Origin of the sequence: Rhizobium ecuadorense (assembly GCF_001187535.1) — a bacterium.
Lineage (GTDB): Bacteria > Pseudomonadota > Alphaproteobacteria > Rhizobiales > Rhizobiaceae > Rhizobium > Rhizobium ecuadorense.
Window position 1 is genome coordinate 1 of record NZ_LFIO01000074.1, and the last position, 115,343, is coordinate 115,343.

Here is a 115,343-nt window from a genome sequence, read left to right on the forward strand (position 1 = left end):
ATCCGACTCCGTTTGAGCCAACAGAATGCTTCAATCTAACCAGGAAAGGCTCTAGTTACCGCAGCGTTTTCAGCAGCTGGTCTCGATGCAGATCGATATAGTTGATATCGCCGAGATACAGCCGGGCGTCTCCCGCAGCCACGTCCTCCGCGAAGGTCTGGTCTCCGGCCGAGGCGCTTGCCAGCATGAAGTTGACGAGCGCCCGAAGCCGCCTGCAGATCATCTCCGGGAGTTGGCGCCGCTCTTCTGCTGTCGTTCCATAGGCCGTGCAGAAGATTGCCGCCCGCCGCAGTTGTTCGTCGAGGCCTGATGTCACGCCGGGATGGGAGGGATCGGACAGGGGTGCCCAGCGGTAAACCGCATAGGCCAGATCCCAGAGGCGCGGGGCGGGATGGGCGGTGTCGAAATCGATGATCCCGACAGCCTCATGCTCTGCCGTGGCGACATTGTATGGCGCATAATCTCCGTGGCAGATGATCTCGCACGGTTCCTGTTGCGGCAGCATCCATGTCTGGACCTCGCGATCCGTTGCCAGAAACCCTTCAGATGCCGAATGAAAGTCGCGCAGAAGCCTGGCCGCAGACAGCAGCATCGTCTCCGATCCGACAAATGGATCACCCAGGTCTTCGCAGACGCGCCCGGCGACGTAGCTGACGATCTCCTGGTTTCCCCCTGTGATGCCGATAGGCTCCGGTGCCGCCAGGAAGCCTCTACTCCTGAGACGCCGCAAAAACCGATGTACTGTCGGCGTCCATGCGCCGGATGGCCGGATGACGGTATCGCCGTTGCGCCAGATCTGCCCGGTTCGTCCGCCGTCCAACGGTTTCACGTCATTGCCTCCCACCTGCGGTGCCTTTATGCGGATTTCCGTTTTTCCATATGGGCCTGAACCGTGGCGCCAAGGTTGGTCTCATGGCAGTTCCGGTAGAACGTCGCCGTATCCGCAGGCATCCCGTCGGGTATGGCGACGAAGTCTTCAAGCCGGAAACCACTTGAACGGCCGAGCTGCTCATTCGCCAACTGGCTTTCGCTCAACCCGTTAACACGATCGGCCAGGGCTTCGAAATAGGCGAGGTTCGCCTTCACCGTCGAAGGCGAAGATGTCTGGCCATGCGCGGGGATGACCAGCCTCGCATCGAGGTCACGAATCCGCTGGAGCGAGGAACGGATCAGGCCAAGATCGCCAGCAGTTCTGCTCCAGACTTCGGGAATGGGGTATTCCACTGCGTCGACGGCCAGGCAGGTGCGCAGTTCGGGAATCCAGACGGCGATATGGTCGGGCGTGTGCCCGGGTGTATGGATGAGTTCGAGCGTCAGATCACCGCCGTTGAGGACCATCGAGCCGGAGAAGGTGATATCGGGAGCCACGAGCTCGACGTTGCGAAACCGTGATTCCTCGCTCGTCTTGTCTTTCAGAACCTGTAGTGCGGAGGGATTACGCAAGCGGTCGAGTGCTGCGGCATGTGCGATAATCGGAGCGCGCCCCGCAATGGCGGCATTTCCCCAGAAGTGATCCCAATCCATGTGCGAATTGATGACGATCAGCGGGCGAGCTGCAGCCTTTTCTTCAAGCAGATCCAACCCCATCCGGCATAGCTCGGGTGTGCCGAGCGTATCGATCAGGACATTGAATCTCTCGGTCCGGACAAACACGGCATCGACTTCGTCCCCTGCCCGAACGATCATGATCCGCTCGTCAAGTTCGGGATAGGAGCACAATTCCACCGATATATCCACGTCTGTTGCCTCTATTGCAGTCGGAGTGCTTTCTTTCAGTAGATCAAATCCTGATCATGTGCCTGCCCTTTAAGGATGGTGCGGCCGCTCTACAGGCACATACACATCCCACCGTTTCATCACATCATTCGGCACGGCGGTTGCGCATATCACCATCACGCTGGGTTTCGACCGGCCGAGGCTCTTCGGCGTCCATTGTGACCGGAGCGGGACCTCGCATCGGGGAACCAGCACCTTCACGTTGGGCTCCAGCACCTCCCATTGCTGCTGCCCTTTGGCGTTTTCCCGTTCGACGAAGTGCCTGGCCTCCGCACGGATTTCGAACAGGCCATGCTTGTACTCTGTGGAACGATCGGTCTCGATGCTCCAGGAGGTGAGGCACAGGACGCAGGCCGAAAGGGTTGCGGCGAAGAGTATCGATCGAAGCATGGATGCGCTCTCAACAGCCAACGGACTCACCCTCCTTGGACAACGGAAGACTACCCGGATGCGGCTGGAATTCTCAAGGTCTCTTCGTCTCACGGGACGGCTTTGATGTTCGAACGAAGCACGTCCCGTCGATCCGGCGCCGACGCGGCCGATGCTTTCGTACACGCGCGAATTGGCCATGCCGGTGGAACAACAACCGCCAAACGTAGTTTGCCCTAAAAGCAACTCGAGGCGGCGGCCGATGTCATTTTCTGCAAACGGGGGTGTGTTGAGCACCCCACCCCGGATCTATTATGTCAATCCGCTCCTTCTCCAGGGCCTCGACGCGTGGCGCGAGATTTTCGACCATGCGGCGGATACCGGTTTCGATCATGTGCTGACGGCGCCCCTCTTCGACCGGGGCGGGGAGCGTAGCGTCTTTGCTTCCCGGGATTTCGACCGCCTCGATCCTGAACTGTCGCTCGCAAGCGCGGTCGAGGATGGGGTGGCGCGCCTGGCGGAGGCTGGCCGCAAGAGCGGCGTCGCCTTGATGATGGACCTGATGCTCGACGGCAAGGCGGGTGACCAAGCGGGCTTTCGTCCTGTCGATCCAAGGCGCTCGCCATTGGACCCGGCGGAGCCGATGACGGCGATGGGGACGGAACGGCAATCGCAGCTGTTGGCGGAATGGACCGGACGGCTGCAGCGGCTGAGCGGCCTCGGTCTCTCCGGTTACCGGGTGCTCGGGATCGATCGCACTGCACCGACGCTTTTCAAATCGCTGATTGCGGCGGTGCGCGAAAAGACCCAGGCACAATTCCTCGCCTGGACGCCCGGAACCGATTTCGCGGTGCGGGGCGGGATCAAGGGGACAGGTTTCGACGGCTGTTTTTCGTCGATGGCCTGGTGGGATTTCGACGAGAGATGGTTCATCGACGAGTATCGCGTACAGCAATCGCTAGGCTGGCAGGTAGCATTTCCGGAGCCGCCTTTCGCGCGGCGCATCGCGCATGGAACCGAGAGCCGCGAGATTCTCGAGCGGCGCGCCGTCAGAGCCTTGCACCTTGCCGCTTCGCTCGGCGGCGGCCTGATGGTTCCGATGGGTTTCGAATATGGTGCGGCCACGCCGCTCGATCCGACGCATGGAAACAGGTCGGGTCTTCGGGGACTGCGCCACGACCTCGCTTTCGATCTTTGTTCCGAAATCCGCCTTGCGAATACCGAAATCGGCAAGGTCGAGAATGCGCCGGCCTCATCGCTGCGCCTGATCCGCAACGCCAATGGACCGGTCTCGGCACTTCTGCAGTCCGAGGTGCAGGATCTGCGGAGCGCTGACAATGTGCGGTTCATCCTGCTGAACAGGGACCTTCGGAAAAGCGCACCGGCGCCGGTCACCGCACTTCGCGAAGCGGCCTCCGGTTTTCTTCCCTCTGCCGCCGACGGTGCCGCTCTGCGTTTGCGGGCAGGGGAGGCGCGGGTCATCGAAGGCAAGGCGCCGTCGCCGATCACCTCCAGGCCCGCTTTGGAGATCGTTCAGGCGACGGCATCGCCGCGGCTCGCCATCGAAAACATCGTGCCGCGCGTCGATGACGGGCGTTTCCCGGTCAAGCGGGTGGTCGGCGACATCGTCACCGTCGAGGCCGACATATTCGCCGACGGCCACGACCCGATCGCTAGCGTCCTGCTCTGGCGTCCGCTCGATGCCATGGCGGATTGGAACGAGACGGAGATGCATCTGGTCGAAAACGACCGCTGGCGTGCCGAGTTCCTGCTGGAGCGCACCGGACGTTACGAGTTCGCGGTCGAGGCGTGGAAAAACCCGTTTGCGATCTTTCGCTACGAGCTGACCAAGAAGAACGACGCCCGGCTGGACCTGAAGCTCGAGCTGCAGGAAGGGCTGAACCTCGTCCGTTCGGCAAAGGTCGCGGCGCCTGCAGCGCTGGGCGCCGATTTGGACGCTCTTGTCGACCGCCTCGAACAGGCGTCGGATGCCGAGCGCACGGCGATCCTGCTCGATCCCAAGACATCGGAATTGATGAACAAGGCCGACAGGCGGCCGTTCCGGCTTCGCTCCGCGGCAAGCGCCGTCGATGCCGAACGCAAGGCCGCGGCCTTTGCCAGCTGGTACCAGATTTTCCCGCGCTCGCAGAGCGGCGATCCGGACCGGCACGGCACGTTCGACGACGTGATCGCAAGATTGCCGGCCATCCGCGACATGGGCTTCGACGTGCTCTACTTCCCGCCGATTCATCCGATTGGTTCGACCAACCGGAAAGGCCGCAACAACAGCCTGAAAGCCGGGCCCGATGATCCCGGAAGCCCCTATGCGATCGGCTCCGAGGAGGGCGGTCACGATGCCATCCATCCCGAGCTCGGCGAATTCGAGGATTTCCGGCGTCTGATCGAGGCGGCAGGCCGGCATGGCTTGGAAATCGCCCTCGATCTCGCCATCCAGGCGTCGCCGGATCACCCCTGGCTGACGGACCATCCCGGCTGGTTCGACTGGCGTCCCGACGGCACGATCAAATATGCCGAAAACCCGCCGAAGAAATACGAGGACATCGTCAACGTCGATTTCTACACCAAAGACGCGCTGCCCTCGTTATGGGTGGAGCTGAGAGACATCGTCCAGCTCTGGGTCGATCAGGGCGTCAAGCTGTTTCGCGTCGACAATCCGCACACCAAGCCCTTTCCGTTCTGGGAATGGCTGATCGGCGATATCCGGGCGCGTCATCCCGATGTCGTCTTCCTGTCGGAAGCCTTCACCAAGCCGAAGGTGATGTACCGGCTGGCGAAGATCGGCTTCTCCCAGTCCTATACCTACTTCACCTGGCGCAATGCCAAATGGGAACTCGAGCAATATATGCGCGAGCTCACGGAGACGGCGGCGAAGGAATTCTTCCGCCCGCATTTCTTCGTCAACACCCATGATATCAATCCGGACTTCCTGCAGAACGCGCCGCGCCCGGCCTTCCTGATCCGCGCAGCCCTGGCCGCCACCCTCTCGGGCCTGTGGGGCGTCTATAATGGTTTCGAACTCTGCGAGGGGCGGCCTGATGCCAAGCGCAAGGAATATGCCGACAGCGAGAAATACGAGATCCGCGCCTGGGACTATGACCGGCCGGGCAATATCATTGCCGAAATCAGGATGCTCAACCGCATCCGGACCGAAAATACCGCGCTGCATTCACATCTCGGGCTGACGCTGCTGAATGCACGAAATGACAATATCCTGTTCTTCGAGAAGGCAAGCAAGGCGCGTGACAACGTCCTGCTGATCGCCATCAGTCTCGACCCCCACAATTTCCAGCAAAGCGATGTCGAGCTGCCGCTCTGGCAGTGGTCGCTCGGCGATGGCGGCACCCTGGATGCCGAAGACCTGATCGGCGGACATCGTTTCAATTGGACCGGCAAATGGCAGAGCATCGGGCTCAATCCGCACGTTCTGCCCTATGCGGTCTGGCGTATTCGCTCAAGGGAGGCATGAATGGACACGGTGAAGGCCGATGGCTCGCACCAGCCGCTGCTGTGGTACAAGGATGCGATCATCTATCAGCTGCACATCAAGTCGTTCTACGACGCCAATGGCGACGGCGTCGGCGACTTTGCCGGCCTGCACGCCAAGCTCGATCATATCGCGGCGCTTGGCGTCAACGCCATCTGGCTGCTGCCCTTCTTTCCCTCGCCGCGCCGCGACGACGGCTATGACATCGCCGACTATGGCAATGTCAGCCCCGACTACGGCACAGTGGAGGACTTCCGCGCCTTCGTCGACGCCGCCCATCAGCGCAATATCCGCGTCATCATCGAGCTCGTCATCAACCACACCTCCGATCAGCATCCCTGGTTCCAGCGCGCCCGCCAGGCGCCGGCGGGATCGCCGGAGCGCGACTTCTATGTGTGGTCGGATACCGATCAGAAATTCCCGGAAACGCGCATCATTTTCATCGATACGGAAAAATCCAACTGGACATGGGACGCCGCCGCCGGCGCTTACTACTGGCACCGCTTCTATTCGCATCAGCCTGACCTGAATTTCGACAGCCCGCTCGTCATGGAGGAACTGCTGAAGGTGATGCGCTTCTGGCTGGAAACTGGCATCGACGGTTTCCGCCTCGACGCGATCCCCTACCTGGTCGAGCGTGAGGGCACGATCAACGAAAACCTGCCGGAAACCCATGCGATCCTGAAGCGCATCCGCGCTGCTCTCGATGCCACCCATCCCGGGGTGATGCTGCTCGCCGAGGCCAATCAATGGCCAGAGGACACGCGCGAATATTTCGGCGAGGGCGATGAATGCCACATGGCCTTCCACTTCCCGCTGATGCCGCGCATGTATATGGCGATCGCCAAGGAGGACCGCTTCCCGATCACCGATATCCTGCGGCAGACGCCGGAGATTCCCGAGAATTGCCAATGGGCGATCTTCCTGCGCAATCACGACGAGCTGACGCTCGAAATGGTGACCGACGCCGAGCGCGACTATCTCTGGGAAACCTACGCATCCGACAAGCGCGCCCGCATCAATCTCGGCATCAGGCGGCGCCTGGCGCCGCTGATGGAGCGCGACCGCCGGCGGATCGAGCTGATGAATGCGCTGCTTCTGTCGATGCCGGGAACGCCGGTCATCTATTACGGCGACGAGATCGGCATGGGCGACAATATCTATCTCGGCGACCGGGATGGGGTGCGGACGCCGATGCAATGGTCGCCGGACCGCAATGGCGGTTTCTCCAGGGTCGACCCGGCGCGTCTTGTCCTGCCGCCGGTCGCCGACCCGCTTTACGGTTTCGAGGCGGTCAATGTCGAGGCGCAGAGCACGGACGCGCATTCGCTGCTCAACTGGACGCGCAAGATGCTGGCGCTGCGTGGGCGGCATCCGGCCTTAGGCCGCGGTTCGTTGCGGTTCCTCGCGCCGGAGAACCGCAAGATCCTCGCTTATCTCAGGGAGTATGAAGGCGAGACCCTGATGTGCGTCGCCAATCTCTCGCGGCTGCCGCAGGCGGTCGAACTCGACCTCTCAGCCTTCGAGGGCCGCGTGCCGATCGAATTGACCGGCATGTCGCCCTTTCCGCCGATCGGGCAACTGACCTATCTGCTGACGCTGCCGCCCTACGGCTTCTTCTGGTTCCAATTGGAGGCCGATGCCGACCCGCCGGCATGGCGCACCGCGCCACCCGAACAGCTTCCCGATCTGGTGACGATGGTTGTCCGCCGCGGCCTGCTCGATCTTGTCGATGAGCCCAAGCTTGCACGCGTCCTCAGCACCGAAATTCTGCCTGCCTATCTCGGCAAGCGGCGGTGGTTCGGGGCGAAGGACCAGCCGCTGCAGGCGGCGCGTCTGATCTCCGCAACGCCGATCCCGTTTGCCGACGGGATCGTCCTCGGCGAACTGGAGGCGGTGCTGCCGAACCATAGCGAATCCTACCAGCTGCCGCTGGCGGTCGCCTGGGACGATGCGCAACCATCGGTGCTGACCCAGCAACTCGCGCTCGGACGGGTCCGTCAGGGCAGGCGCGTCGGTTTCCTGACGGACGGATTTGCCGTGGAGGCGATGGCGCGCGGCATACTGCGCGGGCTTGGCGATCGCTCGCGCATCACCGGCCGCACCGGCACGCTTGAATTTCTCGGCACGGAACGGCTCGATCGTCTCGCGGTCACCGATGACCTACCGGTCCATTGGCTCTCGGCCGAGCAATCCAATAGTTCGCTGATTGTCGGCGACCTCGCGATGATCAAGCTGATCAGGCACATCTTCCCCGGTATTCATCCGGAGGTCGAGATGACGCGCTATCTCACCCGCGCCGGCTACGACCACACGGCGCCCCTGCTCGGCGAGGTCGCGCATACGGACTCCAGTGGACGCCGCTCGACATTGATCATCGTCCAGGGCGCCATCCGCAATCAGGGCGATGCCTGGAACTGGATGCTGAACAATTTGCGCCGCGGGGCAGACGAACTCGTGCTGAACGATCCGGCCGTCCAGCCAGGCGACGACGTCTTCCAGCCACTGATCAGCTTCGTCGCGATGGTCGGCCTAAGGCTCGGGGAACTGCATGTCGTGCTCGCCGGGGAGACCGCGGACGAAGCTTTCAGCCCGGTCGTCGCCGGCGACCGCGAGGTGGAGGCGATGAAGAAGGCGATTGCCGGTGAGGTCGACTACGCGATGTCGAAACTATCAGAACGTGAGGAGAGTGCCGATCCGGCAATCGACCTGCTCGCAGCCCCGTTGCTCAAGCGCCGCTCCGAACTCGTCGAGCTCGCCGCGACGCTGGCGCAGGCGACGCGCCATACGCTGATGACGCGTACCCATGGCGATTTCCATCTTGGCCAAATCCTCGTCAGCGAGGGCGATGCCGTCATCATCGACTTCGAGGGCGAGCCTGCGAAAAACCTGGGCGAGCGCCGCGCCAAGACGAACCCGCTGCGCGATGTCGCCGGGCTTTTGAGATCACTGAGTTATCTCGTCGCCACCGCCAAGCTCGACAACGACGCCGTCATCGAACACGAGAACGAAGTCCGTCGCGAGGCCATCGCCCGCTTCGGGCGTCAGGCGGAAGAGGCGTTCCTCGACGCCTATTCGCAGGCGGTTTCGGCATCGACGGCGCTTGACATGCCACCTGATCAACGACGGAGGGTCCTCGATGCCTTTCTTCTCGAAAAGGCCGCCTATGAAATCGCCTATGAAGCGCGGAACAGGCCGAAATGGCTTCCGATTCCGCTCTCCGGCCTCACCGAAATCGTGTCGCGCTTGGCGGGAGTTCCGGCATGAATGTTGAGCGCTCGGAACTTCTGGCCGGCATCGGGCACGATGCCCTCTGGGCCCTGATCGACGGGCGCCACGGCGATCCTTTTTCGATCCTCGGCCCGCACGAAAGCGGCGGCATGACAATCGTGCGCGTCTATCTGCCTGGCGCCGAAGCCGTCGATTTGATCGAGGCGGTGAGCGGTCGGGTGGTCGCGCCTTTCAGCATAGCGCATCCATCCGGCCTGTTTGCGGTAGCGACAGCTGCCCGGGCGGGCTACCGGCTGCGGGTCACATGGCCGGATGCGGTGCAGATCACCGAGGATCCCTATAGTTTCGGTCTGCTGCTCGGCGAACTCGACCTCCATCTGATATCGGAGGGTACCCATTACAGTCTGAGCCGGACGCTTGGCGCGGCGGCGATGTCGATCGACGGCATATCGGGCGTCCGTTTCGCCGTATGGGCGCCGAATGCCCGCCGGGTCTCGGTCGTCGGCGACTTCAATGCCTGGGACGGGCGGCGAAATCCGATGCGGCTGAGGCAGTCGGCGGGCGTCTGGGAGCTGTTCATTCCGACGCTTGCCCCCGGCGAAAGATACAAGTTCGAGATCGTCGATGCCGAGGGAACCTGCCTGCCGCAAAAGGCCGATCCGGTGGCAAGGGCAAGCGAAGCTGCCCCATCCACCGCCTCGATCGTCGCATCGTCGACGCCGTTTCGATGGACGGATGACGGCTGGATGAAGGGCCGCTCCCGCCAGGAAAGACTGGAAGGCGCGATGTCAGTCTACGAGGTGCACGCCGGCTCCTGGCTGCGCGACGGGCGGGACGGCAACAGATATCTCGACTGGGTCGAGCTCAGCCAGCGGCTCGTTCCCTATGCCAGCGACATGGGATTCACCCATATCGAGCTGCTGCCGATCATGGAGCATCCGTTCGGTGGCTCCTGGGGCTATCAGCCGCTCGGCTTGTTTGCCCCGACCGGCCGGTATGGGACACCGGAGGATTTCGCCTATTTCGTGGACCGCTGCCATGGCGCCGGGCTCGGCGTCATCCTCGACTGGGTGCCGGCCCATTTTCCGACGGACGTCTGGGGTCTTGCCCGCTTCGATGGCAGCGCGCTCTACGAACATGAAGACCCGCGTGAGGGCTTTCACCGGGACTGGAACACGCTGATCTACAATCTCGGCCGCAACGAGGTCAAAGGCTTCCTGATCGCAAGCGCGCTCGAATGGCTCGAGCGTTACCATGTCGACGGCTTGCGCGTCGATGCTGTGGCCTCGATGCTTTACCGCGACTACAGCCGCGATGAAGGCGAGTGGATTCCCAACCAATATGGCGGCCGCGAAAATCTGGAAGCGGTGGAATTCTTCAAGCACTTAAACAGCATCATCCACGAGCGCTGCCCACATGCGATTGTGATCGCCGAGGAATCAACGGCCTGGCCTGGCGTTACAAAGCCGCCCGAGCAGGGCGGCCTCGGTTTCGACATCAAATGGAACATGGGCTGGATGCATGACAGCCTAAGCTACATCGAGAAGGATCCGGTCTACCGCAGCTATCACCACGGCACGATGACCTTCGGCATGATCTATGCCTATTCCGAGCGCTTCATGCTGCCGATTTCCCATGATGAGGTGGTCTATGGCAAAGGATCGCTGCTGACGAAAATGCCGGGCGACGACTGGCAAAAATTCGCCAATCTGCGCAGTTATCTCGGCTTCATGTGGGGCCATCCCGGCAAGAAGCTCCTGTTCATGGGAAGCGAAGTTGCCCAGCCGGGCGAATGGAACCACGACGCGTCGGTGAGCTGGGATGTGCTGGACCGGCCTGAGCATGTCGGCATTCAGCGCCTGGTGAAGGATCTGAACGCGTTTTACAGCGACGAGCCGGCGTTGCAGTTCGGCGATTTTCACCCTGAAGGTTTCGAATGGGCGGCTGCCGACGACGCCGTCAATTCCGTTCTCGGTATGCTCCGTTATGCCAAGGACCGCTCTTCATCCGTTCTCGTCATATCGAATTTCACGCCGGTGCCGCGTTACGGCTACAGGATCGGCGTGCCTGATGATGGCGTGTGGATCGAGCGGATCACGACGGATGCACGCGAATATGGCGGCTCCGGCCTGGTCAATGGCGCGCTGTCGAGCGAGCCAGTGCCGGTCCATGGCCGGCCATTCTCTTTATCGCTGACGGTGCCGCCGCTGGCGACGGTCTTTTTCAAGGGACCGTCGCCTTGATAGGATTCATTCGGCGTGCGGCGCCGGATGAATGAAAGGCCAGGGGCTTGCCTCGGATCCTTTTTCGATCGGAACCTCGATGAGCACGGGTTCATCGAGAGATAGGGCTTTCTCGATCGTCTCTTTGAGTTCGCTGGGGCTCGTCACTCTGAATGACCGGACACCGAAGCTTTCCCCGAGGGCGACAAAATCCGGATTGGTCAGGTCCGAGCCGAGATAGCGGCCTTGATAAGCTTGCTTCTGGTCGCGCAGCACGTTGCCATAGGCCGAATTGTTGAAGACGATAGCGACGACATTGATCTTGTGCTGGACGGCGGTGGCAAGTTCCTGAACGCCGAACATAAAGCCGCCATCGCCAGAGACAGAGATCACAGCTTTGTCGGGATTGGCGACCTTCACACCCAAGGCCGTATTGAAGCCAAAACCCAGATTGTCCTGATAACCGCATGTCACGTATTGGCGCGGCCCGTAGACCGGGAAGGCAAAGCGGGCCGTGAAGCCCATCTGGCTGACTTCCTCGACGAAGAAGCCGTCTCTCGGCAGAGCCTCACGAATGGCATCGAGATAGGCAAGCTGCGGCTGGACCTCAGAGAAACGCGATCTGGCGTCTTTGTTGAGGTCAGCGAATTCGCGGGTGCGATCCTGGCGGCTGGCGCCTGCCAGTGCAGCGATCAGAGCCTGCGTTCCGGCCTTGGCATCGGCGACGATGCCGACACTAGGCTTGAGGCGGACCATTTCGGTCGGATCGATATCGATGCGGATGATCTTGAGATCCTTGGGGAGCCATTTCCATCGCATGAACTGCAATTCGAGCCGGCTGCCGATGCCGATCAGAACGTCGGTGTTCTTCCAGTATTCATAGGCGGCGACGAAATTCAGGTAGTTCGGGTGGTCGTCGGCGACGATGCCCTTGCCGGAACGATGGGAGGTGACGGGCGACTGCAACAATTCCGCGAGAGCGGCGATCTCGGCGCCGGCATCCGCGGCACCGCCACCGACCATGATCATCGGATTCCTGGCGCCGGATATCAGTGCCGCTGCGGCAGCGATCTGATCGGAGTTGACAGCCGGATGAGGGGCGCTCGAACCGATGGGAAGTTCGACTTCGGGGCCGGATTGGCCAAACACGTCCCATGGCGCTTCGACCGCTCCCGGACCCTGGCGGCCGGAAAGCATTTTGCCGATGACCTCGGCCATGACGGGACCAGCCTCGGACGGATGATTGATGCGCTCCGCCGTCTTGGTAAGCCCACGCATCGTCGCCAGTTGATCGGGCAGTTCGTGCAACTGTCCTCTGCCCTGGCCGATCAAATGGGACATGATGTTGCCGGTGATGCAAAGCACCGACGCGTTGGCGCCGTAAGCGGTGCAAAGAGCCGCGCCGGAATTGAGAACGCCGGGGCCGGGGACAACGGTATAGGCGCCGATCCGGCCGGTGGACTTGGCATAGCCATAGGCCATATATCCGGCGCCCTGTTCGTGCCTTGTGTGAATGAACCGAACCTCCTCACGGGCGCCGTAGAGGGCATCGTTGAAATCATACATGTGGGCGCCCGGGATGCCGAACACCGTGTCGATCCCATGGCCGACGAGGGAACGGGTCATCGCCCGGCCGGTCGTTTCTTTCCTGCTCATCTGAAGGCTCCAATGGCCTGAGTTGGGTTATTACGCGGCTATTGGTTCAAACAACCTTCAGCGCGAAGTGCGGCGACGATGGCGCCGGCATCGGCCGGCTGCATGCCCGCAAGGTTCATACGGCCGGAGTCAGCCATGTAGATGCCGTGCTTGGCTCTGAGGGCTGCTGCCGTTTCCTTGGACATGGAGAGATTGGAGAACAGGCCGCGTTGCCGGCTGATGAAGGCGAGATCCGGCGCTGCGGCGGCGAGCGCCGCACGATTGCCGTTGACACGCTCGCACATCTCTTCGAGCTCGGCGCGCCACATGGCCGACATATCCCCACTCTCAAGAATGCTCCTGACGATCGCGGCGCCATGATCGGGTGGCATCGACCAGTTCACGCGGGCAAGGGCGGCCATATTGCTCTCGGCCTTGCCGATGTCGTCGACATTGCGGGTCATTGCATAGAGCGCGCCGACACGCTCGCGATAGAGACCGAAATTCTTGTCGCAGGAATAGGCGATCAACGCCTCGTCGACCGCATCGAGGATCATGCTTGTCGGTGCCGCGTCCTGCTCTAGGCCGTCACCAAGCCCCTGATAGGCAAGATCGATAAACGGCACCAGTCTATGTGCAACGAGCAGCTCGGTTATTTCTAGCCACTGCTCCATGGTGAAATCGATGCCGGTCGGATTGTGGCAGCACCCGTGAAGGAGGACGACATCGCCTTCCGCAGCGGAAGACAAGGCGGCGATGACGCTTTCGAATTTGACCTGCTGTGACGTCAGGTCGACGAAGGCGTAGTCCTTTACGGCCAGGCGTGCCGAGGCAAAGATCGGCGCATGGTTCGGCCAGCTCGGCGTGCCCAATAGAATCTTTGCCGATGGATTCGCCGTCTGGATGAGCTCGGCGCCGAGACGCAGCGCGCCGCTGCCGCCCGGTGTCTGAATGCCGACAAGGCGGTGACCGAACGTCGGCGATTTGCCGAAAATGATGGGCTGCAGCAGCCGCACGAATTGCAGATCGCCTTCCGGGCCGAGATATTTCTTGCTGTCCTGGGTTTCGAGGAGAAACTGCTCCGCTGCTTTTACGGCTCGCATCACCGGGGTGCGGCCCATGGCGTCGCGATAGACGCCGACACCAAGGTCGATCTTTCCGGTGCGCTCGTCGGCCTGAAAGGCCTTGATGAGGGCAAGCAGGCTGTCGGCCGGCCGGCTGTTCAGTTTCTCAAACACAAGTCCACCTCCGTTTCCAGGTTCTATCCGGAGACTAACTGAACTCTTGTGGCGAATTTCTGCGATTATCTGCCTGTGGCCGCACATCGATGCAGACATTCTGCGTCATTCGGCTATTCTGCGCAGAAATTCTCCTTGTCTCATTGGATGGCCCATGCTTGACCAGTTCGATATCAAATTACTCGCCGCCCTCCAGCAAAACAGTGAAGTGACGCAGGGCGAGTTGTCGCAGAAGGTCAATCTCTCCGCGACCCAATGCGCACGCCGTTTGGAAAGGCTGCGCAACGAGGAGTACATCCAGAGCGTCGTCGCCATCCTCAATCCGGTAAAACTGGGTTTTGCCGTCGTCGCTCATACGCTTGTCAGCCTGCGCGCGCATACGGAAGGTGGAAACGAGCGGCTTCATCGGTTCATCGAGACCGCGCCGGAGATTCTTGAGTGTTATTCGCAGACGGGCGACGCCGATTTTCTGATGAAGGTCATGACGCGTGACCTCGACCATCTCAGCCAGTTTCTAGAAAGGATGATCCGGGTCACCGACAATCTCGCCTCGGTCAAGTCGAGCATCGTCCTGAAGACGCTGAAAAAGACGACTGCTTTGCCGCTGCAGATCATGACGTGAGAGCGGCAGAGCATGATGCCGAAAAGTGTGAGCGGTTTTCGGGCGACATCCTGTTCTAGCCGCTCTCATCTGAGATAGTGGATGTGCGGACGCGAATGATAGGGCGAGGCTTCGATGCGGGCCTCGACGGAAAAGACCTCGCGCAGAAGGTTCTCGCTCAGCACGTCTTCAGGTGCGCCCGAGGCGACGATCCTGCCCTGCTGCATGATAACAAGCTCATCGCAGAACATGGCGGCGTGGTTGAGATCGTGCAGGGCGACGATGCTGGTGATCGGCAGGCCGGAGACGAGCCGCATCAGGCCGATCTGGTGCTGGATGTCGAGATGGTTTGTGGGTTCGTCGAGGATCAGCTCCTGCGGCGACTGGGCGAGCGCCCTGGCAATATGGGTGCGCTGCTTTTCGCCGCCCGACAGGCTCTGCCAGCGATCGTCACGCTTCTCCGCCATGCCGGAGCGGGCGAGCGCTGCTTCGACCGCCTCTTCGTCGGCCTTGGTCCAGCCTGAGAACATGGAGCGGTGCGGGAAGCGGCCGAGCTTGACGACGTCGATGACCTTCAGATTGGCATTGGTCGTGGCGTGCTGCTCGACGAAAGCGATGCGCCGTGCGATCGAGCGGCGGCTGATCTTGCCGATATCGTTGCGATCGAGGATGACGCGCCCGGAATGCGGCCGCTTCAGGCCGGCGAGAAGCCGCAGCAGCGAGGTCTTGCCGGAGCCGTTCGGCCCGAGCAGGCCGAGCATCCGGCCGGGCTGCGCCTCCAGGGAAACGCCGTCCAGAATGGTCTTCCTGCCAATTTTCCAGGTGAGGTTGTCGGCCTTGATGCTCATGACGCACGCTGGAACCGGTAGAGGATGATCGAGAAGAAGGGAACGCCGACGAGCGCCGTGACGACGCCGATCGGCAGGATCTGGCCGGGAATGAGGGCGCGCGCGGCGATGTCGGCGAGCACCACGAAGATCGCGCCTGCGATGGCGCAGGCCGGCAGCAGCCGAATATGCAGCGGCCCGACGACGAAGCGGGCGACATGCGGCACGACGAGGCCGACGAAGCCGATCGACCCGACCATGCTGACGATCGTCGCCGTCATCATGGCGGTGAGCGCGAAGAGCACCATGCGGGCGCGGGCGACATTGACGCCGAGCGAGGATGCCGCCTCGTCGCCGAAAGCGAAGGCGTCGAGCACGCGGGCATAGAGAAGACAGGCGGCAAGGCCGAAGCCGACGACGACCGAGACCAGCGCGAATTCCGGCCAGCGCACGCCGCTGAAGCTGCCGAGCAGCCAGAACATGACGTCGCGGGCCTGCTGCGCATTGGCCGAGGTGGTGACGATATAGGAGGTCGAGGCGTTGAAGAGTTGCGATGCGGCCACACCGGCAAGAATGGTGCGGTCCGCGCCGCCGCGCGTGCCGTTCGAGAGCAGCGCCACGAAGAAGAAGGCGGCGAAGGCGCCGGCAAAGGCGCCTGCCGACAGCGACACCGCGCCCGCGCCGAGCCCCAGGATGACGATCGCCACGGCGCCGGTGGAGGCCCCGGCGGAGATGCCGAGCACATAGGGTTCGGCAAGCGGGTTGCGCAGCAGCGACTGCATGATGGCGCCCGACAGTGCCAGCCCCGCGCCGCAGAAGGCGGCGACCAGCGCGCGGCTCAGGCGATAATCCCAGATCACCGTCTCATGGATGCGGTTCAGCTCGACCGCGGTCCAGCCGAGCCGGTTGGTGACGGCCGAAAACGTGGTCGCAAGCGGAATCGGCAAGTCGCCGATCCCGACGCTGATGCCGACGGCGACAGCGATGAGGCAGAGGGAGGCGAGCAGCAGTCCGGTGACCGCTCCCAGCTGCCGGAAGAGACGGCCTGCGTCCGTCACTTCAACAGACCGAGAGCCTTTAGCTGCTCGGCCACCTGCTCGGCGCCGTAGATCGTGCGGATCGTCGGGTTCATGGCCTGACCGTCCATGACGACGAGCGCCTTGTTCTTGACAGCAGGGGTCTGGCTGACGGCCGGATCGGTATTCAGGAAGTTGATCTTGGCCTCGGGCTTATCGAGTTCCCAGCGGTTGCGGTCGAGGCTGGCGACGACGATAACGTCGGGATTGGCGGCGATGATGCCTTCCCAGCCAATGGTCGGCCATTCCGCTTCCGCTGATATCGCATTGTGGCCGCCGAGCAGGTCGGCGATGAAGCCCGAGGCGCTGTTCTTGCCGCTGACATAGGCGTCGGCCGACGGGCTGGGGCTCGAAAACCAGAAGACGTAGGAGAGGTTCTTGCCGTCCTTGGAAACGCTCCCGCGAAGCTTGGCTTCCCGCGCCTTGAAGTCGGCAATCAGCGCCTGGCCGCGATCGGCGACGTCGAAAATCTGCGAAAGTTCGTCGATCTCCTTGTAGAGGAGATCCATGTTCCACAGCTCGGCGCGGCTGCCGTACTGATCCTTGACGTCCTTGGTGCTGAGGCAGGTGCTGGGCGAGAGATAGGTTGAAACACCTACCTTGTCGAAATCCTCGCGCTTGGCAACCTTGCTGTTCGGCCCGACGAGGCTCGGGAGCGCCGCCGCGACGAAATCGGGGTTTTCGGCGAGCATCGATTCGAAAGTCGGCATCTCGACGGTGAGAAGCTTGACCTTGGCATTGGCTTCGGCGAGCTGCGGCAGCACCTTGCTCGGCCAGAAGGCGGTGCCGACCATCTTGTCCTGAAGGCCGAGCAGCAGCAGGATTTCCGCGCTGTTCTGGCCGAGGCCGATCGCTCGCTCGGGCGCCTTCTTGAATGTCACCGCAGCGCCGCAGTTTTCGAGCGTCAGCGGGTAGGCCGTCGAACCGGCCAGCGTCGGATTTGCGGCAAGGCCGGTCAGGGCGGAGAGGCCGCAGGCGGTCAGAATTGATTTGAGGCTGGTCACGAAGAAATCCCCGGTGCGTGAGTGTCTGCGGCCGGGGTATAGCCTCAGGAGCAGCCTGAAAACAAGACTGAATAAATCAACTTATCACAAAATCGACAGGTGATCGTTGAGCGACAGTCGCTCCTCAGCTTGCCTCTCCGGTTTCGATGCGGGCGGTTTTGCGCGTGGCATGCAGGAAGGCTGCAATGAAGGCGATCGCGAACAGGAGAACGATGGTCGGGGCCGGCGCGCTGTCGATAAAGAAGGAGAGATAAACGCCGGCAAAGGCAGTGATCACCGCGATTGCGACCGACAGAGCGAGCATCGTACTGAAGCGGCGCGTCAGCAGATAGGCAATGGAGCCCGGTGCGATCAGCAGCGAGATGGCGAGAATGATGCCGACCGACCGAAGTGCTGCGACGATCGTCAATGAAAGCAGGCAGAGCAGGCCGTAGTGAAGCAGCTTCACCCTCAGCCCGACCGCTCTTGCCTGAGCCGGATCGAAGGCATGCAGCAGCAGGTCACGCCACTTGACGGCGATGATGGTGGCCGTCAGCGCCGCAACGGCTCCGGTCTCCACGATGTCGGGAAAGCCGATGCCGAGCATGTCGCCGAAGAGGATGTGATCGAGATGCACCTCGGACTGGATCTTCACATAGAGAACCAGGCCGAAGCCGAACATGCCCGAAAATACGATGCCCATCACCGTGTCCTGCTTGATGCGGCTGTTATCCTTGAGGAAGCCGGTGGCAAGCGCGCAGACCATCCCGGCCGCAAAGGCGCCGACCGCCAACGGAAAGCCGGCGATATAGGCGATGACCACGCCCGGGAAGACGGCATGGCTCATGGCGTCTCCCATCAGCGCCCAGCCTTTGAGCACAAGGAAGCAGGAGAGCAGCGCTGTGGGGATGGCGATCAGCACCGAGATGATCAGGGCGTTGATCATGAAATCGAACTGGAACGGCGCCAGCAGGGTGGTAAGACCGTTCATGAGGATGTCTCCAGCGCTTGAGCGGCCCTGCGCCGGCTCGCCAGCATTCCGTGCTTGGGCGCCAGGATGAAGGCGGCAAGGAAGATCAGCGTCTGGAGGACGATGATGATGCCGCCGGTCGCGCCGTCGAGGAAATAGCTCACATAGGCGCCGATGAAGCTGGTCGCCGCCCCGATCGCGACGGCGATGACGAGCAGCCGCGGGAAACGATCCGTCAGCAGGTAAGCCGTCGCCCCCGGCGTCACCACCATGCAGATGACCAGAAAGGCGCCGACGGTCTGCAGCGCCGCGACCGTCGAGGCCGACAGCAGCGTGAAAAACATGATCTTGAGCCGCGTCGGATTGAGCCCGATCGAACGGGCGTGGGTCTCGTCGAAGAAGACGACCATCAGGTCCTTCCACTTCACCAGCAGGATGGCGAGCGAAACGAAGCCGATGATGGCGAGCTGAAGCGTGTCTTCGGGGGTGATTGCGAGGATGTTGCCGAGCACGATCGTCTGAATGTTCACCGCGGTTGGTCGGAGCGATACCATGAACAGGCCGAGCCCGAAGAAGGAGGAAAAGATCAGGCCGATGATGGCGTCTTCCTTCAGCTTGGTGCGCTGGTTGAGGAAGAGCATCGCCGCGGCGGCAAGGCCGCCGGAGAAGAATGCGCCGATCGAGAAGGGAAGTCCGATCATGTAGGCGCCGGCGACACCCGGCACGATGGAATGCGAGAGGGCGTCGCCGATCAGCGACCAGCCCTTGAGCATCAGATAACAGGAGAGGAAGGCGCAGACACCGCCGACAAGAGCCGATACCCACATGGCGTTCAGCATGTAGTCATAGGTGAAAGGTTCGAGAAAGACGGCCATCAGGCTTGCTCTCCGCTTCCGTTCGCCGAGACAGGCGCGAGCAGCTTGCCCTCCCGCAGGACCAGCGGCCTCTCGTCGTCGGTGAGGATCCCGACGGGATATGGCTTGCTGCCGGAGCCATTCAACACGAGATGACGAAGCACGCCGCCGAAGGTTCTCTCGAGGTTTTCCTGGGTAAAGGTCTCGTCCGTCTGTCCGTAGGCCAGCACCGTGCCTTTGATCAGCACCGTGCGGTCGCAGAATTCCGGCACGCTGCCGAGATTGTGCGTCGACACCAGCATCACCCGGCCTTCGTCGCGCAGAGAGCGGAGCAGCTTGACGATGGCCTCTTCGGTCTTGACGTCGACGCCGGTGAAGGGTTCGTCGAGCAGGATGACGCGGCCGTCCTGCGCCAGCGCGCGAGCAAGGAAGACGCGCTTTTTCTGGCCGCCGGAAAGTTCGCCGATCTGGCGCTTGCGGAATTCGCTCATGTTGACGCGGGCGAGCGCCTTGGACACGGCTTCGTGGTCGGCCGCTTTCGGAATGCGCATCATCCCCATATGGCCGTAGCGCCCCATCATGACGACGTCCTCGACCAGCACCGGAAAATTCCAGTCGACCTCTTCCGATTGCGGCACGTAGGCGACAAGATTTTTTCGCAGCGCTTGTTCGACCGGCATGCCGAGCACGGAAATCTCACCCCTGGCGAGGCGCACGAAGCCCATGATCGCCTTGAACAGGGTCGATTTTCCGGAGCCGTTGACGCCGACGAGCGCGGTAATGGTACCGGTGGGTGTCTGGAAGCTGGCGCCGCGCAGCGCCGTGTGGCCGTTGCGATAGGTAACCGTGGCATCCTTTACAGAGATGCCGGCCCCCGCATCCGAAGATGCGGGGGAAACCGGGGAAGCGATACCGTTCATTGCGACAGGCCTTCGGCAAGCCCCTTGACGACGGTGTCGGAGGTGACGCGCAGCAGGTCGATATAGGTCGGCGTGGGGCCGTCGGCTTCGCTCAGGGAGTCGACATAGAGCACGCCGCCATACCGGGCGCCGGTTTCACGGGCGACCTGGCGGGCCGGCTTGTCCGACACCGTGCTCTCGCTGAACACGGCAGGGATCTTGTTGGCCCTGACGGCATCGACGACTTTGCGGACCTGTTGCGGCGTGCCCTGCTGATCGGCATTGATCGGCCACAGATAGAGTTCCTTCAGGCCGAAGTCGCGGGCGAGATAAGAAAAGGCCCCTTCGCTCGATACCAGCCAGCGCTTGTCCTCGGGAATGGTATTCAGCTTCTCGCGGATCGGCGCGATGGTCGCCTCGATCTCCTTCTTGTAGGCCTCGGCGTTGGCCTTGTAGATCTCGGCATTCTCAGGATCGTATTTGACGAAGGCATCGCGGATGTTGTCGACATAAATGATCGCGTTCTTCGGCGACATCCAGGCATGCGGATTGGGTTTGCCGCTATAGGGGCCTTCGCTGATGCCCATCGGCTCGACGCCTGTGGAGACCACGACGTCGGGAACATCTTTCAGGTTTCGGTAGAATTTCTGGAACCACAGCTCGAGATTGAGGCCGTTCGACAGGAGGATCTGGGCGCCCTGCGCCCGCTGAATATCACCGGGCGTCGGCTGATATTCGTGGATCTCGGCCCCGGGCTTGGTGATCGATTCCACGATCGCCGCATCGCCGGCAACGTTCTTTGCCATGTCGGCAATGACGGTGAAGGTGGTCACCGCTTTGAACTTCTCCTGCGCGGCGGCACCGCCGGCCATCAGGCCGAGTGCGGCGACGGCCACCAGTCCGCTTACGACTCTGCGTCTCATGTAACTCGGCATGAATATTCCCTTCATTGCTTCATCAAACCATTCGGCGCGCACAGCGACGGCCGGCAACAAGTTCACCGATAAAAATGCGACGCATTTGCAATTAATGCCGATGAGCCTCGTTGCTATCTATTCTGCAATTGCGAATGAATTGCAATAAGGATTTTGAAAACGAGCAAACCGAAAATTGTCCGGACGCGCTGATGTCGAACGGCACGGCGCCTTGCCCGGGTCATATGCCTGGCGATGCAGCAAAGGAGAGGAAGGGCGTACCGATACACCGTGGCGGGCCCGAAACGGCCCGGCCCGACCTCGGCAGCCTCAAGGGAAAATCCCTGGAATAGGGTCAGCTCAGCTTTCCCACGAGCTTGGCATAGTCCGAAAAAGTTAGCTGCTCGCCTTTCCCGGTGGCCTGCTCGGCAAGCTGCAAGACACGGATGGGAAACAGGATCGCGGCACGGTTGGCGTCCGACAGCTCATGGTCGTCGTCGTCCTCGACGGACTTCATCGCTTTCGACAACGCGGCATTGAGCTCCTGGCGGGTGAGCAGATCCTTCTCGACGATTGCGTCGCAAATCGACGCCATCGCCATGATCAGGCCCTTGAGCTGCAGATTGGCCGTATTCATGAGAACTCCAATGAAAGAGGCAAGCTCTAATCCGGTTCGACCGACCGGATCGTGTCGACCGAGACCATACCTTCGACAATGCCACGCATGATATCGTGCCTGTTCCGGTCGATCTCGATGACAGTATAGAGCTTGTCGTCGCGGAAGGCACTGGCATTGGCCGTCGTCACATCCTCTGCGGGAGCCGCATCCACTTCCATGAAGTCGAGTTCGCGCGCCGCGGCGACGATCCTGGCGTCGCCAGGCGTTCTGGCGGCCACGACGACGATGCCGTGACCGGGGGCATTGTCCCATCTCGGATCGTCAGGAGCCGCGATCGGTTCCAGCCGGTAGATGTTGAGCATCTCGCCGCCCGTTTCGGGCGAGGCTTGCGCCGCCGCATCCTGCATTTGTGCTTGGCTCTCGACCGATTTTCCGAATGTGTTCGGGCTGGTCGCGTTGTTGATCTCTTCCTTGCCTGTCCTTGAGACGTTCGACATGTCGCTCTCCATTGTCAGGACGGAAACGACGGCCGGCGCGTAACTGTTCCCGCCTGCCCGAAAAACCGCAAATCTCGGCAAAACGGTTTTCGGCGGGCGCTTTGGATTCATGCAGCTGTCAAGTTCATTTTGAATGACAAATGATGATAGGCTGTATGCGGAATGGCCCATACCATTTTCTGCGTTGAGCACTAAATTACCAGTCGTCGAAGAGGGGGATTTTCGTGAGCAACAAAACCAGTGAACTCGCGCGCGACAGCGTCGCAGCAGACAGCCTCAATGGCCACGACCACAAAATGATGGCCTTCGACGATGCCAGCGCGCTCCTTGAGGTCCTCGTCGCGGTCCGGCGCGGCGACTTTTCGGTGCGGATGCGGTCCGACCTCACAGGCGTCACTGGCAAGATTGCCGATGCCCTCAACGACATCATCGCCGGCAATCAGCGCATGGCGCAGCAGCTCGAACATGTCGGCCAGGTCGTCGGCCGGGACGGGCGCACGAGCACGCGGGTGCGCTTCGGCCTGTCCGATGGCTCTTGGTCGGAGATGGAAGGATCGATCAACGGCCTGATCGACGATCTCCTGTGGCCGACGACGGCGGTCACCCGCACCATCACTGCCGTCGCCAAGGGGGACCTGCTGCAGACCGTGCCGCTCGACGTTGATGGGCGGCCGCTGAAGGGCGAATTCCTGCGCTCGGCCGATATCGTCAACACGATGATCGAGCAGTTGAGTGTCTTCACCTCTGAAGTGACGCGCGTCGCCCGCGAAGTCGGCACCGACGGAAAGCTCGGCGGCCAGGCACAGGTGCCCGAAGTGACCGGCGTCTGGAAGGACCTGACCGAAAGCGTCAACTCGATGGCGTCGAACCTGACGGCGCAGGTGCGCAACATCGCCGAAGTGACGATCGCCGTTGCCAACGGCGACCTTTCCAAAAAGATCACCGTCGACGTGCGCGGCGAGATCCTGCAGCTCAAGGAAGCCATCAACACGATGGTCGACCAGCTCAGATCCTTCGCTTCGGAAGTGACGCGCGTGGCCCGCGAGGTCGGCACCGAGGGCAAGCTCGGCGGCCAAGCCCTGGTGCCGGGTGTCGCCGGCACCTGGAAGGATCTGACTGACAGCGTCAATGCCATGTGCGGCAATCTGACGGCCCAGGTGCGCAACATCGCCCAGGTGACGACGGCCGTCGCCCGCGGCGACCTGTCGCGCAAGATCACCGTCGACGTCTCGGGCGAAATCCTGGAACTGAAGGAAACCATCAACACCATGGTCGACCAGCTCAACGGCTTTGCCGGCGAGGTGACGCGCGTGGCGCGTGAAGTCGGCACCGAAGGCCGGCTCGGCGGCCAGGCGCAGGTGCCGGGGGTTGCCGGTACCTGGAAGGACTTGACCGACAACGTCAATTCCATGGCCTCGAACCTCACCGCGCAGGTGCGCAACATCGCCGAGGTCTCGACCGCGATCGCCAATGGCGACTTGTCGAAGAAGATCACCGTGACGGTGTCGGGGGAAATCCTCGAGCTGAAGGAGACCATCAACACGATGGTTGATCAGTTGAACGCCTTTGCCTCGGAAGTGACGCGCGTCGCCCGCGAAGTCGGCACCGAGGGCCGGCTCGGCGGCCAGGCCAATGTGCGCGGTGTCGCCGGCACGTGGAAGGATCTGACCGAGAACGTCAATTCGATGGGCGGCAACCTGACGGCACAGGTGCGCAACATCGCCGAAGTCTCGACCGCGATCGCCAATGGCGACCTGTCGAAGAAGATCACCGTCGACGTGAAGGGCGAAATCCTCGAGCTGAAGGAAACCATCAACACGATGGTCGACCAGTTGAACGCCTTTGCTTCGGAAGTGACGCGCGTTGCCCGCGAAGTCGGCACCGAGGGCCGGCTCGGCGGCCAGGCCAATGTGCGCGGCGTCGCCGGCACCTGGAAGGACCTGACCGACAGCGTCAATTCCATGGCTTCCAACCTGACGGGCCAGGTGCGCAACATCGCCGAAGTCGCGACCGCCGTCGCCCAAGGAGACCTGTCGAAGAAGATCACCGTCACCGTGTCGGGGGAAATCCTCGAGCTGAAGGAAACCATCAACACGATGGTCGATCAGCTGAACGGCTTTGCCGGCGAGGTGACGCGTGTGGCGCGCGAGGTCGGCACGGAAGGCCGGCTCGGCGGCCAGGCCAACGTGCTCGGCGTCGCCGGCACCTGGAAGGACCTGACCGACAGCGTCAATTCCATGGCGGGCAATCTGACGGCGCAGGTGCGCAACATCGCCGAGGTCTCGACCGCGATCGCCAATGGCGACCTGTCGAAAAAGATCACGGTGTCGGTCTCGGGCGAAATCCTTGAGCTCAAGGAAACCCTGAACACCATGGTCGACCAGCTGAACCGCTTCGCCTCGGAAGTGACGCGCGTCGCCCGCGAAGTCGGCACCGAAGGCAAGCTCGGCGGCCAGGCGCAGGTGCCGGGGGTGGCCGGCACCTGGAAGGATCTGACCGAGAACGTCAATTCCATGGCCTCCAACCTGACCGGTCAAGTGCGCAACATCGCCGAAGTCACGACCGCGGTGGCGCGCGGCGACCTGTCGCGCAAGATCACCGTCGACGTGAAGGGCGAAATCCTCGAACTGAAGAACACCATCAACACGATGGTGGACCAGCTCAACGCCTTTGCCGGCGAAGTGACGCGCGTTGCCCGTGAAGTCGGCACCGAAGGCAAGCTCGGCGGCCAGGCGCAGGTGCCTGGAGTGGCCGGCACCTGGAAGGACCTGACCGATACCGTCAACGTCATGGCCGCCAACCTGACCGAGCAGGTCCGCGGCATCGTCAAGGTGGTGACGGCGGTGGCGAACGGCGACCTCAAGCAGAACCTCACCGTCGCCTCCAAGGGCGAGGTGGCGGCGCTCGCCGAGACCATCAACAACATGACCAACACGCTTGCGACCTTCGCCGATCAGGTGACGACGGTGGCGCGTGAAGTCGGCGTCGAAGGCCGCCTCGGCGGCCAGGCGAATGTGCCGGGCACGGCGGGCACCTGGAAGGATCTCACCGGCAACGTCAACCTGCTTGCCGCGAACCTGACGACGCAGGTGCGCGCCATTGCCGAGGTGGCGACCGCCGTCACCAAGGGTGATCTGACGCGCTCGATCAAGGTCGATGCGCGCGGCGAAGTCGCCGAACTCAAAGACAATATCAACACGATGATCGACAATTTGCGCCTAACCACCGAGCGCAACACCGAGCAGGACTGGCTGAAAACCAATTTGGCCCGCTTCACCAACATGCTACAGGGCCAGCGCGACCTGACGCTGGTCGGCAAGATGATGCTGTCGGAGCTGGCGCCGCTCGTCGGCGCGCATCAGGGGGTGATCTACCAGGTCGATGCCGATGAGGAGCAGCCGTTCCTGTCGCTGTTGTCGGTCTATGCGCAAGGGGTCGAGGCGGCGCATCCGCTGCGGCTCGATTTCGGCCAGGGACTTGTCGGCCAATGCGCCAGCGACGCCCGCCGGATCCTCGTCACCGACCTTCCCGACAATGTCGTTCCGATCAGCTCCGGCGTGTTCACCACCCTGCCGCGAAGCGCGATCGTGTTGCCGGTGCATTTCGAGGGGCAGGTGAAGGCGGTGATCGAGCTTGCCTCCGCCGGCGAATTCACCGAGCTGCAGCTGTCCTTCCTCGACCAGCTGACGACGTCGATCGGCATCGTGCTGAACTCGATCGAAGCGACGATGCAGACCGAAGGCCTGCTCAAGCAGTCGCAGAAACTCGCCGCCGAGCTGCAGACGCAGCAGCGCGAACTGCAGCAGACCAACGAGCAGCTCGGGCAGAAGGCGCAGCAGCTCGAAGAACGCAACGTCGAAGTCGAGGCGAAAAACCAGGAGATCGAGCAGGCCCGGCGCGCACTGGAGGAAAAGGCGACCGAGCTGGCCCTGACATCGAAGTACAAGTCCGAATTCCTCGCCAACATGTCGCATGAGCTGCGCACGCCCTTGAATTCGATCCTCATCCTCGGCCAGCAGCTCGGCGAAAACCCCGACGGCAACCTGTCGGGCAAACAGGTCGAGTTTGCCAAGACGATCCACGGCGCCGGCACCGACCTCCTGAACCTCATCAGCGATATTCTCGACCTGTCGAAGATCGAATCCGGAACGGTCTCGGTCGATGCCGAGGAGATTTTTGTCAGCAACCTGCTCGAGATGATGGCCCGGCCATTCCGGCACGAGGCCGAAAACCGCAGCCTGTCGTTTACGGTCGAGGTCGACGCTGATGTCACCAAGAGCATCATCACCGATTCGAAGCGGCTGCAGCAGATCCTCAAGAACCTGCTGTCGAACGCCTTCAAATTCACCGCGGAGGGCGGCGTGACGCTTCGCGTCGCGTTGGCAGCGAACGGCTGGTCGCCGGATCATCCGTCGCTCCGGCACGCGCCCTCGGTCATCGCCTTCGAAGTCGTCGATACCGGCATCGGCATTCCGCCGGAAAAGCAGCGCATTATTTTCGAAGCGTTCCAGCAGGCCGATGCCTCGACGAGCCGCAAATATGGCGGCACCGGCCTCGGCCTGGCGATCAGCCGCGAACTGGCGAACCTCTTGGGCGGCGAGATTCAGCTGCGCAGCACGCCCGGTGTCGGCAGCACCTTCGTCCTCTATCTGCCGCTCACCTATGTCGGTGCCGGCGCGGTCGCGCCGAAGCCCGCTCCATCGGCCAATGTCGTGGAATTTGCCGAGGCGGCCGCAAGCCGCCGCGCTGAAAAGCCTGCCGAACATGTCGAAGACGATCGCCATCGGATCGTGGCCGGCGATTCGGTGCTGCTCGTCGTCGAGGACGATCCGCATTACGCCCGTGTCCTGGTCGATCTCGCCCGCGACAACGGATTCAAGGTTCTGGTGGCGATGCGCGGCGGCGATGCGCTGGCCCTCGCCCAGGACTACAGGCCGGCGGCGATCTCGCTCGACATCTTCCTGCCCGACATGCTCGGCTGGACGGTGCTCAGCCAACTCAAGCAGAATTCGCAGACACGGCATATCCCGGTGCAGATCATCAGCCTCGATGAGGATCGCCAGCATGGGCTGACCCGCGGCGCCTTTGCTTTCATGAGCAAGCCGACGACGCCGGAGGGCCTCGGCAAGGCGCTGTCGCGTTTGAAGGCCTATGCCGAGCCGCGCCGCAAACATCTGCTGCTGGTGGAAGACAACGAGGCCGAGCGGCTGAGCGTCACTGCGCTTCTCGGACATGACGACATCGACATCACCAGCGTCGGCTCCGGATCGGAAGCGCTCGCCGCCCTCAGGCAGGATCCTCCGGACTGCGTGGTGCTCGATCTCTCGCTGCCTGATATGTCCGGTTTCGAGGTGCTGGAGCAGATCCGCGACGACGCCGAGATCGGCGAGGTGCCGGTGGTGGTGTTCACCGGGCGGGAGCTTTCTCCCGAAGAAGACGCGACGCTGCACAGCATGGCCCGAAGCGTCGTCGTCAAGGGCGTCGAGTCGCCGGAGCGTCTTCTCGATGAGACCGCTCTGTTCCTGCACCGGGTCGTCGCCGACCTGCCGGCGGCAAAACAGGCGACACTGCAGGAACTGCACAGCTCGGATGAGGATCTCGTCGGCGAGACCGTGCTCCTCGTCGACGACGACGCCCGCAACATCTTCGCGCTGAGCAGCGTCCTCGAACGCCGGGGCATGCGGGTACTCACCGCGACGACCGGCAGCGAGGCCATCGACGTCATCAACAACGAGCCTTCGGTGGCGATCGTGCTGATGGATATCATGATGCCTGGAATGGACGGTTACGAGACGATGCAGGTCATCCGTTCCGAGCCGCGGTTCCGGCGGCTGCCGATCCTGGCGCTGACGGCCAAGGCGATGAAGGGCGACCGCGAGAAATGCCTGGAAGCGGGGGCCTCAGACTATCTGGCGAAGCCGGTCAATACCGAGCAGCTTCTGTCGGCCCTTCGCATGTGGCTGCACCGCTGAGGACCCGGCCATGAACCCCGTCAACATCCTCCTCGTCGACGACCAGCCCGCCAAGCTCTTGAGTTATGAGGTCATTCTCGAAGAACTCGAGGAAAACCTCATCAAGGCGCAATCCGCCCGCGAAGCCTTCGAGCATCTGCTGCGCACCGAAATTGCCGTGATCCTCGTCGACGTCTGCATGCCCGAACAGGATGGCTTCGAGCTGGTCAGCATGATCCGTCAGCACCCGCGCTATCAGAACACGCCGATCATTTTCGTTTCCGCGGTGATGCTGGCCGAACCCGACCGGCTGCGTGGCTATGCTGTCGGCGCCGTCGACTACGTCTCCGTACCGATCGTGCCCGAAGTGCTGAGGGCCAAGGTCAGGGTCTTTGCCGATCTCTACAGGAAGACGCGGGAACTCGAACGACTGAACGCCGAACTGGAGGCCAGGGTTCGCCAGCGCACCGCCGAGCTCGAGGCTTCGGCCGCCCAGCTGCGGGAGCTCAACGAGGAGCTGGAGCACCGGATCGATCAAAGAACGCGCGAGCGCGAGGAGGCGCTGGCGCAATTGTTTGAGGCGCAGAAGCTCGACACGATCGGCCACCTGACGGGCGGGGTGGCGCATGACTTCAACAACCTTCTGATGGCGGTGCTCGGCAGCCTCGGCCTTCTGAAGAAGCGGCTTCCGGCGGATGAACGCAGCGAACGTCTGCTGACGAATGCGATCCAGGCGGCCGAGCGCGGCACGGCGCTGACCCAGCGCCTGCTTGCCTTCGCCCGCCGCCAGGAGCTGAAGCCCCAGGCGGTCGATTTCCTCAGGCTGTTCGAAAACGTCGAGGATCTTCTCGCCAAGGCGGTGGGGCCGCGCATCGAAATCCGCAAGCGCATTCCGGCCGATCTGGCGCCGCTTCTGGTGGACAGTAACCAGCTGGAGCTGGCGCTGCTCAACCTGTTCGTCAATGCCCGCGACGCGCTCGAAAGCGGCGGGGCCGTGACGGTTGCCGCGGCAGCGGCCGAAGACGCTCGGCCGGCCGGTCTCGCAGGCGGGAATTACATCAGGATATCGGTGTCGGACGATGGTGAAGGCATGGATGAGGCAACGGTCGCTCGCGCCGCCGAACCGTTTTTCACCACCAAAGGGGTCGGCAAGGGCACCGGCCTCGGCCTGTCGATGGTTCATGGCCTGGCGGCGCAATCCGGCGGCTCGATCCAGATATTGAGCGCGAGGGACAAGGGCACGACCGTATCCCTGTGGCTGCCCGTCGCCGAGACCTTCGTCAAGACGCAGCCGGCGGTCGAGCCTCCCGCAACGGAAGCCTTGAACCCGGTGTCACGGCCGCTCGCCATTCTCGTCGTCGACGACGATGCGCTTGTCCGGACGGGAACCGTGGCGATGCTGGAGGATCTCGGCCACCTGCCGCGGGAAGCGTCTTCCGCCTCGCAGGCCCTGGAATTCCTTGCCGACGGACGGGATTGCGATCTTGTCATTACCGATCACGCGATGCCCGGCATGACGGGTGCAGAGCTTGCACGCCACCTTCGTTCCGCCTTCCCGGGCCTGCCCATTATTCTTGCCTCGGGCTACGCCGAGTTTTCCGAAGATCACGGTCTCGGCCGGATGCTCAGGATGACCAAACCCTTCACCCAGGAGCAGCTTCAGGCGGCCATGGACAAGGCACTCTCGGGCAAAGTCGCGGCGGCGTAACGGCCGGGAAGCAGCGGAGAGCGCGGTCGAAATCTTGGATGAGGTTGAACCCGAACGGGTGGAATTGGAGCATTTCCACTTTCTATTTGCCTACCTCCCTTCATTCCTCCCGATCGATTTCGTCCATGCGTGCTTCAAGCCGCTTCCAGACCTCATCGAGAGGCTTGGCCTTGGTGGGGTCGGCCTCATGGGCGTCATAAGTGGCCACAATTTCCGTTCGCAACCAATGCTCGACGTGCTTTGCCTCTTCTGCGGGAGAGGCGGTGTTCATTTGCCAGATTGTGTGCATCGTTGCGTTCCTATCTCTCCACGTCATTGTTGGTACGCTACAGGAGAAAATCCCGCTTATCTTGATCATCGACAGCTGCGGCTTTCGCGGGTTTTATTCGTAATGTCTTCAAAAAATGATGGCATCGCCCGAACGAAAGGTATTGGTGTGCCCTCAGCTATAATATTGCTCCTCGCGACGAAGGCCTTGTTCGCAGGCTGGAGCTGGAAAGACTCAGGCGAGAGCACGCTGAGGGTAAAGCCAGCGGTGAACCCGAAGAAATTGACCCCACGCGCTTCCTGCAAGAGCTGCAAGCAGAACGTGCGGCGCGTCGTTGAAATAAAGCGATCTCTGTCGGCTTCGCCTCAGATACGAGATATCTGGCGCACAATATCGCCGTTCACAACGAAGTGGTTCGAGCTGGTTGCCACGCATTCTTTAATCCGGTGACGGCGGCCGCTTTCGCGTGCGGATGAAACTTTTTGCTCCTGCAAAAGTTACCTCAATCGATCTTCACTTCACCGAAGGCTTTCCCTTGACCAACATGACGTTCGGCCCCGCAGTCATTGAAGAGGGTATTCTATTTCGGCTCTGGGCTCCCCTGCATGAAAGCGTGTCGTTGAAAATCGAAGGCGCCGATCTGCTGCCGATGCAGGCGGCGGACGGTGGCTGGCATCGGTGCAGAGTTTCGAATGCCGATGCCGGTACGCGCTATTGCTTCGTTCTTCCCGACGGCCTCGAAATTCCAGATCCCGCCTCGCGGTTCCAGCCGCAGGATGTGCATGGTCCAAGCGAAGTGGTCGACCTCACCTCCTATCGCTGGACGACGCGCGACTGGACCGGCCGGCCCTGGGAAGAAATGGTCATCTACGAGATGCATATCGGCTGCTTCACGCCGGAGGGGACTTTCACCTCTGCGATCGAGCGGCTCGATCATCTCAGGGAGCTGGGTGTTACGGCTTTGCAGATCATGCCGGTCAGCGAATTCCCCGGCCGTTACAGCTGGGGTTATGACGGCGTGCTGCCCTATGCCCCCGACAGCAGCTACGGTCGGCCGGAGGATTTCATGGCGCTGGTGGACGCGGCGCATCAGCGCGGCATCTCGGTGTTCCTCGATGTGGTTTACAACCACTTCGGGCCTGACGGGAATTATATCCCTTCCTATGCGCCGCTTTTCACCGACAATCACAAGACGCCCTGGGGCCACGGCATCAACTATGACGGCGACGGGTCGGGGATGATCCGTGAATTTGTCATCGAGAACGCCATCTACTGGATCACCGAATTCAGGCTCGACGGCTTCCGCTTCGATGCCGTTCACGCGATCAAGGACGATAGCGACGAGCACCTGCTTCACGAACTTGCCCGCCGCGTCAAGGCTGCGGCCGGCGATCGGCATGTTCATCTGATCGTCGAAAACGAGGAGAATGACAGCGATCTGCTGAAGCGTGACGAAAAAGGCGCAGCGAAGCTGTTCACCGCCCAGTGGAACGACGACGTCCACCACCTGCTGCATATCACCGCCACCGGCGAAACCTTCGGCTATTATGCCGATTATGCCGGCGACGCCGGCAAGCTCGGCCGGGCGCTGGCCGAAGGCTTCGTGTTCCAGGGGGAACATATGCCTTATCGCGGCGGGAATAGGGGCAGGCCGAGCGGTCACCTGCCGCCAACGGCTTTCATCTCCTTCGTCCAGAACCATGATCAGATCGGCAACCGGGCGCTGGGCGACCGGGTCATGGCGTCGAGCCCTACCGATGCCGTCAAAGCCGTCACATCAATCTATCTGCTGGCGCCCGAGATTCCGATGCTGTTCATGGGGGAGGAGTGGGGCGCTGCAGAGCCTTTCCCGTTTTTCTGCGATTTCGACGAGGAGCTGAACGAGAAGGTTAGAAAGGGCCGTCGCGAGGAGCTTTCGCGTCTGCCGGGCTTCGACTCCGAAGACCTTCTCGACCCGACGGCGCCATCGACCTTTGCTGCGGCCAAACTGGATTGGTCGAAACGCGCTTCCTCCGAGATCCTCGATTTCTACAGAACGTTGCTCGATGTCCGGCACCGGAAGATCGTTCCTTTGCTGAAAGGTGTGACGGCGGGAAGCGCCGTCTACGGTTCGACGGGCAATGCGATCGTGGTCGATTGGACCCTGGCGGAAGGCCGGCATCTTCATCTGCGCGCCAACCTTGGCGACGAGGCGGCGGCGCTCGACTCGCCACCGGACGATGCTGAGGCGATATTCCATCTCGGCGGACGCGACGGCGGCGGTCTGGCGCCCTGGGCAGTGATCTGGAGCCTGAGCGAGGCGTGAGGACGCTGGGAGGAAGGGGTCCAATGATGAAATCCGCAGAGCTCGACAAACTCGCCCGCCGCCACGGCATCAGCCCGACCAGGCCCAGCCCCGAGAACCGGGAAGTGGTGATCTCAGCCGCGACCAAGCGCAAAATACTCTCGGCACTGAATATCGAATTGACGGTAGATCAAGAGACCGGCGCGCCGCAGCGGAAAGCAAAGCCGGACGGCAGGAAGATCCCGGTATCGTTTCTGCCGGATTTCCTATCCGCTACACGGGTCTGGGGCGTGAGCCTGCAGCTTTACGAGCTCCGGTCGGCACGCAACTGGGGCATAGGGGACTTCCAGGATCTGGCCGATATGGCCGATCTGGCGGGGTCGCTGGGAGCCGATTTCATCGGCCTCAATCCGCTTCACGCGCCGTTCCTCGCCGATCCCGACCGCTGCAGCCCCTATGAACCCTCAAGCCGCCAGCATCTCAACCCGCTCTATATCGCCGTCGATCAGGTGCCGGGATTTGCCGGCAGTCCCGAACTCGAACGGCAATTGGAGGGCCTTCGCCAATCCGATCTCATCGACTACGTTGGCGTCGCGCGCACCAAGCTTGGCGCCCTTCATGACCTCTGGTCGGCACGGCGACAGCGCCGCGTTGATGACGAGGCCGATTTCGACGCATTCGTGGCGCAAGGCGACGACAGTCTGCGGCTGCATGCGCTGTTCGAATGCCTTTCCTCTTCCATGGTCGAGCGCGGGGCAGGTGCCGGCTGGCGGCGATGGCCAACCGAGTTCCAGCGCTTCGACGGTGCCGCCGTCGGCGATTTCGAACGTGAGCACGCGGATGATGTTCGCTTCCACATGTGGCTGCAATGGCTTGCCCACCGCCAGCTGATGCAGGCGGCGGAGCGGGCGCGCAAGGCCGGCCTCAGGATCGGGCTCTATCTCGATCTTGCGGTCGGCGAAGCGGTCGATGGCTCGGCGACGTGGAGCGAGCCTGATATCTATGTCTCCAAGGCGACAATCGGCAGTCCTCCCGATCCATTCGCCGTTGACGGGCAGGACTGGCACCTTGCCGGATATCTGCCATCCGAAATTGCCGGAGGGGAGATGTCGCCTTACCGGCGCATGGTGAGCACCGCCATGCGCTACGCCGGCGCTATCCGCATCGACCATGCCCCGGCGATCCGCCGACTTTTCCTGGTGCCGCTAGGCGCCAGGCCGGACAGCGGCGCCTATGTCCGCTATCCCGAGGACCGGCTGCTGCAGATCCTCGCCGAGGTTTCCGCCGAACATCGATGCCTCGTCATCGGGGAGTCTCTCGGCATGATTCCGGAAGGATTGCAGGAGGATCTGGAGGCCGCCGGCATCCTCTCCTATCGGATCCTTTCCTACGAACAGGACAAGCAGGGTTTCAAGCCTGCCGAAGCCTATCCCGCCCTCGCGCTCGCCTGCATTTCGACGCATGACCACCAGACCCTTGCCGACTGGTGGCGCGGCGGCGACATTCGGGATCGCTGTGAACACGGTATCGTACCGCCCGATCTGACCGAAGAACATCTCAAACACCGCAGGCACGAGCGGAGATTCCTCAAAACGGTCTTCAACGCTGCCGGCATCGACGTGCCGGCCCGGCTCGCGCCGCGGGCAGGCCAGGAGGCGTTGAAAGATCTGACCGTCAGCGCCTACCGTTTCATTGCACGGACGCCATCGCTTCTGACATCGGTGCGGCTTGCCGATCTCACCGACGAGAAAAGACCGACCAATATACCGGGCACCAGCGACAGCTATCCGAACTGGAAGCCGAAGCTATCGGTTTTGCTGGAGGATCTGCCGTCTGTCTCGCTGCTCAAGCGCGTGACGGCGGCAATGCGGGAGGAAAGGCCGCGGGAGTGATCGAGGTGGAGGGAGCCGTCGGCTGCCGCCGCGCCGATGGAAATCGATCGGGGAAGGAACGAATACGCAGCCGACGAATTTTCTACAAATAAGGACAGGGAATGTCGAGATGAGGGCCTATCCGCTGTCGCCGCTTTAAAGGCGGCACGACCCATATGATGGAAACAAGATCATGACGACCGCATTCATCCTTATCGCATTGGCTCTGATCATCATCTACGCCGGACCGACATTGCTGTTCTTCTGCGTCGGCTATGCCGATTATGTGCTGGAACGGCGAAGACATATGATCGCGCTGAAGCACGCCGTGAGGCGTCGCAGCGACGAGCTGTAGAGCCATTCGCAGAAATCGCCGACCCTTGGCTTTCCCGGAATGGGACCGGAGGCAGGTCGGAACCCGCCTCCGGCTGCTGGAGCGGTCAGCTTAGTCGTTCGCCGTGACCTTGACGCCAAGGACCGACGGAATGGTGTTCGGCGCACCCATGGCCGCGCCGATGATCATCGGAAATGGAACGGGCTTTTCCGGTGCTGCGCTGATCGTCAGGTTTTTCGGCCCGTCGAGATAGGTGTTGACGGCAGCTGACACCTGGTTCTGCAGCTCCGGCAGGTTGAGCTGCGCCATCATCATCGGCACAAGACCTTTCAGCGACTGCGTCAGCTCATCGCCGGTGACGCCCTGCTGCGCGCCGGCATAGTCGAGCGCCTTCTTTGTGATCGAGGCATCGTCGAAGCGGATCGAGGCGCTGTTGAACGTCAGCTGCTGCATCAGCCCCAGCATCGCCAGGCCGACGGCCTGGTTGGCCTCTTCCTTGTTCGGATTGGCCTCGGCGGTCTTTACCGCCTCCTGCAGCGACTTGACGAAGCCGAGCGTATAGCCGGAGAAGTCGATGGCGACATTCAGCCGGCCGATATTCTTGAAGTCGAACGCGTATTCGTCGACCGCAATCTTGCCGCTTTCGACTTCCCAGCTGCCCTTCATCGTCACCGTGCCGTCGAGCGCGGTCAGCCCGAGTTTCTCGATGGCTTCCTTCGCGCTCGCATCTTCGACCTGCGACAGGTCGGCTTTCAGGCCGGCGACATTGGCGTCATAGGTAAAGCCGCCATCCTGGCGCTCGAGGTTGGACTCGATGCCCTCGATGGCAAACACGTCCTTGCCCTTGATGTTGACAGCAATCGCCCCGGTGCTGACGGTTTCATAGAGGAGGATGTCGTTCAGCGTATCGCCCGCGGCATTGGCGGGAATCGTCAGGCCGGCGATCTCGATATCCTTGGCGGAAAATCGTCCTTCCTCCTGGCTCATGTCGATATCAGGGAAAGAGACTGTTTTGGCGTGGTAGCCGCCGCCTTCCGTTTCCTCGACACCCTCGAAGGTAAGCTCGCCGATCTTCAAGGTATCGCCGGGCAGGCTTGTAGAGCCCACCTGGACGCCCGTCGCCGTTACCGTATCGCCATCGACCTCAGCCTTTTCGAAGGTGATGACCGTGCCGCCGGCACTGGTGGCGGCATTGAGCTTTTTCATCATGTCGGCGCCGTCAAGCGCGAAGGAGGGGCCAGCGAGCGCCAGGAAGGCGGTGCTTGCCATCATCAGGCGGAGATTGCGCATAGGCTTCATGGAAATATCCTTGTGGAGTAAGTGGATGGGGTTGCGAAATTCCGGACCTGTCCCTCCGGCTCTCTTGCCTGAGAGCGGGCTGGGATGTCGCGGTTTCATCTGGTCGGCTAATTCGGGGGTGAGGAGGTCAGGCTCTGCCGGAACCGTTGCACCGAGGAGATATAGCTGACCTGCCGTCGCGGATGGACGGCGGCATTTTCTCTAGCACAGGTAGTTTTGCGGCTCATTATCAGACGTAGAGTGTATTCCCTCGATTCTTGCAACCCTCAAATTCCGCTGGCCGGTGGGAAATCATTCGCCCAAATTTCATGTGTTTTTCAATGACCTATGAGGTGTCCGGCCTTTATTCGCTTCTGAACTAATATATTTGTATTTTAGTGTGGACGGCGGCTGACCGATTGGGCTAAGTCCGTGGCGGCAGAGTCTGGTCAGCGCGCTCGCCGTATCGAACGATCGATATGGGCTGGCCTGCATTCGTCCAATCAGGAGAAGCGTGATGCAGCCCGGTCGCACAGGCCTCGCCGTCTGCATGATGGTGGCCGCCGCCTTTTTGAACAGTCTCGACGCGATCATCGTGCGCATGCTGGCCGGCGACGTGCACCCCTTGATGATCGGCTTTTTCCGGTCGTTTTTCGGACTTCTTGCCGTCTCGCCGTGGATCGTGGCGCGGGTTGGTCTGAAAGACTCTCCCTACCGGGTTCTGCATGTCGTGCGTGCGGGTCTGAAACTTGCCTCACTGGTTGCGTTGTTCATCGCCTTTGCGCACGCTCCGCTGGCCGATGCCACGGCGATCAATTTCACCATGCCGATGTTTCTCGTTCTCGGTGCGTGGCTTGTGCTCAAGGAACGTGTCGGCATCTCCAGCGTCGCCGGCATCGCCGCGGGTTTTGTCGGCGTCATGATCATCATTCGCCCAGGCGCGACCGGTTTCGATCAATGGCTGCTTTTTGCACTGGCAGGAGCGGTCTTGACGGCGGCCAGCCAGTTGATGCTGCGGCGGATGGCATTGAGGGACAGCGCGGACCGGCTGGTTGCATGGAATCTGATCACGACGGTGCCGCTTGGCCTGATCGTCATGCTGCCGGTCTGGTCGATGCCGAGCTGGAGCCAACTCGGGCTGCTCGCCATGCAGGGGGCACTCGGCGCCTTCAACATGACGCTGATCACGCGCGCCTTCGGCATGGCGGCCGCAAGCGTCCTGGCGCCGCTCGACTTTCTCCGGCTGCCGGTCGTGGCGCTGATGGCCTTCCTGTTTTTCTCGGAAATTCCGGCTGCCCAGACCTGGATCGGTGCAGCGGTCATCATTGGCGCGACCATCATCGGCACCGGTGGCATGGCGTGGCGACGGAGGCCGCCGGTTGACAAGGCCTGATCATTCTAAGAAAAGGGGTTCACAAAAATTCTAGATGCACTAATATTTCAGTTGACGCCTGTCGCCGGAGGGGCATGACGGGCGGGCTTCGGCACGAGCGAAGATCAGGCTGACGATCCGAATAGGTTTCACTCGGGAGGAGTGGCATGAAAAGTTTCATCGGCAAACGCGCGATCGCCAGCGGCGTATCGCTCGTGGCGCTTATCGTCATCGTGTTCTTCCTGTCCCGGCTGACAGGCGACCCGACCGACCTCTATCTGCCGATCGATGCGACCACGGAAATGCGCCAGCAATTCCGTGAGATGAACGGGTTCAATGACCCGCTGATCATCCAGTTCGGCCGTTATGTTGCCGATCTCGCTCAGGGCAACTTCGGTCAATCCCTGCGGCAGGCCCGCCCTGCCATGGATGTCGTGCTGGAGGCCTTCGTCTGGACCTTCTGGCTGGCTGTCATCACCATGACGCTCGTCACGGTGGCTGCGATCGTCATCGGTTCGCTGGCGGCGTTTCGCGTCGGCGGCGTCTTCGATCGTCTCGCCACCTTCTTCTCGCTGATCGGCGCTGCGGCCCCGGATTTCTGGCTTGCGATCGTGGCCATCGTCATTTTCGCCGTCAAACTGCATGTCCTGCCGACATCGGGAACGGGAACCTTCTGGCATTGGGTCCTGCCGGTCAGCGTGCTGTTCATCCGGCCCTTCGGCCTGATCCTGCAGGTTGTGCGGGGCTCGATGATCAGCGTCCTATCTTCCGCCTACGTCAAGACGGCCCGCGCCAAGGGTGTCCGTTCGAACTCGATCATCTTCGTTCACGGGCTGCGCAATGCCATGCTGCCGGTGATCACCGTCATCGGCGACCAGGCGGCAGCCATCTTGAACGGTGCCGTGGTCGTCGAAACGGTGTTCGGTTTTCCGGGAATCGGCAAGCTGATGATCGATTCCATCCTGCTTCGCGATTTCGCCGTCGTGCTGGCCGTCATCATGGTCTCGGCATTGGCGATTTTCATCATGAACCTGTTGATCGACATCGCCTATGCGCTGCTCGATCCGCGTATCCGGTATTGAGCGATGGCGATGACCGACACCCAAATCCTCATCGAGAAAAAGCCGAGCGGCCCGATCGGGCGCTGGCTGACCATGCTGTGGGCGGACAAGCTGGCCTTCTTCGCCGCTCTGTTCCTTCTGATCGTTCTTCTCTGTGCGCTGCTTGGCCCGTTTCTGCTGGAGGGCATCGCCACCAAGCAGAACCTGCGGGGTCGAAACGCGCCGCCCTTCGATCTCACCCGCGGATGGCTTTACGTCCTTGGCGCCGATGCGCTGGGCAGGCCGCTTCTGGCCCGCGTCGTCGTGGCGGCGCAAAACACCATCCTGGTTGCGGCGGCGGCGGTGCTTGCCTCCTCCGTCGTCGGCACGGCGCTCGGACTGGTGGCGGGTTACAGCCGCTCGTCCGCGGCTCAATGGATCATGCGCCTCGGCGACGTCATCATGTCCTTTCCGTCGCTGCTTCTGGCGGTGATCGTGCTCTATATGCTCGAACCCTCGGTCACCAATATCGTCCTCGTCCTGGCAATCACCCGTATTCCGATCTATCTGCGCACCGCCCGCGCCGAAGTGCTTGAGGTGCGCGAGCGGATGTTCGTGCAGGCGGCGAAGGTGATGGGGGCATCGAACCGGCGCATCGTCTTTAATCACATCCTGCCGGTGATCTTTCCGACGCTGGTGACCATCGCGACGCTCGATTTCGCCTTCGTCATGCTGGCGGAATCCTCGCTGTCGTTCCTGGGGATCGGCATTCAGGCGCCTGAGATCACCTGGGGTCTCATGGTTGCCCAAGGACGGCCCTATCTCACCAATGCCTGGTGGCTGTCCTTCTGGCCCGGCCTTGCCATCATCCTGACGACGCTGTCGCTGAACCTCCTGTCGAATTGGCTGCGCATCGCGCTCGATCCGACGCAACGCTGGCGCCTTGAAATGAGAGGCAGGGAAATGAGGGGCGGGAAAAATGGCTGAACATCTTCTCGACGTGCGTAACCTCTCGGTCGAGTTCCACACGCTCACCGGCACCGTCAAGGCAGTACAGGACGTAAGCTGGCATCTCGACCGCGGCGAGACGCTGGCAATTCTCGGAGAAAGCGGTTCGGGTAAATCGGTCTCCGCCTCGGCCGTCATGAACCTGATCGATATGCCGCCCGGCAGGATCACCAGCGGCACCATTCTCCTGAATGGGTGCGACATGCTGACAATGACGCCCGAGCAGCGGCGTTCGATCAACGGCGCGAGGATCGCCATGATCTTTCAGGACCCGCTGGCCCATCTCAACCCGGTCTATCCGGTCGGCTGGCAAATCACCGAAATGATGACCACGCACGGTGAACCCGCTGAGCGCGCCGGCGCCAGGGCGCTCGAATTGATCGGACGCGTCGGCATCACCGATCCGCAGGCGGCGATGCGCAAATATCCGTTCCAGTTCTCCGGCGGACAGCGGCAACGCCTGATGATCGCCATGGCGATCGCCTGCAAGCCGGACATCCTGATTGCCGATGAACCCACCACCGCGCTTGACGTTACGGTGCAGGCTCAGGTGCTCGAACTTCTGCAGGAGTTGCAGCAGGAAACCGGAATGGGCCTGTTGCTGATCACGCATGATCTCGGCGTCGTTGCCGAGATCGCCGACCGGGTCGTGGTGATGAATTCCGGCTGCGTCGTCGAAACCGGCAATGCTGCCGAAGTCTATCGCAATCCGCAGAACGCCTATACGAAGAAGCTGATTGCCGCCGCACCGGGGAAGGGCGCAATGGCGCAGGAGCGTGACCGGCAGGGCGAGCCGCTGCTGCGCGCCATCGGCTTGAAGAAGAGTTTTGGTGCCTTCCAGGCCCTGAAAGGTGTCGACCTCGTCATCATGCCCGGCGAAACCGTCGCGGTCGTCGGCGAGAGCGGTTCCGGCAAGTCGACCCTTGCCCGGGCGATCGTTCGCCTCGACGATCCGCAGGAGGGCCAGGTCCTTTACCGCGGCAATGATCTGCTTGCGATGACCTCGAGAGAAATATTCGGGCTGCGTCGTGATTTGCAGATGGTCTTTCAGGACCCGACACAGTCGCTCAACCCGCGAATGACCGTGTTCAGGCTGATTTCTGAGGCCTGGGTCATTCACCCCGAGATCCTGCCGAAAGCAAGGTGGAAGGAGAGGGTGGCCGAATTGCTGATCAAGGTCGGTCTGAAGCCGGATATGGCGGACCGCTATCCGCATCAATTCTCCGGCGGTCAGCGCCAGCGCATCGCCATTGCCCGCGCGCTGGCGATGGAGCCGAAACTGATCATCTGCGACGAGGCGGTTTCGGCGCTCGACGTGTCGATCCAGGCGCAGGTGATTGCCTTGCTCGAAGGCCTGCGTCGCGAATTCGGCCTGTCCTATCTTTTCATTGCGCACGACTTGCCGGTGGTTCGCGATTTCGCCGACCGCGTCATCGTCATGAAGGCCGGCGAAATTGTCGAGGAGGGGCCCGTGGCCAGGATCTTCAATGCGCCCGCCCACCCCTATACCCAGGCGCTGCTTGCCGCCGGCCTCGATCCCGATCCCGAAATCCAGGCCGCCCGGCGCGCCGCACGCCTCACACAGGAAGGACTCGTTCCCGCATGAAGCCCGATGTCATCGTCGCCTACCCGCTCCGGCCCCGTCAGATGGCAGGGCTGGAGGAGATCTATACGCTGCACCGGCTGGACCTTGCAGAAGGCCGGGAACGCGATGCTCTTCTGGCCAAATCCGGCCCGATCTGCACGGCTCTGGTCTGCAACGGCCATGTGACGATCGACGAGGCGCTGCTTGCGAAGTTGCCGGCGCTGAAGCTTGCCGCCTGTTCCTCGGCCGGCTACGACCAGATGGATGTCGAGGCGATGACGCGGCGCGGCATCAAGCTCACCAACACATCCGAGGTCCTGTGCGACGACGTTGCCGACACGGCGCTGCTTCTGATGCTGGCGGCCCGCCGGCGCCTGCCGGAAGGCGACCGCTATGTGCGCTCCGGCGAATGGGGGCGCAACGGCATGATGCCGCTGACAACGTCGACGTCGGGCAAGAAGGCCGGGATTGTCGGCCTCGGCCGCATCGGTATGGCGATTGCCAGGCGATGCGAGGCTGTCGGGCTGACGGTCGGCTATTCCGGACGGACGAAAAAAGCCGGCAACGATTTTGCCTATTTCGACGAGCCGGTGAAACTGGCGGACTGGGCAGATATCCTGATCGTGGCGACGCCGGGCGGGGCCTCGACCGAAGGTTTGATTTCGGCTGAGGTGCTGAACGCGCTCGGCCCGGCGGGCAGCTTCATCAACATTGCCCGCGGCACCGTGGTCGATGAGCCGGCGCTGATCCGGGCCCTGCAGGAGAGGCGGATCGCGTCGGCCGGCATCGATGTCTACCTCAACGAACCCCATCCCGATCCGCGCTTTGCAGCGCTCGATAATGTCGTGCTCTATCCCCATCACGCCAGTGGCACCGAGGAAACGCGCGACAGGATGGCGCAATTGACGGTCGACAACCTTGCCGCCTTCTTCGCAGGCAGGCCGCTGCTGACGCCGGTCAATTGACCCCGGTGGAAATCCGCGGCGCGGCAGGCTCAGACGAAGTAGTCCGGGAACTCCTTCCTGAGCTCTTCCACTTTCGCGACGGTGCGGCTGAGATGCTCGCGGATCGCATCGACCGCACCCTGTTCGTCGCGGGCGGCAATCGCGTCGATGATGGCGTGGTGGCCGTCGAGGATGCTCATGATCTTGCCCTTTTCGGGCAGGTGCAGACGGCGAAGGCGCTCGAGATGGCCGGACCGCTCGCGAACCAGTTGATGCAGGCTGCTGCGCTTGGCGCCTGCGAACAAGGTCTGGTGAAAGAGTTCGTCGAGTTCCTGGAAGATGGCGATCTGGTCGACGTCGTCGGCGACGGCCGACTGCATTTTGATGATCGAGCGGGCGCGCGTGATGACGCTTGGATCCGGATCCGGATCGGTCGCGAGGCGGCGGCAGACTTCCGATTCCAGCGCGACGCGAAGGAAATGCGCCTCGTATATCTGCAGGACGTCTATCCTGGTCACCACGGTGCGGGACTGCGGGTAAATGCGCACCAGGCCTTCCTGTTTGAGGAGCTGCAACGCGTCACGAATGGGGGTCTGGCTGACTTCATAGGTCTCGGTAAGCTCGGTGCGCGACAGCGTGGTGTCCGGCGGCAGCTGAATGGTGATGATGCGCTTTCTCAGATCATCATAGACGCGCTGGACGGTGCTGCCGGCCGCGGGTGGAAAACCGGGTGCAGTCAGGCCGAATGTGGAGGCGAACTGGGAATTCATGTGAGGCAATCCTTTTCACTCCATTCATAGCTTTGCACGCCCTAATGCACAAGAATGCAAAGTTGCCGTTGATATATATGGGAAACTAAAATATCAGTTGGAAGAAGGTGTGCGGAGGAGCACGCAAAAAGGTGGGAGAAAGCCGTGGCCGCGAGGAAAATTTACGAGGAATTGCGGTCGGCCCGATGGATGCTGCCGGATGATCAGCGTTCGTTCGGTCACCGGTCGCGGACCATGCAGATGGGCTATGCGCCGGAGGATTGGCAGGGAAAGCCGATCATTGCCGTCATCAACACCTGGTCCGACGCCCAGCCGTGCCACATGCATTTCCGCGAACGCGTGGAATGGGTGAAGCGGGGCATTCTTCAGTCGGGCGGGTTCCCGATGGAATTGCCCGCTCTTTCGCTTTCCGAAAATTTCGTCAAGCCGACGACGATGCTCTACCGCAACATGCTGGCGATGGAGACCGAGGAGCTGTTGCGCAGCCATCCTGTCGACGGCGCCGTTCTGATGGGCGGCTGCGACAAGACGACACCCGGCCTTGTCATGGGTGCGGTCAGCATGGGCATTCCCTTTGTTTATCTGCCGGCCGGTCCGATGCTCCGCGGCAATTACGCCGGCAAGACGCTCGGCTCCGGCACCGACGGTTTCAAATATTGGGATGAGCGGCGTGCCGGCACGATCACCAAAGAGGAGTGGCAGGGCATCGAAGGCGGCATTGCCCGCAGCTACGGCCATTGCATGACCATGGGCACAGCGTCGACGATGACGGCGATCGCCGAGGCTATGGGATTGACGCTGCCGGGCGCTTCCTCGATTCCGGCGGCCGACGCCAACCACCAGCGCATGTCGGCAGCCTGCGGCCGCCGCATCGTCGATATGGTGTGGGAGGATCTGACGCCGGACAAGATCATCACGCCGGCCTCCGTCGACAATGCAGTCACGGTCGCCATGGCGACCGGCTGCTCCACCAATGCGATCATCCATCTGATCGCCATGGCGCGGCGCGCCGGCGTGCCGCTGGAGCTCGATGACCTCGATCGCATCGGCCGCACCACGCCGGTTCTTGCCAACATCCGGCCGTCCGGTTCGACCTACCTGATGGAGGATTTCTTTTATGCGGGCGGCTTGCGGGCGCTGATGAAGCAGCTCGGCGACAAGCTGGATCCAACCGCGATAACCGTCACGGGCAAGCCCTTGGTGGACGGCCTCGACCAGGTGAAAATCTACAATGACGACGTTATCCGGCCATTGTCGAACCCGGTCTATCACGAAGGTTCGCTGGCAGTACTCAAGGGCAATCTGTGTCCCGACGGCGCGGTCATCAAGCCGGCGGCCTGCGACCCGAAGTTCCATCGCCATCGCGGTCCAGCGCTGGTCGCCGACAGCTATGCGGAGATGAAGAAGATCATCGACGATCCCGATTATCCGCTGACGCCTGATACGGTGCTGGTGCTGCGCAATGCCGGCCCGCAGGGCGGGCCCGGCATGCCGGAATGGGGCATGATCCCGATGCCGAAGGCGTTATTGAAGCTTGGCCTGCGCGACATGGTGCGCATTTCGGATGCCCGCATGTCCGGAACGAGCTTCGGCGCCTGCGTGCTGCACGCCGCGCCGGAATCCTACATCGGCGGGCCGCTGGCATTGTTGCGAACCGGTGACATGGTCGAGCTCGACATTCCGGCACGCAGCCTCAATATGCTGGTTTCCGAAGAGCAGATCGCAGCGCGGCGTGCCGCCTGGGTGGCGCCGATAAGGCATTACGAGCGCGGTTACGGCTTCATGTTCTCCAAGCATATCGAGCAGGCCGACAAAGGCTGCGACTTCGACTTCCTGACGACGGAATTCGGTGGCAAGACTGCTGAACCGGCTATCAACTGAGGCACCACGATGTTTGATCCCAATCGACGCACGATCCCCGCACAGCCGCCCAAGGCCGGCTTTGCGGCCGGCCCGGCCAAGCTGGACGCCATCCGCTCGGTCACGCTGTCGCTCGCTTATCTGCCGTTGGCGCGGCCGATCAGCGACGCCAAGGTTTTGACGGGCCGGCAGAAGCCGCTGACTGAGGTGGCATTTCTGTTTTGCGAGATCGTCTCCGAAGCCGGCCATAGCGGTCTCGGCTTCAGTTACTCGAAGCGGGCCGGCGGCCCCGCTCTTTATGCGCATGCCTGCGAGATTGCCGACAATCTGATCGGCGAAGATCCCAGCGACACGGCGCGGATATGGGACAAGCTCTGCTGGGCCGGAGCCTCGGTCGGACGCTCCGGCATTGCGACGCAGGCCATTGCCGCCATCGACATCTGCCTCTGGGACCTGAAGGCAAAACGGGCCGGCCTGCCGTTGGCAAAATTGCTCGGCGCTTATCGCGACAGCGTCGCCTGCTACAACACGTCAGGCGGCTTCCTGTCGTCGAGTGTCGAGGAAATCCGCGATGCCATCGATCACTCGATCGCCGCCGGTATCGGCGGCATCAAGATCAAGGTCGGGCAGCCGGACCCGATGATCGACCTTCGCCGGCTTGATGCCGTGACCAGCCATATCGACGGCCGTGTGCCGCTAATGGTCGATGCCAACCAGCAATGGGACCGCACGACGGCGTTGCGCTTCGGCCGGCTGGTCGAGCCGCTCAATCTCGAATGGATCGAAGAACCGCTCGATGCCTATGACGCCGAAGGCCATGCCGCACTGGCGCGCGAACTCGCCACACCGATCGCCACCGGCGAGATGCTGGCAAGCGCCGACGAACATATGGCCCTGATCCGCGCTGACGCGGTCGACTTCATTCAGCCGGATGCGCCGCGTGTCGGCGGCATCACGCCGTTTCTCCGCATCTGCACGCAAGCCGAGGCGAAACGCATGCGCCTGGCGCCGCATTTCGCCATGGAAATCCATCTGCACCTGGCGGCCGCCTATGCGCACGAGCCGTGGGTAGAGCATTTCGATTGGCTGGCGCCACTGTTCAACGAGCAGCTCGACATTCGGGATGGCCGGATGATCGTGCCCGCGCGTCCGGGGCTTGGCTGCAGCCTGACGGGCAATGCCCGTGACTGGACCGTGGAAACACGCAGCTTCGGCAGCTGAATTTGAACGAGGAGAAGGAAATATGAACCCCGCAACCCGTGAAAAGCTGATGGGTGTCTCGGTCGCGACGCTCTGCTCGGCGCTGTTCAAGCGCGGCCTGAGAAACCAGACGGTTCAGGATGTCCGGCCGGTGCAGCCGAAGGGCCGCAACATGGTGGGGCCGGCCTTCACGCTGCGTTACATGCCGGCGCGCGAGGACCGCAATGCGATGAACGTGTTTCGGAACCCGAAACATCCGCAAAGGCTTGCCATCGAGACCTGCCCCGAAGGTCATGTTCTGGTGATGGACAGCCGCAAGGATCCGCGGGCGGCCTCGGCCGGCGACATATTGATTACCCGTCTGATGATGCGCGGCGGCGCCGGCGTCGTCACCGACGGCGGCTTCCGCGACGCCATGACCATCGGCGGCCTTGATATTCCCGCCTATCACCATCGTCCCTCCAGCCCGACCAACCTCACGCTGCACGAGGCGATCGACATAAACGTGCCGATCGGCTGCGGCGACGTGGCGGTCTTCCCTGGTGATATCATGGTTGGCGACGACGACAGCGTGATCGTCATTCCGGCCGAGATCGCCGACGAGATCGCCGACGAAGCGGTGGAGATGACTGCTTACGAGGATTTCGTCACGGAGCGCGTCAAGCAGGGACATACGATCATCGGCCTCTATCCGGCCACCGACGAAAGTAATCTGACGCTCTTTGCCGAATGGCGAAAGGTGAACGACCGCTAAAGCATGATGCCGAAAAGTGTGAGCGGTTTTCGGACGACATCCCGTTCTAAGCCGCGCATCTTGAACAACGGATCACCGCATCAGGACGGAGCGAGGCTCCACCGAGGAGGATAAGAATGAGCTGGACCCCTTCAGGCAGGCATCTCATTGCCGGCGAGTGGATTGCCGGAACGACGACATTTCGCTCCGAGCCGGCGCACGGCCCGGCCCATGACTTCGCGGTCGGGACGACGGAACTGGTCGACCGCGCGTGCCGCGCTGCCAAAGCCGCTTTTGCGGCGTTTTCAGCAAAGACATGCGAGGAGCGCGCCATTTTCCTCGAGACGATCGCCGAGGAGATCGACAGACGCGGCGAGGCCGTCACCCTCATCGGAACTCAGGAAACGGGGCTCCCGGAAGGCCGGCTCAATGGCGAGCGTGCCCGCACCACGGGCCAGCTCAAGCTGTTTGCCGAGCATATCCGCAAGGGCGCGCATCTCGACGCGCGTGTCGACGCGGCGCAACCCGATCGGCAGCCGGCGCCGCGGCCCGAAATCCGCCTGGTGCAGCGGCCGATCGGCTCGGTCGCCGTCTTCGGCGCCTCGAATTTTCCGCTGGCATTCTCGACGGCTGGCGGCGATACGGCAGCCGCGCTTGCCGCCGGCTGCCCGGTCGTGGTGAAGGGACATTCAGCTCATCCCGGCACCGGCGAGATCATTGCCGAGGCGGTCGCCGCTGCGATCGAGCGTACCGGAATGCCGGCCGGCGTCTTCAGCCTGATCCAGGGCGGGCGCCGCGATGTCGGCACGGCTCTGGTGACGCATCCCGCCATCAAAGCGGTCGGCTTTACCGGATCGCTTGCCGGCGGTCGTGCGCTCTTCGACCTTTGCGCCCAGCGCCCCGAACCGATCCCCTTTTTCGGGGAGCTCGGCAGCGTCAATCCGATGTTCCTGCTGCCGGCCGCGACCGCCGCCCGGGCTGAGGCGATCGGTTCAGGCTGGGCGGGCTCCCTGACGCTCGGAGCCGGCCAGTTCTGCACCAAACCCGGTATCGCCGTCGTGGTCGATGGGCCGGAGGCGGACAGGTTTGCCGGCGCCGCCAAGTCGGCTCTCGAAAAGGTGGCGCCACAGACGATGCTGACCCAAGGCATCGCAACCGCTTATCACGACGGTGTCGAGCGCATGCGGGCGAGCAATGCCGTCGCGCCGGTACTTTCTGTAAAGAGCGCCGGTCGGGACGCAGCCCCGAACCTGTTCGAGACCAATGGTTCGGCCTGGCTTGCCGATCATTCGCTCAGCGAAGAGGTGTTCGGTTCTCTCGGTCTGGTGGTGCGCGTCGGCTCGCCGGAAGAGATGCTCACCCTTGCCGAAAGCTTCCAGGGGCAGTTGACGGCGACGATCCATATGGACGACGCCGATCTTGGCCTTGCCCGCGACCTGCTGCCGATCCTCGAAAGGAAGGCGGGCCGATTGCTGGTCAATGGCTTCCCGACCGGCGTCGAGGTTGTCGATTCCATGGTGCATGGCGGTCCCTATCCGGCCTCGACCAATTTCGGTGCGACCAGCGTCGGGACCATGTCGATCCGCAGGTTTCTGCGCCCCGTCGCCTACCAGAATTTCCCCGCCGGCCTGTTGCCCCAAGACCTGCGCAACTGAAACCGGGGAGCAACAAATTGATCGCTGCGACGAAACTTCGCGAGATCATTCGCCGGATTCGAGGCAGATCAATGCCTGCGCCGCTGACCGATCTTACCGATGAAGAGGTCGACATGCCGCGCGGACTGATTGCTTCGGCCGGCTAGAAACCAAGCGTTCCAGACTTAGAGAGTGCCCGTGTTTCGGCCACCGCGCTTGATCGCTCCATTCAACTAGTATATTAGTGCATTTGCGCATTAGATCGGCTTTCTCAGGAGGAGGCGAGGGCCGGATCACCGGAAATAGGACGAAGATTCGCTGTAAGGAGCGCCGCCGGCGCATGGGAGGAGAACGAAATGAAACTGCATTTGGTTGCTGCCTGTATTTCAACCGCGATGATCGGGCTGAGCACTGGCTCGGCACACGCTGACGATGCCAAGAGCAACGTCACTGTCGTGCTTGCCGAGACCGTCGATGTCGTCGAGCCCTGCATGGCGGCGCGCCAGGACGTCGGCCGGGTCATGTCCGAAAACGTCAACGAGATGCTGGTCGAATTCGACTACGTCAATGGCGGCCTCAAACCCCGCCTGGCGACGGAGTGGTCGAAGATCGACGACGACACTTGGGAATTCAAGCTGCGCCCGAACGTCAAATGGCACGACGGCAAGCCGTTCACCGCCAAAGACGTCCAGTTCACGATCGAGCGCAACAAGAACAAGAAGCTCAGCTGTGAAACCGGCGGCAAATATTTCGGCGGCACGGAATTCAGCTTCGAGACGCCGGATGCCAACACGATCCGCATTACGACAAAACCGGCCCAGCCGATTCTGCCGTTGCTGATGACGGTGATGGCCGTGGAATCGGCCGAGGCGACGCCTGCAGACGAATTCACCCGCAAGCCGATCGGCACCGGCCCCTATACGTTCGACAAATGGGAGATCGGCCAGTCGATCGTGCTGAAGCGCAATCCGGATTATTGGGGGGAGAAGCCCCAGGTCGAGCAGGCCACCTACCTGTTCCGCTCGGACAGCGCGGTCGCTGCCGCCATGGTCGATGCCGGCGAAGCCGATATCGTTCCGGCCGTATCGGTGCAGGATGCCACCAACAAGGAAACCGATTTCGCCTATCCGAATTCGGAGACGACATCGCTGCGCATCGATACCCGCGCAGCACCCCTCAACGACCGGCGCATACGCGAAGCGATGAATCTTGCCATCGATCGTCAGGCAATGCTCGGAACACTATTTCCCGAACAGGCGAAGATCGCCACGCAGCTCGTTGTGCCCACAACGATCGGCTACAATGCCGATATCCCCGCCTGGCCCTATGATCCTGAAAAGGCAAAGGAACTGGTCAAGGCGGCGAAAGCTGACGGCGTCCCGGTCGATCAAGAGATCCGCATCATCGGCCGCAACGGGCAATATCCCAACGCCACCGAAGCGATGGAAGCTATGATGGCCATGCTTCAGGACGTCGGTTTGAACGTCAAGCTCGACATGTACGACGTTTCCGTGTGGAACGGCTATTTCGTTGCACCTTTCGTCGCCGATTCCGGCCCGACATTGACCCAGTCGCAGCATGACAATGCCACCGGTGATCCCGTCTTCACCGCATTCGTCAAATACGCGACCGACGGCTCTCACTCCATGGTTCGGGATCCCACGGTCGACGCCCTCATCGCCAAGGCGACTTCAGCCACCGGCGACGAGCGCACAAAACTTTGGAAGGAGCTTTTCGCCAAGGTGAACACCGAGATCATCGCCGATATACCGATGTTTCATATGGTCGGCTTCACCCGCGTTTCGCCGCGTCTCGACTTCAAGCCGACGATCGCGACGAATTCCGAACTGCAGTTGTCGCAGATCCGCTTCAAGTAAGCTGGTTTGCGGATTGAAGCGCGGGCCGCCTTTTCCTGAATGGCCCGCGCTTTCCATGACATGACGGATGGATGCCTATGCCGCTGATTGACCGCATTGCCCTCACCCAATTCGCCGAGCAGATATTGATCCGCGCCGGGATGGAAGCCGACAAGGCCGAAACCACAGCCGCCGTCCTGGTGGAAGGCGACATGATCGGCCACGAAACGCATGGCGTCAGCCTTGTGAACTGGTATGTCGAAGCATTGGAGGACGGTTCGCTGGCGAAGTCCGGCAGCTACGAGGTGGTCAATGACCGCGGCGCAGCCTTTGTCTGGGACGGCAAATCCTTGCCGGGTGCGTGGCTCTTGACAAAGGCGATCGAGCAGGCCTGCGAACGTGTGCGCGATCGCGGCGTCGTCACCGCGGCAATCCGAAACTGCCATCATACCTGCGCTCTGTCAGCCTTCATGCGGCAGGTTACCGAGCAGGGCCTGATCGTGCAGCTGTCGGTATCGCATCCGGCGGCAAGCCGTGTCGCGCCCTATGGCGGCACCAAGCCGCTGCTGACGCCGAACCCGATAGCGGCCGGATTCCCGACATCCGGGGATCCGATCCTGATCGACGTCTCGGCTTCGATCACCACTACGACGATGACACAAGACCTGGCGAAGGCCGGCAGGAAATTCCCCGAAGCCTGGGCTTTCACCGCCGCAGGTGAGCCGACCGATGATCCGCGCGAGGTGACCGAACGCGGCGGGACGATGATGCCGCTTGGTGGCCAGTTGAAGGGTCATAAGGGCTTTGGGCTCGGGCTGATCGTCGAGTTGCTGGGACAGGGGCTTTCCGGCAAGGGACGGGCGAACGCGCCGCCTGGCGTGTTTTCGCAAAGCGCCTTTCTTCAGGTCATCGACCCCGCCTTTTTCGTCGGGCTGGATGCCTTTACCGCTCAGTCCGATTTTCTCGCCTCCGCATGCCGCAGCAACCCTTCCGCGCCCTGGAACAATGGCCCGGTCCGCATGCCGGGTGACAGCGCAGCCCGAAGACGTCGCTCGGCGTTGGAAGAGGGCGTGCCGGTCGGCGAGGCGGCATGGGAGAAGCTCTGTAAGCATGCCGAGATCCTGGGCTTGCCGATCCCTGACGTCGTCGCCTGAAGGGGCACGGCCTTGCACGCGCCATGCCGCGCTGAAGGCGACCGTCATGACGTTAAGGACAACTTGTTCCGACGTCTCCATCCGATTCTGGAACAATCTCTGTCGTCTCCTGTTACATTGGCGAGATGGGTCAAGTGACGCGCAACGGACGGAACGGCTGGAGGTTCGATGAAAAGGAGTATGGGATTTGGGGTGGCCTTTGCCGTTATTCTGACGGGCTGCACGACCGGCGAAAGCAATTACGCGTCGGCGGGACTGGCCCCGATCCCCGGCAGCATCACCTACAATGGTCAGCCTCGCACGAAGTTGACGAAATCGCCCATAGGGTCTTCTTTCCCGCACAGCTTTACAGATCAATGGGGACGCCAGGTCGAGGAAATTTACATCATCCGGCCTGATCGCAGCTTGCTGATTGCAGAGCGCCACTATCGGCCGGTCTTCTCGCTCGATGACGACTAAAACAGGGTGATTTGAGGTTTGGGAAGGAGAATTGATCATGCCGCGACGCAAGAGCAATGAGACGGCCACCCTCGACACCAAGGGAGCCAAGATCGGTGAGCCTGTGCCGAAAGCCATCATCGATATCAACACGGCCTCTGTCGGCGTTCCCCGGCAGGCTGATCAGGATTTGCGTGAGGAGTTGAGCGCGCTGCGACAGCAAATCGACTCGCTCCAGCAGCAGATCCTCGGTGGCGTCCGATCGGTAAAGGGCGGTGCCGGGAAAGCGATGCGTCAGACGGAAGCGGCGGTGAAGCGCTATCCGGCCTCGACGCTCCTTGTCGTCGCGGCTGTCGCGGCTGGCTTCGCCTTCGCCGGACACCGCGCCTCTCTGCCGCGCCGCCGCCATCAATCGGCGCTGCGCGAGATGAGAGATTTCTACGACACCATCCGCGAGCGCATCTGACAAGATTTCGGGATTGTCAGTATTCCGATTATGCCCGAGACTTGGTCATTCAAGCGAGGGCAACTGCATGCTCGACATCATCATACGAAGCGCTCTTGATATTGTCGGGCGCACGGAGCGCCTGATCGAGGCCAGCAGGCGGTTGCTGGACGGTGAAGGTCTCGATGAAGTCGAGGTGTACGAACTCCATTACGAGATCGAACGGCTCGGGGATGCGGTTTTCGTCGTGGACGAAGCCATTCGCTCGCTCATGCGCACCGTCGAATGCTGGCCGCAGGCCGCCAGCGCCCATGGGATACACAGGACATTGCATTGATGGGCTGCCGGTGCTCCCCGCGAGAACAGACATTCCGCCAAGCCCGTTCCGGACTGGTTTTCGAGCTGTGATCTGCGTGTCACGCCGATGTCACGCGACCATGGAAACAATATGTGCTTGATCGGCGTCTGTAGTGTGAGGCCAAGTCTCCGACCTAGAGGCCGCCGGTTCGATTGCCGGAACGGACCGCTTGGTCGCTTGGTCGAATTTTGAGCGCATTGGAGACACTCGATGAGGGATGTGTTGTCGACTATCACGCGTATCCTGAGCTGGGGACGGCCGGGTCAATGCTGCCATCAATTTGCTGGAGCATCACGATGAGCTCGAAGCGCTCCAGGCGAAAATCTCAGCCCCACGAATTCATCTTTCCGGTTCACACACGCACGATCGCGCAGATCAGGTACGATAGCCTCAGCCGCGTCATGACGGTGGTCTATCACGACGGCCGCTCTACGACGACGACCGGCATACAAGGCTCGGCGATGCTGAGGATCCTCGCCCAGCGTCCGCTGGAGCGCTCTCCGTTTCTGTTGCAGACGGTCATCTGAAGCTGAAAGTCATCGCCGAAATCGGCGATCTTGCATCCATTTCCCGCGGGCTGCGTTTCATCTCCAATAGCCGAACCCAATGGAGGGAATGCCGATGATCTTTCCACCGCCGAAAACCGAAGCGCCTGCGCAACGCTTCAAAGAGGCGACCGATGCCGCGCGCGACGCATTGGAAAAGCTGATTGCAGCCGCCAATGAAGCCGGATGGGCAACCGAAGAGATAACGGCGGCGCTGCTTAAGGCCGCCCGGTTTCTAAGCGATGCCAACAAGAAAGATCCCGATCCGGCCGACGATCCCGTCAGCGACGCATCTGCCAGGCAGGAGCAGATCGGTCACGGCGAGCTCTATGACTAAAGCACGTCCGCTCTAGGCCGGATCTCACCGGCCGATCGTCGCAACGGAGCCGCGCAGGACGAGGCTGGTGGCGACGCGCAGACGTTCCACGGCAAGTTGGTTGCCCTCGATGCGGGCGACGAGCCGTTCGCCGGCGAGTTTGCCCAGTTCGTAGACGCGCTGGTCGATGATGGTGATCGGTGGAACGGTGACGCTGGTCCAGTCGGCGTCCAGAAATGAAATCATCGAGACATCCTCAGGGATCGACAGGCCGAGCGATTGCAGCGACTTGAAAATGCGCAAGCCGACGAGGCTATCGGATGCCAACAGCGCCGTCGGCGGCGATATTTCCGAGAGCAGGCGTTTGATCACGGCATCCGTCTGATGCTGGTCCGTGGCGCCGAGCCGGATGTAATGAAGAGGGTTCGGCAAACCCGCCTCGGTCAGGGCGCTGACGAAGCCTTCCACGCGCTCGCGCACGGCGGAATTCGAGATTCGCGCGATATCGGTGAGCCCGCCTTCCTCGGCTTCCATGGCCGAGATATAGGCGAGGCGGCGATGTCCCCGGCCGATCAGATGCCGGGTCGCGCTGAGTGCCGCCTCCCGGTCGTCGCCGGTCACGGCGTCGACATCGAGCTCCGGGATGGCCCGGTCGAACAGAACCAGCGGCACGCCGGCGCGGCGGACATGCTGCAGGTGATCGAGGCGGTCGCAGCGGGCCGGCGTGACGATCAGCCCATCGACGCGCTTGCCGATCAGCAGATCGACGGCCGATTTTTCCGCTTCGAGCTGTTCGCCAGAATTGGCGATGATGACGTTGAAGCCCGCGAGGCGCGCCGCATCGCTGATGCCGCGCACCGCCAGGCTGAAAAAAGCGTTCTCGATATCGCCGACAACGACGCCGATGATGCCTGAGCGTCCGGTGCTCATGCTCCGGGCGAGCTCGTTCGGGCGGTATTCGAGTGCCGCCGCCGCCGCCATCACCTCATCCTTGATCTTGTCGCTGACGACACCATAGCCGCCGAGCACGCGGGCGGCCGTCGCCTTCGAGACCTTTGCGGTCTTGGCGACGTCGGCGACCGTGACTGACCGTTTCGGGTGAGCGGAATCTTCCATGAATCGAGGACTACAAGAGTTGTTGACGACCGGTCAATTGATAGATATCAAATATGTCGTGAGACCGGTCTCTTTATATGAGAGACCGGTTTCTACTCCACAGTCCCCGCTGCTGATGCGCGGCCGGGCGAACCAATATGCCGATAAGAGCATTCCTTTCAGAGCGGAGAACGACGATGAAGCCTTTTCAATCATTTGCGGCCACGCTTGCCCCATTGCGGGCCGGCATTCTGACATGCCTTCTTGCTGTGGGGGCGGGCTCTGCGGCTGCGGCCGACAATCCCTATAACCTCATCGAGGCCGGGGTGATCAGCGTCGGCACGATGGGTGATTCCAAGCCCTATACGTTTGCGACGGCGGACGGCCAGTTCACCGGTTTCGATATCGAACTGTTTCTCAACGTCGTCTCCCGACTCGGCTTTCCGAAAGACAAGGTGACGTTCACGGGCCAGGAATTTTCGGCACTGCTGCCGTCGGTGGCAAACGAACGGTTCGATGTTGCCGTTGCAGCGATCGGAACCACCGAAGCCCGCAAGAAGACCGTCGATTTTTCCGACGGCTATCTTGCCGGTTACCTCTCGGTCCTGACTGCCGATGCCGGCATCAAGGACGCCGACGGGCTTAAGGGCAAGCGCCTCGGTGTCGTGCAGGGAACCTTGCAGGAAGTCTATGCGGCCAAGAATTTCGGCGAAACCGATCTGGTGAAATTCCCCGACAACAATTCCGCCGTCGCCGCCCTCAACAACGGAACGGTCGATGCGCATTTTCTCGATTACGAGGCCGCCAAACAATATGGCGAGCGCTATCCCGCGCTGAAGGTTGCGGTCAACATCCCATCCTTCGATGCGCCGGCGGGCTTCGTGATCCGCAAGGGAAATGACGCCTTCCGCACGGCGCTGAACGGTGCCCTTCACGACGCGATGCAGGACGGCACCTGGAAGAGCCTCTACGAAAAATGGTTCCCGGGCTCGCCGATGCCGGACCAGTATCTTCCCAAGAAGTAAGCCCGCCAGCCGTCCGCTTCGGCGGACGGCGTCATGCCCTGCACGGGCTTCGATGGGGATCTCGATGAACTGGCTTGAAAATCTGCACCGCAGCTTCCTGGATTGGGAGGCCATGGCGGAAGTGCTGCCGAGCATGATCAGCGTCGGCCTGAAGAATACCCTGATCCTGGCTGCCGCCTCGACCATGCTCGGCGTCGTCATCGGCATGGCTCTCGCCGTCATGGGCATCTCGCAATCCCGCTGGCTGCGGCTGCCGGCGCGCATCTACACCGATATCTTTCGCGGGCTGCCGGCAATCGTCACGATTCTGATCATCGGGCAGGGTTTTGCCCGGATCGGGCGGGAGATCTTCGGTCCGTCGCCATTCCCGCTCGGCATCCTGGCGCTCAGCCTGATCGCCGGGGCCTATATCGGCGAGATTTTCCGCTCGGGCATCCAAAGCGTCGAGCGCGGCCAGATGGAAGCCTGCCGGGCGCTCAGCATGAGCTACGGGCAGGGCATGCGCCTGATCGTCATCCCGCAAGGCATCCGGCGCGTTCTGCCGGCGCTGGTCAACCAGTTCATCGGAAACGTCAAGGATTCCAGCCTCGTCTATTTCCTCGGATTGCTCGCCTCCGAGCGGGAGATCTTCCGCGTCGGCCAGGATCAGGCTGTCGTCACCGGCAATCTGTCGCCCTTGTTGCTGGCGGGTCTTTTCTATCTCGTCATCACCGTGCCGCTCACGCATTTGGTCAATTACATCGATGCGAGACTGCGGCTCGGAAAACAGGGCCGCGGCGCGGGCATTGCCAGCGGTTTGGCCGAGGTGAGCGAATTGCAGGCCGCTGCCAGCCCACCGCCCGCAGCCGAATCTGTCGGGGAGACGGAACCGCGCTTCAAGGGCGGCGCCCTGAACATCCGGGATCTCGCCATGGCCTATGGCGATCTCGACGTGCTGAAGGGTGTCGATCTCGACATCGCCGCCGGGACCGTCACCTGCATCATCGGCCCCTCCGGTTCGGGCAAATCGACGCTGCTGCGCTGCATGAACAGGCTGGTGGAACCGAAAGCCGGTGACATCCTGCTCGACGGCGACAGCATTCTGGCCATGAAACCGGAACGGCTGCGCCGGCGGGTGGGGATGGTGTTCCAGCACTTCAACCTGTTTCCCGATCACACAGCCCTTGAGAACGTCATGCTTTCCCTGACGAAGATCAAGAAGATGCCGAGACAGGAGGCGCGACGCATCGCCGAGGCGCGTCTGGCCGAGGTCGGTCTTGCCGAGCGCAGGGATCATCGCCCGACCGGCCTATCGGGCGGGCAGCAGCAACGCGTCGCCATCGCGCGTGCTCTCGCCATGGATCCGGAGCTTATCTTGTTCGACGAAGTGACGAGTGCGCTCGATCCCGAACTGGTCAAGGGTGTTCTCGACCTGATGGCGGCCCTCGGCCGCCAGGGCATGACCATGGCCGTCGTTACGCATGAAATGGGATTTGCGCGCAGGGTGGCCGATCAGGTGGTCTTCATGGACGAGGGCCGCATCGTCGAGGCCGGCTGCCCGCAGCAGATCTTCGACCATCCCAAAAGCGAGCGGCTGAGGCGCTTCCTTGCGGAAGTCCTCTAACCCCTGAGGCGAGGCATGCCGCCGGCTCTCGCGACGGATGCGTTGGAATTCGTTCGACATAGCAGGAAATAAGGTTATCGACATGAATGCTTCCCCAAAACCTTCGAATGTCGTCGTCATCGGTGGCGGCATATTCGGCGTCTCGACGGCCGTCCATCTCACTCGCCTCGGGATCGCCACCGTACTCGTCAGCGACGGGCCGCTTGCCAATGGCGCTTCCGGCCGTTCGCTCGCCTGGCTCAATTCGGCCCGGAAACGCTCCGATGCCTATCACCGGCTGCGCCTCGCCGGCATCGACCGTTATCGCACCCTTGCTGCCCGGTATCCGGATGCGCCCTGGCTCCGCTTCGATGGCGGCCTGACCTGGGATGCCGATGACGCCGGCAATGAGATCGCCGAGGTCTTCGACTTCGAGCGCGATCTCGGCTATCACGCGCAATGGCTGGCCCAGGAAAACATTGCCGACGCGACGCCCGGCGTCGACACCGGCGCGGTGACGCCGCAGGGGGCGATCTTCAATCCCGGGGAAGGCTGGGTCGATCTTCCCTCGCTGATCGGCCTTCTGGCGGAGGAATTCCGTTCGCTCGGCGGCCAGGTCGTGACGGACGCCGGGCGCGCAACGATTGACATCGACGGCGCCCGCGTCTGCGGCGTGAGCGCAGCAGACGGCAGGCGCTGGGACGCGGAGTCTGTGCTGCTTGCCGCAGGCGGCGACGTTCCGGCAATCGTCGCCGAAGCCGGCCAGCATATCGACGACGCAACGCCGGTCGCCCTTCTCGTCAGGACCAAGCCGATCCGCCATTCGCTGAAGGCCGTGCTCAACACCCCCCGTGTCGCCATCCGGCCGACGCCCAATGGCGGTTTTGCGCTCGATTCCGCCTGGTCCGAGGAAGAGGTCGGAGTGAAGCCGGATGGCAGCTATGACGTCAGACAATCGACGCTGGATGGGCTGCTGCGCGAGGCGTCGAAAGTTCTCGAAGGCAATCCGAGGCTCGAGATCGACGATTACGGGGTCGGCCCGAAGCCCATTCCGGGCGACGGCGAGCCGGTCTTCGGCGAACTGCCGTCGATCTGGGGTTATTTCGTTGCCTTCAGCCATAGTGGCGCCACCCTCGGCCTGATCGCCGGCGAACTGCTGGCGGACGAGATCGCCACCGGACGCCGTCATCCGCTGCTGGCGGAGTTTCGGCCGGAGCGTTTCAGCGCATCGCGGCCGTGATGGATCAAATAGAGCCATCGAGCGTTCTGCCGAGGAAACAACGGGAGACGCATCATGTTTAAAGACGAGCCCGCCGGTGTCGGCGCGGAAGAGAGACACGACGATGTCGGTGCGCGGATGGCGAACGGAGAGGAGACGACCATCAATCCGAACCTTATCCGGCGTGAGGGGTTCGCGAGCGAGGCCGAGTACGAGGCCCACCTTGCCGCGCTTGGCCGGGATGCTTTGACTTCGGCCGAAGCTTATATCGAGGAACCGTTCCTGGCATCAGAGGAGCATGTTCTGGAAAGTCGGTTGCGGGAGCTGAGGGAGGAGCTCGAAAACCTCCAGGCCCGCCTTCATGTGATCAGAGATCAGACTGCGGCCGTCGTGACTGAAAACGTCCGATGGGCCGATGCCAGCGCCCATGCCCAGCTCGGCAATCAGCCGTGGCTGAAGCTCGCCGGCGCCATGGCTGCGGCATTCGTCGTCACGCGGGGTATCAGGCGACTGCCTCTCGGGACCGTCGCGACCACGGCGCTGCCCTTGGTCGCCGCCGCTATGAACCGGAAATTCGCCAGAGGATGACGTTCAAAGCCCCAAAGCGAAATCTGCACCTGTTTGCGCATTTGGAACCGGCTTCCGCATATGGCCGATCGGGTCTGGGATCGTCATGAAACCAGCGTCATCTTCTTGCCGAAGTGTTCGTGACATTTTACGTCTTAAGGAGGCGAGCATGCCTGGACATGACGACCGCTATATCGAGATTACGACACGTCTTCGCTCGGTGCGATCGTTCTGCGACTTCCTCTCGCAGGGCGGAATCGTCCGCGTCGCCTTGAAGGACGGCGCTCCCTATAAAGACGTCACGGCCGTACTCCTGGAACGGAAGCGCAGGGAGGCGGAAGCGCTCGATCGTACACGCCGGCGGCTCTATCCGGAGCTCTCGGATGAAGAGGTGATGCCGCCGCTTTACAGTCGTCACTGACGCGCCCGCCCATCAGAGGCCAAGCGTCTACGAAGCAGCGCGGGCCCTCTACGCTGCGTTCACGCGACGCGCCTCTGTTTCATCCAATTGGAATTGGTCGATCAGCTGCAGCAGCGTCTTCGTCTCGTCGGCAAGTTCCTTCGTCGCTGCGCTCGTTTCCTCGACCATGGCTGCGTTCTGTTGCGTCATCTGATCCATCAGGTTGACGGAGGAATTGACCTCGTGCAGGGCGTTGTACTGTTCCCTGCTCGAGCGGGCAATGACGTCCATTTGCTCGGATGCGGTGACCACTTTCGCGGAAATGCTTTCGAGGACTTCGCTGGTTTCGCGTACGACCCGGGCCCCGTTGGTGATCTCCGCCCGCGAGCGCCCGATCAGCTGTTTGATCCGCTGGCCGGCCTCGGCGGAGCGCTGGGCGAGATCGCGGACTTCCTGGGCGACGACCGCAAAGCCTTTTCCAGCCTCGCCGGCGCGGGCCGCTTCGATGCCGGCATTGAGCGCGAGCAGGTTCGTCTGGAATGCGATGTCGTCGATGACGCCGATGATCTGTACGATCTCGTCGGAAGCCGCTTCGATCTTGCCCATCGCGTCGATCGCACTGGCCACGACCTCGGATGAGGAATCGGCCGTCTCTTTGGTGTCGGCGATGATCTGACGGGCATCGTCGGCGCAGGCCGCGGACGAACGAACCGTGGTGGTGATCTCTTCGATGGCTGCAGCGATTTCCTCAAGCGCGACGGCCTGCTGTTCGGTGCGCTTTGCAAGGTTGCTCGCCGACAGATCCATCTGGCCGGCATTGCCTTCGATCATCCGGGTGTTGGTGCGGATCTGGTCGATCGTTTCCTGCAGGCGAAGCAGCGACGCATTGAAATCGTTGCGGAGTTGCTCCAGCCGGCCGAAGAAGGGCGTTGTGATCGTCCGGGAAATGTCGCCGCGCGCCAGGCGCCCGAGGCCATCGGCGAGCGCCGTCACCGCAAAGTCGATCTGCTGTTCGACCGTACGTTTTTCCGCGTCGTTGCGATGCCTTTCCTCCTCGGCCCGCGTCCGTTCGATCTCGCTGCGCTCCTCGATCTCGACCTTGGCGATGGCATTGTTCTTGAGGATGCCGAGTGCGCGGGCCATGTCGCCGATTTCATCGGCCCGGCTTTCGCCGGTGATCGACGTTTCGAGCTTGCCGTCGGCGAGCCGCCGCATGGCCGAGGTGATCTGGTTGATCGGGCCTTTGAGTGTCATCGTCAGCCCGACCCCGGCGAGGATTGCGATCACCACGCCGAGGATCGTCGTTCCCAGAGACATGGAATTGGCATCGGTGCGTTCTGCCGCGGCGTTCTGCCGCTGCATTTCGGCGAAAGCCGTCAACTGCGACCACATGCCGTCGACATCGGCGGCTGCGGCGCGGAATTCGTCCTGGCGTTGGGCGCTGATGCGGACGAGGTCGGTGGCGGCTTTCTGCATCTTATCCAGCGCCGGCAGCAGCTTCGGCTTGAGATTGTCGAATTGCGCAACCCCGCCGGCATTGGAAACCAACGTGTCCAAGCCCTTCCTGACCGCCATGATTTCCTGCAATAGCCGCTGAAGATTGGCATCCGTGGGCGCAAGCGTCAGTTTCGCCATGACGATCTGGATCACGTAGGCAGAGGTGGTCAGTTTCTGGCCGTCTCTCTGACCGGTCTTGGCGCGCTCGACCGATTTGGCGGTGTCGGCCGCCTTATCCGTTACCGTCTTCAGCCGGCGTGCGGCGACCGCCTGCAATTCGGGCAGCCTGGCGACGATCTGACCCATCGCATCCTTGAGGCCGGCTGCACGCTCCTCGGCCTGGCCGGCGGTTTCGACAAGCGGCTTCAAGGCGGCAATGGCATCGTCGATCGTCTTTTTGGCCTCCGGCGCCTCGCCGCCCAGCGCCATCCCCACGATGCGCTGCTGCCGGGCGAGTTCCTCCATGTCGGGGCTGCCGATCGGGCCGGCGGCTTGAGCCTTGTCGTTCAGCGACTGGGCGAAGGAGGCGAAGTCCGATATGCGCTGTGCGTCGCCCAGCCTATTGCGGGCTTCGTCTTCCTGGCTGTCGGCAGCACGCTGGAGAACCTTGGCACCTTCAACGATATCCGTCTGGGACGACACGACGACGCTCTGCGCCTTCTGGAGATCGGCAAGCAATGCTGCCCGGCTCTCCTGAAGCTGCCACAGAGTATCCATGCGAGCGGAAATTCCGTCGATGGAAGACAGCGTCTGCTCCAACTCCTGCTGGCCGCTGCGATCGGCGGCGAGCCGGTCGAGACCGGATTTCAATAGAGTGCGCTGATCGGCAAGCCTGGCGGTAACGGCGTCCCGGTTTTCCTGCGTGGCATTGGCAAGGAAGTCGGCCATTGCGGCGGACAGATCGCGAAAGCCGCTCAAGGACTGCAGGACGGAGTTGGAAATATCCATCCGCCCCTGAAGCAGGCTCGATGCATAAAAGCCCATGGCGCCCACGGCCATGATGCTCACGATGAACGGAACGATGAAAACCATCACCTGCGTCTGAATGCGCACACGTGACAACAGCCTGCCCAACATCAACCCCTCCCTCTTCCCCAGGAGCGCAGTCGATTTCGAGTGAAAGTCCTGATCCGCTCGAACCGACTACACATCCGCCCCCTCAGAGACACGACATCGGCGGAATGAATATTCCATATCACATTATTTGTGAAACATTCGTTTCAATGTCGCCACGAGTGATGGTGAATGTCGTTTTTCAACAGATATCGGCGCCAGCGAGCGCGACAGCGGCGATCAGGCGAAAGCAATTTCCGCGAGCAGAGGAAGGTGGTCTGAAGCGACCCTTGCCAGGCGGTTATCCAGAACCGTCGCCTGTTTGACGATGAGATCGTCGGTGACGAAGACGTGGTCGATACGCATCAGCGGGTAGCGGGAGGGAAATGTCGCTTTTGGCTTGGCGTTGCCTGCGAGCTGGGCGTCCTTCAACGACCGCGTGGCAAGTCGGTAAGTCGCCGATGCCGGGATGGCGTTGAAGTCGCCGCAGAGGATGGTGGGTAAAGCTTCATCCGTCGTTCCGCGCAGCCAGCCTGAGTTCAACAGCGTCGTCATCTGGCGCATGCGCTCGCGGCCGCGAAGGCCGAGATGGGTGTTGACGACCAGCAGTTTTCTGTCGCCGACCAGGATTTCAACGGAAAGCGCGCCGCGCTGTTCACCGATGGATGGCAGTGGACCGGCCTTGACCGCGCCGGTCGGCAAGGCGGTGATAACCGCATCGCCATACTGCTCTTCGGCAACCGATAGCGCCGGATGAAAATGCGCCTGCATCTTGAGAAGCGAGGCGATCGTATGGGCCTGGTCGATGCCGCCGGTCCTGCGCCTGAGGACATCGACCTCCTGGAGAGCGACGATGTCGGCTTGCGCCTCGGCGATGACCGAAGCGATGCGCCCGGGATCGAGCTTGCGGTCGCTGCCGATACAGCTGTGGACGTTATAGGTCAGGAGTTTGATTGATTTTTCCGGCATGGGCCCGTTGAAGCTCGTCCCTTGGGAACATGGATGCGGTTCCCCGGGGGAACACAAAACTCGTTTGATCGTTCCAGATTATCGGCCCGTCACGCTCGCACTCCTGAGGACAATCGATGCGTTTGAAAAGCATGATCTGGAATGGACTGCTCGTTGCCGCTCTTTGTCTTGCGGTCTTTCTTCTCTATCGTATCTTCCAGCAGTATAGCCTCGACCAGATCGTCCAATCGGTTCGCAGCATACCGCTTTCAAGCTTCTGTACAGCACTTCTCTTTGCTGCGGCATCCTACCTATGCCTTGGCTGTTTCGATCTCCTGGCGATCCGTTCGCTCGGCAAATCCTTGCCTTATCCCAAAATTGCGTTGGCTTCGTTCATCAGCCTGTCGCTCGGCCACAATATCGGATTTGCCGGACTGAGCAGCGGCGCCTTCCGCTACCGCTTTTATTCGCGCTGGGGGCTGACGACCGAGGACGTAGCGAAGATCATCCTGTTCTGCGGCGTCACGGTCGGGCTCGGACTGATGACGCTCGGTGGTCTTGCGCTGATCGTCAATCCGGGTGATGCCGGACGCCTGCTGCGGCTTGATCCGGACAGTGTGCGCATCTTTGGCTTGCTGGCGCTCATCGTGCCGGTCGTCTATGCGGGGCTGGCGTTTTTCATCCGCGGCAAGTTGCGGCTCTGGCGCTGGTCGTTTCAGTTGCCGCGATTTTCGATTGCCGTCGCGCAGGTCGGGATCGGGACGCTCAACTTCATGCTCGTTTCCGCCTGCCTGCACCAGATGCTCTCGGCCTTCGGCGGCGTCGCCTTCTTCAGGTCGGTGACGGCCTATGTGCTGGCCAATTCGGCAATTCTCGCAACCCATGTTCCTGGTGGGCTCGGCGTGCTCGAGGCGACCGTCTCCTATGCCGTGCCGAAGGAGGCCTCGATCGGCGCATTGATCGCGTTCCGCTGCGCCTATTTCTTCATTCCGCTGGCGCTCGGCACGACGCTTCTCGTCATCAGCGAGATCGTCTTCCGAAGATCACGCGGGGCGGATGAGGCGGCGAATGAGGGCGCCGAGGCCCAGTCGGTGTAGGGGCAGGAAAGGGCGGGCCGGGTCGAAGAACCCGCTGCCTCTGACCGGTGAGATGCTGCCGGAAAGCTCGACGGCGAATTCTCTCAGACCCCGAGCGCCATCATTCTGCGCGTCGATTGCTTCGATCACCGAGCCGCTTTGCGCGTAAGCCGCTGCAAAACTCGCGGTGCTCGTTCCGAGATATTCCGCCAGCAGGCGATTGCGCAGCTCCGCGACCGCGCGACGGTGTTCGTCCGTTGCAGAGTGAAATAGTATATCGCATTCCGAATCAAGGCCTTCGGAGCGATTGTTGAGATTGGAGGAGCCGATGCGCAGCAGCTCATCGTCGGCAATCATCAGTTTGGAATGGATCAGCACCTCGACCTCGGCGACTTTCGGCCCGGGCACGATTGGCCCGGGCACGACGGGGAAATAGACCCGCAGCCGGCTCGCCCGATCGGCCCGTTTGAGAAGGCGGATGACGCGGTCGCGATTGCCGCCCATGACAAGCTTTTCGATCAGCCCGTGAGAACTGCGCGTGCAGATGATGACGACCTCTGGACCGTCTTCCTCCTGCAGCCGTGCGGCAATGGCGTCGGCGACGCGGAAAGAGGCGAGATATTGCGCCTCGATATAAAGCAGGCGCCGTGCTCGGGAGATGATGTCCAATGTCGAGGCGATACCGTCGCTGATGCCGGCGCGCAAAGTCGTCGACGGCTCCGTCAGCACGAAGCTCACCGGGATTTCCCGCAGCGAAACGGCAAGATCGTCCGGCCACGGAAAGGGTGCGTGCTCGGCAAGCGGCAGGTGCCTTTCGCCGGTGGCGTTTTCCCAGCGCCGCCTGGCGATATCGCCGATCAGCCGGGCAGCGTCGCCCGTGACCATCGCCTGAACGTCATGCAGCGGATCGTAGGAAACGCCCTCGGGATCGAGCCGGAGCCTGTCCCTGGCACGATGGCGCTTTGTGTCCCATCGCCGTGACGTCAGGTCGATGCCGCCGATGAAGGCGACCGCGTCGTCGATGCAGACGAGTTTCTCATGGTGGCAGCCGCGAGCGACACCTTGAAGATCGAAGCGCAGGTCGATCCCGGCATTCCTCGGGAAGTTCTTCTTGCAAAGCACCTGCAGGGATTTTCCCGAATAGACCGGCCCGAGCGCCCAGATGAGGATGCGTATTTCGAGCTCGGGATTGGCCGCTGCAAGCGCATGCAACAGGTCTGCCAAAGTCTCGTCGGATTTCTCTGGTTCCAACGGGATGTCGGGATTGAAATCCCAGCCGATGATCCAGATCGTGCGCCGCGCCTGCCGCAGCGCCCGCGATACTTCGGCGAAATATCTGTTGCCGTTGATCAGGAAGGCCGCCTTCTCGGCCTTGCCGTCCAGGCGCAAAGCGCTGTCATTCTGTTTTTCGCGGCCGTCCGGCCGTTGTGATTTTGCCTGGGACAGGCTCGGGTGATTGAAGACGGTCTCGAATGCGGTCATGATTGCCTCGGCCTTTAACTGCGAAAACAAACGCCTGGAATATTTTTGGGTTCCGTGCGGCGCTTGAGGCGGCGGCCGGACTGACTTCGTCCGGCGATGGAAGCGTAAGGAAACGAGAATGTCACAACGAGCAGGCAGCGCCGATCTTCCCCTTCACGGGGGACGTGTGCCGCATTGGCTCGGCGACCGGATGACACGGCTGGGAGCCCTGATCACCGAAGCGATCGTGCATCACTACGGCCGCGACGAATTCCTGCGCAGGCTCGCCCACCCTTTCTGGTTCCAGTCCTTCGGCGCTGTGATGGGCATGGACTGGCATTCCTCCGGCATCACCACCAGCGTTCTCGGCGCGCTGAAGCGCGGGCTGAACCCGCGCGCCGGCGAGCTCGGCCTGCATGTCTGCGGCGGCCGCGGCGTGCATTCGCGCAAGACCCCGCAGGAACTCGTCTCGATCGGCGAGCGCGTCGGCTTCGATGGCGAAGGCCTGGCCACGACGAGCCGTCTTATCGCCAAGGTCGACAGTGCTGCCCTTCAGGATGGGTTCGATCTTTACCTGCACGGCTTCATCGTCGCCGATGACGGCCGTTGGGTGGTCGTGCAACAGGGCATGAACGGCGACAGGCGGCAGGCCCGGCGCTATCACTGGCTGTCGGAAGGGCTGGAGAGTTTCGTCGACTCGCCGCATGCGGCAATCGAGGGCAGGAGCCAGGGGACGATCGTCAATCTGGCCGACAGGCGCGCCGAGCGCTCGCGGCGCGGCCAGCTCGATCTGCTGGCGACGCTCGGTCCCGACCGGATCGTCCGCGAGGCGGCCGCATTGCGGCGTGCCGAGCAGCCGGCGCCCGAGCCGGCCGCTCAGCCGATGCTGCCGCACCTGATCATGCCTGCCCATCACGATGTGCGCGAGAGTGACGTCAACATGCGGCGCCTGCATGGAAATCTTGCCGCCGCAGCCGACCGCGGACCGGCGGATTTCGAAGAGCTGCTGCTTGTTCCCGGTGTCGGCGCCCGCACGGTGGAGGCGCTGGCCATGGTGGCCGAAGTCGTCCACGGCGCGCCCTGCCGTTTTTCCGATCCGGCGCGCTTTTCGATCGCTCATGGCGGCAAGGACCGCCATCCCTTCCCGGTTCCGCTCAAGGTCTATGACGAAACGATCGGCGTGATGAAATCGGCGGTGCAGAAGGGCAGGCTCGGACGGGAGGAGGAACTGCAGGCGCTGAAGCGCCTGGATGATCAATCCAGGCAGATGGAACGTTACGTCACCGGTCCCGACCTCAAGGATATCATCGCCGGCGAATTTCGCCAATCCGCCGATTTCGGCGGCCGCAGCGTCTTCGGCTGGGAGCCGCCGCCCGCAGAGTAGGGCACCTCATCACGCCGCTAGAACAGGCTTCAGATTTTAGGCCCGTTTGGCCTAAAATCTGAAGCCTGTTCTACATTAAAGAGTAGAGCATGATCTCGCCCGAAAACCGCGCACAGTTTTCGGCATCATGCTCTCTTAACTCGCCGAGCCGGGCAGGGTGACCTCACCGTTTTCCTCACCATCCCAGTACCGGATGGAGGACGCCGAAACTTTGATGAGAACGATCCCGGGAGTGTCCACACCTTCAGGAAACCACCGCTCCAGATCGGGCACCCAATGTTCTTCGAATGCAGCCTTGTCCCGCACCAGAGAGGCGAAGCCCTCGACAGCGATGAAAATCCCCGGTTTGCCGAGGAGGCTGGGAGGTGCGGTGAACGTCAGCGAGACGATGTCGATGCCTTCGATCTCCGTGATTTTCCTGCTGTCCTCGTACGAGAAGAACCAGGAATCCCCGTCATATTCGACGTCGCCATTATTGCTCATCGGCCGGGCCGAGATGCGGCCCGACCCGGCATTCGTCGACAGCATGCAGAAATCGATCTTCTTCAGTTGCGAGGATAGGTCTTCGAGGGTCATGGACGCCATTGCGATCTCCCGGGTTTGAATGCTCGGGAGTAGCGTGCAGGCGTCCAAATTGTTCCGTGGAAAGCCTGCGTGACTACTGCATAATTCCTTAAATCGGAATCGATTTAAGGATAAAATTATGCAGCAATTCAAAGTGTTACAGCGTCCTTTGCGCGTCTGAAAAGACGCGCGGCGCTGTAAGCCTCCATCCTTTTGATCTATTCCCGCAAGGTTTAAGGATGGAAGTATGTAGGAATTCGAGGGGTTGCAGCAGCGTCCTATGCGAAGCTGAAAGATAAACGGCGCTATACCCTCAATGGCCGTCCGGCGGGACCGCTTCGGCGGGAACCGTCTCTTTCAGGTTCTTCCGGTGGAAGATGAAGAGCCCGGCAAAGACGATGATGGCTGCGCCGACGACGATCTGCATATCGGGAATATCGCTGAAAAAGATGTAGCCGAGCACGATCGCCCAGAGCAGCAGCGTATATTGCAGCGGCGCCAGCAGCGATGCGGGGGCGAGCTTCAGCGAGCGGGTGATCAGGAGGTGCGCGCAGGTGGCGACGACGCCGAGCAGCAGCATGCCGGACCAATCGACGAGCGTTGCCGACTGCCAATGGCCGATGCTGAGCACGATGCCGACGGCAAGGGCGGCGATCGTCTGCCACGTCACCAGCGTCGTGTCGCTGGTCGAGCGCAGGTAGCGGCTCATCACCAGCGACAGCGCAAAGGCGAAGCTGCCGACAAGACCGAAGAGCGATGGAAGCGACAGCATCGCCGTCGACGGGCGCAGCGCAATGACGACGCCTGCAAAGCCGATCAGCACGGCCAGCCAGCGGCGCCAGCCGATCTTTTCCCCGAGGAAGAAATGCGAGAGTGCTGCAATGTAGATCGGACCGGCCATATAGAAGGTCATCACGTCTGCGAGTGGCAGATAGGCGACGGCCGCATAGAACAGGGCGACATCGCCGGTCGCCATGGCGACCCGCATGAACTGGAGGCCCTTCTGCTCGACGCGGAACAGGGCCATCGGCCCTTGCCTCGCGATCATCGGTCCCAGCACGATGAACGCGCCGAGCGAGCGGATCACCAGCACCTGGCCGACGGCAAAGCTCGTCATCAGCCATTTGCCCATCGCATCGTTCAGCGCAAAGAGCAGATCGCCGAGCAGCATCAGCGCGACACCTGTCATGATCAGGTTTCCGGCATTGGCTGTAGCCGCCTTGGTCTTCATCTGTCGAATCCTCAAGAAAACAGCCGCGCATTGCGTGGCCGAGTGGGGCTTCGGCCTTAACACCACCGATGTCAATGGTCGGCGCGAAGCTCTTGCACCGAAATTTGGCGGCGACGGATCTGTGGCGCCTCAGAAGGCGAGACGCCGCAAAGCTCATCTGATTGCGGTGCTTGCCGATTGTAGGTCGGAGCTTGCGATCAAGGGCGAGGCAGCGACTGTATCTTGTAATTCCGGCGAGTGCGGATTAAATGTGGTTACGTTACCACAAGCGGAGGCTCGCCATGACCGTCACCACGCTTTCAGGCCGAGAACTCAATCAGGATCTTGGCCGCGCCAAGCGCGCCACCAAGGACGGGCCTGTGATCATCACCGACAGGGGGCGGCCTGCGCATGTTCTCTTGTCGTTCGACGAGTACAAGCGGCTTACCGGCAAAATGCGGACCCTGGGTGACATGCTGGCAGCGCCGGGAGCGGAAGAGGTTGACTTGACGCTCCCGCCGCGCACCGAGCATGCCCGACCGGTCGATCTTTCGTGATGCTGTTGCTCGATACCAACGTTGTGTCGGAACTGCGCAAGGTCGCGAGCGGCAAGGCCGACCCCAATGTGGTGGTCTGGAACGAAACCGTCGATCCGGCCGAGACGTTCATTTCCTCCGTCGTCCTGCACGAACTGGAAATTGGCGTTCGGCTGGTCGAGCATAATGATGCAGCCGCCGGGAAGGTGCTGCGCAACTGGCTGGAAAATTCCGTTCTCGCAGCATTTTCCGGCCGTATCCTGCCTCTCGATGAGGCTGCGGCCGTTCAGGCCGCCCAGTGGCATGTGCCCAATCCCAAGCCGATCAACGACGCCTATATTGCGGCGACTGCCTTCACCCGCCGCATGACGCTGGTCACGCGCAATATCAAGGATTTCGAGGGCATGGGAGTGGCACTCGTGAATCCCTGGGCACTCCCGACATAGTATTCTCAAAAACCGCAGCGATCATTTGTATGATGCGATTGATCGCAGCCTGTGGGAAGCGACCGCTGAACATCAATCAGTCCGCCGGACAGCTTTCTTACAGCGCTCATCTGTTCGCCATGCTGGCGACCAAATCGCTGAATCTCTCACCCTGAATGCCGACATGCGCCCGCAACAGACGGCGGGCTTCATCGCCATCCCCGGCAAAGATCGCATCGACGATGGCGCAATGTTCCGAGAAGGATGTCGACAGGCGGTTTCGCACGCGCAGCTGGAGGCGGCGGTAGGGTCGCAGCCGTCGGTGCAATTGCACACATTGCTCCTCGAGGAAATCGCTTCGGCCGGCTGCGTAGATGGCCTTATGAAACTCCTCATTGTCGTAATAATAGGCGTCACTATCGCCGGCGCCGGCTGATTGCTCGCAGCGGCTGTGGGCGGCCGCGATCGCTTCCCGGGAGGCGTTGTCCAGCCGCCGTGCGGCGAGCGAACCGGCCAGGCCCTCCAGCTCTGCCATAACCTCGAACATCTCATAGACGCGGTGCGGTCCCGGATCGATGACAACTGCACCTCTGCGGGGACGAATTTCGATGAGGCCGATCGCATCGAGTTGCATCAGCGCTTCGCGCACCGGTGTGCGCGAAACGCCGAACCGCGTGGCAAGCACCATTTCGTCGAGCCGCTCGCCCGGGGTGAACTCGTTGGAAAGAATTGAGTTTTCAATCTCATCCCGCAGCCATCGGCCAACATTCTCGGACATTCGCTTCACTTTCTTCATACGAAAATGCATTTCTCGTATACAAGATCGTTAATCTAGTGTACGAAAAGTGACAATCTACATACTACCGATGAAATCCCGCGATGGGAAGCAGCGTTAAATGCCGTGCGTAACGCCGGCCATCAGCAGAGAGGAGAATGGTATGTCCGAGGCTTCCTTCTTCAGCGACATGCTGCAGAGCATCACGGACCGCGGACGCCAGCTGCTGTTTTCCGGTTCGCGCACCACGCAGGCTGCAGCCAAGGCCGATCTCCAAACGCTCTGTGACATGCTGCTATCGAGCCGGGGCGAAGCGTCGGGCATGGCCCTTGCGGCCGAGATCCTCGATCGCTGGGAGGCGCTCGACAGCGACGGCGCGCAGGCATTCCTCCATATGCTTCATGAGAAGTTCGGGCCCGACACGGCCAAGCTCGACCAGGCGATTGAAAATTACCGCACTGACAAAAGCTCCGCCGTCATCATTGCTCTCCACCAGGCAGCCGAGCCACGGCGACAGGAGCTTCTGCGACGGTTGAATCACACACCGAACGGCACCGCCAAGCTCGTCCGGATGCGTCAGCATCTGCTTGCTTCCAAAGAGCAATCCGCAGGCTATCACGCCCTTGACGCCGACTTCACGCATCTGTTCGGCTCCTGGTTCAATCGTGGTTTTCTGACGCTGCGGCCGATCGACTGGTCGACGCCGGCTTACATTCTTGAAAAAATCATAAAATACGAGGCCGTGCACGAGATCGCCGGCTGGGAGGAGCTGCGCCGTCGTTTGGCGCCGTCCGACCGCCGATGCTTTGCCTTTTTTCACCCCCGGCTGGCCGACGAGCCGCTGGTGTTCGTCGAGGTGGCGCTCACACGATCGGTGCCCGGCGCGATCGGCGATGTGCTCGACGAGGGCAGGGAGCAGATCAATGCCGACGAGGCGACGACGGCGGTCTTCTATTCGATCTCGAACTGCCAGGATGGCTTGCGCGGAATCTCGTTCGGCAACTTCCTGATCAAGCAGGTCGTGGAAGACCTGCGCAGAGATCTGCCCGGCCTGAAGAATTTCGTCACGCTGTCGCCCGTTCCAGGCTTTGCCCGCTGGCTTGCCAAGGCGCGCGCTTCAGCCGCCGACCGGTCGCTGCCGGAGGCGGCCCGCAAAACGCTGATGCTGCTGGACGATCCGAACTGGCCTGACAACGAGGATACGGCAACCGAAATGGAGCGTGTGCTGCTGCCGCTTGCGGCACGTTATTTCCTGATCGAGCGGACGCCGGAGGGGCGCCCCGTCGATCCCGTCGCCCGCTTCCATCTCGGCAATGGCGCCCGGCTCGAAAGACTGAATTTTCTGGGCGACCGCTCGCCCAAGGCGATGCAGCAGGCACACGGTCTGATGGTCAATTACCTCTATAAGCTCGACGATATCGTGGCCAACCACGAGGCGCTGGCGCAGCGCGGCGAAGTGATTGCCTCGCCGGCCGTCAAAAACCTGGCCAACCAGCACGACGAAAGCCGCAGCAGCGGCAATGGCCAGCAAGGTTCGCGGCCATTCGCACAGATCATGAACTCAACGCTTGGAGGAGGGCGAAAGTGAGCAACCATCTTTTCGACGCCATGCGGGCCGCCGCGCCCGGTGACGCACCGTTCATTCGGATCGATAGCACGCGCACATGGACCTACGATGACGCATTCGCTCTTTCCGGCCGCATTGCCAGCGCCATGGATGCGCTCGGCATTCGCCCGGGCGATCGAGTGGCGGTTCAAGTCGAGAAGAGTGCCGAGGCGTTGATCCTCTATCTCGCCTGTCTTCGCAGCGGGGCGGTCTACCTGCCGCTCAACACGGCATATACGCTGGCTGAACTCGACTACTTTATCGGCGACGCCGAGCCGCGTTTGGTGGTTGTTGCGTCGGCTGCCCGAGCGGGCGTGGAGACGATCGCGAAGGCGCACGGCGCGATCGTCGAAACGCTCGACACTGACGGCAGCGGCTCGTTGCTCGATCTTGCGCGCGATGAACCGGCCGACTTCGTCGATGCCTCGCGCTCCGCCGACGATCTGGCGGCGATCCTCTACACGTCAGGAACGACGGGCCGTTCCAAGGGCGCGATGCTCACCCATGGGAACCTGCTCTCGAACGCCCTGACCTTGCGGGATTATTGGCGCGTCACGGCCGACGATCGGCTGATCCATGCCTTGCCGATCTTTCACACGCACGGGCTGTTCGTCGCCACGAATGTCACACTGCTTGCCGGCGCCTCGATGTTCCTGCTGTCGAAGTTCGATCCGGATGCGGTGCTGTTGCTGATGCCGCAGGCGACGATGCTGATGGGGGTGCCGACCTTCTACGTGCGCCTCCTGCAAAGCCCGCGCCTCGACAGAGAGACGGTCGCCAGCATCCGCCTCTTCATTTCCGGTTCGGCTCCGCTGCTTGCAGAAACACATACCGAGTTCCAGGCACGGACCGGTCATGCGATTCTCGAGCGCTACGGCATGACGGAGACCAATATGAACACGTCGAACCCCTATGACGGTGAACGGATTGCCGGAACGGTCGGTTTTCCTCTGCCTGACGTGACGGTGCGGGTAACCGATCCCGCCACGGGGCAAGTGCTGCCGCCTGAACAAACCGGCATGATCGAGATCAAGGGGCCGAACGTCTTTAAGGGCTATTGGCGCATGCCGGAAAAGACCGCGGCCGAATTCACCGCCGACGGTTTCTTCACCAGCGGCGATCTCGGCAAGATCGACCGGCAAGGCTACGTCCACATTGTCGGCCGTGGAAAGGATCTGGTGATTTCGGGTGGATACAACATCTATCCGAAAGAGGTCGAAGGTGAGATCGACCAGATCGAGGGTGTGGTCGAGAGCGCTGTGATCGGCGTGCCGCATCCCGATTTCGGAGAAGGCGTGACCGCCGTCGTCGTGCGCAAGCCCGGCGCCGTCCTGGATGAAAAGACCATCGTCAGCGCCCTCCAGGACCGTCTTGCCCGCTACAAACAGCCCAAGCGCATCATTTTCGTCGAGGACCTGCCGCGCAACACGATGGGCAAGGTTCAGAAAAACATCCTGCGGCAGCAATATGCCGATCTTTACGCCGTGACGTAAGACGACCGGGCCCTCTGGGAGGAGGGTGCGCCGCATTCAGCATCAATCTTGAAAACAGCAACTACGGCGCCTGAGGCGTCGGAGGGAGGGGAATCATGGGCATTGAATTGCTATCCATAGGACTGCTGGTAGCTATGTTCGTCGTTGCGACGATCCAGCCGATCAACATGGGCGCACTGGCCTTTGCCGGCGCCTTCGTGCTCGGCTCCATGGTCATCGGGATGAAAACCAGCGATATTTTCGCCGGCTTTCCGAGCGACCTGTTCCTGACACTCGTGGCCGTCACCTACCTCTTCGCCATCGCGCAGATCAACGGCACGATCGACTGGCTGGTCGAATGTGCCGTCCGCCTGGTGCGCGGGCGGATCGCCTTGATTCCCTGGGTGATGTTCCTCGTCGCCGCCGTGATTACCGGTTTCGGTGCTCTTGGCCCGGCCGCGGTCGCCATCCTCGCGCCCGTCGCGTTGAGCTTTGCCGTGCAGTACCGCATTCACCCCGTCATGATGGGCCTGATGGTGATCCACGGAGCGCAGGCGGGCGGCTTTTCACCGATCAGCATCTATGGCGGCATCACCAACCAGATCGTCGAGAAGGCCGGCCTCCCTTTTGCGCCGACGTCGTTGTTTCTCTCCAGCTTCTTCTTCAACCTGGCGATATCGGTGCTGGTCTTTTTCGTTTTCGGCGGCGCCAGAGTGAAGAAGCATGACGCCGCATCAATCGGCCCCTTGCCTGAACTGCATCCCGAGGGCGTATCGGCGTCGATCAGAGGCCATGGCGGCACGCCGGCAAAACCGATCAGGGAACATGCCTATGGCACGGCAGCCGATACCGCGACGAAGCTGCGCCTCGACAATCAGAGAATTACCACCCTGATCGGCTTGACGGCGCTTGGCGTCGGCGCCCTGGTTTTCAAGTTCAACGTCGGCCTCGTCGCAATGACGGTGGCCGTCGCCCTGGCGCTGCTGTCGCCAAAGACCCAGAAAGCGGCGATCGACAAGGTCAGTTGGTCGACCGTGCTGCTGATATCAGGCATCATCACTTATGTCGGCGTCATGGAAAAAGCCGGGACGGTCGACTATGTGGCGCACGGCATATCCAGTCTGGGCATGCCGCTGCTGGTGGCGCTTCTGCTTTGTTTTACGGGTGCAATCGTCTCGGCCTTTGCATCCTCGACCGCGCTGCTCGGCGCGATTATCCCTCTCGCCGTTCCATTCCTGTTGCAAGGACATATCAGCGCCGTCGGGGTGGTTGCCGCGATCGCAATTTCGACCACCATCGTCGATACCAGCCCGTTTTCCACCAATGGCGCCCTTGTCGTCGCCAATGCGCCGGATGACAGGCGAGAGCAGGTGCTGCGACAGTTGCTGATCTACAGCGCCCTGATCGCTATCATCGGCCCGATCATAGCCTGGCTGGTGTTCGTCGTGCCGGGTCTTGTCTGACGGCGGGCTGCCGCTCCAAAAAAGCGGTGCCGAGCCCGGCTCAGCACCGTTGCAGACCGTTCTGACGGCGTCTATCTCAGCTTCTCGACTGCGATGGCAAGACACGTCTTGAACGCGGCTAAATCAGTATAGAGCGCATCGCGAGCCGCGTCGCCGACGATGAGGACGCCGCCGCGCCGCTCGATCCCGGCGTGCAGCATGAGATTGTCGGCCAGGCCGAAATCCTCGATGGCAATCCCGTTCGGGTCTCGCAGCCGACCTTCGGCGTCATAGGCGACGGCCCCGCCATAAAGATCGCTCACCCGTCCGCTGTGATCCCGGGCCACATTCGTATATGCGAAGACAGGCTTGCCGCTAGCGCACATAAAGCCGAGTTCGAAGGCCGTGCCGGTATCGGCGGCAATGCCGCGAAACGGCGTCAGATTGGCGATGATGGCGTCGGCCTCGATCATCATCTTCTCGTCGACCGCGTTTATCGCCGCCGCCCGCTCGCGCTTCGAATTCGTCTGCGGGATTTCCAGATCACCGGGTGAGAGTGGGTGAAGCCCGGCCTCGCGGGCAAGCGCTGCTTTACGGTCGAGCATTTCACGGGCGTTTGGAAGGAAGACTTCCGGACCGGCGAGATAAACTTTCTTTGTCATGGATGAATGCACCTCAATGGGATGGGCTCGGAATACGTCCCTTGCTGTAGAGCCAAGGAGGATCACAATCCAGTGGCCGAGAACAGCCCATGCCGCGTGCGCGCACAAATCCCTCGCCCGATCTGATTAGGACCAAAGTCCCACGCTGGAACGAGGCCGCACAGATGACGTTCAGCCGATAGCTGCGAGCAGAGGAGATGTCGATGCGCCATGATTTTTGGGACCAGCCCGTTGAGGTCATCGGGGATGGCGACCACCCTAAGAGTATCCGCAACAGCAGGGACGCGCTCGCATATCTCATGACCTGCTGGCCGCGTGAGAAAGCGGCATCCTTCGCCGTCGCGAAGAAGATCTGCACGGACGCTGTCAACGGGCGAGCCGATTCAGCCGCGGCCGTATTGGCATTCAAAGCCGCGGCTGAGGAAGCCGGCGTCCTCCGTTAGGAAACGGTTGCGCACATAGTGGCCTTCGTTGGCAGCGTTGAAATATATTTCAACGTATGAATTATATTGACATAACTTTGCCATTAGGATTACCTGCTCATACCGGACTTCGAGGAGGAACTCCGGTCTTCAATGGATCATCGGCAGCCGCTCAGGCGCCGCCGGATATTTGGGAGGGGCTTCGGCCTCGAGGAGGAAACTTGCGCAGATTTTTAAGCACGACCGCATTGGCGGTCCTCGCATCGACGTTATTTGCCGGCGCAGCCAGTGCGGGCGCCGAAAATCCGTTCCGCTGCAAGCCGGGCGAAAAATACGTCATGAACGTCATGGTCTCGGGCGTCGAATATTGGTTCCCGGTCTATGAGATGTTCAAGCAGGCCGGTCAGCAGCTCGGTTGCGAGACAGCCTATACCGGCACCCCGGAATATGACGTCAACAAGCAGATCGCCACTTTCGACCAGGCGCTGGCCCAGAACCCGGCCGGTATCCTTGTTCATCCGATGAACTCCGACCCGTTCATCGAGCCGATCAACCGAGCGATCGGCCAGGGCACGGCGGTCGTCACCTTCGCCGCCGATGCGCCGCTCTCCAAGCGCATCTCGTTCATCACTTCGGACAATACCCGCGAAGGCACGTATGCGGCTGATGCGATTGCCGAAAAGATGGGTGGAAAGGGCGAATATGCCGTTCTGGAAAATCCGGGCCAGGACAACCACGACAAGCGTATCGCCGCTTTCATCGCCCGCATGGACGAAAAATATCCCGATATGAAGCTGGTCGGCCGCGCTGCGTCCAACCAGGACCCGAACAAGGCCTATCAGGGCCTGATGAGCCTGGTGCAGGCTCATCCGAACCTTGGCGCCGTCTTCATGCCGGAAGCGAACTCGGCAATCGGCGCTTCGCAGGCCAACAAGGAAAGCGGCGGCAAGATCCTGGTGATGTGCGCCGACGTCAACGCCAACATCCTCGACATGATCAAGGCGGGTGAAGTGTTCGGCTCGATCAACCCGAACCAGGGCATGCAGGGTTACATGGGCTTCATGCTCCTGTGGCTGGCCAAGCATCCGGAACTTATCGACCCGATGAACGACGCCAAGCGCGCCAGCTTCAATCCGATGAGCATTCCGTTCGTCGACAACGGCCTGTCGATCGTGACGGCGGATAATGCCGATGACTTCTACTGGGACAAATACCTGAAGCGGCGGGGCACCAAGGGCATCGAGGAGTAGGCCTTTTGGTCGGCTGTCCGGGCAATGTTCCGGACAGCCACCGCGGAAGTGAGGAGGAGACAATGATGGCTTCGGTGCCGGTTCTGGAAATTCGCAATGTCAGCAAGCACTTCGGTGCGGTGAAGGCGTTGACTGAAGTGCGCTTCAGCCTTGAGAAAGGCGAGGTTCATGCGCTTTGCGGCGAAAACGGCGCGGGAAAATCGACGCTGATGAACATCATTGCCGGCGTGCTGCAGCCCACCGAGGGGGAGGTTTTCGTCGATGGCGCGCCGGTAAAAGTGACGTCGCCGGCCGTGGCGCAGTCGCTCGGGCTCGGCCTCGTGCATCAGGAAATCGCGCTCTGCCCAGATGCGACGGTGGCCGAGAACATGTTCATGGCCGCGACCAACCGCCGCCGCTCGCCTTTCATGAATTACGGCAGGCTGGAGCGCGACGCGCAGCTCGTGATGAACCGGCTGGCGCCGATCGACGTCCGCCGCAAAGTCGGCGACCTGTCTATTTCCAGCCAGCAGCTCGTCGAGATCGCCAAGGCGCTGACGCTCGATTGCCGGGTGCTGATCTTCGACGAACCGACGGCAGCGCTGACGGAATCGGAGACGCAGGTGCTGTTCGGCATCATCCGCGACCTCAAGGCGCAGGGTATTTCGATCATCTATATCAGCCACCGCATGGCCGAAATCTTCAGCCTGTGCGACCGGGTCACCGTGTTTCGCGACGGCCGCTATGTCTCGACGGAGAGGGTGGCGGATTTGACGCCGGATGACGTGGTGCGTCGCATGGTCGGGCGCGAGATCACCCAGCTCTATCCTGAGAAGCAGGCGCCGGCGGAACGGACCGGCGAGACCATTCTGAGCGTTCGCCATCTCGGCGACGGCAGCCGCTTCACGGATGTAAGCTTCGACCTGCGCAAGGGCGAAATTCTGGGTGTCGGCGGGCTGATCGGCTCCGGCCGCACCGAGATCGCCGAAGGTATCTGCGGATTGCGGCCGGTGATCACAGGCGAGGTGCAATTGCATGGGCAGCGGCTGCCGACGCGCTCCTATGCGCAGGCCGCGCAGGCGGGCGTCGTCTACCTTTCGGAAGACCGGAAAGGTTCCGGTATATTTCTCGATCTTTCCATCGCCCAGAACATTGCGGTTCTCGATTTGAAATCGCTGACCGGACCGCTGGGACTGCTGAATTCCAGGGCCGAGGCGGATCGCGCCCGCGACCTGGTGCGGCGGCTCGGCGTGCGGATGGGCGGCATCGACATGCCGGTCTCGTCGCTGTCGGGCGGAAACCAGCAGAAGGTGGCGATTGCCAAGCAACTGGCGGTCAATCCCAAGGTCATCCTGATGGACGAGCCGACGCGCGGCATCGATGTCGGCGCCAAATCGGAAATCCACCGGCTGCTGCGCGATCTCGCGCACTCCGGCATCGGCATCGTCGTCATCTCGTCGGAACTGCCGGAGCTTCTCGGCCTGTGCGACCGGGTGGTGGTGATCCACGAAGGGACGGTTGCAGGCGAGGTCGAGGGCGAGACGATGACTGAGGAAGCGATCATGCTGCTCGCATCGGGGATCGGCAGTCACGCAAGGGCATCCGAGCATGCCGCATAAAGAAAACGCAGGGGCGGGAGACAAGGTCATGGCGGATGCTACGTTGACAGGGGCACATCAGGCACGCGCGCCCGGCTGGAAACGGCTGGGGACGATGCGCGAGGCTGGACTGATCGCAATCATTCTGGCGCTGTGCATCGTCATGAGCTTTGCCTCGCCGCATTTTCTGACGCTCGGCAATTTCCGGGCGATGCTGATGTCGTTCTCGGTCGAAGGGATCGTCGTCGTCGGCATGACCATCCTGTTGATCGTCGGCGGCATCGACCTGTCGGTCGGCTCGGTCGTCTGCTTCTCGATGGTGCTGTCGGGCTCGTTGTTCCTGCTGGGGCTCGATCCGTGGAGCGCATCCCTGATCGGCATCCTTGCCAGCGGCCTGATCGGCTGCGTCATGGGCTTCTTCGTCACGGTCGTCGGGCTCAACCACTTCATCACCTCGCTGGCGGCGATGGTGATCGTACGCGGCGTCTGCCTGATCATCACCAAGGGCACGCCGCTGTCGCTGTTCACCTTGCCGCCCTCGTTCAAGGCGGTCGGGCAGGGCACGTTCTCCGGCGTCCCCTATGTGATCCTGATCTTCGTTGCCGTCGTCGTGCTGTTCGATTTCCTGCTGCGCCGGGCAACCGCCTTCCGCAAGGTGTTCTACACCGGCAGCAATGAGAAGGCGGCGCTCTATTCCGGCATCAAGACCAACCAGGTGAAGTTCTGGGTGACGGTGCTCTGCGCCACCCTGTCCGGTGTTGCCGGCGTGATCTACATGTCCCGCTTCGGCGCAGCGACCCCGACCTTCGGCGTCGGCATGGAGCTCAATATCATCGCCGCCGCGGTGATTGGCGGTGCGTCGCTGAACGGCGGCTCGGGCACGATCCTCGGGGCAATTCTCGGGATTGCCCTGCTGTCGGTCGTCACAAGCTCGTTGATCTTGCTCGACGTGTCCGTCTATTGGCAAGACATGATCAAAGGCTGCATTCTGCTTGCCGCCGTCTCGATCGATCATTTCCTGCACAAGCGGAAGGCTGCCTGATATGCCGATAGCCAAACTCAAACCCGCAAACGCGCCGCGCGAGGAAATCGTCATCGCCCGGCAGATGCACCAGGCTCTGGTTCTACATTTCCTCGAAGGGCTGACACAGGCGCAGATCGCCGATCAGCTCGGCATTTCGCACGCCACCGTCAACCGCCTGATCAAACGCGGCCGCCAACTCGGCCTGGTCGAGATCAAGATCAAGTCGCCGGTCGAGCCGCTGGTCGATATGGAAGAACAGCTGCGGGCGCTTGGCGGCATCGGCCGCGCCGTGGTCGTGCCGACGGTGTCCGACAATCCGCAGACGGCACTGCAAGCCGTCGGCGAAGCCGCCGCGCGCTTGCTGCTGGAAGAGATCGTCGACGGCGATACGATCTGCATCACCGGCGGCAAAGGCGTGAGCGCCGTCGTCGCCGGCCTGCAGCCGCCGCGCCGTTTCGATGTCGAAGTCATTCCGGCAACCGGCTGCGTGCAGGGCAAGCACTATACCGACGTCAACCACGTCTCGACCTTGATGGCCGACCGGCTTGGCGGGCGTTCCTACCAGATCCACGCCCCGCTCTTTGCCGACGATGCCGAGCAGCGGGCGATGCTGATCAACATGCGGTCCGTCGCAGACGTTTTCAAACGGGCGCGCGAGGCGAAGGTGGCCGTGGTCGGCATTGGTTCGATCTTGTCGGACGATTCCAGCTATTACGACCTGCATCCCTCCTCAAGCACCGACCGCGCCGCGATCGAGCGGTCCGGCGCCTCCTGCGAATTGCTGGCGCATCTGCTCGATGATCATGGCCAGGTCTGCGATTACAGCCTCAATCGTTCGCTGGTGTCGTTGACGCTGCCGGAATTCGCCTCGATCCCCATCAAGATCGGTGTCGCGAGCGGGCCGAACAAGGCGGGCCCGATCCTCAGCGTTCTCCGCGGCAATCATCTGGACACGCTGGTGACCGATGAGGCGACGGGTGCGCGGGTGCTGGCACTGGCGAATGGCGAAGGGAAATGGGCATGAGCGCGGAGCAATTGACACGCGAGATCGGCAAATCCGGCGTCTCCGCCTCGGCGGTCGGACTGGGCACCTGGGCGATCGGCGGCTGGATGTGGGGCGGGACCGACGAAAAAGAATCGATCGCCGCGATCCAGGCATCGCTCGATGCCGGCGTGACGCTGATCGACACGGCGCCGGCCTACGGGCTTGGACGTTCCGAGGAAATCGTCGGCAAGGCCTTGATCGGCCGCCGCGACAAGGCTGTCATCGCCACCAAATGCGGCCTTGTCTGGCATACCCAGAAGGGCCGTCATTTCTTCGATCAGGACGGCAGGCCGGTCCACCGCTATCTCGGCCGCGATGCGATCCTGCATGAGGTCGAGGAAAGCCTGAGGCGGCTCGGAACCGACTATATCGACCTCTACATCACCCATTGGCAGGACCCGACGACCTCGGTCGAGGAAACCATGCGGGCGCTGGAGGATCTGCGCACAGCGGGCAAGATCCGGGCGATCGGCGCAAGCAATGTCAGTCGCGACGACCTCAGTGCCTATATCGCGGCCGGTGGCCTCGATGCGATCCAGGAGCGGTTCAGCATGATCGACCGCGAGATCGAGGCGGAGCTTCTGCCGCTGACCAAGGTGAACGGCATAGCGACGCTCAGCTACTCGTCGCTGGCGCTGGGGTTGCTGTCCGGCACCATCGGTCCGGACCGGGTGTTCTCAGGTGACGACCAGCGCAAGGACAATCCGCGCTTTTCGGTCGGCAACCGCCGGAAGGCAATGGCGCTTGCCGACGCCATCCGGCCGGTCGCCGAAAAACACGGCGCCAGCATCGCCCAGACCGTCATTGCCTGGACGCTGGCGCAGCCCGGCGTGACCTTTGCGCTCTGCGGTGCGCGCAATCCGGCACAGGCGATCGACAATGCGCGGGCCGGGACCATCCGGCTGGATGCGGCCGATCGTGCGGCTATCGATACGGCCATAGCGGCGACACTGACTGATATGAGATAGCGGATCGCCATCATGAAACGTGAAGAAATATTGGACGGGCTTCGCCGCAGCCCGAAGGTGGACGTGTGTATCATCGGCGGCGGCATCAACGGCATCAGCGTCTTTCGGGAGCTGGCGCTGCAGGGGCTGAATGTGCTGCTCGTCGAAAAGCACGATTATTGCTCCGGCGCCAGTTCGGCGCTGTCGCGCATGGTGCATGGCGGGCTTCGCTATCTTGAAAACGGCGAATTCAAGCTGGTGCAGGAATCGCTGGTCGAGCGCGACCGGCTGCTGCGCAACGCGCCGCATTATGTCGCGCCGCTGCCGACGACGGTGCCGGTATTCGATATCTTTTCCGGCCTCGGCAATGGCATCGTCCGCTTCCTGGGTCTCAGCCGCCGCCCGAGCCGCCGCGGCGCCGTCGCCATCAAGGCGGGACTCAGCATCTATGATTTCCTGACGCGCAAGCGCGCGCTGATGCCGCGCCACCAGTTTCGCGGCCGGCGCACGACGCTTGCCAAGTGGCCGGCGCTCAATCCCGACATCAAGAGTTCGGCCACCTATTTCGACGCCTGGGTCAGCCACCCCGAGCGGCTGGGCATCGAGCTTCTGCAGGATGGTCTCTTAGCCGAACCCGGCGCGATGGCGCTGAACTATGCCGAACTGCGTCGGATGGAAAATGGCCGGTATTGCGTCGAAGACCGGATAGGCGGCGCGTCCGTCGCCGTCGAGCCGGCGCTGATCATCAACGCCACCGGCGGCTGGATCGACGTTGCCAATCGAACCTTGTTTTCTCAGGAGGCCCGGCCGGCGCCGCTGATCGGCGGCACCAAGGGCTCGCATCTGATCATCGACAATGCGGAGCTGCGCGACGCACTTGCCGATCACATGATCTATTACGAGAACGAGGACGGGCGGATCTGTATCCTGTTTCCCTATCTCGGCAAGGTTCTCGTCGGTTCTACCGATATCCGTGTCGATGATCCGGAAACGGTGCGCTGCGAGGCGGAGGAGCGGGATTATATCCTGCAATCGCTCGCCTTCGTGCTGCCTGATATCACCATCCGGTCGGAGCAAATCGTTTTCCGGTTTGCCGGCGTGCGGCCGCTGCCGGCCAGCACCGACAGTTTTACCGGACGCATCCCGCGCGATCATTTCTGCACCGTGCTGGAGCCGTCCGAGGGCGGGCCGCCGGTGCTCTGCATGATCGGCGGCAAGTGGACGACATTCCGCTCCTTCGGCGAACTGGCGGCAGACCAGGCTCTGGAAAAGCTCGGCAGAAGGCGCCGGGTTGCGACAACCGACCGGCCGATCGGCGGCGGGCGGGCATTTCCGGCCAACAGATCCGTCTGGCTGGCGCAGGCGGCAAGCGGCAAAGGTCTTTCCGCCGGGCGCATGGCTGAGTTGTTTGGCCGATACGGCACGGATGCCGAGGCGATTGCCGGTTTCATTGCCGCAGGCCGCGATACAGCCCTGCCGCATGCCGGCTACTCCACGCGCGAATTGCAGCTGCTGATCCGCGATGAAGCAGTGGAACATCTGGACGACCTGCTCTTGCGGCGCACCACGCTTGCCGTTTCGGGCGAGCTTTCGCTCGACATGACGGATGCCGTCCTCGACCTGCTGGCGCAGGAAAAGTGCTGGACGCAGGGCCGTCGCGCCGGCGAGCGCGACCGGTTTCTCACCCTTCTCAACGAACGCCACGGCGTCGACGAAGACATGCTTTCCGCAAGGAACGAACCAAGGAGCACAGAATGCGACACAACAGCAAAGTCCGGATGAACCGGCTGTTCGGCCGCGGCCGCTGCCTCGACGTGGCGATCGATCACGGCGTTTGCAACGAGCCGTCTTTCCTCGACGGGCTGGAGGATATTCAGGCCGTCGTCGGCGCCCTGGTCTCTGCCGGGCCGGATGCGATCCAGATGAACTACGGCCAGGCGGACCTGCTGCAGGACATGCCCGGCAAGGACAAGCCGGCGCTGGTCATGCGCATCGACATGGGCAATCCGTATAACCGCATACGCCACCGCGACATGTGGGCGGTGCTGCAGAACAAGGCCGAGCCGTTGATCGGCGCGATCGAGATGGATGCGGCCTGCGTCGTCGTCAACCTGTTCATGCTGCCGGACGAGCCGGACCTGTTTCGCCAGTGCGTTGAGAATATTTCCCGCGTGCGGGCCGATTGCGACAAGTATGGCATGCCGCTGATGATCGAGCCGCTGGTGATGCAGCCGGTCACCGAAAAGGGTGGTTACATGGTCGATGGCGACGCCGACAAGATCGTCACGCTGACGCGGCTCGCTCGCGAAATGGGCGCCGATATTGTCAAGGCGGATCCGACCACCAATGCCGAGGATTTCCACAGGGTGGTGGAGGCAGCCCGCTGCCCGGTTCTCGTCCGCGGCGGCGGCAAAGAAGATCTTCGCGCCGTCTTCGACAAGTCGGCGGCCTTGATGCGGCAGGGCGCGGTGGGCATGGTCTATGGGCGCAACATCTATCAGCACGCCAATCCGAGTGCCGTGGTGCGCGGGCTGATGGCGATCGTGCATGAGGATGCGAGCGGCGAACAGGCCTTTGCGCTCTATCAGCAGGGCTGAGTTGCGATTTCGAACCTTCGGAGGGGTTCTGCATGGGAGACTATCTTCTGGGGCTCGACGCCGGAAATACCGTCATCAAGGCGGTGATTTTCGACCGGCACGGCAACGAGATCGGGGCTGCCTCCGAGGAGGGGCACAGCCGCATGCCGAGCCCGGGACATGTCGAGCGGGGGCTGGACGAACTCTGGACGAATGCGCGGCAGGTCATCCGCGCCTGCATCGAAAAGGCAAGGATCCGGCCGGAGGAGATCGCCGCGATCGGCTGCGCCGGGCATGGCAACGGTCTCTATGCGCTCGATCGCGACGGCGCTCCGCTGCTCGCCATCCAGTCGCTCGACACGCGGGCAGCCGGGCTGGTCGACGAATGGCGGGAGGCCGGCGTCGGAGACCGAACCTATCCGATTGCCCGACAGCGTCCGTGGCCGTCCCAGACGCCGACATTGCTTGCCTGGCTTAAGCGCCACCGGCCGGAACTGTTCGAGTGCATCGGCACGGTGTTCTTCTCCAAGGATTTTATCGTCAACCGCCTGACCGGCCGCCGCGTCAGCGAGGTGTCCGACATGTCGGGAGCCGGTTTGCTCGATCTTGCCGCGCGCTGCTACGACAAGGCGCTGATGGAGGCCTATGGACTGGGCGATTGCATGGACCTCCTGCCGCCGCTCATCGAAAGCGCCGACATTGCCGGCGCGGTAACGGAAGAGGTGGCGACGCAAACCGGGCTCGCGGCCGGTACGCCGGTGGTCGGCGGACTGTTCGACGTCGTCGCCTCGGCGCTCGGCTCTGGCGTTTCGCGCACCGGCAGCGCCTCGATCATTGCCGGCACCTGGAGCATCAACCAGGTCGTCATCGACGGTCCCGACCTCGACGGCCCGGTCTTCATGTCCTCGACTTTCGACCGCACCCGCTACATGGCGATGGAAAACAGCGCCACCTCGGCTGCCAATCTCGAATGGCTGGTGCGGGAGTTCTTCGAAGGCGAGCATGCGCAAGGCGTCTCGCCCTTCGATGCCTGCTGCGCGCTGGCCGCGGCGATCAAGCCCGCGGCAGACGACCCGCTCTATCATCCCTATCTCTACGGCGCCCAGCAGGACGGCCACGCGCGCGCCGGCTTCTACGGACTTGCCGGCTGGCACAGCAAGGGGCATCTCGTGCGCGCGCTTCTCGAAGGCGTCGCCTTCGGCCATCGCCAGCACATCGAGACGATCCGCAAGGCCGGTGCAGATTTCAACGAAACCATGCTGTCCGGCGGCGGCTCGCGCAGCCTGATCTGGCCGCAGATCTTTGCCGATGTGCTCGGCGTTCCCGTCACCGTGGCCCGCTCGCGTGAAACCGGTGCGCTAGGGGCAGCGATTGCGGCGGGAACCGGCGTCGGCATCTTCGCCGACTTCGGCGCCGGCGCTGCTTCAATGGTGCAGACCGCGCGGCATTACCGACCGGATGTCTCGCTTGAGGGGCATTATGCGCGCCGCTACGCTCTCTATCTCGAAATCGCCGAGGCAATGGCGCCGCTGTGGCGGCGTCTGACGGCGGTACCGCCGGCGGCAGCGGGAGTGGCGGCGTGAACATGCGTGTGAACGATGCGGCCATCGAGGCCGGAAGCTACGATTACATCATCGTCGGCGCGGGATCGGCGGGATGCGTTCTGGCCAACCGGCTGTCGGTCGATCCGAAAAACCGCGTCCTGCTGCTCGAAGCCGGCGGCAGCGACCGGTATCACTGGGTGCATGTGCCGATCGGCTATCTCTACTGCATGGGCAATCCCCGCACCGACTGGATGATGAAGACGGCTGAAGAAGCCGGGCTGAACGGCCGCTCGCTGCCCTATCCGCGTGGAAAAGTCCTGGGTGGCTGCTCGTCGATCAACGGCATGATCTACATGCGCGGCCAGGCGGCCGATTACGACGGCTGGCGGCAGGCGGGCAATTCCGGCTGGGGCTGGGACGACGTGCTGCCCTATTTCCTGAAATCCGAGGACAATTACCGCGGCAAGTCGCGCATGCACGGGGCAGGCGGCGAATGGCGGGTGGAAAAGCAACGGCTTTCCTGGCCGATCCTCGATGCCTTTCGCGATGCGGCCGAGGAACTCGGCATTCCTAAAACCGACGATTTCAACGATGGCGACAATGAGGGTTCAGGCTATTTCGAGGTCAATCAGCGCGGCGGCCTGCGTTGGAACACCACCAGGGCCTTTCTGCGCCCGGCGATGAAGCGGGCCAATCTGCGTGTGCTGACCGGCGCCGAAACCGAGCGGCTGGAATTCGACGGCAGGAGGGTGACCGGCGTGCGGTTCCGGCTGAACGGCCAAACTCATCTGGCACGCGCCGGCCGCGAGGTCATTCTGTCTGCCGGTGCTATCAATTCGCCGAAAATCCTGGAACTGTCAGGGGTTGGCCGCCCGGATGTGTTGTCCGCTGCCGGACTGGACGTGGCCCATGAACTGCCGGGTGTCGGCGAAAACCTGCAGGACCATCTGCAGATCCGCACGGTTTTCCGTATCGAGGGCGCAAAGACGCTGAACCAGCTCTATCACAACCTGTTCACCCGGGCGGGCATGGGGCTTGAATATATGCTGCGCCGGTCCGGGCCGCTATCCATGGCGCCGAGCCAGCTTGGCATCTTTGCCAAGAGCGATCCGGCGGTTGCCACGGCCGATCTCGAATATCACGTGCAGCCCTTGAGCACCGACCGGCTGGGCGAGCCGCTGCACAAATATCCGGCCGTCACCGTCTCCGTCTGCAATCTGCGGCCGGAAAGCCGCGGCAGCGTGCATGTCGGCGGCCCGGACTTTTCCGTGGCGCCGGACATCCGCCCGAATTATCTTTCGACCGTCGGCGACCGGATCGTGGCGACGAAATCGATCCGGCATGCCCGCCGGCTGATGAAGGCCGGCGCCATCGCCAAGTACCGGCCGCAGGAGATGCTGCCGGGCACGGAATACCAAAGTGATGAGGACCTGATCCGCCGCGCCGGCGATATCGCCACAACGATCTTCCATCCGGTCGGCACCTGTAAAATGGGCAGCGACACGACGGCGGTGGTTGATTCGCAATTGCGGGTGCATGGGCTGGCGAAGCTGCGAGTCGTCGACGCCTCGATCATGCCGACCATCGTCTCGGGCAACACCAATTCGCCGGTGATCATGATTGCCGAGAAGGCAGCCGAGAGCATTCTGTCAGAGGCGTAGAGAGAGCCTCGCATATGTCTGACGTGAATACGTAGAGCACTCTTGCCGTCCCGGTATCCGAAAACGACACAGACCTCGACTATCGCCGTCACGTCATAGGGCGCGACGGCGAGCCCAACCCGCTTAAAGCGGGTTGGGCAATCTTCGACTTTCGATCAGAGGGTTGAGACGTTCTCAGCCTTCGATTTTCCGGTCTTGCGATCCTGTCCGACGTCGAAGCTGACCTTGTCGCCTTCGCGGAGCGAACCGCCGCGCTGCAGCGCAGACACGTGCACGAACACGTCCTGTCCGCCATCCTCGGGGGTGATAAAGCCGAAGCCCTTGTCGTCATTGAAGAATTTAACCGTACCTGTCGGCATGAGATAACTATTCCTTGTGTCATTCGTCGATTTGCGAAAGCGAAACTATACCGCCGCTGCTCCTCTATCAACCTTCATGCAGGTGACGCAACTTTAAAGACAAAGAGGCAACAGTTTCGTCGAGGGTCAATCCGGCTCCCGACAGCCGATCGCCTGACCATCCGAGTTTTTTATCGTCTCGATGCGGCGTTCGGAGGCATCGCTGAAATTTCTGTCTCGTGGCGCCCGCGTTGTCGACGGAATCAACGTAGGATTGCTCGCGCGTGTAGAAAGGGATTGCCGATCGCCCGCATCAGGTTGTAGATCGGTATCACACAATGGGATTGTGCAAGCCGGTATGCATGACGCCAACTTCGCTCGTCCTCATCGGCTGCCGTCTGAAGCTTTACCGGCGCGCTGCGCTGTCACATGAGGGGTCTGCGCCATTGTCTTCGCTTGTTCTCCCCAGCCGCCCGCTTTCACTGGCGCGCAACGTCATCTCCACGCCGAACGCCTACTTCTGGGCAACGCCCATTATCCTGGCATTGGCGATCTTTCTATTCATCTCGGAAGCACCGGGCGTGATCCGCGATTTCCAGATCAATCAGAACCCTTTGGTGCTCGAAAACGGCGACGTGCAAAACGGGAAATGCACGACACGTAAGGCAGTCTTTACCGACTGCGAGGCACGCCTTGTCTATAGCTACGGCGGACGAAACTACGACACCGAAGTCGAGGTCATGTTCGTCGATTTCCATACCGGCGATTATGAAACCGATCTTGTGATTTCCGCCGATCATCCGGAGCTCGCGACGATGAGCCTGGGTCTGGACATGCTGTGGAACAGGATCATCACGCTCACTGTGTTTGTGGTTCTGCTTGGCGGCATGAGCCTGGGTATGATTTTTCTCGGTATGCGTATCTGGCGGGTCAAGGGGCAATTGCGCCGGCCTGCCAGGCTGATCCCTATCCCGGTCGAGATCAGCGCATTCGACCGCAAGCGCGGCGTCCTTTCCATCACCTACAATGACAAGATTGCCGCCGACAAAACCGGGCGATCGGCTTACACGCGCATGAAGAGCGGACAGGAACCGCTGATCGTCGGGGAAGCCAATGGCAAGGCGATCGGAATGGCCGTCCGGCACGGCAATACGGCCCTGCCGGTGCTTCTGGACGATCGTCTGCAGCGGGTCGAGCTTACGGATGCCGAGCGCACAGCGGCTCTCGCACCCCTGGCGCATCAGCAAGACGGCGATCAACATGCACCGGTGTTGATCGAAGAACCAAAGAGGACGGTATCGATCTGGAAGCGGCTGCGGCTTTTCTTCGGCACCTTGCTTCTGATCGTCGTCGGTGTTGGCGGCTTCTGGCTTTGGTACGTCACGAGTTCCCCGACACAATTCCAATCGCCTGGCATGGACATCAACAATCTAATGCCGGCGCCGCTGAACCAGTGGGGATGCGATCAGCTGAAGAAGCGGTTTGGCCAGGATCGTGCGCCGTTCGGTTGCACCGCCGCCGATTATACGAGCTGGAAATAACTAGCCTCGGCAATCGCGAAGCCGCATAAGATGCGGCGCGTCAACCCGGCCGTCGAGCATAAAAGGTGTTCCAGGCTTCGTCGTTGCGGCTCATGCGGTAGGCGTCCCATTCGAGATCCAGGCCGGCCGCCTTGATGCACAGCGCGAAGTCGTCCCGGCGCCAATAGGTCATATGGTAGGCGCCGCTCGTCTCGCCGTCTCCATCCCGCATCGTTACCAGGAAGACGCCACCGGGGCGCAGCGCGGCGGCGATCTTTTCGAGGACCTGGCCGGTCTGGTGGCGAGGCACGTGGATGAGAACACAGAGAGCGATCACCGCATCGTAAGGGCCGCCGAGGTCGTCGGTGATGACGTTGAGGAACTCGCCTGCCTTGCCGCGTGCTGCCTGCAGCTCAAGAAACCGCCGCGTGGCATCGGTTCGCCTTACCAAAACGCCCTGTGTCTCGAGGAAATCCGCATCCCACCCAGGGCCTGACCCGATCTCAAGGACCCGGCCGCCTTTGCCGGCGGCGATGGCGACCTGACGCAAGGCCGCCTCCAGGCTGGGCGCGGGAAACGGATCAACGATGCGGCTATATTCATCGGCACAACCTTCATAGGAATCGATCGTGCGTTGGGTACCGGCCAGAGCGGCGTAAGAGACAGGCATTTTTGACCTCCGGTTGATGGAAAACCGGGCGCCGTTCGAGGGCGCCATATCACCATGCTCGCCGTAAGGCCGCGTAAGCACATTAGGCAAAATGCCTAGGCAACGAAAAATGGAATGCCGTGAGCGATATCAGGACGGTCTAGCCAGGCAATCTCCTAAAGCTGACATCTACACCGGATCAACCATCCGGAGACGGTGGGCCATGGCCGCCGCGGCGCCGCGGCTGGGGACGGCGAGTTTGCTCAAGATGTTGGAGACATGGACGCTCGCCGTTTTCGACGAGATGAACAGATTATCGGCGATCTGCCGATTGCTCTGTCCGGCGGCGACAAGCCGGAGCACCTCGAATTCCCGATCCGTCAGGCCGAGCGGCGCCTTCGGCAGGCTGCCTTCTTTCTCGCCTCGCAGATCAATGCGGGCCTTTGCAGCCAGCGTCTCGATCTGATTGCAGAGGAGGCGAGCGCCGATCGACTGGGCAAGCTCCGCACCTCGCCTGAAATGGCCCGCACCCCTGGCGCGCTTGCCGGCATTCACCGCAGCGCTCCCGGCCTGCATAAGAGCATATGCCTGCCGAAAGGGCTGGTTCAAATCGGCCCAGCTTCGGGCAGCTGTTTCCCAGGCGTCGATGTCGGAAACCGTCGCGCGCGACATCTCAGCCGAGAGGTTGAGCCTCTCGGCTTCCTCGATCACGTTGCGGCACGGGGTCCGGGCGGCAAGGTCCGCAAGCTGCCGGGCGACATCTTTCCGGTTGGTATCGACGGCGACACGCATGGCCGAGGCCAGGAGCGGCCAGGAGACGCGGCCCTGCCTCTCGAACTGGCTCGAAGCCGAACTTATCAGGACGGCAGACTGATCCATGTCGCCCGCCAGCGCACGGCTTTCGATATCGAATCGCAAAAGATTGGCCGCCATGCGGCCCGAGACCTGAGGGCCGGGTGGCAGAGGCGCGCAAGGAGCTTGCCGCTGCGGCGATGCGATCCGGATCTCCCGATACCAGGGCAATCTCCGCCTGGCATTCGAAAACATGAACCAGCCCCAGCGGCAGCGGATCCAATGCCGCCATCCGTTCGCATGTCTCCACGGCTTCGGGAACGCGGCCGACGGCGAGCAAGGCGCGGCACAAGGGCGAACCCACGATGGCTCCGATATACCGGGCCTGGCCGAACTCGACGGTCCGCGCAAAGATCGCCGGTCCGATGTCGATGATCTCGGCATAGTCTCCGGTCTCAAGCAGGGCCTGCAGCAGGGCTGCGCCCGCCAGCACCTCGACGCGGCCGATGGAGGCTTGCCCGGCGCGCTTAGCCACGCTCAAAAAGCCATCGATCCGAGAACTGTCCGAGGCCATGTCCACGGATGCCGCGACGATCAACGCCTCGATACGATATTCCTCGTCATCGAGCCTCTCCGCCAGATCCTTCAGTTCGGCGCCCAAGAGCCTGGCGCGATCGAATTCTCGCCGCAATATCAGCGCCCGGGAAAACTGCCCCAGTCCGTCCGCGCGCAGCCTTGTGGGATCGACCGCACGATCGAGCGCTCGTTCCAGATCGGCGATTTCGCCCGGGATAAGCGTGTGCTGACGCATCACCGCGCGCTGCAGAAGAAGGGCTGCCAGCTGCGCGCCGTCGCCCTCGGCATCCACTTCGGCGAGGGCACGCTCGACGAAGGCCAGCCCCTGTTCGGCTTCCGCTGCCCAGCAGGCCGCATCGGCGGCCAATTCCAATACCCTGCAGTGATCCGCGCCGATCAGATCGGCCGCATGATCGACGTCGGGCCACGCCGCCAGCACGAGCTTGAGCATCTCCAACTGATCCGCATAGGCGAAGGTGGCGGCGGCCTCAGCGGCAGAATGCCAGGCCCATCGCAGGCAAGGTTCGGCCTGGCCGGCGCCGTGCCAGTGGCGGGCGAGCGCAACGGCATGCCAAACCCGGTAGCTTGGAACCGGGCCGCGTTCGAGGACTTCGGCATAGCCGCGATGGATGGCCATCCTTTCGCCGGCGATCAGGTCACCCCGCACCGCTTCGTGGATCAGGGCGTGGCGGAATGCATATCCGTCGCCATCCGGCACCAGGATCCCGGCCAAAATTGCAGGCCGCAGCAATTCTGCCAGTTCGAGATCGGACTTCTCAGTCACGCTGCGAAGAAGCGCATGCGTGATATGCGGGCCGCCAAGCGCCATCACCTTCAAGAGTTCTGCCGTTGACGCCGGCATCTCCCTGGCGGTTTTCAGCAGATAGTCGTTGAGCGAGCCGGGGAAATCCGTCCGCAAGCCTCCGCTCGCGTCGATGAGCGCCTCGGTGAAAAGCGGGATCCCGCAGCTCCGCGCATGGACCTCATTGATGATAGCAGGTGTCGGCGGGCGCCCGAGCAGCCCCTCGAGTTGGGCGGCGACCTCGGCGCGCTTCAGGCGGGGAAGCTTCAACAGCTCGGCACCCTCGGAAAGCGAGAGGTCGGCGATGGTCGTCCGCAGTGCGTTGCTGCCGCTGGTTTCCTCGGGTCGGTAGGTGACGATCAGCATCAGCCGAATTTTCTTCAGCCGCGCCGTCAGGAAGCGAAGCAGATCGCATGTGGCCTGGTCGGCCCAGTGAATGTCCTCGACGACCACGACGAGCGGCATCTCCCGGGCGAGCTCTTCGAACAATTTTCGCAGCGCCTCGAAAAGCCGCGCTCTTGCGATGCCCGCATCGAGCCTTTCAGAGGTCTCGCCGAATTCGGGGAGAAGCCATGCCAGTTCGCGCGCACACTCGGCGCCGACAAGCGATCTGGCGGCCGTCCCGCCGCGCAACTGAACCAGTTCATGCAGCAAAGCGGTTACGGGCGCATAGGGCAATGCCGATTCCCGCTGCTCGATGCAGCCGCCTTTCAGGACGATAGCCCGGCCCGACAGTCGGTCGGCGAATTCTTCTACCAGCCGGCTCTTGCCGCCGCCTGCTTCCGCCCCGAGAAGAATGGAGCGTTGCCGGCCGCCGGAGACATCCCGGAACGCGCTATCCATCGCATCGAGTTCGGCGACACGGCCTGAGAACAGGGATCTTCTGAGGGATGCCGACACGAAGTCCTCCGATACGTGAAGTTTAAGATTAGCAGAGATGGAGACGTAGTCATCCCATGTGTGATTTGAGCCTGCCCTACGCAAAATGCCCGATGCGGCACCCCTGCCTTAGCCCCATTATGAAAATGCCTGCCGGTACCAGGACCCAAGGCGCCGCTTCACCCGATACAAATAAAGGATGCCCCAAGTGACTGAACGCATTATCAAGTTTGACGAGGTCGAGATCGCCACACAGGCATTTGGCAACCCGGCGCATGAGCCGATCCTGTTGATCATGGGCGCGATGGCGTCGATGCTGTGGTGGCCGGATGAGTTCTGCCAAAAGCTCGCCGCTCAGAAATATTATGTCATCCGTTACGACAATCGAGACACCGGCCGTTCGACGATCTATCAGCCCGGGGAACCGCCCTACACCATGGACGACATGGCTGAGGATGCCATCAGGGTACTCGATGGCTACGGCATCGACAGCGCCAATCTGATCGGAATGTCGCTTGGCGGCACGATCGCCCAGATCGCAGCGCTCTCGCATCGCGAACGCGTCAAGACGCTGACGCTGGTGTCCACAACGCCGATGGGTATTGATACAAGCGCCCTGCCGCATACCGCTGACGCCTACATGGCGCATGCCGCGACGGGCGAGACCGTCGACTGGGCAGACCATGCCCAGGTGATCGAATTCCTTCTCAAGGACACCCGGATGATCGCCGGGGTGGCGCACCCTTATGACGAACGCCAGGCGCGCGCCTTTGTCGAACGGGATGTCAAGCGGGCGAAAAACTTCGTCAGTGCCACCAATCATTTCATGCTGAGGGGCGGTCAGGCCTTGAAAGGAAAATTGGCTGAACTGGCCGCGCCTCTCCTTGTCATCCACGGAACGGCCGACCCGATTTATCCGGTTGAACACGGCGAGCTGCTGGCGCGAACCGTCCGAGGCGCGAAGCTTGTCCGGCTCGAAGGCGGCGGGCACGAAATTCATCCCGATGATTGGCAAGAGATCGTTTCCGCTATCGACGCCCACTTGCGGTGATCCGAGACGTGGCAGGGGCGTGCCGATCGATGGCTACGCCCTTCCGTACATCCGGCTCGCGCGCAACAGGCGTTGCGAATAGGGGTGTTCGACCGCACCTCTTCGCAATGCCTCGATATCGACCTGTTCGACGATCTCGCCCGCCTCCATGATGGCGACGCGGCTGCACATGTGGGAGACGACGGCGAGATCGTGGCTGACGAGCAGATAGGTGAGGCCGCGCTCCTTGCGCAGATCCTGCAACAGATTGAGGATTTCGGCCTGCACCGAAACGTCGAGCGCCGATGTCGGCTCGTCGAGAAGCAGCACGTCGGGATTGAGCATCAAGGCCCGGGCGATCGCCACGCGCTGGCGCTGGCCGCCGGAGAGTTGATGCGGAAACCGATAGCTTAGCGCCGGATCGAGGCCGACCGATCGCAGCACGGCGTTGACGTCGACCGAATTGGTGTCGAGCCCCTGGTTGCGCAGCGGCTCCTGCAGTTGCGAGCGGATGGTCTTGCGCGGATGGAGCGATCCGTATGGGTCCTGAAACACCATCTGCACTCGCCGATAGAACGGCCGGCTGCGCTGGCGCTCCAGCGTCTCGCCCTGGAGTTCGATGTGACCGTCATAATTGGCGTTGAGACCGGAGAGCGCCCGGAGAACTGTGGATTTGCCGCAGCCGGATTCGCCGACGAGGCCAAAGGCCGTGCCGCTCTCGATGGCGAGGTTGACGTCTCTGACGACGGGCCGCTGGCCGTGTCCGAAACGGATGGTGAGATTGTCGATCCGGATCATCGTGGCGCCTCCGCGAGGTCATTGAGCCAGGCGGGATCGCGCGTCAGGATCGGGAGCCGGGCCGGCGGATCCTCTATCGTCGGCAGGGAGGCCAGAAGCCCTTGCGTATAAGGGTGTTTCGCCTTGTCGAGATCGCGCGCCTCCAGCACTTCCACGACGCGGCCGGCATACATGATGAGGACGCGGTCGCAGAAATTCCGGATGAGGTTGAGGTCATGGCTGATGAAGATCAGGCCGAGATTGCGGCGTGAAACGAGTTCGTCGAGCAGGGCCAGGATCTCGAGCCTGACCGTGACATCAAGCGCTGATGTCGGCTCGTCGGCGATCAGCACTTCCGGTTCGGCGATCAGCATCATGGCGATCATCACGCGCTGGCCCATGCCGCCCGATATTTCGTGCGGATAGAGGCGGGCGACGCGCTCGGGATCGCGGATCTGCACCGCTTCGAGCATATCGAGCGCTTGGGCGTAGGTCTGTTTCGCGCTGACCTTGGGATGGTGGAAGCGGTAGGTCTCGGCGATCTGTTCGCCGATGCGCATAACCGGATTGAGCGAATATTTCGGGTCCTGCAGGATCAGGCCGATCCGCCGTCCCCGGATCGTCATCATCTTTCGTTCATCCGCCTTGATGAGGTCGACGTCGCGAAATGTCATTCGCTCGGCGCTGACCACCGCGGTCGGCGGCAGCAGTTTCATGATCGCCCGGCCGACGGTCGATTTTCCCGATCCGGATTCGCCGACGATGCCGAGTTTTTCCTGCCCGAGCGCGAAACTGACGCCGCGCACCGCGCGCATGTGGCCGCCGCCATAGGCGATTTCGAGGTTGCGGATATCGATCAGGGGCTCTGTCATTCCGAACCTCTCGGGTCGAGCACGTCGCGAAGAGCATCGCCGACGAGATTGAAGGCGAGGCTGACGAGTGCAATGGCGATACCAGGTGCGGCGATCACCCAGGGGCTGTCGAGCATGAACTCGCGGCCGCTGGCGGCCATCGAGCCCCATTCCGGCCATGGCGGCTGCGCGCCGAGGCCGAGAAAGCCGAGACCGGCGGCCGTGATGATGATGCCGGCCATGTTGAGGGTGACGCGGACGATCACCGAGGGAATGCACATCGGCAGGATGTGGCGGGTGATGATCGCAAGTGATGTCGCGCCCTGCAGACGCACGGCGGCGATATAATCCGCCTTGCGCAGGCTGAGCGTTTCGGCGCGCGCCAGCCGGGCGATCGGCGGCCAGGCCGTCAGCGAAATGGCGATGATGGCGTTGGTGATGCCCGGGCCGAGGGCCGCGGCAAAACCCAGCGCCAGCACCAGTCCGGGAAAGGAGAGAAAGATATCGGTGACGCGCATCAGGATTTCATCGACGATACCGCCGAAATAACCCGAGACCGTGCCGATCAGCAGGCCGAGTGGTGCGACGATAATCGTCACCAGCATGATGATGTAGAGCGTCGTGCGGGCGCCGTAGATTACCCGGGCAAAGACGTCGCGGCCGAAATTGTCGGTGCCGAGAAAATGGGCTGCCGACGGCGGCGCCAGCCGCCCGGCCATATCCTGCACGATCGGATCGTAGCTCGTCAGCAGAGGCGCGGCCGTCGCCACAACGATGAGGAGGACGATGATAAACAGGCCCACCAAACCAAGCGGATGCAGGCTGAACTTCAGCCAACCCTGGTGGATCTGCTGCATCGACGACTGAAACCAGCCCTGAGGTTCCGGCGCCCGCAACCAACTGCGAAATCCGCCGGGATTGGTGCTGTCGATGTCTTCGGTGGAGATCGTCATGGCGTCACCGTGTTCTCGGGTCAAGAATGCGATAGAGGACGTCCGACAGGATGTTGATGGTCAGGAAAACGGCGCCGATCGTCAGCACCGAACCCATCACGACGTTCATGTCGTTCATCTGCAGGCCGCGGGTGAGGTACTGGCCGAGCCCCGGCCAGCCGAAAACCGTCTCGATCAGCACCGCGCCTTCGAGCAGCCCGCCGAAGGTCAGCGCCAGGATCGTCAGGAGCTGCACGCGGATGTTCCGGAAGGCATGGCGCCAGACGACCTTGCGGGTGCCGAGCCCCTTGGCCCGCGCGGTGATGATATATTCCTGGCTCAGTTGCTCCAGCATGAAACTCCGCGACATGCGGCTGATATAGGCGACGGAGTAATAACCGAGGATCGCCGCCGGCAGGATGATGTGGCCGAGCGCGTTGTGAAAAACGTCCCATTGGCCCTGTATCGCCGCGTCGATCAGCAGAAAGCCGGTCATCGGCGTGACGAGGCCCTCGTAGAAGACGTCGATCCGGCCGGATGCGCCGACGAGTTTCAGCTTGGCGTAGAACAGGAAGAGCGCCATCAGCCCGGTCCAGAAGATCGGGATGGAGTGGCCGGCAAGCGCGACGATCCGGGCGATATGATCGATGATCGTTCCGCGCCTGACGGCAGCCGTGACGCCTAAGGGAATACCGATGACGGCGCCGATGATCATGGCGATGATCGCAAGCTCGATCGTGGCGGGAAAGATCGTCATGAGATCGGTGAGGATCGGCTGGCCCGTCGTCGCCGCCGTGCCGAGATCGCCTGTGGCGACCTTCCCGACATAGGAGAAGAACTGCATCCAGATCGGCTGCCCAAGTCCCAACTCGTTATAGACCCGATCATAGACCTCCTTGCTGACCTCCGCCCCGGTGATGGCCAGTACCGGATCGGCAGGCAGCAGACGGCCCATCGAAAAGGTTAGGAAAAGCAGGCCGAGCAGCGTGGTGACGATAGCCACCACGCGCCCTGCCAGGCGCCGCAGCAGGCTCGTCAAGGGGTGCGGGGCCGCATCGGCAAACCCGCCCGCCCTGGAATGACGGCTCTCCTGCTTCGATGTCAGATCGGCGCTTGCCACGCGCTCTACTCCTTGGTCACGTCATGCCAGCGCGTCGACCAGGTCGTATGGCCGTGATAACCCTTGACGTTGGCGCGCATGACATAGGGGTCGGTTCGCTGGAAGAAGATGACGAGCGGTGCGGCCATGCCGGCGTAGATGCCGTCCATCTTCTTGAAGATATCGGTGCGCTTTTCCGTGTCCCGCTCCTTCATCGATTGATCGATGAGCGTGTTGAGCTCGTCCACCTTCATGCCCGTGCGCCAGAGATAATAGCTGCCGAGGCGCGCCTCGTCGCTATTGTCTGGGTTGTAGGCATATTGCGTGGCGACGGCGAAAGGATCGGGCAGACGGGCGCCGGAATTGCCGAGCAACACTTCGAATTTGCGCTCGCGGAAGGCGGGCGTGAATTCGCCGGGCACCAGATCGAGTTCGAGGCCGGCGGCCCGGGCGCTCGCCTGCAGCGCTTCGGCGAAGGGCAGGGTCGGGGCACCCGACGGATTGAGCACCTTCTTCAGGCCGTTGGGATATCCGGCCTCCGCCAGCAGCTGCTTGGCTTTGGCGGGGTCGTAATCGTAGCGGGCGGCAGCCTCATCGGGCGCGCCGATCATGCCGCGCGGGATCATCGACTGCCAGGGAAAGCCGGTGTGGCGCATGATATTGCCGGAGATCGCCTTCCAGTCGAAGGCGTGTTGGAAGGCCTCGCGAACCTTCGGCTTCTGCAGATCAGGGTCTTTCTGGTTGAGGGCGATGTAATAGAAGCCGAGACCCGGGACATTGTCGATGACCATATCCTTGTTGGTGGACAGCGCATCGAGATCGCCGCTTGCCACATACTGGCCGACATCGACGTCGCCGGCTTCGAGCTGCAGCCGGAGATTGCCGGATTCGGGAATGTGGCGGGCCACGACGCGGGCCATGGCCGGCTTGCCGCCCCAATATTTCGGCTGCGCGTTGAAGATCGCCACGTCGTTCGGCCGCCACTGCGCCAGGCTGAACGGACCGCTGCCGGCGGAATTGGCCGAAAGCCAGGCGCCGCCGAAATCACCGTTCGCCTCATGCGACAGCACCGTCTTCTTGTCGACGATGCCGATCGACGAGCCGGCCAGCGAATAGAGCACCAGGTCGGTATTCACCGACTGCGGCAGCTCGATCTCCAGCGTATGGTCGTCCTCTGCGCGAACGAGCTTTTCGACGTTTTCGGGCGTGAACCCCCAGAGTGCGACGTCGGTGGAGCCGACCTGGCCCATCTTGATGACGCGCTGGATCGACCAGGCGGCATCCTCGGCGGTCACCTTGTTGCCGCTCTGGAAGACGGCGTCGTCGCGCAGGGTCAGTGTGATGATCTTGCCGTCCGGCGAGACGCTCCATTTCGTTGCAAGCATCGGCTTCAGCGTCTTGAGATCGTCAGGCGACAGTTGCACGAGGTTGTCGTAGAGGTTCGAGATCAGCTCGGAAACCGTGCGGGCATTGTTCTGGGCCGGATCGAGCGTGCGGATACCGGTGAGATTGGTGCCAATCACGAGCATATTGGGCGGCGATGCCGCCCAGGCAGGCTGCGTCGCCATCAGGGCGCCGGTAATTGCGATCGTTGTCAGTAGCTGTTTCAGCATCTCTAGACCTCCCAATCCTATTATTTGCGAAAATACCGTTGAGTTCAGCCGGCCGCCTTGGCAGATTGCTGGCGCTCCGGATCCGTTTGAATGCTGCCCTCGGCCTCCCAACCTCGAAGCAGCCGATGAAGTTCCTCACGATCTTGCTGGTCGAGCAGCGGCAATCCCGGCACGCGCACGGGGCCGACATCGAGGCCGGAATAGGTGACGGCCTCTTTCACGACGGTCACGTTGGCGCCGTTGCGGAATTTCGTCCGCATCCGCTCGAATGGTTCGAGCGTGTTGACGATCGCCCGTGCCGCGGCAAAGTCGCCTTTTTCGAGCGCGGCGTGGACGGCAAGCGAAAGCCGCGGCGCAACGTTGACGAGGCCAGAAGTGAAACCGCGCGCGCCGGCTGCGGTGAATGTCGGCGCCCAACTCTCCGCCAGGCCGCAGACGAACAGCGCGCCATCAGGATCGGCCGCGGGGATCGCCCGCGACAGCAGCATCAGATCGGTCGTGGCGAACTTGATGCCAGCAATATTGCCGTGGTTGGCGAGACGGACGATATCCTCGACACCGAAACCTTCGGCCCTGACATAGGCGACGAGCGGCAGGGTGGACGCGTCGGCAAGATTGCAGAAGTAGCCGATCTGGGCCGAAGGTGCCGCGAAAGGATCGACCGGCTGATGCGACATGACGGCGGAGGCGCCCATCGCCGCCGCATCCCTCGCCATGCCGATCGCCTCGCGCAGCGACCGGCCGATGGCCGCCGTCACCGGCGCCCGGCCGTCGACGCCCGAGACGGCCGCCTCGTGGACGATCCGGATTTCCTGCGGCGTCAGGGCATAGAATTCACCGGTATTGCCGGCAGCGACGATGTTGTGAATGCCCGCTGCCGCTACCCGCGCATAAACCTTGGCCGTAATCCGAGGTTCGACTTCGCCTTTGCCGTCATAGGCCGTGACGGGAACGCCCGACACGCCCGTAAGCGCCTTGCGCATGATCGCGATGCTCATTTTTCTTTCCCCGTTAGCTTTCCATCCAGATGATCGTCATCCGAAGCGGAAGGGCGGCAGCCCCTCCGCATCCACATCGAAGGCGATGACCGTGCCCGCCTCGAAACGTCCGGTGCGGTCCGTCGACAGGCTGGTGACGAAGAGGGTCCGGAGATCCGGCCCCCCGAAACACGGCATTGTCGGTGCCGGGACCGGCAGAATGTAGATCTCGACGATTTCGCCTTCGCTCGATATGCGGTTGAGGCGGCCGGCGGAGACGCCGGCGCTCCAGTAAAATCCATCGCGATCGGTCGTCGCCCCGTCCGGCCGCCCCTCTTCTTCGGTGAAGCCGCGCAGGCGACGTCCTTCACCGAGGCTGCCCGTCTCAGGATCGAAGTCGAATGCCTGCAGGAAACATTGGCGGCTGTCGGAGTGATACATCTGCCGGCCGTCCGGCGACCAGGCGAGGCCATTGGAGCTCGTCAGTCCCGTTGCAACCGTCCGCGTGCTGCCATCGGCGCCGACGCGGTAAAGAGCGGCCTCTTCGATCTGCGGCTTCGCTTCGCTGATCGAGCCGACCCAGAAATGTCCGTCCGGGCCGACCTTTCCATCATTGAGCCGGCCAATCATCTCGCGCCCGACCGGGTCGCATAGGAATTCGATATCGCGGGAGGCCGGATCGAAGAGATGGATGCCCGTCTGGAGGCCGACGACGATCCTGTGATCGCGGCAAAGCCCGAGGCTGCCGACCGCCGCCGGCATGTCGAAGCGGTCGATCTTTCCCGAAGCCGAGAGCCGCACGACGGCCGGAGCCAGAATGTCGACGAACCACAGCGTGCCGGTCTCGTCGTCCCATACCGGCGATTCACCGACCGTCAGCGGTTGCTCGATCACGGAACGGACTTGCGAGTGGATGATCCGAGGCGCCGTCATTCGGCCGCCTCCAGGCTTTTGGCCAAACCTTCGGCGTCACGCATGCGGATGGTGCCGTCGTGGTTGATCTCACAAAATCCGCCACCCTGGAACGCAAGCGCGACCGGCCCTTCGGCCCCCTGTTCGATGCGGGCGTGATCGCGCGGCCGGTCTTCCGGTTGGTAGCCGAGCCTCCTCGCCAGATCATTGTCCCACCATTTCTCGTCGGTATCGGAAACACCGTAGACCACCGTCGCGGCGATCAACGGATGAGTGAGCCCGATCCGCACCAGTTGCGCCAGGTCGCGTGCGCTGATCCAGATGGCGACCGATCGCTCGCTGTTGGGATAGGTGCCGGCATTGCCGATACGGATGGAAAGGGAGCGAATGCCCGAGGTGTCGTAGTAGAGTCCCGCCACCAGTTCGCCCCAGCATTTGGAAAGCCCATAGGGGCTGTCAGGGCGCATGGGATCGAGCGGCGAGATGATTTCGCCACGCGGATAGAAGCCGGTCGCATGGTTGCTCGATGCATAGACGACCCGCTCGACCTTGTTGATCCGTGCCGCTTCGTAGAGATTGTAGGTCCCAAGCACATTTGCGTGCAGAATGGCGTTCATGTCGATGCCGCTGGCGATGCCGGCGAGATGAACGACGCCGTCGATATCCTTCAGGGCAGCCGTTGCCTCGTCGAGCTTTGTAAGGTCGGCTCTTACGAAGGTCTCGTTTTCGCCAAGCCCGTTGGGCTCCTGCAGATCGATCAGGCTGACGTGCTCGAAATGCGAGCGGAGCAGCGGGCGCAGCAGCGTTCCGACACGCCCAGTAGCCCCCGTCACAGCGATCCGTTTCATCATCCGTCCTTCCATTATCGCTCAACCCCCTGAAACATGCGGGCGCGGGCGTTCAGTATGTGTTTCTTCATCGCATCGTGCGCTTCGGTTTCCCGCCGTGCGAAGATCGCCTCGACGATCACCGCATGCTCGTCCTGGACGCTGCGAATCTGCTCCAGCGTCCGTTTCAAGCTCAGGCTTCGCGTGACGGAATGCCCGATGGCGAAATGCGGCCTGAACCATTCGCGAACGGTGATGTGGAACTGGTTGCCGGTCGCCATGGCGATGGCATCATGCAGAACCTGATCCTCCTCGGCGCCGAGCTCTCCGTTTCGCAGACATTGCTCGATCGAAAGAAGCGCTGCCGTAATCCTCTCCTTGTCGGCCGGCTGCCAGTTTCGCGCGGCAAGCTCCGCCGCCTCGGCCTCGAGGCCGGCGCGGAACTCAAAGAACCGCTGGACATCGGCGAGTGATCCCACAGGCACCATTTTCAGCATCGACGAGTCCGGTCTTTGCCTGACATAGGAGCCCGAGCCCTTGCGCGAAACGACCAGGCCATCGGCTCTCAGGCGTTCGAGCGCTTCGCGAACGACAGGCCTCGATGCGCCGAAATCGGCGGCGAGCTTGGTCTCCGACGGCAGCCGTTCGTTCACCGGAAAATTGCCGTCGGCGATCATCCCCACGATCTTCTCGTAGATGATGTCGCTGAAGCGCGTTGCGCCCCTGTTCGAAACGGCGTCGACCGCGAATGTCATTATCGTCCTTTTCTCTGAACGCTATGGGCTCTTGCAACTGCCGACCGATGCCGTCTGCGTGGAAGTGTACAGCTTCTGACAGATTTCTGTCATTTATTCGCTTCTGCCTTGCTATCGGCGCGGGAAAACCCGGTTCCATTGCAGCATCGCTACAAAATTTGTAATTATCTGTCAACTCTTGTAATCATTTGGGAACGTGTCTATGGTTCGGTCCCAGCGCCGAGGAGGGTGCGGGCGGCAGGTCGGGAGCCTGCCGCATCAGCCGGTTCAAAAGGTGTGCCGGCTTAGAAAGGGAGGAACTCGATGCCCAATGAAATTCTGTCGCGCGGCGTTACCCGCCGCACTGTGCTTGGTGGCATGGCGGGCGTCGCAGCCTTGTCCATCGCCGGTCGCGTCTCTGCCGCCGCAGGCGGCGAAGCGCCGGCACTTGCGCAGCTTGTGAAGGACGGAAAACTGCCGCCGCTCGCCGAGCGGCTGCCGAAGAAGCCGATGGTCGTCAAGCCGTACGAGAAGGTCGGCACCTATGGCGGCTCGCTGCGCCGCGGCCTTCGCGGTTCGTCCGACCACAACGGCATCCTGCGCATGGTCGGCAACCAGAGCCTGGTGCGCTGGAACCTCGAATTTACCGCCGTGGAGCCGAACCTTGCCGAGCGCTGGGAAGTCAGCGACGACGCGACGCAATTCACCTTCCATCTGATCGAAGGCGTGCGCTGGTCGGACGGCCATCCCTTTACGGCCGATGACGTGGTTTTTGCGATCGAAGACTGCGTCAAGAACACCGAACTCTACAGCTCGACACCGGCGCAGCTTGCCGTCGCCGGCAAGCCGGTCACCGTCGAGAAGGTCGACGATTATACCGTGAAGTTCACCTTTGCGGCGGCCAACGCCCTTTATCTCGAAAATCTCGCCACGCCGCTCGGTCAGCATCCGACGCTCTTTCCGAAGCATTACTGCAGCCAGTTCCTGCCGAAATATAACCCCAACATCGAAGCCGACGCGAAGAAGGCCGGCGTCACCAGCTGGACGGAACTGTTCCGCAGCCGCTGCGGTGACATCGAGATCCCATCACGCTGGGGCAATGTCGACAAGCCGACGCTCGATCCATGGGTGGTCAAGGAGCCCTATGCCGGTGGTGCGACGCGTGTTGTCATGACCCGAAACCCCTATTTCTGGCAGGTCGACACCGAGGGCAATCAGCTTCCCTATATCGACGAAATCAATTTCGGCATCTCGCAGGACGTCGAATCGCTGATGCTGAATGTCATCTCGGGTAAGATCGACATCCAGGAACGCCATATCAGCGTGCTTGCCAACAAGCCGACGCTGTCGAAGAACATGGAAAAAGGCGATTATCGCCTGCTGACGCTCGTGCCTTCGGCCTCGCAGCAGTGCCAGATCTATTTCAACATAACCCACAAAGATCCGGCGATGCGCAAGATGTTTGCGGACAAGGCGTTCCGTCAGGCGCTGTCGATCGGCATCAATCGGCCGGAACTCATCGACATCGTCTATTTCGGGCAGAGCGAACCCTATCAGGCCGGGCCGCGTCCGACCCATCCCTGGTATAACGAGAAATATGCGCGCCAGTTCACCGAATTTGACGCCGACAAGGCGGGCGCGATGCTCGATGAGGCCGGCTACAAGAAAGGCGGCGACGGCTTCCGCCTCCGGCCGGACGGCCAGAAGGTGTTCTTCTCGATCGACGTCATTCCGACGCTCTATCCCGACCTCGTCGACGCGCTCGAACTGGTCAAGACGCATTGGGCGCAGATCGGCATCGACATGAAGGTCAACACGATCGAGCGGGCGCTTTATTACACCCGCGGCGACGACAATGCCCATGACGCGCAGGTATGGCCTGGCCCCGGCGGCCTCGATCCGATGCTCGATCCGCGCGATTTCTTTGCCTTCCATCCTCAGGGGTCGCGTTACGCCATTCCATGGACGCTTTGGTACACCTCCAACGGCGCACGCGGCGAAGAACCGCCGGAAAGCCAAAAGAAGCGGATGAAACTCTTCGACGAGGCGCGTTCGACGGCCGACCTCGACAAGCGCGGTGCGATCATGAAGCAGATCTTCGATATCGCGGCGGAAGAATTCGAGACCGTCGGGCTTTGCCTGGCCGTCGGCGGCTTCGGCATCATCCGCAACAATCTGCGCAATGTTCCCGAGAAGGAGCCGGACAGCTGGTCCTGGCCCAATCCGGGGCCGGCAATGCCGCAACAGTTCACCTTCACGAGTTGATTTTGACTGAGCGCCGTACCGACGGTACGGCGCTTTCCTCGGTTTGCCTTCCCCTTGCCGACCCCGATGGCCGGCAAGGCCCGGTGGGCAACGTTAGTGCAAGAGGCGCCTCATGCTGGTCTTCATCGCCAAACGCTTGCTATGGATGATTCCATCGCTTTTCGCCGTCAGCTTTCTCGCTTTCGTACTGATCCAGCTGCCGCCGGGCGACTATGTCACCACCTATATCGCAACGCTGGCAGCCTCCAACGAGATCGTCGATCAGAACACGGCCGCGCAACTGCGTGAGCGTTTCGGGCTCGGCGATCCGATGCTTGTCCAATATTTCAAATGGATATGGGGCATCCTTTCGCGCGGCGATTTCGGTATTTCCTTCGAGTGGCAGCAGCCGGTCTCGGACCTGATCTGGGAGCGCATGGCGCTGACGCTCGTGTTGGCTCTGTCGACATTGATCGCCACCTGGGCGATCGCGCTGCCGATCGGCGTCTATTCCGCCGTGCGCAAATATTCGATCGGCGACTATTTTTTCACCGCCTTCACCTTTTTCGGCCTGGCCGTTCCGTCCTTCCTGCTGGCGCTGGTGCTGATGTATGTCGCGGCGGTTGAATTCGGCCAGGATGTCGGCGGCCTGTTTTCGCCGGAATACGAGAACGCGGCCTGGAGCTTCGCCAAGATGGGCGATCTTTTCTCCCATCTCTGGCTTCCCGTCATCATTCTCGCCGTCTCCTCGACAGCAAGCCTTATCCGCGTCATGCGCGCCAACATGCTCGATGAACTGCCGAAGCCTTACGTGACGACAGCACGGGCAAAAGGTCTGTCGGAGTTCCGGCTGCTGATGAAATACCCGATGATGATCGCGCTCAATCCGTTCATCTCGACGATTGCCTGGCTGCTGCCCAACCTCATTTCCGGCTCGGTCGTCGTCGCCATCGTTCTCAACCTGCCGACGGCAGCACCCTTGCTGCTGCAGGCGCTGATGGCCCAGGACATGTATCTGGCCGGCGCTTTCGTTCTGCTCATCTGCGCGCTGACGCTGATAGGCTCTCTGATCAGCGATATCCTGCTTGCGCTGGTCGATCCCCGCATCCGGTTGGAATAGGAGCCGATATGGCCGACATCACCGTTACAAATATACAGCCGGATCGCGCCGCCGTCGCATCGCAATGGCAGCTCATCTGGTGGGCTTTCCGCCGACACCGGCTGGCCATGGTGGCGCTCGTCGTCACCGTGATGATGTATATCGTCGCCCTGGTCCCCGGTTTCTTCGCCATCAACGATCCGAACCTGCAAAATGCCCGGGCGACCTTTCACCCACCGCAAAAATTGCATCTGATCGATACTGAGAACGGCTTCTCCTTCGGCCCACATTATTATCCGATGAAGCTGACCCGCGATCCGGAAACACTGGCCGCCATCTTCAAGGAAGACACGACGAAGCGCGTCGACGTCCAGTTCTTCGGGCGCGGCTATGAATATTCCGTCTTTGGACTGTTCAACACCAACATCCATCTGATTGCTTCGCCCGACAAGACCACGCCGCTGCTTCTCTTCGGCGCCGACAGGCTTGGGCGCGATGTTTTCAGCCGGACGGTGCAGGGCGCGCAGGTCTCCCTGTCGATCGGCCTCGTCGGTGTCTTCCTGTCGTTGATGCTCGGCATCGTGATCGGCGGCATCTCGGGATATTACGGCGGCCGCATCGATTTCATCATGCAGCGCGTGATCGATTTCGTGCTGTCTCTGCCGACGATCCCGATCTGGCTCGCCATGGCCGCGGCCCTGCCGCAGGACTGGCCGGCGACGCTGCAATATATGATGATCACCATCATCCTGTCGCTGACCGGCTGGGCGCAACTCGCCCGTGTGGTGCGCGGCCGCTTCTTGTCGCTGCGCACGGAGGAGTTTGTGGCGGCCGCGAGACTCGACGGCGTACGCGAAAGACGCATCATCTTTCGCCACATGCTGCCGAGCTTTGCCAGCCACATCATCGCATCGATCACCCTTGCGGTGCCGGCGATGATCCTTGCCGAGACCTCGCTTTCCTTCCTCGGGCTCGGGCTGCAGCCGCCGACCATCTCCTGGGGCGTGCTGCTGCGCGAGGCCCAGAACATTCGCTCGATCGCTACCGCGCCCTGGCTCTTCATGCCCGGCTGCGCCGTCGTGGTTGCCGTGATGGCGCTCAACCTCCTCGGCGACGGCCTGCGCGATGCGGCCGATCCCTATAACAAATGAGGCCGGCATGACCGATATCGTACCCATTGCCGCCAGGCCGCTGCTCGAGGTGAAAAACCTGACCGTCGAATTTCCGCTGCGCACCGGCGTCTTCCGCGCCGTCAGCGATCTGTCTTTCTCGATCGAACCGGGCAAGACACTCTGTGTCGTTGGCGAAAGCGGATCCGGCAAGTCGGTGACGGCGCGTTCGATCCTGCAGATCGTCGATGCGCCCGGCCGCATTGCGGCCGGATCGATCGTCCTCAACGATCAAAACGGCGGCTCGACCGATCTGACCAGCCTCAATCCGCGCGGGCGCCAGATCCGGGCGATCCGCGGCCGCGACATCGCCATGATATTCCAGGAGCCAATGTCGTCGCTGTCGCCGATCCACACGGTCGGCAACCAGATCGTCGAGGCGCTTCGCCTCCACACCAGGATGAGCAAGGCCGAGGCGCGCGCTGAGGCCATATCGCTGCTGAAGCAGGTCGAGATTCCCTTTCCGGAAAAGGCATTGGACCGCTATGCCTTCCAATATTCCGGCGGGATGCGCCAGCGCGCGATGATCGCCATGGCGCTCGCCTGCAAGCCGCAACTCCTGATCGCCGACGAGCCAACCACGGCCCTCGACGTGACGACGCAGGCGGAAATTCTCGACCTGATCGCCCGGCTGCAGAAAGCCAACGGCATGGCCGTTCTGTTCATCACGCATGATATGGGCGTCGTGGCGCAGATCGCCGACGACGTGCTTGTCATGCACCACGGCGTCGCCAAGGAATATGCGCCGGTCGAGCAGATCTTTCATGCGCCGCAGGACGACTATACCCGTATGCTGATCGGTTCGGTGCTGAAGCTGGAGCAAAAGGCCGAAATCCGCCTGGCGCGTGCGCCGCTCGACAGGACAGCGGCGCCGATCCTCGAGCTGCGCAACGTCTCGATGGATTTCGGCGAGGTGAAAGCGCTGGACGATGTTTCCATCTCGCTTTTGCCGGGCGAGACGCTCGGCATCGTCGGCGAGAGCGGATCCGGCAAGACGACGATGGGCCGCTCGATCATGCGGCTGCTCGATCCGACAGCAGGCGAAATTCTCTATCGCCGCGCCGACGGCGGCATCATCGATCTGGCAACGGCAAAAGGCCAGACCCTGGCCGAGGCGCGCCGCGAATTGCGCATGGTGTTTCAGGATCCTTTCGGCTCGCTCAACCCGCGCATGACCGTCTCGCAGATTATCGGCGAGCCGCTGCTCGTCAACGGCGTCGCCAAAGGGCGGGCGCTGGATGAGCGGGTCTGCCACCTCATGGAGCAGGTGGGCCTCGATCCGAGGGCGCGCGAACGCTACCCGCACGCATTCTCCGGCGGTCAGCGTCAGCGCATCGGCATTGCCCGCGCCATCACGCTCAATCCGCGTGTCATCGTCGCCGACGAGGCAACCTCGGCGCTCGATGTCTCGGTGCGTTCGCAGGTGCTCGACCTGCTGATGCGCCTGCAGGACGAGCTTGGCCTCGCCTATATCTTCATCAGTCATGATATCGGCGTCATTCGCTACATGTGCGACCGTGTCGGCGTCATGTACAAAGGCCAGCTCGTCGAAATCGGCGAGGCGGAACAGGTCTGCCGCACACCCGAGCATGCCTACACCCAGGCGCTGATATCGGCGATCCCGCGCCCCGATCCGCGCGACCGCGATCATTCCAGACGCTTCCGCTATGTCGCGCCAGATAACCTGAAGCAAGGCAATCTCAAGCCCGACAATCTGAAGAATGGAAGTTCTCAGAGATGAAAATCACCGGAATCCGCACGTTTCTCATGCACGTCGGTCAGCCCGATCCTTCGAACTGGGCTTCCGATCATCGTCCGGGCGGCGCGGCCTCCAAGCAGTTCGGAGGCACCCGGAACTGGCTCTTTCTGAAGATCGATACCGATGAGGGCATCACCGGCATCGGCGAATGCTCGGGCTGGCCGCGTGTCGTCGAGACGGCGATCCATGATCTTGCGGCCCTCCTCATCGGTGAGGATCCGGCCCATATCGAACGGTTGTGGCAGAAGATGCATGTCGCCATGATGGGTCATGGCATGCTCGGGACGGTCGGAGGCGGTGCGATGACCGGCATCGACATGGCGCTCTGGGACATCAAGGGCAAGGCGCTCGGCGTGCCTGTCTGGATGCTGCTCGGCGGTAAGGTGCGCGAACGGATTCCGATCTACTCGCATGCGAATACGCCCGAGCGGGCGCTTGCGCTCAAGGAGCGCGGCATCAAGGCGATCAAGTGCGGCGGCGTCGCCGACCCGGTCCGCAAGGTCGCGGCGCTGCGCGATGCCGTCGGCGACGACATGGATATCGCCATCGATCTGCATGGGCCGCCATGGCTGACGCCTGCGGATGCCTGCCGGCTGGTGCGCGCGCTCGAACCCTATGAGCTGATGTGGGTGGAAGATCCGATCGCGCCGGAGAATATCGACGGCTACCGCCGCATCCGCGACGCAGCTCACGTGCCGCTTGCGGCCGGCGAGCGCTCGGCGACCATCTTCGGCGAGCGCGAACTCATCGAGAAGGAACTGGTCGACGTAATCCAGCCCGACACCGGCCGGGCCGGCGGCATCACCCAGATGAAGAAGATCGCCGCCATGGCCGAGGCCCATCATATCCAGATGGCGCCGCATTCCGGCTCGCTCGGGCCGGTAGCGGAATATGCGGCCCTGCATCTGCTGGCGGCCATCCCGAACGCCCTCATTCTCGAGCGCCTCGACGATGACTGGGACGGCCGCCGCCAGACGATCGTGCCGCATCCGCAACAGGTCGACGGCCTGATCGCCGTTCCCGATGGCCCGGGGCTCGGCTGCGATATCGACGAGGAATTCGTGGCGCGCTTCCCGAGCGGCGGCAATGTCTCGGTGCCGCAAGCCACCGGCGCCTACAATGCCGGAACCGACAACGAGCATGTCTACGTGCAGACGCGCGTGGCGCGCCGCAGCTATTTCAATCGCTAGAAGGACAGAATGATGAAGATCGACCGCATGCGGGTTTTCATGACCCGCGACAAGGACCGTCCGCGCGTGATCGTCGCGCTCGATACCGATGACGGGCTGACGGGCTGGGGCGAATGCTACAATCACGGCCCCGACAAGGCGCTGCCGCCGCTGCTCGATTATCTCTACGCCTTCGTGGCCGGCCAGGATCCGACACGTGTCGATTATCTCGTCAACCTGCTGATCCAGCAAAGCCGGTTCCCGCCGGGCGCGCTCGGCCTTGCCGCCATCTCCGCACTCGATCACTGCCTTTGGGATCTCGCGGCCAAGGCGGCGAACGTCCCGGTCTACAAGCTGCTTGGCGGCGAGGTGCGAGACCGCATCAAGGTCTACGCCGGGGTCTACACCGCGCCCGATGCGCCGGCGGCCCGCGACGAGTTCGATCGCCTGAAGGAGGGATGGGGGTTCACCGCCTTCAAGCTCAGCCCATGGCGGATCGACATGCACGCCAATCGCTGGGGCAATGTCGTCAAAGCCTCGGCGGATTATTTCCGCTCGTTGCGCGAGACGGTCAACGACGAATACGAGATCGCCTTCGACGCTCACGCCAAGATTTTCGAACCGATCGCCGCGCGCCAGCTCGGCAATGCCCTGGCGCCTTATGATCCGCTGTTTTTCGAGGAACCGCTGCGGCCCGAGAATATCGAGGCGTGGGGCGATCTGAAACAGGGCCTCAACTGCGTGCTCGCCACCGGTGAATCGCTGTACAGCAGAAACGAGTTCCTGCGGCTGCTGCAGGTCAAGGGCGCCGATCTCATCCAGCCGGATATCTGCGTCGTCGGCGGCATCAGCGAAATGCGCCGCATTGCCACGCTCGCCGAAGCTTTCTTCGTCGGCGTTGCCCCGCACAACCCGATGGGTCCGCTCGCGACAGCCGTCAACGTGCATTTCTCGGCCGCGGCGCAGAATTTCCGCATCCTCGAATACCGGCTGCCGAAGGGCCAGGCCTATGTCTATGGTGGCAACGATATCGAAAAGCGGGAGGGGGAAACCCGTTACGTCGTCGATCCCTACCTGCCGAAAGATGGCTATCTCGAACTGCGCCCCGATCGGGCCGGTTGGGGCGTCGAGATGGACGAAAAGGCGATGCAGGAGGAAGGCTACATCCACTGGCAGCGGCGCGTGCCGAAGCGGCCGGACGGTTCTTACGCCTTCGCCTGAAGACGTGACTCGAAAATCGAAAACTGGTCGCTGCCGCATGCGGCCAGTTTCTTTTATGCTCTAAGCATCTTTCGGCAGCACCGAGCGAACCCTTGCGATGAAGACGTGGAAGTCTTGCATGAACTTGCGAAGGAAGTCTGCAGTGGCCTCGTTCGTGACCTCGCCGTCATCGGTGATCAGCCCCGGTGTGAACTGGATATAGGCTTCCGGGGCATTCATCTGGGGAGAGTTGCAGAAACTCAGCACGCTGCGCAAATTCTGTTGGGCGACTGCCGTGCCGATTGCGCCCGGCGACGTGCCGATAACCGTCGACGGCTTGCGCGTGAACGAGTTGGTGCCGTAGGGGCGGCTCGCCCAGTCGATTGCGTTTTTCAGCCCGCCGGGTATGGATCGATTGTATTCGGGCGTGACGAACAGCACGGCGTCGACGGCCGCGATATCAGCCTTGAATGCCTTGCCGGCCGGAGGATAGTCGGCGTCAAAGTCGTAGCTGTAGAGCGGCAGATCCTTGAAGGATATCTCCGACATTTCAAGTTCCGGCGGAGCAAACCGCACCAACGCTTTGGCAAGCTTGCGATTGATCGAGCCCTTGGCGAGGCTGCCGATGAGATAACCGACTTTATGGGTGGTCATGGCGTTCTCCAATATCACGGATGACAGGGACGTATCATACGCAGGAATCATAGAAGGGCTCTGTTGTGCTTCAAGCACAAGCAACTAATCGCCGATGAAAGTGACCGTCTCGGCGAGCGGGGCGCGGCCCGTGTGGGCAGAACTTACCGCGGGGTCCTCGTATCCGATCGACATGCCGCAGAAGAGGACGAGCCCGTCCGGCGGTGACAGGACCTCCGCGACCGTCTCACGAACCTGTGACCACGCCATCTGCGGGCAACTGTGCAGTCCTTCGGCGCGGAGCAGCAGCATGACGGTCTGCAGATACATGCCGACATCGGCCCATTGGGGTAGGCCGAGGTCACGGTCGATGTAGCAGAACAGGGCGGCGGGCGCGCCGAAGCAGTTCCAGTTGGCGATCGCTGCCCGCTGGCGCGCCTCCCAGTCCTCGCGCGCAATGCCGAGCGCGCTGTAGCGCTCCTTGCCGAAGGCGGACCGGCGCTCCCCGTACGGGGACTTGAGCGCGGGCGGGTACATCTCGTACTGCCGTTTGTCCCAGGGGTCGCCGTGGGCCACACGCTCGACGGCTGATGTCTTGAGTTCGGCCAGCGACGCGCCGGTCATCACGTAGGTGTTCCACGGCTGGATGTTCGATCCCGACGGCGACCAGGCCGCGGCGGCCAGCACGCGCTCAAGTATCTCCCTCGCCACAGGCTTATCTTTGAATCCACGCACCGATCGTCGGCTCGTGACTGCCTCATATACGTCCATGATCGCGTCCTCCTGACCGTTCCATTCCTGATGTGATTGATTATCTCCATTCGCAATGGAGGCGTAATCACACCGTGGTCTAGGAGGCCTACATCAAACGTCCATCAGGGACCGATGCGTCCGACCTGATGCCTGCAAGATCATCCTCGGCAGAATAGGAGACCGATCACGCGCGGCAAGAGTAAGGCTTCGTCATTTCGCCGGATGCCCGGCCCGGATGCGGTCTGCCGGGGAGCGGCGGCGCGATCCGAAGATGTCGGCGAGCGTATCGAGCATCGTCCTGGCCATGCCGGATTGAAGTGAATAATAGATCGTCTGCGCAGCCCTTCGCGTCTGCACGAGCCCTTGTTCTCGAAGGATTGCCAGATGCTGGGAAGTCGAAGATTGACTCAATCCGACTTCATCAGCCAGTACGGTCACGGACACTTCTCCCTCGGTCAACAGATGCAGAATGTGAAGCCGTTTGGCGTTCCCCATGGCCGACAGGAAGTTTGCTTCGATGTCGAACGCGTTGGTTTCAGGGGAAGGCGCGGCTGGCGATAGAGTGTTCAGGCGTGATCTCCTTTGTGAAATCCAAGCGGGGCATGAGGTCATATCCCCGAGCTTTAATTTAGAGATAACGCATGGGTGCCAAGGCGAAACCCATTGCCGGCGCCGCACCTTCTTTTTTTACGCAAATCGGATACGGCGCGCATCAAATGGACAGGCAATTGATAAAATTAACGCGAGCCGGCCAGCCGCATTTGCGCCGGCAGCGTTTCCCAGGCCCGGATCAGCTCGCCGATCGAGGCGGCCTCCATCTTGTGCATGACGTTGCTGCGATGCAGCTTGACCGTCACTTCGCTGATGCCGAGATCGAAGGCGATCTGCTTGTTGAGGCGTCCGCGCGCCACTTCGTGCAGAACTTCGCGCTCGCGCTGCGTCAGCGTCTCCAGGCGTTTGACATTGCGTTTGGCGATTGCGGCTTCGGCCCGTCGTTCGGCATCCATCGCAATGGCCGCAGTGATGGCGTCGAGCAGCGTCTGGTCCCGCACCGGCTTGGTGAGGAAATCCACTGCACCTGCCTTCATCGCCTGGACGGTCATCGGAATGTCGCCGTGGCCGGTCAGAAAAATGATCGGCTTGGAAATGCCGTTTTCGGCCAGATGGCTCTGCAGGTGAAGGCCGCTTGCTCCGGGCATACGCACATCAAGGATCAGGCAGCCGGGGTTTTCCAGGATATCGGCATCAAGCAATTCGCGGGTCGAGGCAAAACTGAGCGACTGAAAACCCGCCGACAGGATCAACTCCGACAGCGCCTCGCGAACCGATGCATCGTCATCGACGATAATGACGAGCGGCTGATCCTCTTCATATCTGCCCTGCAATGATGACGGCGCCGATCTCCGCAGCAACGGCTGGTCAACTCTCATGTTACCCTCCATCTCTCGATTGATGTAAAGCATTGGCGATAGCCGCCAGCAGGGCCTGGGCATCGAAGGGCTTGCGGAAGAAACCGCCGCCTCCCTGGGCGCGGCCCTGATCGGCTATCTCGTGGCGGCCAGTGATCAGGAAAACCGGCAACTCGGGACGCGATTTTCTCACAAGGTCACGAAGTTCGAAGCCGTCGATGCCCGGCATTCCGATATCGGTGATGAGCAGGTCGAAGTCCGACAGCCCGCTGACGAGCAGCGAGCCCGCCGACGGGAAGCCGCGAGCCACGTAACCCGCCGATTCCAGCAGGTCGCCCATCGATTCCAGCAGTCTTGGATCGTCATCGACAATTGCGACGACATGTCTTGTCTCGGTCATGTTCAATTCCCCCCCACCCGGCGCGAGTGGGTAATCGGTATTTCCAGTTTCTCCGCGATCCGCACGAGATCGGCGAGCGACGCCGCCGCCATTTTCTGCATCACATTTCGTCTATGGATCTGCAGCGTGACTTCGCTGATCCCGAGTTCGGCTGCCGCCTGCTTGTTGAGAAGGCCGCTGACCACGAGCGGCAGCACTTCGCGCTCGCGCGGCGTCAGGTCGAGATAGTGTCGTTTCAGCATGTCGAGCTCGGCGCGTCCCGATCGCTTTTCCCGATCCTCGGCGAGTGCGGCATGGATTGCCGCCAGGAGATCCGCGTCACTGAACGGTTTGGTCAGGAAATCCACCGCGCCGTGCTTGATCGCGCGCACGGAGGAGGGAATGTCGCCGTGCCCGGTAATGAAGACGATCGGCGGATGGTCCCTGTCGGCGATCTGCCTCTGCAGATCGAGGCCGTTGATATCAGGCAGCTCGATATCGAGGATGAGGCAGGCGGGCAGGTCAGGCTTGTCCGCTTTCACGTAGTCGCCGGCCGATTCGAAGGCGACGGCGCGCATGCCGTGCGAGTCCATCAGCTCGCCGAGCGCTTCGCGGATGCGTTCATCGTCATCGACGATGAAGACGATATGGTCATCGGCCGTCATGACGCCGCCTTTGTTTCAATGGGCAATGTGAAGATCAACGTCGCTCCGTGCGGATTGTTCTTCTCTGCCCACAAGCGTCCGCCGTGCAGCTCGACGATCGAGCGGCAAATCGCCAGACCCATGCCCATGCCGTTTTCCTTGGTCGTGAAGAAAGGTTCGAACATCTTCTCGGGGAACTCGATACCCTGACCGCGATCGCTGATTTCGGTCTGAATGGCATTCCCCATATGGCGCACCCGCATCCCGATCACCCTGTCGCCGTCGACCGTGTCCATCGCCTCGATGCCGTTGCGGACGAGATTGATCAGAACCTGCTGGATCTGGATGCGATCGATGGCAATGA

At 62.0% G+C, this 115,343-nt stretch carries 99 protein-coding genes and 1 pseudogene (1 of these 100 running past the window's edge); 56 read left to right on the plus strand and 44 right to left on the minus strand.

All coding sequences use genetic code 11. The features are described 5' to 3' along the window. Positions 1-55: 55 nt before the first annotated feature. From AF337_RS03080 to AF337_RS03090, 3 genes are all read right to left on the minus strand, one after another. On the minus strand, positions 56-829 hold the full coding sequence (locus AF337_RS03080) for a phosphotransferase enzyme family protein (RefSeq protein WP_049731129.1): 774 nt from the start codon (positions 827-829) through the stop codon (positions 56-58). Positions 830-855: 26 nt separating this feature from the next. Beyond that, positions 856-1,737 (minus strand): MBL fold metallo-hydrolase, encoded by an 882-nt coding sequence (locus tag AF337_RS03085; RefSeq protein ID WP_049731012.1) that lies wholly within the window; start codon positions 1,735-1,737, stop codon positions 856-858. A gap of 69 nt (positions 1,738-1,806) precedes the next feature. Continuing rightward, complete coding sequence (locus AF337_RS03090) at positions 1,807-2,166, minus strand: hypothetical protein (RefSeq protein ID WP_049731013.1); 360 nt, start codon at positions 2,164-2,166, stop codon at positions 1,807-1,809. A 241-nt stretch (positions 2,167-2,407) separates the two neighbouring features. Between AF337_RS03090 and AF337_RS03095 the strand changes: the two genes are divergently transcribed. From AF337_RS03095 to glgB, 3 genes are read left to right on the plus strand one after another with little or no spacing between them, the layout of a single operon-like run. Beyond that, positions 2,408-5,632 carry an alpha-1,4-glucan--maltose-1-phosphate maltosyltransferase gene (locus AF337_RS03095; RefSeq protein WP_049731014.1) on the plus strand — a complete coding sequence of 1,075 codons (3,225 nt, stop codon included), beginning with the start codon at positions 2,408-2,410 and terminating at the stop codon, positions 5,630-5,632. Beyond that, complete coding sequence (gene treS, locus AF337_RS03100) at positions 5,633-8,917, plus strand: maltose alpha-D-glucosyltransferase (RefSeq protein ID WP_049731015.1); 3,285 nt, start codon at positions 5,633-5,635, stop codon at positions 8,915-8,917. Further along, entirely contained in the window at positions 8,914-11,124 is a 2,211-nt protein-coding gene (gene glgB, locus AF337_RS03105; protein ID WP_049731016.1) for a 1,4-alpha-glucan branching protein GlgB, read from the plus strand. Before treS ends, glgB begins: the two co-directional genes overlap by 4 nt. A gap of 6 nt (positions 11,125-11,130) precedes the next feature. On the opposite strand, the gene AF337_RS03110 is transcribed toward glgB, so the two are convergent. After that, complete coding sequence (locus tag AF337_RS03110) at positions 11,131-12,759, minus strand: thiamine pyrophosphate-dependent enzyme (RefSeq protein ID WP_049731017.1); 1,629 nt, start codon at positions 12,757-12,759, stop codon at positions 11,131-11,133. A gap of 38 nt (positions 12,760-12,797) precedes the next feature. After that, positions 12,798-13,976 carry an amino acid aminotransferase gene (locus tag AF337_RS03115; RefSeq protein WP_049731018.1) on the minus strand — a complete coding sequence of 393 codons (1,179 nt, stop codon included), beginning with the start codon at positions 13,974-13,976 and terminating at the stop codon, positions 12,798-12,800. A 154-nt stretch (positions 13,977-14,130) separates the two neighbouring features. Between AF337_RS03115 and AF337_RS03120 the strand changes: the two genes are divergently transcribed. Next, entirely contained in the window at positions 14,131-14,598 is a 468-nt protein-coding gene (locus AF337_RS03120) for an Lrp/AsnC family transcriptional regulator (protein ID WP_049731019.1), read from the plus strand. Between the two features lie 65 nt (positions 14,599-14,663). On the opposite strand, the gene AF337_RS03125 is transcribed toward AF337_RS03120, so the two are convergent. The 7 genes from AF337_RS03125 to AF337_RS03155 form a co-directional block, all read right to left on the minus strand. Continuing rightward, positions 14,664-15,425, minus strand: coding sequence for an ABC transporter ATP-binding protein (locus AF337_RS03125; RefSeq protein ID WP_049731020.1), 762 nt, complete (start codon positions 15,423-15,425; stop codon positions 14,664-14,666). Then, positions 15,422-16,462, minus strand: coding sequence for a FecCD family ABC transporter permease (locus tag AF337_RS03130; RefSeq protein ID WP_049731021.1), 1,041 nt, complete (start codon positions 16,460-16,462; stop codon positions 15,422-15,424). Before AF337_RS03130 ends, AF337_RS03125 begins: the two co-directional genes overlap by 4 nt. Next, entirely contained in the window at positions 16,459-17,484 is a 1,026-nt protein-coding gene (locus tag AF337_RS03135; RefSeq protein ID WP_049731022.1) for an ABC transporter substrate-binding protein, read from the minus strand. The genes AF337_RS03130 and AF337_RS03135 overlap by 4 nt, the downstream gene beginning before the upstream one ends. Positions 17,485-17,608: 124 nt before the next feature. Then, positions 17,609-18,454, minus strand: a complete 846-nt coding sequence (locus tag AF337_RS03140; protein WP_049731023.1) for a metal ABC transporter permease — start codon at positions 18,452-18,454, stop codon at positions 17,609-17,611. Next, positions 18,451-19,308, minus strand: coding sequence for an iron/manganese ABC transporter permease subunit SitC (gene sitC / locus AF337_RS03145; RefSeq protein ID WP_049731024.1), 858 nt, complete (start codon positions 19,306-19,308; stop codon positions 18,451-18,453). The genes AF337_RS03140 and sitC overlap by 4 nt, the downstream gene beginning before the upstream one ends. Then, a complete protein-coding gene (locus tag AF337_RS03150; RefSeq protein ID WP_049731025.1) occupies positions 19,308-20,207 on the minus strand; it encodes a manganese/iron ABC transporter ATP-binding protein in 900 nt (299 codons plus the stop codon). Before AF337_RS03150 ends, sitC begins: the two co-directional genes overlap by 1 nt. Beyond that, positions 20,204-21,121 (minus strand): metal ABC transporter substrate-binding protein, encoded by a 918-nt coding sequence (locus tag AF337_RS03155; protein WP_049731130.1) that lies wholly within the window; start codon positions 21,119-21,121, stop codon positions 20,204-20,206. Before AF337_RS03155 ends, AF337_RS03150 begins: the two co-directional genes overlap by 4 nt. Between AF337_RS03155 and AF337_RS43125 the strand changes: the two genes are divergently transcribed. Then, positions 21,120-21,269, plus strand: coding sequence for a hypothetical protein (locus AF337_RS43125; protein WP_160320234.1), 150 nt, complete (start codon positions 21,120-21,122; stop codon positions 21,267-21,269). The two genes, AF337_RS03155 and AF337_RS43125, sit on opposite strands and share 2 nt — an antisense overlap. A 186-nt stretch (positions 21,270-21,455) precedes the next feature. Here the strand turns inward: AF337_RS43125 and AF337_RS03165 are convergent, their stop codons facing one another. Both AF337_RS03165 and AF337_RS03170 read right to left on the minus strand, forming a co-directional pair. Continuing rightward, positions 21,456-21,737 (minus strand): hypothetical protein, encoded by a 282-nt coding sequence (locus AF337_RS03165; protein ID WP_049731027.1) that lies wholly within the window; start codon positions 21,735-21,737, stop codon positions 21,456-21,458. Between the two features lie 26 nt (positions 21,738-21,763). Further along, on the minus strand, positions 21,764-22,216 hold the full coding sequence (locus AF337_RS03170; RefSeq protein ID WP_049731131.1) for a hypothetical protein: 453 nt from the start codon (positions 22,214-22,216) through the stop codon (positions 21,764-21,766). Between the two features lie 224 nt (positions 22,217-22,440). Here AF337_RS03170 and AF337_RS03175 point away from each other — a divergent pair, with 224 nt between their 5' ends. Further along, positions 22,441-28,188, plus strand: a complete 5,748-nt coding sequence (locus AF337_RS03175) for a HAMP domain-containing protein (protein ID WP_049731028.1) — start codon at positions 22,441-22,443, stop codon at positions 28,186-28,188. A gap of 10 nt (positions 28,189-28,198) precedes the next feature. Then, on the plus strand, positions 28,199-29,875 hold the full coding sequence (locus AF337_RS03180) for a response regulator (protein ID WP_049731029.1): 1,677 nt from the start codon (positions 28,199-28,201) through the stop codon (positions 29,873-29,875). 100 nt (positions 29,876-29,975) lie between these two features. Here AF337_RS03180 and AF337_RS03185 read toward each other — a convergent pair whose 3' ends face one another. Further along, a complete protein-coding gene (locus AF337_RS03185) occupies positions 29,976-30,164 on the minus strand; it encodes a hypothetical protein (RefSeq protein ID WP_225881021.1) in 189 nt (62 codons plus the stop codon). A gap of 523 nt (positions 30,165-30,687) precedes the next feature. Here AF337_RS03185 and treZ point away from each other — a divergent pair. The 3 genes from treZ to AF337_RS43525 all read left to right on the plus strand — a co-directional run bounded on the left by treZ (position 30,688) and on the right by AF337_RS43525 (position 34,653). Next, entirely contained in the window at positions 30,688-32,448 is a 1,761-nt protein-coding gene (gene treZ, locus AF337_RS03190; RefSeq protein WP_049731132.1) for a malto-oligosyltrehalose trehalohydrolase, read from the plus strand. A 26-nt stretch (positions 32,449-32,474) separates the two neighbouring features. Continuing rightward, a complete protein-coding gene (gene malQ / locus AF337_RS03195; RefSeq protein WP_049731133.1) occupies positions 32,475-34,319 on the plus strand; it encodes a 4-alpha-glucanotransferase in 1,845 nt (614 codons plus the stop codon). Between the two features lie 172 nt (positions 34,320-34,491). Beyond that, entirely contained in the window at positions 34,492-34,653 is a 162-nt protein-coding gene (locus tag AF337_RS43525; protein ID WP_167347725.1) for a hypothetical protein, read from the plus strand. A gap of 90 nt (positions 34,654-34,743) precedes the next feature. Here the strand turns inward: AF337_RS43525 and AF337_RS03200 are convergent, their stop codons facing one another. Continuing rightward, positions 34,744-35,931, minus strand: a complete 1,188-nt coding sequence (locus AF337_RS03200) for a hypothetical protein (RefSeq protein ID WP_049731030.1) — start codon at positions 35,929-35,931, stop codon at positions 34,744-34,746. A 496-nt stretch (positions 35,932-36,427) separates the two neighbouring features. On the opposite strand from AF337_RS03200, the gene AF337_RS03205 reads away from it, so the two are divergent. From AF337_RS03205 to AF337_RS03225, 5 genes are all read left to right on the plus strand, one after another. Continuing rightward, on the plus strand, positions 36,428-37,303 hold the full coding sequence (locus AF337_RS03205) for a DMT family transporter (protein ID WP_049731031.1): 876 nt from the start codon (positions 36,428-36,430) through the stop codon (positions 37,301-37,303). Between the two features lie 146 nt (positions 37,304-37,449). Beyond that, positions 37,450-38,364 (plus strand): ABC transporter permease, encoded by a 915-nt coding sequence (locus AF337_RS03210; protein ID WP_049731032.1) that lies wholly within the window; start codon positions 37,450-37,452, stop codon positions 38,362-38,364. A 3-nt stretch (positions 38,365-38,367) separates the two neighbouring features. Further along, positions 38,368-39,309, plus strand: coding sequence for an ABC transporter permease (locus AF337_RS03215; protein ID WP_193393564.1), 942 nt, complete (start codon positions 38,368-38,370; stop codon positions 39,307-39,309). After that, on the plus strand, positions 39,302-40,936 hold the full coding sequence (locus AF337_RS03220; protein WP_049731033.1) for an ABC transporter ATP-binding protein: 1,635 nt from the start codon (positions 39,302-39,304) through the stop codon (positions 40,934-40,936). The genes AF337_RS03215 and AF337_RS03220 overlap by 8 nt, the downstream gene beginning before the upstream one ends. After that, positions 40,933-41,880, plus strand: a complete 948-nt coding sequence (locus AF337_RS03225) for a 2-hydroxyacid dehydrogenase (RefSeq protein WP_049731034.1) — start codon at positions 40,933-40,935, stop codon at positions 41,878-41,880. The genes AF337_RS03220 and AF337_RS03225 overlap by 4 nt, the downstream gene beginning before the upstream one ends. A 29-nt stretch (positions 41,881-41,909) precedes the next feature. On the opposite strand, the gene AF337_RS03230 is transcribed toward AF337_RS03225, so the two are convergent. Next, positions 41,910-42,629 carry a GntR family transcriptional regulator gene (locus tag AF337_RS03230; protein ID WP_049731035.1) on the minus strand — a complete coding sequence of 240 codons (720 nt, stop codon included), beginning with the start codon at positions 42,627-42,629 and terminating at the stop codon, positions 41,910-41,912. Between the two features lie 144 nt (positions 42,630-42,773). Between AF337_RS03230 and araD the strand changes: the two genes are divergently transcribed. From araD to AF337_RS03285, 11 genes are all read left to right on the plus strand, one after another. Further along, positions 42,774-44,510, plus strand: coding sequence for an L-arabinonate dehydratase (gene araD, locus AF337_RS03235; protein ID WP_082336739.1), 1,737 nt, complete (start codon positions 42,774-42,776; stop codon positions 44,508-44,510). Between the two features lie 9 nt (positions 44,511-44,519). Beyond that, positions 44,520-45,710 (plus strand): L-talarate/galactarate dehydratase, encoded by a 1,191-nt coding sequence (locus AF337_RS03240; protein WP_049731037.1) that lies wholly within the window; start codon positions 44,520-44,522, stop codon positions 45,708-45,710. A gap of 22 nt (positions 45,711-45,732) precedes the next feature. Next, positions 45,733-46,443, plus strand: a complete 711-nt coding sequence (locus tag AF337_RS03245) for a ribonuclease activity regulator RraA (protein ID WP_049731038.1) — start codon at positions 45,733-45,735, stop codon at positions 46,441-46,443. 116 nt (positions 46,444-46,559) lie between these two features. Next, complete coding sequence (locus tag AF337_RS03250; protein WP_049731039.1) at positions 46,560-48,077, plus strand: aldehyde dehydrogenase (NADP(+)); 1,518 nt, start codon at positions 46,560-46,562, stop codon at positions 48,075-48,077. Positions 48,078-48,412: 335 nt separating this feature from the next. Further along, complete coding sequence (locus tag AF337_RS03255; RefSeq protein ID WP_049731040.1) at positions 48,413-49,933, plus strand: ABC transporter substrate-binding protein; 1,521 nt, start codon at positions 48,413-48,415, stop codon at positions 49,931-49,933. A 71-nt stretch (positions 49,934-50,004) separates the two neighbouring features. After that, positions 50,005-51,066, plus strand: a complete 1,062-nt coding sequence (locus AF337_RS03260) for an Ldh family oxidoreductase (protein ID WP_184341975.1) — start codon at positions 50,005-50,007, stop codon at positions 51,064-51,066. Positions 51,067-51,234: 168 nt separating this feature from the next. After that, positions 51,235-51,525, plus strand: coding sequence for a hypothetical protein (locus AF337_RS03265; RefSeq protein WP_049731042.1), 291 nt, complete (start codon positions 51,235-51,237; stop codon positions 51,523-51,525). Positions 51,526-51,562: 37 nt separating this feature from the next. Next, positions 51,563-51,970: a hypothetical protein gene (locus tag AF337_RS03270; protein WP_049731043.1), complete on the plus strand. Its 408-nt coding sequence runs from the start codon at positions 51,563-51,565 to the stop codon at positions 51,968-51,970. Between the two features lie 67 nt (positions 51,971-52,037). Beyond that, complete coding sequence (locus tag AF337_RS03275) at positions 52,038-52,286, plus strand: hypothetical protein (RefSeq protein ID WP_049731044.1); 249 nt, start codon at positions 52,038-52,040, stop codon at positions 52,284-52,286. 317 nt (positions 52,287-52,603) lie between these two features. Further along, positions 52,604-52,834, plus strand: coding sequence for a hypothetical protein (locus tag AF337_RS03280; RefSeq protein ID WP_049731045.1), 231 nt, complete (start codon positions 52,604-52,606; stop codon positions 52,832-52,834). A 94-nt stretch (positions 52,835-52,928) separates the two neighbouring features. Beyond that, complete coding sequence (locus AF337_RS03285; RefSeq protein WP_049731135.1) at positions 52,929-53,189, plus strand: hypothetical protein; 261 nt, start codon at positions 52,929-52,931, stop codon at positions 53,187-53,189. A gap of 24 nt (positions 53,190-53,213) precedes the next feature. Here AF337_RS03285 and AF337_RS03290 read toward each other — a convergent pair whose 3' ends face one another. Beyond that, positions 53,214-54,284, minus strand: coding sequence for a LacI family DNA-binding transcriptional regulator (locus AF337_RS03290; protein ID WP_049731046.1), 1,071 nt, complete (start codon positions 54,282-54,284; stop codon positions 53,214-53,216). A gap of 176 nt (positions 54,285-54,460) precedes the next feature. Here AF337_RS03290 and AF337_RS03295 point away from each other — a divergent pair, with 176 nt between their 5' ends. The 5 genes from AF337_RS03295 to AF337_RS03315 all read left to right on the plus strand — a co-directional run bounded on the left by AF337_RS03295 (position 54,461) and on the right by AF337_RS03315 (position 59,077). Then, complete coding sequence (locus tag AF337_RS03295) at positions 54,461-55,288, plus strand: ABC transporter substrate-binding protein (protein WP_049731047.1); 828 nt, start codon at positions 54,461-54,463, stop codon at positions 55,286-55,288. A 64-nt stretch (positions 55,289-55,352) separates the two neighbouring features. Further along, a complete protein-coding gene (locus AF337_RS46015; protein WP_049731136.1) occupies positions 55,353-56,891 on the plus strand; it encodes an amino acid ABC transporter permease/ATP-binding protein in 1,539 nt (512 codons plus the stop codon). 82 nt (positions 56,892-56,973) lie between these two features. Beyond that, positions 56,974-58,110: an NAD(P)/FAD-dependent oxidoreductase gene (locus AF337_RS03305; protein ID WP_049731048.1), complete on the plus strand. Its 1,137-nt coding sequence runs from the start codon at positions 56,974-56,976 to the stop codon at positions 58,108-58,110. 54 nt (positions 58,111-58,164) lie between these two features. Beyond that, positions 58,165-58,677: a hypothetical protein gene (locus tag AF337_RS03310; RefSeq protein WP_049731049.1), complete on the plus strand. Its 513-nt coding sequence runs from the start codon at positions 58,165-58,167 to the stop codon at positions 58,675-58,677. 148 nt (positions 58,678-58,825) lie between these two features. Next, entirely contained in the window at positions 58,826-59,077 is a 252-nt protein-coding gene (locus AF337_RS03315) for an RAD52 family DNA repair protein (protein WP_049731050.1), read from the plus strand. A gap of 48 nt (positions 59,078-59,125) precedes the next feature. On the opposite strand, the gene AF337_RS03320 is transcribed toward AF337_RS03315, so the two are convergent. Both AF337_RS03320 and AF337_RS03325 read right to left on the minus strand, forming a co-directional pair. Beyond that, the gene (locus tag AF337_RS03320; RefSeq protein ID WP_049731051.1) at positions 59,126-61,630 is read right to left on the minus strand and encodes a methyl-accepting chemotaxis protein; all 2,505 of its coding nucleotides are present in this window, start codon (positions 61,628-61,630) and stop codon (positions 59,126-59,128) included. Positions 61,631-61,846: 216 nt separating this feature from the next. Beyond that, positions 61,847-62,575 (minus strand): endonuclease/exonuclease/phosphatase family protein, encoded by a 729-nt coding sequence (locus AF337_RS03325; protein WP_049731052.1) that lies wholly within the window; start codon positions 62,573-62,575, stop codon positions 61,847-61,849. Positions 62,576-62,691: 116 nt separating this feature from the next. Here AF337_RS03325 and AF337_RS03330 point away from each other — a divergent pair, with 116 nt between their 5' ends. After that, positions 62,692-63,651, plus strand: coding sequence for a lysylphosphatidylglycerol synthase domain-containing protein (locus AF337_RS03330; protein ID WP_049731053.1), 960 nt, complete (start codon positions 62,692-62,694; stop codon positions 63,649-63,651). On the opposite strand, the gene AF337_RS03335 is transcribed toward AF337_RS03330, so the two are convergent. Next, positions 63,598-65,112 (minus strand): phospholipase D-like domain-containing protein, encoded by a 1,515-nt coding sequence (locus AF337_RS03335; RefSeq protein ID WP_049731054.1) that lies wholly within the window; start codon positions 65,110-65,112, stop codon positions 63,598-63,600. The two genes, AF337_RS03330 and AF337_RS03335, sit on opposite strands and share 54 nt — an antisense overlap. A gap of 118 nt (positions 65,113-65,230) precedes the next feature. On the opposite strand from AF337_RS03335, the gene AF337_RS03340 reads away from it, so the two are divergent. After that, positions 65,231-66,475 (plus strand): DUF763 domain-containing protein, encoded by a 1,245-nt coding sequence (locus AF337_RS03340; RefSeq protein WP_049731055.1) that lies wholly within the window; start codon positions 65,231-65,233, stop codon positions 66,473-66,475. 135 nt (positions 66,476-66,610) lie between these two features. Here the strand turns inward: AF337_RS03340 and AF337_RS03345 are convergent, their stop codons facing one another. Both AF337_RS03345 and AF337_RS03350 read right to left on the minus strand, forming a co-directional pair. After that, positions 66,611-67,060, minus strand: a complete 450-nt coding sequence (locus AF337_RS03345) for a pyridoxamine 5'-phosphate oxidase family protein (RefSeq protein ID WP_049731056.1) — start codon at positions 67,058-67,060, stop codon at positions 66,611-66,613. Between the two features lie 292 nt (positions 67,061-67,352). Continuing rightward, a complete protein-coding gene (locus tag AF337_RS03350; protein WP_049731057.1) occupies positions 67,353-68,270 on the minus strand; it encodes a DMT family transporter in 918 nt (305 codons plus the stop codon). 281 nt (positions 68,271-68,551) lie between these two features. Here AF337_RS03350 and AF337_RS03355 point away from each other — a divergent pair, with 281 nt between their 5' ends. Further along, positions 68,552-68,806, plus strand: coding sequence for a type II toxin-antitoxin system Phd/YefM family antitoxin (locus AF337_RS03355; protein ID WP_049731058.1), 255 nt, complete (start codon positions 68,552-68,554; stop codon positions 68,804-68,806). Beyond that, positions 68,806-69,231, plus strand: a complete 426-nt coding sequence (locus AF337_RS03360; RefSeq protein ID WP_049731059.1) for a type II toxin-antitoxin system VapC family toxin — start codon at positions 68,806-68,808, stop codon at positions 69,229-69,231. Before AF337_RS03355 ends, AF337_RS03360 begins: the two co-directional genes overlap by 1 nt. 106 nt (positions 69,232-69,337) lie before the next feature. On the opposite strand, the gene AF337_RS03365 is transcribed toward AF337_RS03360, so the two are convergent. Further along, positions 69,338-69,988 carry a GntR family transcriptional regulator gene (locus tag AF337_RS03365; RefSeq protein ID WP_049731137.1) on the minus strand — a complete coding sequence of 217 codons (651 nt, stop codon included), beginning with the start codon at positions 69,986-69,988 and terminating at the stop codon, positions 69,338-69,340. 160 nt (positions 69,989-70,148) lie between these two features. On the opposite strand from AF337_RS03365, the gene AF337_RS03370 reads away from it, so the two are divergent. The 3 genes from AF337_RS03370 (at position 70,149) to AF337_RS03380 (ending at position 74,526) form a co-directional block, all read left to right on the plus strand. Beyond that, positions 70,149-71,573 carry a malonyl-CoA decarboxylase gene (locus AF337_RS03370; protein ID WP_049731060.1) on the plus strand — a complete coding sequence of 475 codons (1,425 nt, stop codon included), beginning with the start codon at positions 70,149-70,151 and terminating at the stop codon, positions 71,571-71,573. Next, positions 71,570-73,084, plus strand: a complete 1,515-nt coding sequence (locus AF337_RS03375; RefSeq protein WP_049731061.1) for a malonate--CoA ligase — start codon at positions 71,570-71,572, stop codon at positions 73,082-73,084. Before AF337_RS03370 ends, AF337_RS03375 begins: the two co-directional genes overlap by 4 nt. A 95-nt stretch (positions 73,085-73,179) precedes the next feature. Then, entirely contained in the window at positions 73,180-74,526 is a 1,347-nt protein-coding gene (locus tag AF337_RS03380; RefSeq protein ID WP_049731062.1) for an SLC13 family permease, read from the plus strand. 71 nt (positions 74,527-74,597) lie between these two features. Here the strand turns inward: AF337_RS03380 and AF337_RS03385 are convergent, their stop codons facing one another. Beyond that, complete coding sequence (locus AF337_RS03385) at positions 74,598-75,167, minus strand: nucleoside 2-deoxyribosyltransferase (RefSeq protein WP_049731063.1); 570 nt, start codon at positions 75,165-75,167, stop codon at positions 74,598-74,600. Between the two features lie 203 nt (positions 75,168-75,370). Here AF337_RS03385 and AF337_RS03390 point away from each other — a divergent pair, with 203 nt between their 5' ends. The 10 genes from AF337_RS03390 (at position 75,371) to AF337_RS03435 (ending at position 87,213) form a co-directional block, all read left to right on the plus strand. Beyond that, positions 75,371-75,610, plus strand: a complete 240-nt coding sequence (locus AF337_RS03390; protein WP_049731064.1) for a DUF982 domain-containing protein — start codon at positions 75,371-75,373, stop codon at positions 75,608-75,610. Between the two features lie 200 nt (positions 75,611-75,810). Beyond that, the gene (locus AF337_RS03395) at positions 75,811-76,839 is read left to right on the plus strand and encodes a substrate-binding domain-containing protein (RefSeq protein WP_049731065.1); all 1,029 of its coding nucleotides are present in this window, start codon (positions 75,811-75,813) and stop codon (positions 76,837-76,839) included. Positions 76,840-76,904: 65 nt separating this feature from the next. Continuing rightward, positions 76,905-78,437 (plus strand): sugar ABC transporter ATP-binding protein, encoded by a 1,533-nt coding sequence (locus AF337_RS03400; protein WP_049731138.1) that lies wholly within the window; start codon positions 76,905-76,907, stop codon positions 78,435-78,437. Positions 78,438-78,465: 28 nt separating this feature from the next. Beyond that, a complete protein-coding gene (locus AF337_RS03405) occupies positions 78,466-79,458 on the plus strand; it encodes an ABC transporter permease (protein WP_116429645.1) in 993 nt (330 codons plus the stop codon). Between the two features lies 1 nt (position 79,459). Then, positions 79,460-80,464, plus strand: a complete 1,005-nt coding sequence (locus AF337_RS03410) for a sugar-binding transcriptional regulator (protein ID WP_049731067.1) — start codon at positions 79,460-79,462, stop codon at positions 80,462-80,464. Next, the gene (locus tag AF337_RS03415; RefSeq protein WP_049731068.1) at positions 80,461-81,453 is read left to right on the plus strand and encodes an aldo/keto reductase; all 993 of its coding nucleotides are present in this window, start codon (positions 80,461-80,463) and stop codon (positions 81,451-81,453) included. The genes AF337_RS03410 and AF337_RS03415 overlap by 4 nt, the downstream gene beginning before the upstream one ends. A gap of 12 nt (positions 81,454-81,465) precedes the next feature. Further along, positions 81,466-83,214, plus strand: a complete 1,749-nt coding sequence (locus tag AF337_RS03420; RefSeq protein ID WP_049731069.1) for a glycerol-3-phosphate dehydrogenase/oxidase — start codon at positions 81,466-81,468, stop codon at positions 83,212-83,214. After that, entirely contained in the window at positions 83,187-84,029 is an 843-nt protein-coding gene (locus AF337_RS03425; protein WP_049731070.1) for a class I fructose-bisphosphate aldolase, read from the plus strand. The genes AF337_RS03420 and AF337_RS03425 overlap by 28 nt, the downstream gene beginning before the upstream one ends. Before the next feature lie 32 nt (positions 84,030-84,061). Next, complete coding sequence (locus tag AF337_RS03430) at positions 84,062-85,591, plus strand: FGGY-family carbohydrate kinase (protein ID WP_049731071.1); 1,530 nt, start codon at positions 84,062-84,064, stop codon at positions 85,589-85,591. Between the two features lie 2 nt (positions 85,592-85,593). Next, positions 85,594-87,213, plus strand: coding sequence for a GMC family oxidoreductase (locus AF337_RS03435; protein WP_425287876.1), 1,620 nt, complete (start codon positions 85,594-85,596; stop codon positions 87,211-87,213). Between the two features lie 155 nt (positions 87,214-87,368). On the opposite strand, the gene AF337_RS03440 is transcribed toward AF337_RS03435, so the two are convergent. Beyond that, entirely contained in the window at positions 87,369-87,572 is a 204-nt protein-coding gene (locus tag AF337_RS03440; protein ID WP_003572688.1) for a cold-shock protein, read from the minus strand. A gap of 425 nt (positions 87,573-87,997) precedes the next feature. Here AF337_RS03440 and AF337_RS03445 point away from each other — a divergent pair, with 425 nt between their 5' ends. Beyond that, positions 87,998-89,092, plus strand: a complete 1,095-nt coding sequence (locus tag AF337_RS03445; protein WP_049731139.1) for a hypothetical protein — start codon at positions 87,998-88,000, stop codon at positions 89,090-89,092. A gap of 40 nt (positions 89,093-89,132) precedes the next feature. On the opposite strand, the gene AF337_RS03450 is transcribed toward AF337_RS03445, so the two are convergent. Continuing rightward, positions 89,133-89,741, minus strand: coding sequence for a class I SAM-dependent DNA methyltransferase (locus AF337_RS03450; RefSeq protein ID WP_049731073.1), 609 nt, complete (start codon positions 89,739-89,741; stop codon positions 89,133-89,135). A 168-nt stretch (positions 89,742-89,909) separates the two neighbouring features. After that, positions 89,910-92,790, minus strand: a pseudogene (locus AF337_RS03455) (helix-turn-helix transcriptional regulator). A gap of 187 nt (positions 92,791-92,977) precedes the next feature. Between AF337_RS03455 and AF337_RS03460 the strand changes: the two are divergent. After that, positions 92,978-93,820 (plus strand): alpha/beta fold hydrolase, encoded by an 843-nt coding sequence (locus AF337_RS03460; protein ID WP_049731074.1) that lies wholly within the window; start codon positions 92,978-92,980, stop codon positions 93,818-93,820. Between the two features lie 33 nt (positions 93,821-93,853). Here the strand turns inward: AF337_RS03460 and AF337_RS03465 are convergent, their stop codons facing one another. The 9 genes from AF337_RS03465 to AF337_RS03505 are packed head-to-tail and all read right to left on the minus strand — an operon-like array spanning position 93,854 to position 102,542. Next, entirely contained in the window at positions 93,854-94,597 is a 744-nt protein-coding gene (locus AF337_RS03465; RefSeq protein WP_049731075.1) for an ABC transporter ATP-binding protein, read from the minus strand. Continuing rightward, complete coding sequence (locus AF337_RS03470) at positions 94,594-95,448, minus strand: ABC transporter ATP-binding protein (RefSeq protein ID WP_049731076.1); 855 nt, start codon at positions 95,446-95,448, stop codon at positions 94,594-94,596. Before AF337_RS03470 ends, AF337_RS03465 begins: the two co-directional genes overlap by 4 nt. Beyond that, positions 95,445-96,380, minus strand: a complete 936-nt coding sequence (locus tag AF337_RS03475) for an ABC transporter permease (RefSeq protein WP_049731077.1) — start codon at positions 96,378-96,380, stop codon at positions 95,445-95,447. The genes AF337_RS03470 and AF337_RS03475 overlap by 4 nt, the downstream gene beginning before the upstream one ends. Before the next feature lie 4 nt (positions 96,381-96,384). Further along, the gene (locus AF337_RS03480; RefSeq protein WP_049731078.1) at positions 96,385-97,479 is read right to left on the minus strand and encodes an ABC transporter permease; all 1,095 of its coding nucleotides are present in this window, start codon (positions 97,477-97,479) and stop codon (positions 96,385-96,387) included. Positions 97,480-97,484: 5 nt separating this feature from the next. Next, positions 97,485-99,071, minus strand: coding sequence for an ABC transporter substrate-binding protein (locus AF337_RS03485; protein ID WP_049731079.1), 1,587 nt, complete (start codon positions 99,069-99,071; stop codon positions 97,485-97,487). A gap of 44 nt (positions 99,072-99,115) precedes the next feature. Then, positions 99,116-100,069, minus strand: a complete 954-nt coding sequence (locus AF337_RS03490) for a dihydrodipicolinate synthase family protein (RefSeq protein WP_049731080.1) — start codon at positions 100,067-100,069, stop codon at positions 99,116-99,118. Between the two features lie 36 nt (positions 100,070-100,105). Further along, a complete protein-coding gene (locus AF337_RS03495; protein WP_049731081.1) occupies positions 100,106-100,981 on the minus strand; it encodes an SMP-30/gluconolactonase/LRE family protein in 876 nt (291 codons plus the stop codon). Next, on the minus strand, positions 100,978-101,808 hold the full coding sequence (locus tag AF337_RS03500; protein ID WP_049731140.1) for an NAD-dependent epimerase/dehydratase family protein: 831 nt from the start codon (positions 101,806-101,808) through the stop codon (positions 100,978-100,980). The genes AF337_RS03495 and AF337_RS03500 overlap by 4 nt, the downstream gene beginning before the upstream one ends. Positions 101,809-101,822: 14 nt before the next feature. Then, on the minus strand, positions 101,823-102,542 hold the full coding sequence (locus AF337_RS03505) for a FadR/GntR family transcriptional regulator (protein ID WP_017967398.1): 720 nt from the start codon (positions 102,540-102,542) through the stop codon (positions 101,823-101,825). Positions 102,543-102,845: 303 nt separating this feature from the next. Here AF337_RS03505 and AF337_RS03510 point away from each other — a divergent pair, with 303 nt between their 5' ends. The 6 genes from AF337_RS03510 to AF337_RS03535 all read left to right on the plus strand — a co-directional run bounded on the left by AF337_RS03510 (position 102,846) and on the right by AF337_RS03535 (position 111,182). Beyond that, positions 102,846-104,786 (plus strand): ABC transporter substrate-binding protein, encoded by a 1,941-nt coding sequence (locus AF337_RS03510; protein ID WP_049731082.1) that lies wholly within the window; start codon positions 102,846-102,848, stop codon positions 104,784-104,786. A gap of 112 nt (positions 104,787-104,898) precedes the next feature. Continuing rightward, the gene (locus AF337_RS03515; RefSeq protein WP_049731083.1) at positions 104,899-105,885 is read left to right on the plus strand and encodes an ABC transporter permease; all 987 of its coding nucleotides are present in this window, start codon (positions 104,899-104,901) and stop codon (positions 105,883-105,885) included. An 8-nt stretch (positions 105,886-105,893) separates the two neighbouring features. Beyond that, positions 105,894-107,015, plus strand: a complete 1,122-nt coding sequence (locus tag AF337_RS03520; RefSeq protein ID WP_049731084.1) for an ABC transporter permease — start codon at positions 105,894-105,896, stop codon at positions 107,013-107,015. A gap of 7 nt (positions 107,016-107,022) precedes the next feature. Further along, positions 107,023-108,774 (plus strand): ABC transporter ATP-binding protein, encoded by a 1,752-nt coding sequence (locus AF337_RS03525; protein ID WP_049731085.1) that lies wholly within the window; start codon positions 107,023-107,025, stop codon positions 108,772-108,774. Further along, positions 108,771-109,982 carry a mandelate racemase/muconate lactonizing enzyme family protein gene (locus AF337_RS03530; protein ID WP_049731086.1) on the plus strand — a complete coding sequence of 404 codons (1,212 nt, stop codon included), beginning with the start codon at positions 108,771-108,773 and terminating at the stop codon, positions 109,980-109,982. The genes AF337_RS03525 and AF337_RS03530 overlap by 4 nt, the downstream gene beginning before the upstream one ends. A gap of 12 nt (positions 109,983-109,994) precedes the next feature. Then, positions 109,995-111,182, plus strand: a complete 1,188-nt coding sequence (locus tag AF337_RS03535; RefSeq protein WP_049731141.1) for a galactarate dehydratase — start codon at positions 109,995-109,997, stop codon at positions 111,180-111,182. A gap of 60 nt (positions 111,183-111,242) precedes the next feature. Here the strand turns inward: AF337_RS03535 and AF337_RS03540 are convergent, their stop codons facing one another. The 7 genes from AF337_RS03540 to AF337_RS03570 form a co-directional block, all read right to left on the minus strand. Continuing rightward, positions 111,243-111,815: an NADPH-dependent FMN reductase gene (locus AF337_RS03540; protein ID WP_049731087.1), complete on the minus strand. Its 573-nt coding sequence runs from the start codon at positions 111,813-111,815 to the stop codon at positions 111,243-111,245. An 84-nt stretch (positions 111,816-111,899) separates the two neighbouring features. Continuing rightward, positions 111,900-112,565: a nitroreductase gene (locus AF337_RS03545; protein WP_049731088.1), complete on the minus strand. Its 666-nt coding sequence runs from the start codon at positions 112,563-112,565 to the stop codon at positions 111,900-111,902. Between the two features lie 192 nt (positions 112,566-112,757). Beyond that, positions 112,758-113,117 (minus strand): ArsR/SmtB family transcription factor, encoded by a 360-nt coding sequence (locus AF337_RS03550; RefSeq protein WP_049731142.1) that lies wholly within the window; start codon positions 113,115-113,117, stop codon positions 112,758-112,760. A 167-nt stretch (positions 113,118-113,284) separates the two neighbouring features. After that, positions 113,285-113,977, minus strand: coding sequence for a response regulator transcription factor (locus tag AF337_RS03555; RefSeq protein ID WP_049731089.1), 693 nt, complete (start codon positions 113,975-113,977; stop codon positions 113,285-113,287). A gap of 1 nt (position 113,978) precedes the next feature. Then, the gene (locus tag AF337_RS03560) at positions 113,979-114,356 is read right to left on the minus strand and encodes a response regulator (protein WP_049731090.1); all 378 of its coding nucleotides are present in this window, start codon (positions 114,354-114,356) and stop codon (positions 113,979-113,981) included. Between the two features lie 2 nt (positions 114,357-114,358). After that, entirely contained in the window at positions 114,359-115,000 is a 642-nt protein-coding gene (locus tag AF337_RS03565) for a response regulator transcription factor (RefSeq protein ID WP_049731091.1), read from the minus strand. Continuing rightward, a protein-coding gene (locus tag AF337_RS03570) for a PAS domain-containing protein (protein ID WP_049731092.1) crosses the window boundary here: on the minus strand, positions 114,997-115,343 show its end. It continues 3,277 nt past the right edge of the window; only the last 347 of its 3,624 coding nucleotides appear in the window; its start codon lies off the right edge, out of view; it ends in the stop codon at positions 114,997-114,999. Before AF337_RS03570 ends, AF337_RS03565 begins: the two co-directional genes overlap by 4 nt.

What these genes read in the sequence shown, in the direction of transcription:
- AF337_RS03090 (WP_049731013.1), bottom strand. Translation starts at nt 2,166, where the DNA reads ATGCTTCGATCGATACTCTTCGCCGCAACCCTTTCGGCCTGCGTCCTG.
- AF337_RS03095 (WP_049731014.1), top strand. Translation starts at nt 2,408, where the DNA reads ATGTCATTTTCTGCAAACGGGGGTGTGTTGAGCACCCCACCCCGGATC.
- treS (WP_049731015.1), top strand. Translation starts at nt 5,633, where the DNA reads ATGGACACGGTGAAGGCCGATGGCTCGCACCAGCCGCTGCTGTGGTAC.
- glgB (WP_049731016.1), top strand. Translation starts at nt 8,914, where the DNA reads ATGAATGTTGAGCGCTCGGAACTTCTGGCCGGCATCGGGCACGATGCC.
- AF337_RS03110 (WP_049731017.1), bottom strand. Translation starts at nt 12,759, where the DNA reads ATGAGCAGGAAAGAAACGACCGGCCGGGCGATGACCCGTTCCCTCGTC.
- AF337_RS03120 (WP_049731019.1), top strand. Translation starts at nt 14,131, where the DNA reads ATGCTTGACCAGTTCGATATCAAATTACTCGCCGCCCTCCAGCAAAAC.
- AF337_RS03125 (WP_049731020.1), bottom strand. Translation starts at nt 15,425, where the DNA reads ATGAGCATCAAGGCCGACAACCTCACCTGGAAAATTGGCAGGAAGACC.
- AF337_RS03140 (WP_049731023.1), bottom strand. Translation starts at nt 18,454, where the DNA reads ATGAACGGTCTTACCACCCTGCTGGCGCCGTTCCAGTTCGATTTCATG.
- sitC (WP_049731024.1), bottom strand. Translation starts at nt 19,308, where the DNA reads ATGGCCGTCTTTCTCGAACCTTTCACCTATGACTACATGCTGAACGCC.
- AF337_RS03150 (WP_049731025.1), bottom strand. Translation starts at nt 20,207, where the DNA reads ATGAACGGTATCGCTTCCCCGGTTTCCCCCGCATCTTCGGATGCGGGG.
- AF337_RS43125 (WP_160320234.1), top strand. Translation starts at nt 21,120, where the DNA reads ATGAATATTCCCTTCATTGCTTCATCAAACCATTCGGCGCGCACAGCG.
- AF337_RS03155 (WP_049731130.1), bottom strand. Translation starts at nt 21,121, where the DNA reads ATGCCGAGTTACATGAGACGCAGAGTCGTAAGCGGACTGGTGGCCGTC.
- AF337_RS03165 (WP_049731027.1), bottom strand. Translation starts at nt 21,737, where the DNA reads ATGAATACGGCCAATCTGCAGCTCAAGGGCCTGATCATGGCGATGGCG.
- AF337_RS03170 (WP_049731131.1), bottom strand. Translation starts at nt 22,216, where the DNA reads ATGTCGAACGTCTCAAGGACAGGCAAGGAAGAGATCAACAACGCGACC.
- AF337_RS03180 (WP_049731029.1), top strand. Translation starts at nt 28,199, where the DNA reads ATGAACCCCGTCAACATCCTCCTCGTCGACGACCAGCCCGCCAAGCTC.
- AF337_RS03185 (WP_225881021.1), bottom strand. Translation starts at nt 30,164, where the DNA reads ATGCACACAATCTGGCAAATGAACACCGCCTCTCCCGCAGAAGAGGCA.
- treZ (WP_049731132.1), top strand. Translation starts at nt 30,688, where the DNA reads ATGACGTTCGGCCCCGCAGTCATTGAAGAGGGTATTCTATTTCGGCTC.
- malQ (WP_049731133.1), top strand. Translation starts at nt 32,475, where the DNA reads ATGAAATCCGCAGAGCTCGACAAACTCGCCCGCCGCCACGGCATCAGC.
- AF337_RS43525 (WP_167347725.1), top strand. Translation starts at nt 34,492, where the DNA reads ATGACGACCGCATTCATCCTTATCGCATTGGCTCTGATCATCATCTAC.
- AF337_RS03200 (WP_049731030.1), bottom strand. Translation starts at nt 35,931, where the DNA reads ATGAAGCCTATGCGCAATCTCCGCCTGATGATGGCAAGCACCGCCTTC.
- AF337_RS03205 (WP_049731031.1), top strand. Translation starts at nt 36,428, where the DNA reads ATGCAGCCCGGTCGCACAGGCCTCGCCGTCTGCATGATGGTGGCCGCC.
- AF337_RS03210 (WP_049731032.1), top strand. Translation starts at nt 37,450, where the DNA reads ATGAAAAGTTTCATCGGCAAACGCGCGATCGCCAGCGGCGTATCGCTC.
- AF337_RS03215 (WP_193393564.1), top strand. Translation starts at nt 38,368, where the DNA reads ATGGCGATGACCGACACCCAAATCCTCATCGAGAAAAAGCCGAGCGGC.
- AF337_RS03220 (WP_049731033.1), top strand. Translation starts at nt 39,302, where the DNA reads ATGGCTGAACATCTTCTCGACGTGCGTAACCTCTCGGTCGAGTTCCAC.
- AF337_RS03225 (WP_049731034.1), top strand. Translation starts at nt 40,933, where the DNA reads ATGAAGCCCGATGTCATCGTCGCCTACCCGCTCCGGCCCCGTCAGATG.
- AF337_RS03230 (WP_049731035.1), bottom strand. Translation starts at nt 42,629, where the DNA reads ATGAATTCCCAGTTCGCCTCCACATTCGGCCTGACTGCACCCGGTTTT.
- AF337_RS03240 (WP_049731037.1), top strand. Translation starts at nt 44,520, where the DNA reads ATGTTTGATCCCAATCGACGCACGATCCCCGCACAGCCGCCCAAGGCC.
- AF337_RS03245 (WP_049731038.1), top strand. Translation starts at nt 45,733, where the DNA reads ATGAACCCCGCAACCCGTGAAAAGCTGATGGGTGTCTCGGTCGCGACG.
- AF337_RS03250 (WP_049731039.1), top strand. Translation starts at nt 46,560, where the DNA reads ATGAGCTGGACCCCTTCAGGCAGGCATCTCATTGCCGGCGAGTGGATT.
- AF337_RS03255 (WP_049731040.1), top strand. Translation starts at nt 48,413, where the DNA reads ATGAAACTGCATTTGGTTGCTGCCTGTATTTCAACCGCGATGATCGGG.
- AF337_RS03260 (WP_184341975.1), top strand. Translation starts at nt 50,005, where the DNA reads ATGCCTATGCCGCTGATTGACCGCATTGCCCTCACCCAATTCGCCGAG.
- AF337_RS03265 (WP_049731042.1), top strand. Translation starts at nt 51,235, where the DNA reads ATGAAAAGGAGTATGGGATTTGGGGTGGCCTTTGCCGTTATTCTGACG.
- AF337_RS03270 (WP_049731043.1), top strand. Translation starts at nt 51,563, where the DNA reads ATGCCGCGACGCAAGAGCAATGAGACGGCCACCCTCGACACCAAGGGA.
- AF337_RS03275 (WP_049731044.1), top strand. Translation starts at nt 52,038, where the DNA reads ATGCTCGACATCATCATACGAAGCGCTCTTGATATTGTCGGGCGCACG.
- AF337_RS03280 (WP_049731045.1), top strand. Translation starts at nt 52,604, where the DNA reads ATGAGCTCGAAGCGCTCCAGGCGAAAATCTCAGCCCCACGAATTCATC.
- AF337_RS03285 (WP_049731135.1), top strand. Translation starts at nt 52,929, where the DNA reads ATGATCTTTCCACCGCCGAAAACCGAAGCGCCTGCGCAACGCTTCAAA.
- AF337_RS03290 (WP_049731046.1), bottom strand. Translation starts at nt 54,284, where the DNA reads ATGGAAGATTCCGCTCACCCGAAACGGTCAGTCACGGTCGCCGACGTC.
- AF337_RS03295 (WP_049731047.1), top strand. Translation starts at nt 54,461, where the DNA reads ATGAAGCCTTTTCAATCATTTGCGGCCACGCTTGCCCCATTGCGGGCC.
- AF337_RS46015 (WP_049731136.1), top strand. Translation starts at nt 55,353, where the DNA reads ATGAACTGGCTTGAAAATCTGCACCGCAGCTTCCTGGATTGGGAGGCC.
- AF337_RS03305 (WP_049731048.1), top strand. Translation starts at nt 56,974, where the DNA reads ATGAATGCTTCCCCAAAACCTTCGAATGTCGTCGTCATCGGTGGCGGC.
- AF337_RS03310 (WP_049731049.1), top strand. Translation starts at nt 58,165, where the DNA reads ATGTTTAAAGACGAGCCCGCCGGTGTCGGCGCGGAAGAGAGACACGAC.
- AF337_RS03315 (WP_049731050.1), top strand. Translation starts at nt 58,826, where the DNA reads ATGCCTGGACATGACGACCGCTATATCGAGATTACGACACGTCTTCGC.
- AF337_RS03320 (WP_049731051.1), bottom strand. Translation starts at nt 61,630, where the DNA reads ATGTTGGGCAGGCTGTTGTCACGTGTGCGCATTCAGACGCAGGTGATG.
- AF337_RS03325 (WP_049731052.1), bottom strand. Translation starts at nt 62,575, where the DNA reads ATGCCGGAAAAATCAATCAAACTCCTGACCTATAACGTCCACAGCTGT.
- AF337_RS03330 (WP_049731053.1), top strand. Translation starts at nt 62,692, where the DNA reads ATGCGTTTGAAAAGCATGATCTGGAATGGACTGCTCGTTGCCGCTCTT.
- AF337_RS03335 (WP_049731054.1), bottom strand. Translation starts at nt 65,112, where the DNA reads ATGACCGCATTCGAGACCGTCTTCAATCACCCGAGCCTGTCCCAGGCA.
- AF337_RS03340 (WP_049731055.1), top strand. Translation starts at nt 65,231, where the DNA reads ATGTCACAACGAGCAGGCAGCGCCGATCTTCCCCTTCACGGGGGACGT.
- AF337_RS03345 (WP_049731056.1), bottom strand. Translation starts at nt 67,060, where the DNA reads ATGGCGTCCATGACCCTCGAAGACCTATCCTCGCAACTGAAGAAGATC.
- AF337_RS03350 (WP_049731057.1), bottom strand. Translation starts at nt 68,270, where the DNA reads ATGAAGACCAAGGCGGCTACAGCCAATGCCGGAAACCTGATCATGACA.
- AF337_RS03355 (WP_049731058.1), top strand. Translation starts at nt 68,552, where the DNA reads ATGACCGTCACCACGCTTTCAGGCCGAGAACTCAATCAGGATCTTGGC.
- AF337_RS03360 (WP_049731059.1), top strand. Translation starts at nt 68,806, where the DNA reads ATGCTGTTGCTCGATACCAACGTTGTGTCGGAACTGCGCAAGGTCGCG.
- AF337_RS03365 (WP_049731137.1), bottom strand. Translation starts at nt 69,988, where the DNA reads ATGTCCGAGAATGTTGGCCGATGGCTGCGGGATGAGATTGAAAACTCA.
- AF337_RS03370 (WP_049731060.1), top strand. Translation starts at nt 70,149, where the DNA reads ATGTCCGAGGCTTCCTTCTTCAGCGACATGCTGCAGAGCATCACGGAC.
- AF337_RS03380 (WP_049731062.1), top strand. Translation starts at nt 73,180, where the DNA reads ATGGGCATTGAATTGCTATCCATAGGACTGCTGGTAGCTATGTTCGTC.
- AF337_RS03385 (WP_049731063.1), bottom strand. Translation starts at nt 75,167, where the DNA reads ATGACAAAGAAAGTTTATCTCGCCGGTCCGGAAGTCTTCCTTCCAAAC.
- AF337_RS03390 (WP_049731064.1), top strand. Translation starts at nt 75,371, where the DNA reads ATGCGCCATGATTTTTGGGACCAGCCCGTTGAGGTCATCGGGGATGGC.
- AF337_RS03400 (WP_049731138.1), top strand. Translation starts at nt 76,905, where the DNA reads ATGGCTTCGGTGCCGGTTCTGGAAATTCGCAATGTCAGCAAGCACTTC.
- AF337_RS03405 (WP_116429645.1), top strand. Translation starts at nt 78,466, where the DNA reads ATGGCGGATGCTACGTTGACAGGGGCACATCAGGCACGCGCGCCCGGC.
- AF337_RS03410 (WP_049731067.1), top strand. Translation starts at nt 79,460, where the DNA reads ATGCCGATAGCCAAACTCAAACCCGCAAACGCGCCGCGCGAGGAAATC.
- AF337_RS03415 (WP_049731068.1), top strand. Translation starts at nt 80,461, where the DNA reads ATGAGCGCGGAGCAATTGACACGCGAGATCGGCAAATCCGGCGTCTCC.
- AF337_RS03420 (WP_049731069.1), top strand. Translation starts at nt 81,466, where the DNA reads ATGAAACGTGAAGAAATATTGGACGGGCTTCGCCGCAGCCCGAAGGTG.
- AF337_RS03425 (WP_049731070.1), top strand. Translation starts at nt 83,187, where the DNA reads ATGCGACACAACAGCAAAGTCCGGATGAACCGGCTGTTCGGCCGCGGC.
- AF337_RS03430 (WP_049731071.1), top strand. Translation starts at nt 84,062, where the DNA reads ATGGGAGACTATCTTCTGGGGCTCGACGCCGGAAATACCGTCATCAAG.
- AF337_RS03435 (WP_425287876.1), top strand. Translation starts at nt 85,594, where the DNA reads ATGCGTGTGAACGATGCGGCCATCGAGGCCGGAAGCTACGATTACATC.
- AF337_RS03440 (WP_003572688.1), bottom strand. Translation starts at nt 87,572, where the DNA reads ATGCCGACAGGTACGGTTAAATTCTTCAATGACGACAAGGGCTTCGGC.
- AF337_RS03450 (WP_049731073.1), bottom strand. Translation starts at nt 89,741, where the DNA reads ATGCCTGTCTCTTACGCCGCTCTGGCCGGTACCCAACGCACGATCGAT.
- AF337_RS03465 (WP_049731075.1), bottom strand. Translation starts at nt 94,597, where the DNA reads ATGATCCGGATCGACAATCTCACCATCCGTTTCGGACACGGCCAGCGG.
- AF337_RS03470 (WP_049731076.1), bottom strand. Translation starts at nt 95,448, where the DNA reads ATGACAGAGCCCCTGATCGATATCCGCAACCTCGAAATCGCCTATGGC.
- AF337_RS03475 (WP_049731077.1), bottom strand. Translation starts at nt 96,380, where the DNA reads ATGACGATCTCCACCGAAGACATCGACAGCACCAATCCCGGCGGATTT.
- AF337_RS03485 (WP_049731079.1), bottom strand. Translation starts at nt 99,071, where the DNA reads ATGCTGAAACAGCTACTGACAACGATCGCAATTACCGGCGCCCTGATG.
- AF337_RS03490 (WP_049731080.1), bottom strand. Translation starts at nt 100,069, where the DNA reads ATGAGCATCGCGATCATGCGCAAGGCGCTTACGGGCGTGTCGGGCGTT.
- AF337_RS03495 (WP_049731081.1), bottom strand. Translation starts at nt 100,981, where the DNA reads ATGACGGCGCCTCGGATCATCCACTCGCAAGTCCGTTCCGTGATCGAG.
- AF337_RS03500 (WP_049731140.1), bottom strand. Translation starts at nt 101,808, where the DNA reads ATGAAACGGATCGCTGTGACGGGGGCTACTGGGCGTGTCGGAACGCTG.
- AF337_RS03505 (WP_017967398.1), bottom strand. Translation starts at nt 102,542, where the DNA reads ATGACATTCGCGGTCGACGCCGTTTCGAACAGGGGCGCAACGCGCTTC.
- AF337_RS03510 (WP_049731082.1), top strand. Translation starts at nt 102,846, where the DNA reads ATGCCCAATGAAATTCTGTCGCGCGGCGTTACCCGCCGCACTGTGCTT.
- AF337_RS03515 (WP_049731083.1), top strand. Translation starts at nt 104,899, where the DNA reads ATGCTGGTCTTCATCGCCAAACGCTTGCTATGGATGATTCCATCGCTT.
- AF337_RS03520 (WP_049731084.1), top strand. Translation starts at nt 105,894, where the DNA reads ATGGCCGACATCACCGTTACAAATATACAGCCGGATCGCGCCGCCGTC.
- AF337_RS03525 (WP_049731085.1), top strand. Translation starts at nt 107,023, where the DNA reads ATGACCGATATCGTACCCATTGCCGCCAGGCCGCTGCTCGAGGTGAAA.
- AF337_RS03530 (WP_049731086.1), top strand. Translation starts at nt 108,771, where the DNA reads ATGAAAATCACCGGAATCCGCACGTTTCTCATGCACGTCGGTCAGCCC.
- AF337_RS03535 (WP_049731141.1), top strand. Translation starts at nt 109,995, where the DNA reads ATGAAGATCGACCGCATGCGGGTTTTCATGACCCGCGACAAGGACCGT.
- AF337_RS03540 (WP_049731087.1), bottom strand. Translation starts at nt 111,815, where the DNA reads ATGACCACCCATAAAGTCGGTTATCTCATCGGCAGCCTCGCCAAGGGC.
- AF337_RS03545 (WP_049731088.1), bottom strand. Translation starts at nt 112,565, where the DNA reads ATGGACGTATATGAGGCAGTCACGAGCCGACGATCGGTGCGTGGATTC.
- AF337_RS03555 (WP_049731089.1), bottom strand. Translation starts at nt 113,977, where the DNA reads ATGAGAGTTGACCAGCCGTTGCTGCGGAGATCGGCGCCGTCATCATTG.
- AF337_RS03560 (WP_049731090.1), bottom strand. Translation starts at nt 114,356, where the DNA reads ATGACCGAGACAAGACATGTCGTCGCAATTGTCGATGACGATCCAAGA.
- AF337_RS03565 (WP_049731091.1), bottom strand. Translation starts at nt 115,000, where the DNA reads ATGACGGCCGATGACCATATCGTCTTCATCGTCGATGACGATGAACGC.